At 56.0% G+C, this 113,737-nt stretch carries 110 protein-coding genes, 1 pseudogene and 1 riboswitch (2 of these 112 cut by a window edge); of the genes and pseudogenes, 69 read left to right on the forward strand and 42 right to left on the reverse strand.

Annotation, left to right across the window (positions count from 1 at the left end; genetic code table 11):
* The 3 genes from araH to otsA form a co-directional block, all read left to right on the forward strand.
* On the forward strand, window positions 1-487 hold the final stretch of the coding sequence (gene araH, locus SK62_RS08190) for an arabinose ABC transporter permease AraH (RefSeq protein ID WP_003859689.1). It extends 494 nt beyond the left edge of the window; only the last 487 of its 981 coding nucleotides appear in the window; its start codon lies off the left edge, out of view; the stop codon is at window positions 485-487.
* A gap of 153 nt (window positions 488-640) precedes the next feature.
* Window positions 641-1,444 carry a trehalose-phosphatase gene (gene otsB / locus SK62_RS08195; RefSeq protein ID WP_023303910.1) on the forward strand — a complete coding sequence of 268 codons (804 nt, stop codon included), beginning with the start codon at window positions 641-643 and terminating at the stop codon, window positions 1,442-1,444.
* A complete protein-coding gene (gene otsA, locus SK62_RS08200; RefSeq protein WP_015570257.1) occupies window positions 1,419-2,843 on the forward strand; it encodes an alpha,alpha-trehalose-phosphate synthase in 1,425 nt (474 codons plus the stop codon). The genes otsB and otsA overlap by 26 nt, the downstream gene beginning before the upstream one ends.
* A gap of 15 nt (window positions 2,844-2,858) precedes the next feature.
* Here the strand turns inward: otsA and uspC are convergent, their stop codons facing one another.
* Complete coding sequence (gene uspC, locus SK62_RS08205; protein ID WP_017384418.1) at window positions 2,859-3,287, reverse strand: universal stress protein UspC; 429 nt, start codon at window positions 3,285-3,287, stop codon at window positions 2,859-2,861.
* 797 nt (window positions 3,288-4,084) lie between these two features.
* Between uspC and flhD the strand changes: the two genes are divergently transcribed.
* The 6 genes from flhD (at window position 4,085) to cheW (ending at window position 9,490) form a co-directional block, all read left to right on the forward strand.
* On the forward strand, window positions 4,085-4,435 hold the full coding sequence (gene flhD / locus SK62_RS08210) for a flagellar transcriptional regulator FlhD (RefSeq protein WP_003859693.1): 351 nt from the start codon (window positions 4,085-4,087) through the stop codon (window positions 4,433-4,435).
* Window positions 4,436-4,437: 2 nt separating this feature from the next.
* Window positions 4,438-5,016: a flagellar transcriptional regulator FlhC gene (gene flhC / locus SK62_RS08215; protein WP_003859695.1), complete on the forward strand. Its 579-nt coding sequence runs from the start codon at window positions 4,438-4,440 to the stop codon at window positions 5,014-5,016.
* Window positions 5,017-5,139: 123 nt separating this feature from the next.
* Entirely contained in the window at window positions 5,140-6,027 is an 888-nt protein-coding gene (motA, locus tag SK62_RS08220; protein WP_003859696.1) for a flagellar motor stator protein MotA, read from the forward strand.
* A complete protein-coding gene (gene motB / locus SK62_RS08225) occupies window positions 6,024-6,953 on the forward strand; it encodes a flagellar motor protein MotB (protein ID WP_003859697.1) in 930 nt (309 codons plus the stop codon). Before motA ends, motB begins: the two co-directional genes overlap by 4 nt.
* A gap of 4 nt (window positions 6,954-6,957) precedes the next feature.
* Window positions 6,958-8,967, forward strand: a complete 2,010-nt coding sequence (gene cheA / locus SK62_RS08230) for a chemotaxis protein CheA (RefSeq protein ID WP_047719445.1) — start codon at window positions 6,958-6,960, stop codon at window positions 8,965-8,967.
* Window positions 8,968-8,986: 19 nt separating this feature from the next.
* Window positions 8,987-9,490, forward strand: coding sequence for a chemotaxis protein CheW (gene cheW, locus SK62_RS08235; protein ID WP_003859699.1), 504 nt, complete (start codon window positions 8,987-8,989; stop codon window positions 9,488-9,490).
* Window positions 9,491-9,586: 96 nt separating this feature from the next.
* Here the strand turns inward: cheW and SK62_RS08240 are convergent, their stop codons facing one another.
* The gene (locus SK62_RS08240; protein WP_047719446.1) at window positions 9,587-10,846 is read right to left on the reverse strand and encodes a dicarboxylate/amino acid:cation symporter; all 1,260 of its coding nucleotides are present in this window, start codon (window positions 10,844-10,846) and stop codon (window positions 9,587-9,589) included.
* 427 nt (window positions 10,847-11,273) lie between these two features.
* On the opposite strand from SK62_RS08240, the gene SK62_RS08245 reads away from it, so the two are divergent.
* From SK62_RS08245 to SK62_RS08320, 16 genes are all read left to right on the forward strand, one after another.
* Window positions 11,274-11,846: a Csu type fimbrial protein gene (locus tag SK62_RS08245; RefSeq protein WP_015570264.1), complete on the forward strand. Its 573-nt coding sequence runs from the start codon at window positions 11,274-11,276 to the stop codon at window positions 11,844-11,846.
* A 7-nt stretch (window positions 11,847-11,853) separates the two neighbouring features.
* On the forward strand, window positions 11,854-12,402 hold the full coding sequence (locus SK62_RS08250; protein WP_045341286.1) for a Csu type fimbrial protein: 549 nt from the start codon (window positions 11,854-11,856) through the stop codon (window positions 12,400-12,402).
* Window positions 12,403-12,418: 16 nt separating this feature from the next.
* Window positions 12,419-13,180 (forward strand): fimbrial biogenesis chaperone, encoded by a 762-nt coding sequence (locus tag SK62_RS08255; protein WP_015570266.1) that lies wholly within the window; start codon window positions 12,419-12,421, stop codon window positions 13,178-13,180.
* Complete coding sequence (locus tag SK62_RS08260) at window positions 13,156-15,540, forward strand: fimbria/pilus outer membrane usher protein (protein WP_045907561.1); 2,385 nt, start codon at window positions 13,156-13,158, stop codon at window positions 15,538-15,540. Before SK62_RS08255 ends, SK62_RS08260 begins: the two co-directional genes overlap by 25 nt.
* Entirely contained in the window at window positions 15,537-16,499 is a 963-nt protein-coding gene (locus tag SK62_RS08265) for a Csu type fimbrial protein (RefSeq protein WP_032648773.1), read from the forward strand. Before SK62_RS08260 ends, SK62_RS08265 begins: the two co-directional genes overlap by 4 nt.
* 85 nt (window positions 16,500-16,584) lie before the next feature.
* The gene (tar, locus tag SK62_RS08270) at window positions 16,585-18,252 is read left to right on the forward strand and encodes a methyl-accepting chemotaxis protein II (protein WP_047719447.1); all 1,668 of its coding nucleotides are present in this window, start codon (window positions 16,585-16,587) and stop codon (window positions 18,250-18,252) included.
* Window positions 18,253-18,296: 44 nt separating this feature from the next.
* Complete coding sequence (gene tap, locus SK62_RS08275; protein WP_047719448.1) at window positions 18,297-19,898, forward strand: methyl-accepting chemotaxis protein IV; 1,602 nt, start codon at window positions 18,297-18,299, stop codon at window positions 19,896-19,898.
* 19 nt (window positions 19,899-19,917) lie between these two features.
* Window positions 19,918-20,784 (forward strand): protein-glutamate O-methyltransferase CheR, encoded by an 867-nt coding sequence (gene cheR / locus SK62_RS08280; RefSeq protein ID WP_017384409.1) that lies wholly within the window; start codon window positions 19,918-19,920, stop codon window positions 20,782-20,784.
* Complete coding sequence (locus SK62_RS08285) at window positions 20,781-21,830, forward strand: protein-glutamate methylesterase/protein-glutamine glutaminase (protein WP_047719449.1); 1,050 nt, start codon at window positions 20,781-20,783, stop codon at window positions 21,828-21,830. Before cheR ends, SK62_RS08285 begins: the two co-directional genes overlap by 4 nt.
* 17 nt (window positions 21,831-21,847) lie before the next feature.
* Complete coding sequence (cheY, locus tag SK62_RS08290; protein ID WP_000763862.1) at window positions 21,848-22,237, forward strand: chemotaxis response regulator CheY; 390 nt, start codon at window positions 21,848-21,850, stop codon at window positions 22,235-22,237.
* A gap of 10 nt (window positions 22,238-22,247) precedes the next feature.
* On the forward strand, window positions 22,248-22,892 hold the full coding sequence (gene cheZ / locus SK62_RS08295; RefSeq protein WP_003859718.1) for a protein phosphatase CheZ: 645 nt from the start codon (window positions 22,248-22,250) through the stop codon (window positions 22,890-22,892).
* Between the two features lie 150 nt (window positions 22,893-23,042).
* Complete coding sequence (gene flhB, locus SK62_RS08300) at window positions 23,043-24,191, forward strand: flagellar biosynthesis protein FlhB (RefSeq protein ID WP_017693236.1); 1,149 nt, start codon at window positions 23,043-23,045, stop codon at window positions 24,189-24,191.
* Entirely contained in the window at window positions 24,184-26,262 is a 2,079-nt protein-coding gene (gene flhA, locus SK62_RS08305) for a flagellar biosynthesis protein FlhA (RefSeq protein WP_003859723.1), read from the forward strand. The genes flhB and flhA overlap by 8 nt, the downstream gene beginning before the upstream one ends.
* Window positions 26,262-26,654, forward strand: coding sequence for a flagellar protein FlhE (locus SK62_RS08310; protein WP_023303901.1), 393 nt, complete (start codon window positions 26,262-26,264; stop codon window positions 26,652-26,654). The genes flhA and SK62_RS08310 overlap by 1 nt, the downstream gene beginning before the upstream one ends.
* Before the next feature lie 260 nt (window positions 26,655-26,914).
* Entirely contained in the window at window positions 26,915-28,498 is a 1,584-nt protein-coding gene (locus SK62_RS08315; RefSeq protein WP_047719450.1) for an MFS transporter, read from the forward strand.
* 4 nt (window positions 28,499-28,502) lie between these two features.
* Entirely contained in the window at window positions 28,503-29,642 is a 1,140-nt protein-coding gene (locus tag SK62_RS08320) for a beta-galactosidase BglB (protein ID WP_026080697.1), read from the forward strand.
* Between the two features lie 34 nt (window positions 29,643-29,676).
* On the opposite strand, the gene argS is transcribed toward SK62_RS08320, so the two are convergent.
* A complete protein-coding gene (gene argS / locus SK62_RS08325) occupies window positions 29,677-31,410 on the reverse strand; it encodes an arginine--tRNA ligase (protein WP_017693239.1) in 1,734 nt (577 codons plus the stop codon).
* A gap of 238 nt (window positions 31,411-31,648) precedes the next feature.
* On the opposite strand from argS, the gene SK62_RS08330 reads away from it, so the two are divergent.
* Window positions 31,649-32,209, forward strand: coding sequence for a VOC family protein (locus SK62_RS08330; protein WP_015570274.1), 561 nt, complete (start codon window positions 31,649-31,651; stop codon window positions 32,207-32,209).
* 78 nt (window positions 32,210-32,287) lie between these two features.
* Window positions 32,288-33,031 carry a copper homeostasis protein CutC gene (gene cutC, locus SK62_RS08335; protein ID WP_047719452.1) on the forward strand — a complete coding sequence of 248 codons (744 nt, stop codon included), beginning with the start codon at window positions 32,288-32,290 and terminating at the stop codon, window positions 33,029-33,031.
* 261 nt (window positions 33,032-33,292) lie between these two features.
* Here cutC and cmoB read toward each other — a convergent pair whose 3' ends face one another.
* The 5 genes from cmoB to SK62_RS08360 are packed head-to-tail and all read right to left on the reverse strand — an operon-like array spanning window position 33,293 to window position 36,873.
* Complete coding sequence (gene cmoB / locus SK62_RS08340) at window positions 33,293-34,264, reverse strand: tRNA 5-methoxyuridine(34)/uridine 5-oxyacetic acid(34) synthase CmoB (RefSeq protein ID WP_015570275.1); 972 nt, start codon at window positions 34,262-34,264, stop codon at window positions 33,293-33,295.
* Complete coding sequence (gene cmoA / locus SK62_RS08345) at window positions 34,261-35,004, reverse strand: carboxy-S-adenosyl-L-methionine synthase CmoA (protein WP_003859735.1); 744 nt, start codon at window positions 35,002-35,004, stop codon at window positions 34,261-34,263. Before cmoA ends, cmoB begins: the two co-directional genes overlap by 4 nt.
* Before the next feature lie 40 nt (window positions 35,005-35,044).
* Entirely contained in the window at window positions 35,045-35,440 is a 396-nt protein-coding gene (locus tag SK62_RS08350) for an MAPEG family protein (protein ID WP_003859737.1), read from the reverse strand.
* Between the two features lie 51 nt (window positions 35,441-35,491).
* On the reverse strand, window positions 35,492-36,310 hold the full coding sequence (locus SK62_RS08355; RefSeq protein WP_047719453.1) for a DUF72 domain-containing protein: 819 nt from the start codon (window positions 36,308-36,310) through the stop codon (window positions 35,492-35,494).
* The gene (locus SK62_RS08360) at window positions 36,307-36,873 is read right to left on the reverse strand and encodes a hydrolase (RefSeq protein ID WP_015570278.1); all 567 of its coding nucleotides are present in this window, start codon (window positions 36,871-36,873) and stop codon (window positions 36,307-36,309) included. The genes SK62_RS08355 and SK62_RS08360 overlap by 4 nt, the downstream gene beginning before the upstream one ends.
* Before the next feature lie 262 nt (window positions 36,874-37,135).
* On the opposite strand from SK62_RS08360, the gene aspS reads away from it, so the two are divergent.
* The 6 genes from aspS to ruvB all read left to right on the forward strand — a co-directional run bounded on the left by aspS (window position 37,136) and on the right by ruvB (window position 42,391).
* Window positions 37,136-38,908 carry an aspartate--tRNA ligase gene (gene aspS / locus SK62_RS08365; protein ID WP_017384352.1) on the forward strand — a complete coding sequence of 591 codons (1,773 nt, stop codon included), beginning with the start codon at window positions 37,136-37,138 and terminating at the stop codon, window positions 38,906-38,908.
* A gap of 1 nt (window position 38,909) precedes the next feature.
* Window positions 38,910-39,353 (forward strand): dihydroneopterin triphosphate diphosphatase, encoded by a 444-nt coding sequence (gene nudB / locus SK62_RS08370; RefSeq protein WP_003859745.1) that lies wholly within the window; start codon window positions 38,910-38,912, stop codon window positions 39,351-39,353.
* 27 nt (window positions 39,354-39,380) lie between these two features.
* Window positions 39,381-40,121, forward strand: a complete 741-nt coding sequence (locus SK62_RS08375) for a YebC/PmpR family DNA-binding transcriptional regulator (RefSeq protein ID WP_003859747.1) — start codon at window positions 39,381-39,383, stop codon at window positions 40,119-40,121.
* 34 nt (window positions 40,122-40,155) lie between these two features.
* Window positions 40,156-40,677: a crossover junction endodeoxyribonuclease RuvC gene (gene ruvC / locus SK62_RS08380; RefSeq protein WP_003859749.1), complete on the forward strand. Its 522-nt coding sequence runs from the start codon at window positions 40,156-40,158 to the stop codon at window positions 40,675-40,677.
* An 80-nt stretch (window positions 40,678-40,757) separates the two neighbouring features.
* Window positions 40,758-41,372, forward strand: coding sequence for a Holliday junction branch migration protein RuvA (gene ruvA / locus SK62_RS08385; RefSeq protein ID WP_003859751.1), 615 nt, complete (start codon window positions 40,758-40,760; stop codon window positions 41,370-41,372).
* An 8-nt stretch (window positions 41,373-41,380) separates the two neighbouring features.
* Complete coding sequence (gene ruvB / locus SK62_RS08390; RefSeq protein ID WP_003859753.1) at window positions 41,381-42,391, forward strand: Holliday junction branch migration DNA helicase RuvB; 1,011 nt, start codon at window positions 41,381-41,383, stop codon at window positions 42,389-42,391.
* Between the two features lie 52 nt (window positions 42,392-42,443).
* Here ruvB and znuB read toward each other — a convergent pair whose 3' ends face one another.
* Complete coding sequence (gene znuB / locus SK62_RS08395; RefSeq protein ID WP_015570280.1) at window positions 42,444-43,229, reverse strand: zinc ABC transporter permease subunit ZnuB; 786 nt, start codon at window positions 43,227-43,229, stop codon at window positions 42,444-42,446.
* Complete coding sequence (znuC, locus tag SK62_RS08400; protein WP_023296807.1) at window positions 43,226-43,981, reverse strand: zinc ABC transporter ATP-binding protein ZnuC; 756 nt, start codon at window positions 43,979-43,981, stop codon at window positions 43,226-43,228. The genes znuB and znuC overlap by 4 nt, the downstream gene beginning before the upstream one ends.
* A gap of 77 nt (window positions 43,982-44,058) precedes the next feature.
* Between znuC and znuA the strand changes: the two genes are divergently transcribed.
* The 3 genes from znuA (at window position 44,059) to lpxM (ending at window position 47,427) form a co-directional block, all read left to right on the forward strand.
* The gene (znuA, locus tag SK62_RS08405; protein ID WP_032103662.1) at window positions 44,059-45,003 is read left to right on the forward strand and encodes a zinc ABC transporter substrate-binding protein ZnuA; all 945 of its coding nucleotides are present in this window, start codon (window positions 44,059-44,061) and stop codon (window positions 45,001-45,003) included.
* Window positions 45,004-45,018: 15 nt separating this feature from the next.
* Entirely contained in the window at window positions 45,019-46,338 is a 1,320-nt protein-coding gene (gene mepM, locus SK62_RS08410; protein WP_045348798.1) for a murein DD-endopeptidase MepM, read from the forward strand.
* A gap of 117 nt (window positions 46,339-46,455) precedes the next feature.
* The gene (lpxM, locus tag SK62_RS08415) at window positions 46,456-47,427 is read left to right on the forward strand and encodes a lauroyl-Kdo(2)-lipid IV(A) myristoyltransferase (RefSeq protein WP_015570283.1); all 972 of its coding nucleotides are present in this window, start codon (window positions 46,456-46,458) and stop codon (window positions 47,425-47,427) included.
* Between the two features lie 43 nt (window positions 47,428-47,470).
* On the opposite strand, the gene pyk is transcribed toward lpxM, so the two are convergent.
* Entirely contained in the window at window positions 47,471-48,913 is a 1,443-nt protein-coding gene (pyk, locus tag SK62_RS08420) for a pyruvate kinase (RefSeq protein ID WP_003859767.1), read from the reverse strand.
* A 114-nt stretch (window positions 48,914-49,027) separates the two neighbouring features.
* A complete protein-coding gene (locus SK62_RS08425) occupies window positions 49,028-49,897 on the reverse strand; it encodes a MurR/RpiR family transcriptional regulator (RefSeq protein WP_048249470.1) in 870 nt (289 codons plus the stop codon).
* 356 nt (window positions 49,898-50,253) lie between these two features.
* Between SK62_RS08425 and zwf the strand changes: the two genes are divergently transcribed.
* The 3 genes from zwf (at window position 50,254) to kdgA (ending at window position 54,455) form a co-directional block, all read left to right on the forward strand.
* Entirely contained in the window at window positions 50,254-51,729 is a 1,476-nt protein-coding gene (gene zwf, locus SK62_RS08430; RefSeq protein ID WP_003859771.1) for a glucose-6-phosphate dehydrogenase, read from the forward strand.
* Between the two features lie 233 nt (window positions 51,730-51,962).
* Window positions 51,963-53,774, forward strand: a complete 1,812-nt coding sequence (edd, locus tag SK62_RS08435; protein WP_047719454.1) for a phosphogluconate dehydratase — start codon at window positions 51,963-51,965, stop codon at window positions 53,772-53,774.
* A 39-nt stretch (window positions 53,775-53,813) separates the two neighbouring features.
* Complete coding sequence (kdgA, locus tag SK62_RS08440; RefSeq protein ID WP_003859774.1) at window positions 53,814-54,455, forward strand: bifunctional 4-hydroxy-2-oxoglutarate aldolase/2-dehydro-3-deoxy-phosphogluconate aldolase; 642 nt, start codon at window positions 53,814-53,816, stop codon at window positions 54,453-54,455.
* 74 nt (window positions 54,456-54,529) lie between these two features.
* Here kdgA and purT read toward each other — a convergent pair whose 3' ends face one another.
* Entirely contained in the window at window positions 54,530-55,708 is a 1,179-nt protein-coding gene (purT, locus tag SK62_RS08445; RefSeq protein WP_047719456.1) for a formate-dependent phosphoribosylglycinamide formyltransferase, read from the reverse strand.
* A 171-nt stretch (window positions 55,709-55,879) separates the two neighbouring features.
* Between purT and SK62_RS08450 the strand changes: the two genes are divergently transcribed.
* Both SK62_RS08450 and ptrB read left to right on the forward strand, forming a co-directional pair.
* Window positions 55,880-56,530: a tellurite resistance TerB family protein gene (locus SK62_RS08450; protein ID WP_047719457.1), complete on the forward strand. Its 651-nt coding sequence runs from the start codon at window positions 55,880-55,882 to the stop codon at window positions 56,528-56,530.
* A 75-nt stretch (window positions 56,531-56,605) separates the two neighbouring features.
* Window positions 56,606-58,681: an oligopeptidase B gene (ptrB, locus tag SK62_RS08455; protein WP_017693247.1), complete on the forward strand. Its 2,076-nt coding sequence runs from the start codon at window positions 56,606-56,608 to the stop codon at window positions 58,679-58,681.
* Here ptrB and exoX read toward each other — a convergent pair.
* The 3 genes from exoX to SK62_RS08470 all read right to left on the reverse strand — a co-directional run bounded on the left by exoX (window position 58,663) and on the right by SK62_RS08470 (window position 60,342).
* The gene (gene exoX, locus SK62_RS08460; protein WP_047733794.1) at window positions 58,663-59,325 is read right to left on the reverse strand and encodes an exodeoxyribonuclease X; all 663 of its coding nucleotides are present in this window, start codon (window positions 59,323-59,325) and stop codon (window positions 58,663-58,665) included. The genes ptrB and exoX overlap by 19 nt on opposite strands.
* 24 nt (window positions 59,326-59,349) lie before the next feature.
* Entirely contained in the window at window positions 59,350-60,000 is a 651-nt protein-coding gene (locus SK62_RS08465) for a carbon-nitrogen hydrolase family protein (protein WP_003859783.1), read from the reverse strand.
* A gap of 111 nt (window positions 60,001-60,111) precedes the next feature.
* The gene (locus tag SK62_RS08470; protein WP_003859784.1) at window positions 60,112-60,342 is read right to left on the reverse strand and encodes a DNA polymerase III subunit theta; all 231 of its coding nucleotides are present in this window, start codon (window positions 60,340-60,342) and stop codon (window positions 60,112-60,114) included.
* A gap of 137 nt (window positions 60,343-60,479) precedes the next feature.
* Here SK62_RS08470 and yobA point away from each other — a divergent pair, with 137 nt between their 5' ends.
* From yobA to SK62_RS08485, 3 genes are read left to right on the forward strand one after another with little or no spacing between them, the layout of a single operon-like run.
* Window positions 60,480-60,851, forward strand: a complete 372-nt coding sequence (yobA, locus tag SK62_RS08475) for a CopC domain-containing protein YobA (protein ID WP_023296802.1) — start codon at window positions 60,480-60,482, stop codon at window positions 60,849-60,851.
* A gap of 1 nt (window position 60,852) precedes the next feature.
* Window positions 60,853-61,722, forward strand: coding sequence for a copper homeostasis membrane protein CopD (gene copD / locus SK62_RS08480; RefSeq protein WP_047719459.1), 870 nt, complete (start codon window positions 60,853-60,855; stop codon window positions 61,720-61,722).
* Between the two features lie 16 nt (window positions 61,723-61,738).
* Entirely contained in the window at window positions 61,739-62,077 is a 339-nt protein-coding gene (locus tag SK62_RS08485) for a YebY family protein (protein ID WP_003859787.1), read from the forward strand.
* A 125-nt stretch (window positions 62,078-62,202) separates the two neighbouring features.
* Here SK62_RS08485 and SK62_RS08490 read toward each other — a convergent pair whose 3' ends face one another.
* Window positions 62,203-62,400: a hypothetical protein gene (locus SK62_RS08490; protein ID WP_017693250.1), complete on the reverse strand. Its 198-nt coding sequence runs from the start codon at window positions 62,398-62,400 to the stop codon at window positions 62,203-62,205.
* Between the two features lie 45 nt (window positions 62,401-62,445).
* Window positions 62,446-63,426: a VirK/YbjX family protein gene (locus tag SK62_RS08495; RefSeq protein ID WP_047719460.1), complete on the reverse strand. Its 981-nt coding sequence runs from the start codon at window positions 63,424-63,426 to the stop codon at window positions 62,446-62,448.
* A 167-nt stretch (window positions 63,427-63,593) separates the two neighbouring features.
* Here SK62_RS08495 and pphA point away from each other — a divergent pair, with 167 nt between their 5' ends.
* A complete protein-coding gene (gene pphA / locus SK62_RS08500) occupies window positions 63,594-64,238 on the forward strand; it encodes a protein-serine/threonine phosphatase (RefSeq protein ID WP_015570293.1) in 645 nt (214 codons plus the stop codon).
* A 34-nt stretch (window positions 64,239-64,272) separates the two neighbouring features.
* On the opposite strand, the gene SK62_RS08505 is transcribed toward pphA, so the two are convergent.
* The 4 genes from SK62_RS08505 to yebS form a co-directional block, all read right to left on the reverse strand.
* Window positions 64,273-64,512, reverse strand: coding sequence for a YebV family protein (locus SK62_RS08505; RefSeq protein WP_003859885.1), 240 nt, complete (start codon window positions 64,510-64,512; stop codon window positions 64,273-64,275).
* A gap of 106 nt (window positions 64,513-64,618) precedes the next feature.
* Window positions 64,619-66,082: a 16S rRNA (cytosine(1407)-C(5))-methyltransferase RsmF gene (gene rsmF / locus SK62_RS08510; protein ID WP_017693253.1), complete on the reverse strand. Its 1,464-nt coding sequence runs from the start codon at window positions 66,080-66,082 to the stop codon at window positions 64,619-64,621.
* 56 nt (window positions 66,083-66,138) lie between these two features.
* Window positions 66,139-68,772 carry a PqiB family protein gene (locus tag SK62_RS08515; protein ID WP_048249476.1) on the reverse strand — a complete coding sequence of 878 codons (2,634 nt, stop codon included), beginning with the start codon at window positions 68,770-68,772 and terminating at the stop codon, window positions 66,139-66,141.
* Entirely contained in the window at window positions 68,741-70,024 is a 1,284-nt protein-coding gene (yebS, locus tag SK62_RS08520) for a membrane integrity lipid transport subunit YebS (protein ID WP_020480541.1), read from the reverse strand. The genes SK62_RS08515 and yebS overlap by 32 nt, the downstream gene beginning before the upstream one ends.
* 132 nt (window positions 70,025-70,156) lie before the next feature.
* On the opposite strand from yebS, the gene SK62_RS08525 reads away from it, so the two are divergent.
* The 4 genes from SK62_RS08525 to htpX all read left to right on the forward strand — a co-directional run bounded on the left by SK62_RS08525 (window position 70,157) and on the right by htpX (window position 74,580).
* Window positions 70,157-70,654 carry a GAF domain-containing protein gene (locus SK62_RS08525; RefSeq protein ID WP_006811006.1) on the forward strand — a complete coding sequence of 166 codons (498 nt, stop codon included), beginning with the start codon at window positions 70,157-70,159 and terminating at the stop codon, window positions 70,652-70,654.
* Between the two features lie 96 nt (window positions 70,655-70,750).
* Window positions 70,751-71,437, forward strand: coding sequence for an RNA chaperone ProQ (gene proQ, locus SK62_RS08530; RefSeq protein WP_003859895.1), 687 nt, complete (start codon window positions 70,751-70,753; stop codon window positions 71,435-71,437).
* Window positions 71,438-71,456: 19 nt separating this feature from the next.
* Window positions 71,457-73,505, forward strand: a complete 2,049-nt coding sequence (gene prc / locus SK62_RS08535) for a carboxy terminal-processing peptidase (protein ID WP_048249478.1) — start codon at window positions 71,457-71,459, stop codon at window positions 73,503-73,505.
* Between the two features lie 193 nt (window positions 73,506-73,698).
* A complete protein-coding gene (gene htpX / locus SK62_RS08540; RefSeq protein ID WP_015570297.1) occupies window positions 73,699-74,580 on the forward strand; it encodes a protease HtpX in 882 nt (293 codons plus the stop codon).
* A gap of 51 nt (window positions 74,581-74,631) precedes the next feature.
* Here htpX and SK62_RS08545 read toward each other — a convergent pair whose 3' ends face one another.
* A complete protein-coding gene (locus SK62_RS08545) occupies window positions 74,632-76,005 on the reverse strand; it encodes an MFS transporter (RefSeq protein ID WP_047719461.1) in 1,374 nt (457 codons plus the stop codon).
* A gap of 178 nt (window positions 76,006-76,183) precedes the next feature.
* Here SK62_RS08545 and kdgR point away from each other — a divergent pair, with 178 nt between their 5' ends.
* Window positions 76,184-76,975 carry a DNA-binding transcriptional regulator KdgR gene (kdgR, locus tag SK62_RS08550; RefSeq protein WP_015570299.1) on the forward strand — a complete coding sequence of 264 codons (792 nt, stop codon included), beginning with the start codon at window positions 76,184-76,186 and terminating at the stop codon, window positions 76,973-76,975.
* Window positions 76,976-77,038: 63 nt separating this feature from the next.
* Here the strand turns inward: kdgR and SK62_RS08555 are convergent, their stop codons facing one another.
* Window positions 77,039-77,278 (reverse strand): YobH family protein, encoded by a 240-nt coding sequence (locus tag SK62_RS08555; RefSeq protein ID WP_017384332.1) that lies wholly within the window; start codon window positions 77,276-77,278, stop codon window positions 77,039-77,041.
* Between the two features lie 160 nt (window positions 77,279-77,438).
* Here SK62_RS08555 and mgrB point away from each other — a divergent pair, with 160 nt between their 5' ends.
* The 6 genes and pseudogenes from mgrB (at window position 77,439) to rlmA (ending at window position 81,798) form a co-directional block, all read left to right on the forward strand.
* A complete protein-coding gene (mgrB, locus tag SK62_RS08560; protein ID WP_003859906.1) occupies window positions 77,439-77,582 on the forward strand; it encodes a PhoP/PhoQ regulatory lipoprotein MgrB in 144 nt (47 codons plus the stop codon).
* Between the two features lie 74 nt (window positions 77,583-77,656).
* Window positions 77,657-77,944, forward strand: coding sequence for a YebO family protein (locus tag SK62_RS08565; RefSeq protein ID WP_047719462.1), 288 nt, complete (start codon window positions 77,657-77,659; stop codon window positions 77,942-77,944).
* Window positions 77,945-78,613: 669 nt separating this feature from the next.
* Window positions 78,614-78,758: pseudogene (locus SK62_RS08570) on the forward strand (DUF2627 domain-containing protein).
* Window positions 78,759-78,770: 12 nt separating this feature from the next.
* Window positions 78,771-78,980, forward strand: a complete 210-nt coding sequence (gene cspE, locus SK62_RS08575) for a transcription antiterminator/RNA stability regulator CspE (RefSeq protein ID WP_001062678.1) — start codon at window positions 78,771-78,773, stop codon at window positions 78,978-78,980.
* A 217-nt stretch (window positions 78,981-79,197) separates the two neighbouring features.
* Entirely contained in the window at window positions 79,198-80,943 is a 1,746-nt protein-coding gene (gene ftsI / locus SK62_RS08580; RefSeq protein WP_047719463.1) for a peptidoglycan glycosyltransferase FtsI, read from the forward strand.
* A gap of 39 nt (window positions 80,944-80,982) precedes the next feature.
* Complete coding sequence (gene rlmA, locus SK62_RS08585) at window positions 80,983-81,798, forward strand: 23S rRNA (guanine(745)-N(1))-methyltransferase (RefSeq protein ID WP_015570301.1); 816 nt, start codon at window positions 80,983-80,985, stop codon at window positions 81,796-81,798.
* Here rlmA and mntP read toward each other — a convergent pair.
* The 5 genes from mntP to manX all read right to left on the reverse strand — a co-directional run bounded on the left by mntP (window position 81,795) and on the right by manX (window position 85,949).
* Window positions 81,795-82,361 carry a manganese efflux pump MntP gene (mntP, locus tag SK62_RS08590; protein WP_023296797.1) on the reverse strand — a complete coding sequence of 189 codons (567 nt, stop codon included), beginning with the start codon at window positions 82,359-82,361 and terminating at the stop codon, window positions 81,795-81,797. The two genes, rlmA and mntP, sit on opposite strands and share 4 nt — an antisense overlap.
* A gap of 1 nt (window position 82,362) precedes the next feature.
* Window positions 82,363-82,563, reverse strand: a riboswitch (yybP-ykoY riboswitch).
* Between the two features lie 198 nt (window positions 82,564-82,761).
* A complete protein-coding gene (locus tag SK62_RS08595; protein WP_015570303.1) occupies window positions 82,762-83,220 on the reverse strand; it encodes a DUF986 family protein in 459 nt (152 codons plus the stop codon).
* 54 nt (window positions 83,221-83,274) lie between these two features.
* On the reverse strand, window positions 83,275-84,126 hold the full coding sequence (locus SK62_RS08600; RefSeq protein ID WP_006810994.1) for a PTS mannose transporter subunit IID: 852 nt from the start codon (window positions 84,124-84,126) through the stop codon (window positions 83,275-83,277).
* Between the two features lie 12 nt (window positions 84,127-84,138).
* Window positions 84,139-84,939: a PTS mannose transporter subunit IIC gene (gene manY, locus SK62_RS08605; protein ID WP_003859914.1), complete on the reverse strand. Its 801-nt coding sequence runs from the start codon at window positions 84,937-84,939 to the stop codon at window positions 84,139-84,141.
* Window positions 84,940-84,986: 47 nt separating this feature from the next.
* Window positions 84,987-85,949, reverse strand: a complete 963-nt coding sequence (gene manX, locus SK62_RS08610; protein WP_017384327.1) for a PTS mannose transporter subunit IIAB — start codon at window positions 85,947-85,949, stop codon at window positions 84,987-84,989.
* 462 nt (window positions 85,950-86,411) lie between these two features.
* Between manX and yoaE the strand changes: the two genes are divergently transcribed.
* On the forward strand, window positions 86,412-87,971 hold the full coding sequence (yoaE, locus tag SK62_RS08615; protein WP_047719464.1) for a CNNM family cation transport protein YoaE: 1,560 nt from the start codon (window positions 86,412-86,414) through the stop codon (window positions 87,969-87,971).
* A gap of 6 nt (window positions 87,972-87,977) precedes the next feature.
* Here the strand turns inward: yoaE and SK62_RS08620 are convergent, their stop codons facing one another.
* The 4 genes from SK62_RS08620 to pabB all read right to left on the reverse strand — a co-directional run bounded on the left by SK62_RS08620 (window position 87,978) and on the right by pabB (window position 93,164).
* Complete coding sequence (locus SK62_RS08620; RefSeq protein ID WP_047719465.1) at window positions 87,978-89,576, reverse strand: EAL domain-containing protein; 1,599 nt, start codon at window positions 89,574-89,576, stop codon at window positions 87,978-87,980.
* A gap of 129 nt (window positions 89,577-89,705) precedes the next feature.
* Window positions 89,706-91,070, reverse strand: coding sequence for an L-serine ammonia-lyase (gene sdaA / locus SK62_RS08625; RefSeq protein ID WP_003859920.1), 1,365 nt, complete (start codon window positions 91,068-91,070; stop codon window positions 89,706-89,708).
* Between the two features lie 184 nt (window positions 91,071-91,254).
* The gene (locus SK62_RS08630) at window positions 91,255-91,833 is read right to left on the reverse strand and encodes a CoA pyrophosphatase (RefSeq protein WP_017384324.1); all 579 of its coding nucleotides are present in this window, start codon (window positions 91,831-91,833) and stop codon (window positions 91,255-91,257) included.
* On the reverse strand, window positions 91,830-93,164 hold the full coding sequence (gene pabB / locus SK62_RS08635; RefSeq protein ID WP_047719466.1) for an aminodeoxychorismate synthase component 1: 1,335 nt from the start codon (window positions 93,162-93,164) through the stop codon (window positions 91,830-91,832). The genes SK62_RS08630 and pabB overlap by 4 nt, the downstream gene beginning before the upstream one ends.
* A gap of 61 nt (window positions 93,165-93,225) precedes the next feature.
* Between pabB and SK62_RS08640 the strand changes: the two genes are divergently transcribed.
* A complete protein-coding gene (locus SK62_RS08640; protein ID WP_003859925.1) occupies window positions 93,226-93,408 on the forward strand; it encodes a YoaH family protein in 183 nt (60 codons plus the stop codon).
* Window positions 93,409-93,413: 5 nt separating this feature from the next.
* On the opposite strand, the gene SK62_RS08645 is transcribed toward SK62_RS08640, so the two are convergent.
* Window positions 93,414-93,758: a RidA family protein gene (locus tag SK62_RS08645; RefSeq protein WP_003859927.1), complete on the reverse strand. Its 345-nt coding sequence runs from the start codon at window positions 93,756-93,758 to the stop codon at window positions 93,414-93,416.
* 133 nt (window positions 93,759-93,891) lie between these two features.
* Here SK62_RS08645 and SK62_RS08650 point away from each other — a divergent pair, with 133 nt between their 5' ends.
* The 5 genes from SK62_RS08650 (at window position 93,892) to rnd (ending at window position 100,271) form a co-directional block, all read left to right on the forward strand.
* Complete coding sequence (locus SK62_RS08650) at window positions 93,892-95,802, forward strand: ATP-dependent DNA helicase (RefSeq protein WP_047719467.1); 1,911 nt, start codon at window positions 93,892-93,894, stop codon at window positions 95,800-95,802.
* Window positions 95,803-95,868: 66 nt separating this feature from the next.
* Window positions 95,869-96,564 carry a tRNA (adenosine(37)-N6)-threonylcarbamoyltransferase complex dimerization subunit type 1 TsaB gene (tsaB, locus tag SK62_RS08655; protein ID WP_015570308.1) on the forward strand — a complete coding sequence of 232 codons (696 nt, stop codon included), beginning with the start codon at window positions 95,869-95,871 and terminating at the stop codon, window positions 96,562-96,564.
* 37 nt (window positions 96,565-96,601) lie between these two features.
* Window positions 96,602-97,183, forward strand: coding sequence for a Slp family lipoprotein (locus tag SK62_RS08660; RefSeq protein WP_015570309.1), 582 nt, complete (start codon window positions 96,602-96,604; stop codon window positions 97,181-97,183).
* A gap of 203 nt (window positions 97,184-97,386) precedes the next feature.
* Window positions 97,387-99,072, forward strand: coding sequence for a long-chain-fatty-acid--CoA ligase FadD (fadD, locus tag SK62_RS08665; protein ID WP_017693264.1), 1,686 nt, complete (start codon window positions 97,387-97,389; stop codon window positions 99,070-99,072).
* An 83-nt stretch (window positions 99,073-99,155) separates the two neighbouring features.
* Entirely contained in the window at window positions 99,156-100,271 is a 1,116-nt protein-coding gene (rnd, locus tag SK62_RS08670) for a ribonuclease D (protein WP_122959317.1), read from the forward strand.
* A gap of 86 nt (window positions 100,272-100,357) precedes the next feature.
* Here rnd and minE read toward each other — a convergent pair whose 3' ends face one another.
* From minE to minC, 3 genes are read right to left on the reverse strand one after another with little or no spacing between them, the layout of a single operon-like run.
* Window positions 100,358-100,624 carry a cell division topological specificity factor MinE gene (gene minE / locus SK62_RS08675; RefSeq protein ID WP_003859937.1) on the reverse strand — a complete coding sequence of 89 codons (267 nt, stop codon included), beginning with the start codon at window positions 100,622-100,624 and terminating at the stop codon, window positions 100,358-100,360.
* 3 nt (window positions 100,625-100,627) lie between these two features.
* A complete protein-coding gene (gene minD, locus SK62_RS08680) occupies window positions 100,628-101,440 on the reverse strand; it encodes a septum site-determining protein MinD (RefSeq protein ID WP_003859938.1) in 813 nt (270 codons plus the stop codon).
* A 22-nt stretch (window positions 101,441-101,462) separates the two neighbouring features.
* A complete protein-coding gene (gene minC, locus SK62_RS08685) occupies window positions 101,463-102,170 on the reverse strand; it encodes a septum site-determining protein MinC (RefSeq protein WP_015570311.1) in 708 nt (235 codons plus the stop codon).
* A gap of 123 nt (window positions 102,171-102,293) precedes the next feature.
* Here minC and SK62_RS08690 point away from each other — a divergent pair, with 123 nt between their 5' ends.
* The 3 genes from SK62_RS08690 (at window position 102,294) to SK62_RS08700 (ending at window position 103,810) form a co-directional block, all read left to right on the forward strand.
* Window positions 102,294-102,569 carry a YcgL domain-containing protein gene (locus SK62_RS08690; RefSeq protein WP_047719468.1) on the forward strand — a complete coding sequence of 92 codons (276 nt, stop codon included), beginning with the start codon at window positions 102,294-102,296 and terminating at the stop codon, window positions 102,567-102,569.
* A 47-nt stretch (window positions 102,570-102,616) separates the two neighbouring features.
* Window positions 102,617-103,276, forward strand: a complete 660-nt coding sequence (locus SK62_RS08695; RefSeq protein ID WP_032619529.1) for a fumarylacetoacetate hydrolase family protein — start codon at window positions 102,617-102,619, stop codon at window positions 103,274-103,276.
* A gap of 93 nt (window positions 103,277-103,369) precedes the next feature.
* Window positions 103,370-103,810 (forward strand): YcgN family cysteine cluster protein, encoded by a 441-nt coding sequence (locus SK62_RS08700; protein WP_015570314.1) that lies wholly within the window; start codon window positions 103,370-103,372, stop codon window positions 103,808-103,810.
* Window positions 103,811-103,909: 99 nt separating this feature from the next.
* Here SK62_RS08700 and dsbB read toward each other — a convergent pair whose 3' ends face one another.
* Together dsbB and nhaB are read right to left on the reverse strand one after the other, a co-directional pair.
* The gene (gene dsbB / locus SK62_RS08705) at window positions 103,910-104,440 is read right to left on the reverse strand and encodes a disulfide bond formation protein DsbB (protein ID WP_017693268.1); all 531 of its coding nucleotides are present in this window, start codon (window positions 104,438-104,440) and stop codon (window positions 103,910-103,912) included.
* A gap of 46 nt (window positions 104,441-104,486) precedes the next feature.
* The gene (gene nhaB / locus SK62_RS08710) at window positions 104,487-106,025 is read right to left on the reverse strand and encodes a Na(+)/H(+) antiporter NhaB (RefSeq protein ID WP_048249481.1); all 1,539 of its coding nucleotides are present in this window, start codon (window positions 106,023-106,025) and stop codon (window positions 104,487-104,489) included.
* 201 nt (window positions 106,026-106,226) lie between these two features.
* Here nhaB and fadR point away from each other — a divergent pair, with 201 nt between their 5' ends.
* Window positions 106,227-106,946 (forward strand): fatty acid metabolism transcriptional regulator FadR, encoded by a 720-nt coding sequence (fadR, locus tag SK62_RS08715; RefSeq protein ID WP_015570315.1) that lies wholly within the window; start codon window positions 106,227-106,229, stop codon window positions 106,944-106,946.
* Window positions 106,947-107,060: 114 nt separating this feature from the next.
* Here fadR and SK62_RS08720 read toward each other — a convergent pair whose 3' ends face one another.
* Entirely contained in the window at window positions 107,061-108,593 is a 1,533-nt protein-coding gene (locus SK62_RS08720; RefSeq protein ID WP_017384314.1) for a SpoVR family protein, read from the reverse strand.
* A gap of 321 nt (window positions 108,594-108,914) precedes the next feature.
* On the opposite strand from SK62_RS08720, the gene SK62_RS08730 reads away from it, so the two are divergent.
* A complete protein-coding gene (locus SK62_RS08730; RefSeq protein WP_032619534.1) occupies window positions 108,915-110,213 on the forward strand; it encodes a D-amino acid dehydrogenase in 1,299 nt (432 codons plus the stop codon).
* Between the two features lie 9 nt (window positions 110,214-110,222).
* On the forward strand, window positions 110,223-111,293 hold the full coding sequence (gene dadX, locus SK62_RS08735; RefSeq protein ID WP_023296789.1) for a catabolic alanine racemase DadX: 1,071 nt from the start codon (window positions 110,223-110,225) through the stop codon (window positions 111,291-111,293).
* A gap of 96 nt (window positions 111,294-111,389) precedes the next feature.
* Here dadX and SK62_RS08740 read toward each other — a convergent pair whose 3' ends face one another.
* Complete coding sequence (locus SK62_RS08740) at window positions 111,390-113,123, reverse strand: potassium/proton antiporter (RefSeq protein WP_017384312.1); 1,734 nt, start codon at window positions 113,121-113,123, stop codon at window positions 111,390-111,392.
* Between the two features lie 97 nt (window positions 113,124-113,220).
* Window positions 113,221-113,737, reverse strand: the 3' portion of a protein-coding gene (gene ldcA / locus SK62_RS08745) for a muramoyltetrapeptide carboxypeptidase (protein ID WP_045348645.1). The gene runs 398 nt beyond the window's last position; 517 of the gene's 915 nt are visible here — the last part of the coding sequence; its start codon lies off the right edge, out of view; its stop codon occupies window positions 113,221-113,223.

The following is a 113,737-nucleotide window of genomic DNA, read 5'->3' on the forward strand; positions in this document are numbered from 1 at the left end:
TGCCAACTGGCTGGGTCTGCCTGCGCCAATCTGGCTGACGGTAGGCTGTTTGATCCTGTTCGGTTTCCTGCTTAACCGCACCACGTTTGGCCGTAACACGCTGGCGATTGGCGGCAATGAAGAGGCGGCGCGTCTGGCGGGTGTCCCGGTCGTACGGACCAAGATCATTATCTTCGTGCTTTCCGGGCTGGTATCGGCGGCGGCGGGGATTATTCTGGCGTCGCGTATGACCAGCGGCCAGCCAATGACCTCCATTGGTTATGAGCTGATCGTCATCTCAGCCTGCGTTTTAGGGGGCGTTTCCCTCAAGGGCGGCATCGGAAAAATCTCATATGTGGTGGCGGGGATCCTGATTCTGGGGACCGTGGAGAACGCCATGAACCTGCTTAATATTTCTCCGTTCTCTCAGTACGTCGTACGCGGCCTGATCCTGCTGGCAGCGGTGATCTTCGACCGTTACAAGCAAAAAGCGAAGCGTACCGTCTGATTTATTTTTAGCCATCAATATGCTCAACTATTAACCATAGTTGACCCCCTGACCGGCCCGCCAGTTTTGCTGACGGGCCGGTTGCCAAATGGCGAGCACCGTCACACTGTCTATACTTACATGGCTGTTTTGTTCACTGTAAGGAGGATTAGGGTGGCTGACTTGTTAACCGCACCGCCTGTACTGCCCGGAAAATTTGCTTTCTTTTTTGACCTCGACGGGACGCTCGCCGGGATTGAACCGCATCCGGATGACGTCGTTGTACCGGACACGGTGTTAGAGAATTTGCAGCAGCTCTCCCGACAGAACGAGGGGGCACTGGCATTGATTTCAGGGCGCTCAATGGCCGAGCTGGACGTGCTCGCCAGTCCTTATCACTTTCCGCTGGCCGGTGTGCACGGAGCGGAGCGCCGCGATATCCATGATCAACTGCATATAGTTTCACTCCCCGACACGCTGATTCAGGCGCTGCATACGCAACTCTCTTCGGCTCTGGAAATGCTTCCCGGTACGGAACTGGAAGCCAAAGGCATGGCCTTTGCGCTGCACTACCGTCAGGCGCCCCATCATGAGGCGGCGATCTTTGCGGTGGCAAGAAGCGTGGCGGAAGCCCATCCGGAGCTGGCGTTACAGCCGGGTAAATGTGTGGTCGAGATTAAACCGGCAGGAATTAATAAAGGCGCTGCCATTGCAGCGTTTATGGCGGAAGCGCCGTTCAAAGGGCGTACGCCAGTCTTTTTTGGGGATGACCTGACCGACGAGGCCGGGTTCAGGGTGGTAAACCAGGCCCAGGGCATGTCTGTCAAGGTTGGATCTGGTGAAACCATTGCCGGATGGCGGCTGGAAAATGTCGCCAGCGTCTGGCAGTGGATATCTGACGTCGCTAACCAGCAACAACAACAAATAGCGCAAAACAACGGGAGAAATCATTATGGGTCGCTTAGTCGTCGTCTCTAATCGCATCGCACCGCCGGATGATAAAAAAGCCAGTGCCGGTGGCCTGGCGGTCGGGGTATTAGGTGCCCTCAAAGCCGCGGGTGGTCTCTGGTTTGGCTGGAGCGGGGAAATCAGTAATGATGAGAAACCGCTAAAAAAGGTGTCACGGGGCAATATCACGTGGGCCTCCTTCGCCCTTAGCGAGAAGGACTACGATGAATATTATTCCGAGTTCTCAAACGCCGTGCTGTGGCCAGCGTTTCACTATCGTCTGGATCTGGTGAAATTCCAGCGTGAATCCTATGAAGGCTACATGCGCGTTAACGCGCTGCTGGCAGATAAACTGCTGCCGCTAATCGAAGAAGACGATATTTTATGGATCCACGATTACCATCTGCTGCCCTTCGCCAGGGAGCTGCGTAAACGGGGTGTGAAGAACCGGATCGGCTTCTTCCTGCATATTCCGTTCCCGACCCCGGAGATCTTTACGGCGCTACCGCAGCATGATGAAATTCTTGAAGCATTGTCTGATTACGACCTGCTCGGTTTCCAGACGGAAAATGACAGGCTGGCGTTCCTCGACAGCGTGTCGGGTAAAACCCGGCTGGTCACTCACGGCGGCAAATCTCACACCGCGTGGGGACGAAATTTCCATACCGAAGTCTACCCGATTGGTATTGAGCCAGACGAAATCGCCGAGCAGGCCTCTGGTCCGCTGCCGCCGAAGCTTGCCCAGCTCAAGGACGAACTCAAGCACGTTAAGAATATCTTTTCGGTTGAACGACTGGATTATTCCAAAGGGTTGCCGGAGCGATTCCTCGCTTATGAAACCCTGCTGGATAAATTCCCGCAGCATCACGGCAAGATCCGCTATACCCAGATAGCGCCGACCTCGCGCGGTGAGGTTCAGGCTTACCAGGATATTCGTCACCAGCTGGAGACCGAAGCAGGGCGCATCAACGGGCGCTATGGTCAGCTCGGCTGGACTCCACTTTTCTATCTGAATCAGCACTTTGAGCGCAAAATCCTGATGAAAGTGTTCCGCTATGCGGACGTCGGGCTGGTCACCCCGCTGCGCGACGGGATGAATCTGGTGGCAAAAGAGTATGTAGCAGCACAAGATCCTGCTGACCCGGGCGTGCTGGTGCTGTCCCAATTTGCCGGTGCGGCAAACGAGTTAACCTCGGCGCTGATTGTGAACCCTTACGATCGCGATGACGTGGCAAATGCCCTGAACCGCGCGTTAACCATGCCGCTTGCGGAACGTATTTCACGTCATTCAGAAATGATGGAGACCATCGTCAAGAATGATATCAACCGCTGGCAGGCGCGTTTTATTGACGATTTGCGCGCGATCCAGCCGCAAACTCAGGAAGGTGATCTGCAAAAAAAGATCGCGACCTTCCCTAAACTCGCCTGATTTTCTCCGGGGGCATTAATTGCCCCCGAGAGGCACCAGCAGGACATCCACCTGGCTTGACGAAACGATGGATTTTGCCGAGCATGCCGCCCGGGAAAAAAAGCTCTGGTTATGATTTCCGCAAATGACCAGGTCAACATTCTGTTTCTGACAAATGTCGAGAATATGTCCACTTAACTCGCCGGTGGCAATCACCGTCTGGTGGACAGGATATTTTGCCCGCTCAACCAGCTCGCGCAGAAATTGCTGCGTTTCCTCCTGAAGAACCTCACGAATATCTTCCAGCATTGGCGCTGCCAGTTGATTATACATTTCGGGTTCAGCAGCCAGGGTAATCAGACTTATGCGGGCATTATTCGGGCGGGCAATGGAAACGGCACGGGCGACGAGTTGATGACTTTCGGGGGAAACCGCAACAGAAACAAGAAGATGGGAGTAACTCATCACACACTCCTTTTATGTCAGAATGACACGTTTCTCAAGCTTTACCGCGAATCTGCCGCTTCTGCAAGAGGTACATGCGACAATAGTGTGAACCTTATCATAATTATTCATTAATTATTCTTATAAGAAGAATAACGAAATGGGGGCGCTAAATGAAAGTAATTAACAACTTAACGTAAATCACACATTTAGCCTTCCGTGCTGTTAAATCGCGTTAACCGATCGTCAACGCAAACGTGATGGTTACCCCTGGAAATTTGTTTCTCGAATCGAAAACTTAACCTGCTGTTTTTACTTAATTAATTCCGGCTGTTTCCTGACGTTCGCGCCCGTTCAGACGCGGAAAGGCTATGCTTCTTCGACGTAGCAATTTTCATACCCGATCCCCTCATCCCTCTGCATGAGTATTCGTTCCATAAGAATATAAACAAGCTTCAGTTGCTCAATAAATAGTCAAATTACAAGTCACGCTGATGGATTTATGGGTTACATTCGCGTAAATTATGTGACGGAGATCACATTTTTTTTAAATTCCAGGGGGGGGCTGCATTGTATGTGTCAAAACTGACGAGTAGAGTTTGCGTCGAATTAGGAAAAATCTTAGTTATTTGTAAGAAAAGATAAAATGTGTAACCGACATTTTGGCCATGTTAACCGGTCACGCGCTTTACGACGTACAAACCTAAATTCAACTATGCATTTGGCCTTTTCTTTTTATACCGGGTGATTTCCCGGCGACATCACGGGGTGCGGTCTTTCCGCATAAAAATAATAGTTGGTTATTCGGGATGGGAAAAATGCATACATCCGAGTTGCTAAAACATATTTATGACATCAATTTGTCGTATTTATTGCTCGCGCAGCGTTTGATTAGTCAGGACAAACCGTCAGCGATGTTTCGTCTGGGTGTTAACGAAGAGATGGCAACCATGCTGGGTGGATTAACCCTCCCGCAAATGGTCAAGCTGGCTGAAACCAATCAACTTGTCTGCCAGTTCCGTTTTGATAACCCGCAGACCATTACGCGTCTGACTCAGGAATCCCGCGTGGACGATCTGCAACAGATCCACACCGGTATTCTTCTCTCCACCCGCCTGCTCAACGAAATCAGCCAGCCTGATGACGTAGCCCGGAAGAAAAGGGCTTAACAATGAGCGAAAAAAGCATTGTTCAGGAAGCCCGTGATATCCAGCTGGCGATGGAACTCATCACGCTCGGTGCGCGTTTACAAATGCTGGAAAGCGAGACGCAGCTGAGCCGTGGTCGTCTGATCAAGCTGTACAAAGAATTGCGTGGTAGCCCGCCGCCAAAAGGTATGCTGCCGTTTTCGACTGACTGGTTCATGACCTGGGAGCAGAACATCCATGCTTCCATGTTCTGTAACGCCTGGCAGTACCTGCTTAAAACGGGCTTATGCAGCGGCGTTGATGCCGTGATCAAAGCCTACAAACTTTACCTTGAGCAATGCCCGCAGCAGGAAGAGGGACCCCTGCTGGCGCTGACCCGCGCCTGGACGCTGGTGCGTTTTGTTGAAAGCGGAATGCTTGAATTGTCCCGCTGCAACTGCTGTGACGGCAATTTCATTACCCACGCGCACCAGCCTGCGGGCAGCTTTGCCTGTAGTTTGTGCCAGCCTCCATCCCGAGCCGTAAAAAGACGTAAACTTTCCCGGGATGCTGCCGATATTATTCCACAACTGCTGGATGAACAGATCGAACACGCTGTTTAACCCGAACCTGTGGGCAAGATTCCAGCAGCGGTAAGCGATTACCGCTGCTTTTTTTTACCCTGCGTTCAGGTCATGCGCTCGAAATGAACGTCCTGCCATAGTCACTAGCGGAAGGATGATGTCGTGCTTATCTTATTAGGTTACCTGGTAGTTCTCGGTACAGTTTTCGGCGGTTACATGATGACCGGCGGGCACCTTGGAGCACTCTATCAACCGGCTGAACTTGTCATCATCGGCGGTGCAGGGGTAGGGGCTTTTATCGTTGGTAACAACGGCAAATCGATCAAGGGCACGCTGAAGGCGATTCCGCTGCTGTTTCGTCGCTCGAAATACACCAAAAGCATGTATATGGATCTGCTGGCGCTGCTCTATCGCCTGATGGCGAAGTCACGTCAGCAGGGGATGTTCTCGCTGGAGCGGGACATCGAAAACCCGAAAGAGAGCGAAATTTTCGCCAGCTACCCGCGTATTCTGGCCGACGCGATGATGCTCGATTTTATCGTCGATTACCTGCGACTGATCATCAGCGGCAACATGAACACCTTCGAAATTGAAGCCCTGATGGACGAAGAGATCGAAACCCACGAGAGCGAGTCCGAAGTACCGGCCAACAGCCTGGCGCTGGTGGGCGACTCGCTTCCGGCGTTCGGCATCGTGGCGGCGGTCATGGGCGTCGTTCATGCCCTGGCCTCGGCGGATCGCCCGGCGGCTGAACTGGGGGCGCTGATTGCCCACGCGATGGTGGGGACGTTCCTCGGTATTTTACTGGCCTACGGCTTTATCTCCCCGCTGGCGAGCGTGCTGCGCCAGAAGAGCGCCGAAACCACCAAAATGATGCAGTGCGTGAAAATTACGCTGCTCTCAAACCTCAACGGCTATGCGCCACCGATTGCCGTCGAATTTGGTCGTAAGACGCTTTACTCCAGCGAACGTCCGTCGTTTATCGAACTGGAAGAGCACGTGCGCGCGGTGAAAAACCCTAACCAACAGACGACAACTGAGGACGCATGAAAAACCAGTCCCATCCGATCGTCATCGTAAAAAAGCGCAAGCATAAGGGGCACGGGCACGGTTCTCACGGCTCCTGGAAGATCGCGTACGCCGACTTTATGACCGCCATGATGGCCTTCTTTCTGGTGATGTGGCTAATCTCCATCTCCAGCCCGAAAGAGCTTATTCAGATTGCGGAATATTTCAGAACGCCGCTGGCGACGGCGGTTACCGGCGGGCCGCGCATTTCGAACAGCGACAGCCCGATCCCCGGCGGCGGTGACGATTATACCCAGCAGCAGGGCGAAGTGAAAAAACAGCCTAACATCGACGAGCTGAAAAAAAGGATGGAGCAGGCTCGCCTGAAAAAACTGCGCGGTGACCTGGATCAGCTGATTGAAGCGGACCCTAAGCTGCGCGCGCTGCGTCCGCACCTGAAAATTGACCTGGTACAGGAAGGGCTGCGTATCCAGATCATTGACAGCCAGAACCGGCCGATGTTTAAAACCGGCAGCGCCGACGTGGAGCCCTACATGCGCGATATTCTGCGTGCGATTGCACCGGTGCTGAACGGTATTCCAAACCGCATTAGCCTGTCCGGACACACGGATGATTTCCCGTACGCCACGGGAGAGAAAGGATACAGCAACTGGGAGCTTTCTGCCGATCGCGCCAACGCCTCGCGTCGCGAGCTGGTGGCGGGTGGGCTTGATGATGGCAAGGTCCTGCGCGTGGTCGGCATGGCTGCAACCATGCGCCTTACCGACCGCGGACCGGATGACGCCATCAACCGTCGTATCAGTCTTTTAGTGCTGAACCAGCAGGCGGAGCAGGCCATCCTGCATGAAAACGCCGAAAGTCAGAATGAGTCACTGGACGATTTAAAACAGCCTGGGGCCGTCCCTTCGGCTGCCGTTCCAACATCGCCACCAGCCAATCCGAGGTGATAGCGTGAGCATGGATATTACCGATTTTTACCAGACATTTTTTGATGAAGCCGACGAATTGTTGGCCGATATGGAGCAACATTTGCTGGATCTGGTGCCCGAGGCACCGGACTCAGAACAGCTCAATGCCATCTTCCGTGCGGCGCATTCCATTAAAGGCGGTGCCGGAACGTTTGGATTTACCATTTTGCAGGAAACCACCCATTTAATGGAAAACCTGCTGGATGAAGCACGACGCGGTGAGATGCAGCTCAATACCGACATTATCAACCTGTTTTTGGAAACGAAAGATATTATGCAGGAACAGCTCGACGCCTATAAAAGTTCGGCAGAGCCTGATGCCGCCAGCTTTGAATACATCTGCAACGCGCTGCGTCAGTTAGCGCTGGAAGCCAAAGGTGAGGCGTCTGCGCCCGTTGTCCCTGCGGCAAAACTGAGCGTTGTTGACGCCGTGGCCGAACCCGATACGGCGCCTGACGCGCCCGCAGGAAAACTGCGCGTGGTGCTGTCACGTCTGAAGGAGAACGAGATCAACCTGCTGGAAGAGGAGCTGGGGAACCTGGCGACGCTCAGCAACGTGGTGAAGGGCAAAGACAGCCTGGCCGCGACGCTTGACGATGGGATTGGCCAGGATGACATCGTGGCGGTGCTCTGCTTCGTGATTGAAGCGGATCAGATTGCGTTTGAAACCGAGGCGGCGGCCGTTGAAGCGCCAGCTCCGGCAGAGAATACCCCTGCGGTAGTTGCCGCTGCCCCGGCCCTGAAAGCCGTGCCAAAAGAGACGGCCGCTCCGGCCCGCGGTGAAAAACCAGCGGCGCGTTCCAGCGAGTCCACGAGCATTCGCGTGGCGGTGGAGAAAGTGGATCAGCTGATCAACCTGGTGGGTGAACTGGTCATCACCCAGTCGATGCTGGCCCAGCGCTCCAACGAGCTGGACCCGGTGACCCATGGCGATCTCATCACCAGCATGGGCCAGTTACAACGTAACGCCCGCGATTTACAGGAATCGGTGATGTCCATCCGCATGATGCCGATGGAATATGTCTTCAGCCGCTTCCCGCGCCTGGTGCGCGACCTGGCCGGCAAGCTCAACAAACAGATCGAACTCACGCTGATGGGCAGCTCCACCGAGCTGGACAAGAGCCTGATTGAACGCATTATCGATCCGTTAACGCACCTGGTGCGTAACAGCCTCGACCACGGCATCGAGCTGCCGGAAAACCGTGTAGCAGCTGGAAAATCGCCCGTGGGCAACCTGATCCTGTCAGCGGAACATCAGGGCGGCAACATCTGCATCGAAGTGACCGATGACGGCGCGGGCCTGAACCGCGAGCGCATTCTGGCGAAGGCGATTTCGCAGGGAATGGCGGTCAACGAAAATATGACCGACGAAGAAGTGGGCATGTTGATTTTTGCCCCGGGCTTCTCAACCGCAGAGCAGGTCACCGACGTTTCCGGCCGCGGCGTGGGCATGGACGTGGTGAAACGTAACATTCAGGAGATGGGCGGTCACGTTGAGATCCAGTCTAAGCAGGGCGCGGGCACCACGATTCGTATCCTGTTGCCGCTGACGCTGGCCATTCTTGACGGCATGTCCGTTAAAGTGGCGGACGAAGTCTTTATTCTGCCGCTGAACGCGGTGATGGAGTCCCTCCAGCCGCGTGAAGAAGATCTGCATCCGCTGGCGGGCGGCGAGCGCGTGCTCGAAGTGCGCGGCGAGTACCTGCCGCTGGTGGAACTGTGGAAAGTGTTTGAAGTGGACGGGGCAAAAACCGAGGCCACGCAGGGTATCGTTGTGATCCTGCAAAGCGCCGGACGCCGCTACGCGCTGCTGGTCGATCAGCTGATTGGTCAGCATCAGGTGGTGGTTAAGAACCTGGAAAGTAACTACCGCAAAGTGCCGGGGATCTCTGCTGCCACCATCCTGGGTGATGGTAGCGTCGCGCTGATCGTCGATGTATCGGCACTTCAGGGATTAAATCGTGAACAACGTGTGGCGAACACAGCCGCCTGATTAAGTAAAAGGTAATAACATGACCGGTATGAGTAACGTAACGAAACTGGCGGGCGAGCCATCTGGACAGGAATTCCTGGTTTTCACTTTAGGGGATGAAGAGTACGGTATCGACATCCTGAAAGTGCAGGAAATTCGCGGTTACGACCAGGTAACGCGCATTGCGAACACGCCAGCGTTTATCAAGGGTGTGACCAACCTGCGCGGTGTGATTGTGCCTATCGTGGACCTGCGCGTGAAGTTTAGCCAGGGCGATGTGGAGTACAACGATAACACGGTGGTGATCGTCCTGAATCTGGGGCAGCGCGTGGTGGGGATCGTGGTGGATGGCGTGTCTGATGTGCTGTCGCTGACCGCCGATCAAATCCGTCCTGCGCCGGAGTTTGCGGTCACGCTGTCGACGGAATACCTGACGGGGCTGGGTGCGCTCGGCGAGCGTATGCTGATTCTGGTGAATATTGAGAAGCTGCTGAACAGCGAAGAGATGGCGCTGCTGGATATCGCGGCGAATCATGTAGCATAAAACAAAGCCGGGTGGCGGCTTCGCCTTACCCGGCCTACAAATGGCTCGAACACGTAGGCCGGGTAAGCGTCAGCGCCACCCGGCTCTTTTGTATCCTTACGCCTCCTGCTCCACCAGCGCTGATTCCGCTTCCCGCGCCCCTTCATTCTGCGACAGCATCGCCGTCGCAATCCCGTTCCCCAGCACGTTAATGGCCGATCGTCCCATATCCAGGAAATGGTCAATCCCCATCAGCAGCAAGATCCCGGCCACCGGAATGTTAAAGCTCGGAATAGTTGCCGCCAGCACCACCAGCGACGAGCGCGGTACGCCCGCAATCCCTTTCGAGGCCAGCATCAACGTTAACATTAGCACCGTCACCTCGGTGAAACTCAGGTGAATGTTGTATGCCTGGGCGATAAACATCGAGGCGAACGAGCAGTACACCATGGAGCCGACCAGGTTAAACGAGTAGCCGATCGGCAGGACGAAAGAGGCGATATTACGTGAACAGCCGAAGCGCGCTAACTGCTCCAGCGTTTTCGGGTATGCCGCTTCTGAGCTGCTGGTGGTAAACGCGACCAGCACCGGATCTTTCAGCATCGCCACCAGACGGAAAATCTCATTTTTCAGTACCATGTAACCTACCGCCAGCAATACCAGACAGGTCAGAAGGATCGCCACATAGTAACCGCCAATGAACGAGGCATAGTTCAGCAAAATGCCCAGACCCTGAGTGGCAATCACGGACGAAATCGCGGCAAAAATGGCCAGCGGCGCAACGTACATCACGTAGCCCGTCACTTTCAGCATAATGTGGGAGACCACATCCAGCGCCGCCACCAGCGGGGCGTTGAATTTTTGACCTAATGACGCGCCGCCGATGCCGAAGAACATCGAGAAGACCACAATTTGCAGGATCTCATTGTTCACCATCGCGCCGGCAATGCTGGTTGGAATAGTGTGTGACACGAAGGCTTTCAGCGACATCCCGCTAACGGCCAGGCCGGTATCAACCGTCTCTGTCGGAATGCTCAGGTTCAGACCGCTGCCGGGTTGTTCAAGGGTAACAATAAACAGCCCCACCAGAATGGAAAGTACGGATGAGCTGATAAACCACACCATCGCTTTACCCCCGACGCGCCCAATCGTCGACGTTTCACCCAGCTTCATAATGCCCACCGTCAGGGTGCTGAACACCAGCGGGGCAATCACCATCTTAATCAGCCGCAGGAAAATATCGGTCAGCAGGGTGATGTTCTCCGACCAGGCCTGTATCGCGTCGGGCGAAGCATACTCATGGATTGCCGCACCTGAAAGAATGCCCGCCAGCATGAAAATCACGATGAAGAGCGTGAGTTTGTTTGCACTTGCCACAAAAAGATCCTCTATGCGCTAAAAGAGTTTCCTGCGTCAATGCATACAAAATTTTTATTTAAGCGCAGGAAAATATTCGGGGCATAAATTGAAGTAAAGCTGCGTGAGTTACAACTTGTTTTTAATTTTTATGAAATTCGTTGTTTTTACTATGACGATATATTGTGACGCGGATCACATTACAGGCGATATATCCTCAAATTAAGCAAAAATAATGCCCGTTTTATTTTGCTAACTCTTTGTAATGTTTGTTAATAGTCTGTTAATTGGAGGGCGGGTGTCTCACCTTCGCTGAAAGTGGTTGAAGCGTGAACCATAAACTAAATTCTCAGTAACCGCGCCGGGGAATGTTTAAGCGGGGCTAACATACTGAACAGTATGAATAAAATAGGGTAAGCGGACCATTATTTCTTCTGGAGGGTGGTAAATGAAAAGAACACTTCTTTTTATCTGCGCGGGTACACTGCTGACGGCGGCGACTGTCGGTCAGGCGCTGGCAGTCACCAGTAGCGGTACTATCGGGGCGACGCTGACGCTGACGAACGGTTGTTTGATCAACGGCTCGCCAACGCAAAACGGCATTAACTTCGGGACACTCGATTTCGGGACCCATCCTGCGACATTCTCCACCCTGACAACCCAGTTAACCGGGGCCAGCGGCGGAAACACCTTTACCATTCAATGTACCACTGCCAGTTACACGGTGGCGATCACCGGCAACACCAACGCGACCGCACCCGGAACCGTTGTCGGCACCCCCGGCACACCCGCCCGCTATCTGGTGAATACCGCCAATGCGGCACAGGGCGTGGCATACAGCCTCTATAGCGACAGCGGGTACAACAACGTGATCGCTAACAACGCCGCGTTGCCCGTAGCTTCCACAGCGGGCGGGGTGAACAGCTATACCCTCTACGGGCGCATAACGGGCGGCGGCAATAGCGTAACGGTTGTACCGGGAACCTATACCGACACGATTAACGTCAGCGTCACCTACTGATTCAGCCATGAAGGCATTGTGTTTATGTCTGCGCGAAAGCGCAGAGGGCGTCGTGCACCCTTTTTTGGCCCTGCTCGTCGGGCTGATGATGAACTGCGACGCCAGAGCGGTGACCTCCCAGTCCTTCAGGGTGAGCGCGACGGTAGTACCAGGGTGCTCGGTGAGTACCGGCACGGGGGGGCGCTTTGGGACGCTGGATTTTGGAACCCGTAACGGCGTGGACAACACGCCGGTCAGCACCAGCTTTGTCGCCGACGGTGCGTTGTCCATCGCCTGCACGCCGGGCGTGGCGCTGAGCATGAGCATTGACGGCGGTCAGAATTACAGCTCGGTGCGACGGATGACGCGTTCAGGTGGGACCGAAGTTGTTGGTTACCGGCTCTACAGCAGCAGCTCTCTGGCGGCGAACAGCGAAATTGGGGTTAACCAGGCCATACCGATTACCTATACCAACAGCAATAACATCGCGCTGCCTCTTTTTGGCGTCGCGCTCCTGACGGGGTTTAGCCTGCCGGGAACATATTCAGATCAACTCACCGTGACCTTGTCATGGTAGGAAAGGGAGAACATCAATGAAGCCATTTTTCAGGCGATCAGGCCTGGTGGGTCTGTTGGGGGCAACGGCTCTGGCAGCGGGCCAGGCGCAGGCAGCGGCAACCATTCTTTTGTGGCCCATCGATCCGTGGCTTTCGGCAGAGGCCAGAGCAACTGAATTGTGGATCCAGAATCAGGGCAACAGCGCCACGACAATGCAGGTGCGTATTGTGCGCTGGAAGCAGGAGGGCGGATATGAGCGTTACACCGCCCAGCAGGATGTGGTTGCCAGCCCGCCGATCGTGACCATCGCCAAAGGCAGTAAACAGCTTATTCGCCTGATCAAGCAGGGGACGATCCCGTCGGGGGTTGAGCAGGCCTACCGCATTATTGTGGATGAAATTCCCCAGCCGGATGCCAAAGCGGAACCGTCCATGGGCCTCAAACTGCAAATGCGCTATTCCATTCCCTTATTTGTTTATGGGCAGGGGATCCCCACCCTCAACGAAGGGGCGCACCACGCGCTGGCGAATACTCAACAGCTGAGCTGGCGGGTCGTTCAGGAAGGGGGGAAACCCGCGCTTCAGGTCCGTAATCAGGGGGATGTGCACGTCCGGCTCAGCCAGGTTGCGGTTGAGCAGGGCGGGCAAAAACGCACGGTTGCCGAGGGGCTGCTGGGTTATGTGCTGCCAGGCAGCACCCGAAGCTGGCCGCTTCCGGCTGGGATTTATCAGCCGAACCGGATGAGCGCGCAAATTAATGCCAGGGATACGCAATGGCAATCGACGCCCGTCAACTGAAACCGGCGATGATGATCCTGCTTTGCGTCAGTACCAGCGCCTTTGCCGAAACCGGCGACGACAGTTTACCGCCGCCGCCGGATGCACGGACGATAAACGGCGAAGCAGTATTCCAGCTCGCCCTGGTGCTGAACCACTATGACACGGGTCTGGTGGTGCCGGTGACGCAGCGTGAGGGCGCCTGGTTTATTTCGGGCGCGGATTTGCTCCGCGCCGGGCTGCCGCCCGCGCATGTGCCAGCCGGAGAGGTGAATCTCTCGACGCTTACGTCGGTACGCGCAGAGTACGACAGTACGGCCCAGCGCCTGTTGCTGACGGTCCCCCGGGACTGGGTCGCGGCGCGGATCACGCCGTTCAGCGAACAGAGCATGCAAAGCAAACCGCACTATGGCCGCGGCGCGCTGCTCAATTACGACGTTTATACCAACCATTCCGAACACACGGGCGGCCAGGCGTCGGTCTGGCACGAGTTTCGCTATTTCAATGAGGATTATTCATTTTCATCGACGGGTTACGCCCGGCAGAATTTCACCGGTAACAGCGGACAGCAGGAAGGGTACGTGCGTTATGACTCTACGTTACTGATCACCAACGAAGAGGATGCCACCACCTGGTCCGCCGGGGACGTCATCAGCGATGCGCTGAGCTGGAGCACCAGCGTGCGAATGGGCGGGATCAGCTACGGGCGCGACTTCTCCCTGCGTCCGGATCTGGTGACCTGGCCACTGCCCGCGTTTTCCGGCGAGGCGGCCGTCCCGACCTCGGTCGATCTCTTTATTAATGGCTACCGTTCCGGCTCCACCCGCCTTCAGCCGGGGCCGTTTACCCTCACCAATCTGCCGTATATCAACGGTGCTGGCGATGCAGTACTGGTTACCACGGATGCGCTGGGACGTCAGGTGAGTACCACGTTGCCGTTTTATGTCAGCAGCGATCTGCTTAAGCAGGGGTTAAGCGACGGCGCCGTGACGCTGGGCAGCCTGCGGCGTAACTACGGTATTGAGAATTTTGACTATGGCCCGGCGGCGGGCAGCGGATCGTACCGCTACGGGGTGACCGACTGGCTGACGCTGGAGGGGCATGCGGAAGGGGCGGAGTCGCTGGCGCTTGGCGGCGCGGGCACGGTGCTGAAGCTTGGGCGTTTTGGCGTGGTCAATACCTCGTGGACCCAAAGCCGCATGCGCGGCGATAGCGGCGGCCAGATAAACTGGGGCTATCAGTACAACACCAGCGAGTTTAGCGTAGCGACCCAGCATACCCGGCGCGACCGTGGCTTCGGCAACCTCGCTCTGTACGATCAGCCCACCGTTTATGATGAAAATGATAACCCCGTTGCCAGCCTGAGCCGCAATACCGACCAGTATTCCTTAACCTTTAACCTCGGCGGATACGGCAATATCGGCGCGGCGTGGATCGGCGTTGAGAGTTTTGACAGCCAGAAAACTGAACTGCTCAACCTCTCCTGGAGCCGTAATCTGTGGGGCTCAAGCAGTATTTATCTGGCTGCCAGCCGTGACCAGCAGCGGGGCGACTGGACGGTTGCGCTGTCGTTGCAGGTTCCCCTCGGCGAACGTGACAGCGCCGCCGTCACCTTTGAAAACACCCCTGACGCAGGCAGCACTCAACGCATTAACTACAACCACTCGATGCCTTCAGACGGCGGCTTTAGCTGGAACATGGCCTGGGCCAACCAGTCGCGGTCGAGTAACTATCAGCAGGCCACGCTCGGCTGGCGGAATAACAACGTGGAGCTACAGGGCGGCGGCTACGGTGAGAAGGGCATGATGACCTGGTGGGGCGAGGCGATGGGCTCTGTCGTGCTGATGGACGGTGAGCTGTTTGCGGCGAACAAAATCAACGATGCGTTTGTGGTGATCAGCACCGATGGACATCCGGATGTTCCCGTCAGCTACGAAAACCAGCCGGTCGGAAAAACCAATAACAAAGGCTATCTGCTGGTGAGCGGCGTTTCCGCCTATTACCCGGCAAGTTACCGCATTGATACCCTGAACTTACCTGCGGATACCCGGCTGAAAGAGACCGAGCGTCGGGTGGCGATTCGTCGGCATAACGGTTATCTGGTGGATTTCCCGATGGAGCAGGAGCGGGTTGCCAGCGTGATCCTGCACGATGCGCAGGGCAATGCGATCCCGGTAGGAAGCCAGGTCAGACGCGCGTCCCGCAGCAGCGCGGTTGTCGGCTACGACGGCCTCGCCTGGCTGGAAAACCTCAACGACGTGAATCCGCTCGAGGTTACCACCCCGGAGGGTAAACGCTGTACGGCAACGCTGACCGTTGGCGCAAACCCTGAACATAAGCTGCAAACCTACGGTCCGCTGACCTGTCGGGAGGCGCCGTGAGACGCCTGTTAATCGCGCTCCTGCTGCTGTGCTCCGGCGGCAGCTGGGCGGCCTGTACCGTCAGTACGGTGAATGCCTCGTTTGGCAGCGTCACCTCGTTCGCACTCAGCGGCACCGGGGAAGTGGAAACGACGGGCACGCTGGTGGTGACCTGCGATACCGTTCTCAACCTGTTAACCAACGACTCGGTGACGCTGAATTACACCTCGGCATCCGTCTTCGCGAATAGCCGGGCGACCATGAAGCGTACGGACAACGCGGCTATTACCGATGTCATCCCTGCGCGGCTGTGCGGGGCGTCCGGCTGCGGCGGAAACAGTGAAATACAAATCAGCAAAGCCTATACCTGGAGCGGAAACACGCTGCTCGGGCTGCTGGGTTCAAGGCGCTACAACATTCCCCTTTATTTCCGGACCGTAATGGGGCAGAACGTCACCGCCGGGCCGTATCAGGTGTTGTTAACGTTCAGCATTAACTACAATGTGTGCGCCGTTGGCGCGGTCGGGGCGTGCCTGACCCCGCAAACCGGCACGGCAACCACCTCGATCCTCCTCAACATGACCGTCACCAACGATTGCAGCACCATGACCACGCCGGACGTGAATTTTAACAGCGCGCCGCTGGTGCAAAATTTTCCCACTGTTTCACAGTCGGTCGCCGTCACCTGCACCAAGGGCAGCACCTACACCATAGGCATTAATAATGGGGCAAACGCCCTGAACAACGTGCGTCGTATGGTCAGCGGCAGCAACTTCATGAGTTACGACATCTATAAAGAGGCGACCAGCAACCGCTGGGGCGGCAGCGGCAGCGAGCGCTGGGCCAGCGCCAGCTCATCGCAGGTCAGTACGGACGGGCTTTTACGTACCTACAACTATACCGCCAAAGTTCTGACCAGCCAGGCCACGCCGCCTGCCGGAACCTACACCGACACGCTGATTGTCGACGTCGCATTCTGACTCCCGCGCTTTTCCCTTTCGCAAATGTAAAGTTCCTGTGGCCTGTGCCGATAACACCGTTAATAAATCTATGAGAAGGTGTTGTATGTTGAACCGTATCCGCGTTGTCACAATGCTTATGATGGTGCTGGTCATTTTCGCACTTCTTCAGCTTATTTCTGGCGGCCTCTTTTTCTCGTCGTTAAAACAGAACCAGGACAGCTTCGCGGCCTCGAACGATTTGCGAATGCAGCAAAGCGAACTGACCACGACCTGGGATCTGATGTTGCAGACGCGTATCAACCTGAGCCGCTCGTCTGCCCGCATGATGATGGACCCGAATAACCAACAGAGCAGCGCAAAAACGGAACTGCTGAAGAATGCGCGCGCCACGCTGGCAGACGCGGCGAAACATTACGACGCCTTCAAAAAAATCGCCCCTCAGCCAGCAATGGCGCAGGCGAGCGCGAACATAGATGAAAAATATCAGGCCTACTTCGCCGGCCTCACGGAGCTGGTACAGTTCCTGGAGCAGGGCAATATGGACGCCTATTTCGCGCAGCCGACCCAGGGAATGCAGAACGCCCTCGGCGCGGCGCTCGGCGAGTACGCCAAAGCCAGCGGCGAACTTTATCACTCCGCCTTTACGCAAAGCCAGAACGACTACCGTTTCGCGAAATGGCAGATGGCGGTTCTCGCCCTCGCGCTGGTCATCGTGCTGGTGGCCGTGTGGTACGGCATTCGTCATATCCTGCTTAACCCGCTTGGCCGCGTCATTGCCCATATCCGTGATATTGGCCGGGGCGATCTCACGAAAACGCTGACCGTTTCTGGCCGCAATGAGATCACCGAGCTGGCAACCAGCGTCGACCATATGCAGCGTTCGCTGATTGATACCGTCGCCAACGTGCGCGAGGGGGCGGATGCCATCTATACCGGCACGAGTGAAATCGCGATGGGCAACAACGATCTCTCGTCCCGTACCGAACAGCAGGCATCCGCTCTGGAAGAGACGGCGGCCAGCATGGAGCAGCTCACCGCGACCGTGAAGCAGAATGCCGACAATGCCCGCCAGGCGTCGCAGCTTGCAGAAAGCGCGTCCGACACCGCCCAGCGCGGCGGTCGGGTGGTCGACGGCGTGGTGAAAACCATGCATGACATTGCCGACAGCTCGAAGAAAATCGCCGACATCATCAGCGTAATCGACGGTATCGCCTTCCAGACCAATATCCTGGCGCTGAACGCGGCCGTTGAAGCGGCGCGTGCGGGCGAGCAGGGGCGCGGGTTTGCCGTGGTCGCTGGCGAAGTGCGTAACCTCGCCAGCCGCAGCGCCAATGCGGCGAAAGAGATCAAAGCCCTGATTGAAGACTCTGTTTCACGCGTGGATACCGGCTCGGTGCTGGTGGAAAGTGCGGGTGAAACCATGAATGACATCGTGAATGCCGTGACGCGCGTGACGGACATCATGGGTGAAATCGCCTCTGCATCGGATGAGCAGAGTCGTGGTATTGACCAGGTCGCCCTGGCGGTATCGGAAATGGATCGTGTGACGCAGCAAAACGCCGCCCTGGTGCAGGAGTCCGCTGCCGCGGCCGCTGCGCTGGAGGACCAGGCGAGCCGCCTGAAAATGGCCGTCTCGGCGTTCCGTCTTACTTCAAAAACGACAAATACGGTCAACTCGCGGTCGGCGTACAGCGAAGCAACCCCGGCGCCCGTGACAACACGTACGCGCGCAGCGGTGACCGGACAAGATGAAAACTGGGAAACATTTTGACTGACAATTAAACCGCGGCTGCTTGCCGCTTGATGGGAGCGTGGATGTTAAATCGTATTCGTATCTCGACCACACTGTTTTTGATTCTGATCCTGTGTGGGGTTTTGCAGGTTGGCAGTAACGGGTTGTCTTTCTGGGCGTTTCGCGATGGCTATCAGAATTTGCAGGAAGTTGAGACGAGTAATCAGCAGCGCTCCGCACTGGCACAAACGCGTGCCGTGCTGTTGCAGGCAAGCACTGCGCTGAACAAAGCAGGGACGTTAACCGCGCTGAGCTATCCGCCGGAGGATATTAAGGCGCTGATGGTCGTGGCCCGCAGCAGCCTGAAGCAGGCCGACGCGCAGTTTAAGGCCTTTACGGCGCAGGAGGCGGTCAGTGAGAAAGAGAAAGCGCTGAAAGTCGCCATGAAAAAGACCTTTGATGTGTGGTACGGCGATCTCGACCATCAGGCGACGTGGCTGGAGAACAACCAGCTTTCTGACTTCCTGACCGCGCCGGTGCAGGCGTCTCAGGCGGCGTTCGACGGTAGCTTTAACGCCTGGCAGCAGGATATTAACCAGTTTGTGGCGCGTGCCGGTGCGGACAGCCGTACCAGCTACCGCATGTCAGGGGCGATTTTCCTGATCATGGTGATCCTGGCCGCCCTGCTGACCGGCGGCTCGCTGTGGTGGTCGCGCAAAATGATCGTCCAGCCGCTGGCCATCGTCAGCAGCCACTTCGACAGTATGGCGAAGGGCGATCTGGCGCGTCCGGTGGCCGTGTATGGCAGGAATGAAATATCAGCGATTTTCGCCAGCCTGAAGGCGATGCAGGGGTCGCTGCGGGAAACGGTAAGCAACGTTCGCCAGGGCAGTTACGCCATGCATACCGGGATCTCCGAGATTGCGGCAGGCAATAACGATCTCTCATCCCGCACCGAACAGCAGGCGGCATCGCTGGCGCAGACGGCGGCCAGCATGGAGGAGCTGACCGCGACGGTAAGTCAGAACGCTGATAACGCGCGTCAGGCGTCCGACTTGTCAAAACAGGCGGCGATGACGGCGAAACGTGGGGGCGATCAGGCCTCTCACGTCGCCAGCACGATGCAGGAGATTGCCGCCAGCTCGCAGAAAATTGGCGACATTATCAGCGTCATCGACGGTATCGCGTTCCAGACCAATATTCTGGCGCTGAACGCGGCCGTTGAAGCGGCGCGTGCCGGGGAGCAGGGGCGCGGGTTCGCGGTGGTTGCCGGTGAAGTCCGAAACCTCGCCAGCCGCAGCGCCAATGCGGCGAAAGAGATCAAAGGGCTGATAGAAGAGTCGGTCTCCCGCGTTCAGCAGGGCTCCGCGCTGGTGGATACCGCCGCGCAGACCATGCACGAGATTGTCACCTCCGTGACGCGGGTTAACGACATTATGGGCGAGATTGCCTCGGCGTCTGATGAACAACGCCGTGGTATTGAGCAGGTGGCGCAGGCCGTTACACAGATGGATCAGGTTACGCAGCAGAACGCCTCACTGGTGGAAGAGGCGGCGGCGGCTACCGATCAGCTGGCAAACCAGGCGGATCACCTTACCGGGTTGGTCGCCGTATTTAATGTGAAAGAGCACGTTGAAGCAGTAACAGAAGTCGGACGGTCACAGGCCGTGCCCGTTGTATCCTGAATGTGATTAAGAAGGCGCTATGACATCACCCATGCCCTCAGGGCAAACGTCATTATTGTTGCAGATGACACAGCGCCTCGCGCTGTCCGACGCGCATTTTCGTCGGATATGTCAGTTAATCTACCAGCGTGCGGGGATCGTGCTTGCGGACCATAAGCGAGACATGGTCTACAACCGGCTGGTGCGGCGCTTGCGTACGCTGGGGCTGGATGATTTTGGCCGCTATCTGAGCATGCTCGAAGCGAACCAGAACAGCGCCGAATGGCAGGCATTTATCAACTCATTAACCACCAACCTGACCGCGTTTTTCCGCGAGGCGCATCACTTCCCGGTGCTGGCGGAACACGCCCGTCGCCGTAGCGGAGAGTATCGCGTCTGGAGCGCGGCGGCCTCTACCGGGGAAGAGCCGTACTCGCTGGCCATCACCCTGGCGGACACCCTGGGCATGGCGCCGGGCCGCTGGAAAGTGTACGCCAGCGACATCGATACCGAAGTGCTGGAAAAAGCCCGTAACGGCGTTTATCGCCAGGATGAGCTTAAAACGCTGTCTCCTCAGCAGCTACAGCGTTACTTCATGCGCGGTACCGGCCCGCATGAAGGACTGGTGCGCGTACGCCAGGAGCTGGCGAACTGCGTGGAATTTGCTCCCGTTAATTTACTGGATAAGCAGTACAACGTGCCGGGGCCATTCGACGCTATTTTTTGCCGTAACGTGATGATCTATTTTGATAAAACGACGCAGCAGGACATCCTGCGTCGCTTTGTTCCGTTGCTCAAGCCTGACGGTTTACTGTTTGCCGGGCACTCGGAAAACTTCAGCAACCTCGTGCGTGAGTTTAGCCTGCGTGGGCAAACGGTTTATGCGCTGAGTAAGGAAAAAGCATGAGTAAAATCAGGGTATTGTCTGTCGATGATTCGGCGCTGATGCGTCAGATCATGACCGAAATCATCAATAGCCACAGCGATATGGAGATGGTGGCGACAGCACCCGATCCGCTGGTCGCGCGGGATTTAATCAAAAAATATAACCCCGACGTGCTGACGCTGGATGTTGAAATGCCGCGCATGGATGGCATCGATTTCCTGGAAAAATTAATGCGCCTGCGCCCGATGCCGGTGGTGATGGTGTCATCTCTGACCGGTAAAGGTTCAGAAATCACCCTGCGCGCGCTGGAGCTGGGGGCGGTGGATTTTGTCACCAAGCCGCAGCTCGGCATTCGCGAGGGGATGCTGGCGTACAGCGAGATGATCGCCGAGAAAATCCGTACCGCGTCGCGCGCAAAACTCGCGGCCCACAAGCCGATGGCAGCTTCGGCAACCCTGAAGGCAGGGCCGTTACTCAGCTCGGAAAAGTTGCTGGTCATTGGGGCGTCAACCGGAGGAACAGAGGCAATTCGCCATGTACTCCAGCCATTGCCGCTCTCAAGCCCGGGTATTCTGATCACGCAACATATGCCGCCAGGGTTTACCCGTTCGTTCGCGGAGCGCCTGAATAAGCTGTGCCAGATCAGCGTGAAAGAGGCGGAAGACGGCGAGCGCGTGCTGCCGGGTCACGCCTATATCGCCCCGGGTGACAAGCACATGGAGCTGGCGCGCAGCGGGGCGAACTATCAAATCAAAATTCATGACGGGCCGCCGGTTAACCGGCACCGTCCGTCGGTGGATGTGCTGTTTCATTCGGTGGCGAAACATGCGGGGCGCAACGCCGTTGGGGTGATCCTGACGGGGATGGGCAACGACGGTGCCGCCGGAATGCTTGCGATGCACCAGGCTGGCGCCTGGACGATTGCGCAGAATGAAGCAAGTTGTGTGGTGTTCGGCATGCCGCGCGAGGCCATCAATATGGGTGGCGTAAGCGAAGTGGTCGATCTTAGCCAGGTAAGCCAGCAGATGCTGGCGAAAATCAGTGCCGGACAGGCAATACGTATTTGACTCAGGAGTATTATTTTATGGCGGATAAAGAGCTTAAGTTTTTGGTTGTGGATGACTTTTCCACCATGCGTCGCATTGTGCGCAACCTGCTGAAAGAGCTGGGCTTCAACAATGTTGAAGAAGCAGAAGACGGGGTGGATGCGCTGAACAAACTCCAGGCTGGCGGGTTTGGTTTTGTGATTTCCGACTGGAACATGCCGAACATGGACGGTCTCGAACTGCTGAAAACCATCCGCGCGGATGCAGGCATGGCCTCTCTGCCGGTGCTGATGGTGACCGCAGAAGCGAAGAAAGAGAACATTATTGCCGCTGCACAGGCGGGCGCAAGCGGCTACGTGGTGAAGCCATTCACCGCGGCGACTCTGGAAGAGAAGCTCGGGAAGATCTTCGAGAAACTCGGCATGTGAGGTGATGGATATGTTGCAACCTGCTATGAAACCCGTTGAAGAACATTCGCCGAGCGACATTATTGCCCGCATTGGTAGCCTGACCCGCATGCTGCGCGACAGCCTGCGTGAGCTGGGGCTGGACCAAGCTATCGCCGAAGCGGCGGAAGCCATCCCTGACGCGCGCGACCGTCTGGACTACGTCGTACAGATGACCGCGCAGGCGGCCGAGCGTGCGCTGAACAGCGTTGAAGCCTCGCAGCCGCACCAGGATGCGATGGAGAAGGGGGCGAAAGCGCTGAGCAAACGCTGGGATGAGTGGTTTGAGAACCCTATTGAGCTGGCGGATGCCCGCGAACTGGTAACGGATACCCGTCAGTACCTGGGTGACGTGCCGGGGCACACCAGCTTCACCAATGCCCAGCTGCTGGACATCATGATGGCACAGGATTTCCAGGACCTCACCGGCCAGGTGATCAAGCGCATGATGGATGTGATTCAGGAGATTGAACGTCAGCTGCTGATGGTACTGCTGGAGAACATACCGGAACCGGCTGCCCGTCCGAAACGCGAGAACGAAAGCCTGCTCAATGGTCCACAGCTTGACACCAGCAAAGCGGGCGTGGTGGCAAGCCAGGATCAGGTGGACGATCTGCTGGACAGTCTTGGTTTCTGATTGCCCGTTTTGCCTCAGGTCGTTAACGCGGCCTGAGGCAGCTCAGAATAAAAACAGCGAAAAGAGCCCGAATAAACGGGCTTTTCCCGCCATTGGATTTTCTCTGCGCTGGCATGATACCCGTGAATTAATGGGCTGCGAGCAGGCACAGTGGCAGAAGAGAACGACGACAAAACAGAAGCCCCCACACCCCACCGACTTGAAAAAGCCCGTGAGGATGGGCAGATCCCCCGATCCCGAGAGCTGACATCCCTGCTGATCCTGGTGGTGGGCGTCTGCATAATCTGGTGGGGCGGGGAGATGCTCGCCCGCAGACTGGCGGGAATGCTCTCGGCTGGCTTACGTTTTGATCACAGCATGGTCAATGACCCCAATCTGATCCTCATTCAGATCATCAACCTTGTGAAAAGCGCGATGCTCGCCTTGCTGCCGCTGATCGCGGGCGTGGTCATCGTGGCCCTGGTTTCGCCGGTCATGCTCGGTGGCCTGGTGTTCAGCGGAAAATCGCTGCAACCGAAATTCTCTAAGCTCAATCCGTTCCCCGGCATTGCGAAAATGTTTTCCGCGCAAACCGGGGCAGAGCTTCTTAAAGCGATCCTGAAATCGCTTCTTATGGGCAGTACCGCCGGGTTTTTTCTGTGGCACCACTGGCCGGAGATGATGCGCCTCATCAGCGAGTCCCCGATGACGGCGATGAAGAATGCCCTGAACCTGGTCGGGTTATGCTCGCTGCTGGTGGTACTCAGCATTATTCCGATGGTGGCGTTCGACGTTATCTTCCAGATCTATTCCCATATCAAAAAGCTGCGAATGTCGCGTCAGGACATCCGCGATGAATATAAACAGATGGAAGGCGACCCGCACGTTAAGGGCCGTATCCGCCAGATGCAGCGCGCCGCCGCGCGTCGGCGCATGATGGAAGATGTGCCGAAAGCCGACGTCATCGTCACCAACCCGACTCACTACTCCGTGGCGCTTCAGTACGACGAAAACAAAATGAGCGCGCCGAAAGTGGTGGCGAAAGGGGCCGGGCTGATTGCGCTGCGCATTCGTGAAATTGCCACGGAAAACCGTGTGCCGATCCTGGAAGCACCGCCGCTGGCTCGCGCGCTGTATCGCCACGCGGAAATTGGACAACAGATCCCGGGCCAGCTCTACGCCGCTGTCGCAGAGGTGCTGGCCTGGGTGTGGCAACTGAAACGCTGGCGTTTAGCGGGCGGTCAACGACCTGTAAAACCTGAGAACCTGCCGGTGCCTGAAGCACTGGATTTTTTGAACGAGAAGGACACTGATGGCTAATCTGGTGGCAATGTTGCGCCTGCCCGGCAACCTGAAATCGACGCAATGGCAGATCCTTGCCGGACCGATTCTGATCCTGTTAATTCTGTCGATGATGGTGCTGCCGTTACCGGCATTTATCCTCGACCTGCTTTTCACCTTCAACATTGCGTTGTCCATCATGGTGTTGCTGGTGGCGATGTTCACCCAGCGCACGCTGGAGTTCGCCGCGTTTCCAACGATCCTGCTGTTCACCACGCTGCTGCGCCTGGCGCTGAACGTTGCCTCCACGCGTATCATCCTGATGGAAGGGCATACCGGCGCGGCGGCGGCGGGCAAGGTGGTCGAAGCCTTCGGTCACTTCCTGGTGGGCGGCAACTTCGCCATCGGTATCGTGGTGTTCGTCATTCTGGTGATTATCAACTTCATGGTTATCACTAAAGGGGCGGGGCGTATCGCTGAAGTGGGCGCGCGCTTCGTGCTCGACGGGATGCCGGGCAAGCAGATGGCCATCGACGCCGACCTGAATGCCGGGCTGATCGCGGAAGATGAAGCGAAAAAACGCCGTGCCGAAGTGACCCAGGAGGCAGATTTCTACGGCTCCATGGACGGTGCGAGTAAGTTTGTGCGCGGTGACGCCATCGCGGGCATTCTGATCATGGTGATTAACGTCGTCGGCGGCCTGCTCGTCGGCGTGCTGCAACACGGCATGGACATGGGCCACGCGGCGGAAAGCTATACGCTGCTGACCATTGGTGACGGTCTGGTGGCGCAGATCCCGGCGCTGGTGATCTCCACCGCGGCGGGCGTGATTGTGACTCGCGTCAGTACCGATCAGGACGTGGGCGAGCAGATGGTGGGGCAGCTCTTCAGCAACCCGCGCGTTATGCTGCTCTCTGCGGCGGTGCTGGGCCTGCTCGGTATGGTGCCGGGCATGCCAAACCTGGTATTCCTGCTGTTCACCGCTGCGCTGCTGGGGCTTGCCTGGTGGATGCGTGGCCGGGAAACGCAGCCTAAGGCAGAGCCTGCGCCGGTCAAAATGCCTGAGAACACCCAGGCGGTGGAAGCCACCTGGAACGACGTACAGCTCGAAGATTCGCTGGGGATGGAAGTGGGGTACCGCCTGATCCCGATGGTGGATTTCCAGCAGGATGGTGAGCTGCTTGGCCGTATCCGCAGCATTCGTAAAAAATTCGCCCAGGATATGGGCTTCCTGCCGCCGGTGGTCCACATCCGGGACAATATGGATCTCCCGCCCGCGCGCTACCGCATCCTGATGAAAGGGGTGGAAATCGGCAGCGGTGATGCGTACCCCGGCCGCTGGCTGGCGATTAACCCGGGCACCGCCGCAGGCACGTTGCCGGGTGAGCAGACGACCGACCCGGCCTTTGGTCTGGCGGCAATCTGGATTGAGAGCGCCCTGAAAGAGCAGGCCCAGATTCAGGGTTACACGGTCGTTGAGGCCAGTACCGTGGTGGCAACGCACCTCAACCACCTGATTGGCCAGTTCTCCGCGGAACTGTTTGGACGTCAGGAGGCGCAGCAGCTGCTCGACCGCGTAACGCAGGAGATGCCGAAGCTGACCGAAGATTTGGTGCCGGGCGTACTGACCTTAACCACCCTGCACAAAGTGCTGCAAAATCTGCTCGATGAGAAGGTGCCCATTCGCGATATGCGTACCATCCTTGAGACGCTGGCCGAACATGCGCCGCTGCAAAGCGATCCGCACGAACTGACGGCGGTGGTGCGCGTGGCGCTTGGACGCGCCATTACCCAGCAATGGTTCCCGGGAACCGGCGAAGTGCAGGTCATTGGCCTGGACACGCCGCTGGAACGTCTGCTGCTTCAGGCGTTGCAGGGCGGTGGCGGGCTGGAGCCGGGTCTGGCGGACAGATTACTGGCGCAAACCCAGGAGGCGCTGGCGCGTCAGGAGATGCTGGGCGCGCCGCCGGTGCTGCTGGTGAATCACGCGCTGCGTCCGTTGCTGTCGCGCTTCCTGCGCCGGAGCCTGAACCAGCTGGTAGTGCTGTCGAATATGGAGCTGTCCGATAACCGCAATATTCGCATGACGGCGACCATAGGAGGGAAATAATGCGTAAGTGGCTGTGGATCTTACTTTTCCCGCTGGCGGCGCAGGCCGCAGGCGAGGGGGCATGGCAGGCCAGCAGTATCGGCTTGACGCTCAACCATCGGGGTGAGTCGATCTCCTCCCGTCCGCTGTCCGCCTCTGAGCCCGTGTCCGGGCAGATGACGCTGGTGGCCTGGAATTACACCCTGACGGGACCCACACCGGCCGGGTTGCGGGTGCGGCTGTGCTCGCTGACCCGCTGCGCGGAAATCGAGGGTCAACGTGGCACTACCCAGGCCTTCAACGGGGTGTCTGCTCAGGAGCCTTTACGCTTTATCTGGGAAGTGCCAGGCGGTGGACGTCTCATCCCGGCGCTGAAGGTTCAGCGCAACGAGGTGCTCGTCAACTACCGCTAACTGCCCGCCTTTTCGCCAGTCTCCAGGCATTTCTGAAGGCTGGCTCGCAAAAATGACCTTCCCTTTTGATACAAAAGAAACGCTGTTTTATAAATCAGTGACACGCGTATTGACACTCTTTGCGTTTTTGCCATTCACCACTTTGTGATGGCAGAAACAGAAAGGTATCAACAGGTCGATACTTTTACTGTAGCCGTGTAAAAACTCCCGGACGAGGTTGCTTACAGGGAGTCTCCCAAAACTGATTAGGGTTGACGGCAATGAAAACACGTAAAATTGGACTCGCAAATTATTTTGCTTACGGGTCAGGGGACTTCCTCGGGGCGGGGACTACCGCCCTGACGGCCGCCTGGCTTTTGTATTTTTATACCACCTTCTGTGGACTCACACCGATTGAAGCAACCTTTATCTTCGCTGCCGCAAGGGTGCTGGATGCGGTTGTCAGCCCGTTAATGGGCTTTTTAACCGATAACTTTGGCACCACCTGGCTGGGCAAGCGTTTTGGCCGTCGTAAGTTCTTCATCCTGCTCGGTATTCCCTGCGTTTTCAGCTACTCGCTGATGTGGGTAGGGGACATGAGTTTCTGGTACTACCTGCTGACCTATCTGATCTTTGATATCGTCTACACCATGATCCTGGTGCCGTACGAAACGCTGGTGCCGGAGATGACGGACGATTTCAAACAGAAAACCAAATTCTCCGGGGCGCGAATCTCTATGGCGCAGATGTCCGCCATTCTGGCCTCCTTCCTGCCGGGGATCCTGCTCACGCATTTCGGCAAAGACAACGCGATCTCCTTCTTCTATGCAAGCCTGGTCTTCTCCGTACTCTGCGCGCTGATGCTTACTTTCGTCTGGTTCTTCACCTGGGAGCGTCCGCGGGAAGAGTGGTCTGAAGCGGCTCTGCGTGCCGAGGAAGAGAAGAAAAAGCTGACCCTGGGCCAGAGCCTGAACCGTCTTTTTGTCGAATTAAGTTCGACGCTGCGCATCAAGATTTTCCGCCAGCATCTGGGGATGTACCTTGGCGGCTACATCGCCCAGGATGTCTTTAATGCGGTGTTCACCTATTACGTGGTATTTGTGCTGATGCAGGAGGCGTCAATGGCGTCCAACCTGCTGGGCACGATGGCCATCTTCCAGTTCCTCGCCGTGATCGGCATGATCCCGCTGTGCATTCGCTTCGGACCTGCGCCGTCTTACCGCATGGTGGTCGTGCTGTTTGGTCTGGCTTCGCTCTCTTACGCGGTGCTTTATTACGCGGGCCTGAGCGACGTTTACGCTCTGCTGCTGCTGATCTCTGCGGTTGCCGGTCTTGGCCGCGGGGGTATCAACTACGTACCGTGGAATACCTACATCTACATTGCTGACGTGGACGAAGTGATCACCGGTCAGCGTCGCGAAGGGATCTTCGCGGGCATCATGACGCTGACCCGTAAAGCGTCTCAGGCCGGTGCGGTGATGCTGGTGGGGATCGTGATGCAGATGTCGGGCTTTGTCAGCGGGCAAAAAGTGCAACCTGCGGAAGTGAGCCACACCATTCTTATGATCCTGAGCGTTGGCACTATTCTGGTGCTGTTCTGCGGCTTCCTTGTCTCCCTGCGCTTCAAACTCAATTTGCAGACTCACAGCACCCTGCGTGAAGAGACCGCGAAAATGCGCGAGTCCGGCCATGCGATGCCAGAGGCGGTGACCCCGCAGGCCCGCGCTACCGTGGAGATGCTGGCCGGTATGCCGTATGAATCCCTGTGGGGCAACAACAACATCGGTTATCTGAATCGCAATAAGCCGGCGGCCCCTTCGCTGAAGGATCGCGCGGTACTGAATTCGACATACAACAGAGGTTAAGATGATGAAAGTTTGGCCTGTCAAACATAGCCCGTTACTGCGTCAGCCTGAGCGCTTTATCGCCAGGGATGAGCTGAAATCGCTGATTCAAAAGGTGACGCATAACCTGGTCAATATCCACGACAAAACGGGTGAGTTTTTGCTGCGGCTGGACGACGGGCGCGTGATCGACACCAAAGGCTGGGCCGGATGGGAATGGACCCACGGCGTCGGTTTATACGGTATCTGGCAGTATTACTGCCAGACCGGTGACGAAGGCATGCGCGAGATTATCGACAGCTGGTTTGCTGACCGTTTCGCTGAAGGCGCAACCACCAAAAACGTGAATACCATGTCGCCGTTCCTGACGCTGGCGTATCGCTACGAAGAGACCAAAAACCCTGCCTGGCTGCCGTGGCTGGAAAGCTGGGCGGAATGGGCGATGAATGAGATGCCGCGCACCGAACATGGCGGCATGCAGCACATCACCCTGGCGGAAGAGAACCATCAGCAGATGTGGGATGACACGCTGATGATGACGGTGCTGCCGCTGGCGAAAATCGGCAAGCTGCTGAACAAGCCGGAGTACGTCGAGGAGGCGATCTATCAGTTCCTGCTCCACGTACAGAACCTGATGGATCGGGAGACCGGACTGTGGTTCCACGGCTGGAATTACGACGGCAATCACAACTTTGCCCGGGCTCGCTGGGCGCGCGGCAACAGCTGGCTGACCATCGTGATCCCGGATTTCCTCGAGCTGGTGGATCTGCCGGAAAACAACGCCGTTCGTCGCTATCTGGTGCAGGTACTGAACGCGCAGATCGCCGCACTGGCAAAATGTCAGGACGAGAGCGGATTGTGGCATACGCTGCTGGACGATCCTGATTCTTATCTGGAGGCGTCGGCCACGGCAGGGTTTGCCTACGGCATTCTGAAAGCCGTGCGCAAGCGTTATGTCGGCGCAGAGTACGCAGAGGTGGCGGAGAAAGCGATTCGCGGCATCGTGCAAAACATCTCGCCGGAAGGGGAGCTGCTGCAAACGTCCTTCGGGACGGGGATGGGGAGCGATCTGGCGTTTTACCGCCAGATACCGCTGACCTCGATGCCGTATGGCCAGGCAATGGCGATTCTGTGTCTGACGGAATATTTGCGGAAATATTTCTGATAATAAAAAACCCGGCGCTCGCCGGGTTTCTTTTTTACATACGTTCTACGGTTTCGATACCCAGGGTATCCAGACCGAGCTTCAGTGTCTTCGCCGTCAGCTGCGCCAGCTTCAGGCGGCTGTGACGCACCGCTTCGCTCTCGGCAGAGAGGATAGGGCAGTGTTCGTAGAAGCCAGAGAACAGACCGGCCAGATCGTACAGGTAAGCACACATAACGTGCGGCGTACCGTCACGCGCGACCACGGAGAGCGTCTCTTCGAACTGAAGCAGGCGGGCAGCCAGCTGTGCTTCACGATCTTCGGTAAGGGTCACCGTGGCATTCGCCAGCACGCTTTCGTCGATATTGGCTTTACGGAAGACGGAGAGTACGCGGGTATAAGCGTACTGCATATATGGCGCCGTGTTGCCTTCAAACGCCAGCATGTTGTCCCAGTCGAAGATATAGTCGGTGGTACGGTTCTTGGAGAGATCCGCGTATTTCACCGCGCCGATCCCAACCGCGTTAGCCAGTTTCTCCAGCTCGTCAGCAGGCATATCCGGGTTCTTCTCGGCCACCAGGCGACGCGCGCGTTCCAGCGCTTCATCCAGCAGATCGGAAAGCTTCACGGTGCCGCCCGCACGGGTTTTGAACGGCTTACCGTCTTTACCCAGCATCATGCCGAACATGTGATGTTCCAGCGGCACGGAATCCGGCACATAACCCGCTTTACGCACGATAGTCCACGCCTGCATCAGGTGCTGGTGCTGACGGGAGTCGATGTAATACAGCACGCGATCCGCATGCAGGGTTTCGTAACGGTATTTCGCACAGGCGATGTCGGTGGTGGTGTAGAGATAGCCGCCATCCTTTTTCTGGACGATCACACCCATCGGTTCGCCTTCCTTGTTTTTATACTCATCAAGGAACACCACCGTTGCGCCTTCGCTTTCCACCGCCAGATTTTTAGCTTTCAGGTCCGCCACAATGCCTGGCAGCATCGGGTTATACAGGCTTTCACCCATCACGTCGTCACGGGTCAGGGTCACGTTCAGACGGTTATAGGTGAGCTGATTCTGGGACATGGTAATATCCACCAGCCTGCGCCACATCTCGAGGAAGTACGGGTCGCCGCCTTGAAGTTTCACCACGTAGCTGCGCGCGCGCTCGGCGAAGGCTTCATCTTCGTCATAGTGCTTTTTGGCTTCACGGTAGAAACCTTCCAGGTCTGCCAGCGCCATTTCGCCTGCGTTTTCCTGCTGCTGCTTTTCCAGATACGCTATCAGCATGCCGAACTGCGTGCCCCAGTCGCCTACGTGGTTAGCGCGGATCACCTTGTGACCAAGGAACTCCAGGGTACGCACCGCCGCGTCACCGATGATGGTGGAGCGCAGGTGACCGACGTGCATCTCTTTCGCCACGTTTGGCGCGGAGTAGTCAACCACCACGGTCTGCGCTTCTGGCTGAGCCACGCCCAGACGGTCAGACTTCAGCGCCGCGTCAACGTGGCTTGCGAGGAATGCAGGCTCAAGGAAAATGTTGATAAAGCCTGGACCGGCGATTTCGGTTTTGCTGGCGATGCCGGTGAGATCCAGATGCGTCAGTACCTGCTCAGCGAGCTGTCGCGGCGGCATGCCCAGTTTTTTAGCCACTGCCATCACGCCATTAGCCTGATAGTCGCCAAACTGTACTTTCGCTGACTGACGAACCTGTGGTTCGCAATCCGCAGGCGCACCTGCGGCAATCAGTGCCTGACTGACTTTTTCTGAGAGAAGAGCCTGAATATTCACCTGGATACCTTACGTTTTTGATGCGGGTAAAAAACACCCACGCCAGTTTAAGAATTTAGGGCGGGAGTATACTGCAAATGCCTTCGGGCGTCAGCCCTGCGGGGGGCGAAGATCGCTCAGAATCCAGGCGAAGACGGTATGCATAATCATGCAGTCGAAAAAACCGTGATTCTGCGGTTGGTCGACAGAGGGCAACAGAGTAAATTAGCGGCTTTGCGACACGAAACGAGACTGACCTATGGCGAACTGGCATACCATTGACGAACTGCATGATATTTCCGCAGATTTACCGCGCTTCACTCAGGCGTTCACAGAACTTGCCACCCGTCTCGGGCTGGATATCGCGCCGCTTGAGGCCGATCACATCTCTTTGCGCTGCCACCAGAATGCTACCGCCGAACGCTGGCGGCGTGGCTTTGAGCAGTGCGGAGAACTGCTGTCGGAGAATATCATTAACGGTCGTCCGATCTGCCTGTTCAAACTTCACGCGCCGGTAACGGTGGCGCACTGGCAATTCACCGTTGTGGAACTGCCCTGGCCAGGGGAGAAGCGTTATCCGCACGAAGGCTGGGAGCATATCGAAATTGTTCTGCCTGGGGAGCCCGAGACGCTGAACGCCCGTGCGCTGGCGCTGCTTTCCGACGAGGGGTTAAGCCAGCCGGGTATTTTCGTCAAAACCAGCTCGCCAAAAGGGGAGCGCGAACGCTTACCGAACCCTACGCTTGCCGTAACGGACGGCAACGTGACGGTGAAATTCCATCCCTGGACTATCGAGCAGATCGTCGCCAGCGAAGCGTAAGCATTGTGAGCGTCGATCCAGACACCAATCGGGCAACGTGCCACGATGGTACGTTGAGTGAAATTTAAGGAGGATGACATGGCGCTGCTGGAAATTTGTTGTTACAGCGTGGAGTGTGCCGTCACTGCGCAACGGCAGGGGGCCGATCGCATCGAGCTTTGCGCGGCACCTAAAGAAGGGGGATTAACCCCGTCCTTTGGCGTGCTGAAATCAGCCCGTCAGGCCATCACTATTCCGGTGCACCCGATTATTCGCCCGCGCGGCGGTGATTTTTGTTATACGGCGGGTGAGTTCAGTGCCATGCTTGAGGATATCGCCCTCGTCCGTGATTCCGGTTTTCCGGGGCTGGTGATCGGTGTGCTGGACGAAGACGGCAACATCGATCTTCCGCGTATGCGTCAGGTCATGCGCGCCGCCCGGGGGATGGCGGTCACTTTTCATCGTGCGTTCGATATGTGTCAGGATCCGATACAAGCCTTTGATACGCTGGCAGAACTGGGCGTGGCGCGCGTTCTGACGTCGGGCCAGCAGTCCTCGGCTGAAAAAGGACTGAAATTAATTACGGAACTAAAAGCACATTCCGGTGTTCCAATAATCATGGCGGGCGCAGGAGTACGCGCCAGCAATCTGGAACTGTTTTTAAACGCAGGGGTGGAAGAGCTGCACAGCTCGGCGGGTAAATGGATACCTTCACCCATGCGTTATCGCAATACAGGGTTGTCAATGTCGACGGATGCTGAAGCGGATGAGTACTCGCGCTACGGTGTGGATGGAGAGTCGGTTGCGGTAATGAAATCGTTGATTGAATGTCATCACGTGTAGCAACGTACCGATTTTTACCGCGCATCATGTCGCCCAATATGATGCTTGCTTGTACCAGGCCCCTGCAACTTCAACAGGGGCCTTTTTTTCTCCTTCATATTTCAAGCCGCAGCCGCGTTGGCCGCCTCGCTCACCCCGGTCACTTACTGATGTAAGCTCCCGGGGATTCGCTGCGTTGCCGCCTTGCTGCAACTTGAACTATTTTGGAGAAAACGTGCGACGCGTAGGCCGGGTAAGGCGCAGCCGCCACCCGGCTAAAGGCTACGGCTTGGTCGCAATCAATACCGCACGCATCGGGGCCGGATAGCCTTCTATGGTTTTACTGTGATCGTCCGGGTCGAGGAATTGCTCCAGTGATTCGGTGATCATCCAGTCGGTGCGGCGCTGTTCCTCAACCGACGTCACGCACACATCGGCGATGCGTACATCGACAAATCCACATTTCTCCAGCCAGTTCTTCAGCGCCAGCGCGGAAGGGATGAAGTAAACGTTGCGCATCTGCGCATAGCGATCGCCCGGCACCAGAACGGCATGTTCATCGCCTTCGATGACCAGCGTTTCCAGCACCAGTTCGCCGCCGCTGACCAGCTGATCTTTCAACTGCCAGAGATGCTCCAGCGGGGAACGACGGTGGTACAGCACGCCCATCGAGAAAACGGTATCAAACGCTTTCAGGGCAGGGAGTTGCTCGATACCCAGCGGCAGCAGGTGCGCACGCTGGTCGTTACCCAGGAGCTTACGCACCGCTTCAAACTGGCACAGGAACAGCTGCATCGGATCGATACCGACGGCCAGATGCGCGCCTGCGCCGATCATGCGCCACATGTGATAGCCGCTACCGCAGCCCACGTCCAGAATAGTGCGCCCGGTCAGGTCGGATAAATGCGGCAGAACGCGATCCCACTTCCAGTCGGAGCGCCACTCGGTGTTGATATTTACACCGTACAGCGAGAACGGCCCTTTGCGCCACGGCATCAGGTTACGCATCAGCGTTTCGATGCGATTGATCTGCCCGGCCGGGAGCGGCTCTTCGCTCTCCGCCGTCACGCTGTGCAGTAAATCCAGACGATGAGGCGTCAGTTCAGGCAGAAACTCCACGGCGTTGGACCACTGCTTCAACAGACCATGCTGCTGATCGCGCTGCCAGGTGGCAATTTGCGCAGGCAGGGTTTCCAGCCAGTGGGAAAGGTGGTTTTTGGCAATCAGCTGATAGAAATTACCGAACTCGATCATGCTGCGTCTCCGGCTTTAAGCGCCACCAGAGAACCAAAGTTAAAGCACTGGAACCACAGTTCGCTGTGTTCAAATCCGGCTTTGCGCAGGCGCGCTTTGTGGGTTTCTACGGAATCCGTCAGCATGACGTTTTCAAGCATGCTGCGCTTCTGGCTGATCTCCAGCTCGCTGTAGCCATTTGCACGCTTGAAATCATGGTGCATGTTGAACAGCAGTTCGCCCACGCTGGCGTCTTCAAAGCTGAATTTCTCAGACAGCACCAGCGCGCCGCCCGGGTTCAGGCCCTGATAAATTTTATCCAGCAACCGCTGACGATCGTCCGGCACCAGGAACTGAAGGGTAAAGTTCAGGACCACCATCGAGGCGTTCTGGATGTCGATATCGCGGATATCGCCTTCTACCACCTCCACAGGCGTAGGGGCTTTATACGCGTCAATGTGGCGACGGCAGCGTTCGACCATGGCCGGTGAGTTATCGACAGCCACAATCTTGCAGCCTTCGTGATGAACGTTACGACGAATGGACAGCGTTGCCGCTCCCAGCGAACAGCCCAGGTCATAGACCTGCGTGCCGGGTTGAACAAAACGCTCCGCCAGCATGCCGATCATGGAGATAATATTGGAATAACCGGGAACAGAGCGCTGGATCATATCCGGGAAGACTTCGGCTACCCGTTCATCAAAGGTCCAGTCGCCCAGGCTGGCGATAGGCGCGGAAAAAAGCGTGTCGCGATCTGACATAACGTAAAAATCCGGGAAAAATAAAGGGGCATATTGTGCGCTAATGGAAGGAGAAAACCAACTCCCACGGCATATACCAAAGGTTAGCCAGCACCATCAGCAAAAGCGAGCACCAGGTCGCGCTCATGCCGGAACGACGCCAGCGGATCAGGCGGTGGTGAAAACCATAATAATGCATCAAACGCCCTGCTATCAGCAGCAGCCCACAGACGTGCACCATCCAGGTTTCAGCGCCATCCATCTCCATTAACAGCAGTAAAATTAACGCGACGGGAATGTACTCGACCGCGTTGCCGTGGATGCGGATTGCGCTTTGTAGCTCAGAAAAGCCCCCGTCACCGTACGAGACGCGGTACTGCATTCTCAGGCGCACAACATCAAATGAAAACTTAATCAGCAGTAATGCACCTAACACCGCATACAGCGCGCTGACCATACTAACTCCCTGTTTTTGGCAGATGGCACGTCTCTATGATAGGGGGTGATTTCAGAAAAGAGAAGATTGTTGTGGGATGGACGGCGCGGGGCCAACCGACGGAACCGCCTGCTGCAAGGCTTGCCAGAGAGCATCGACCAGTTCAGGCGCCTGTGCGATATCCGGCGTATGTAAAAAAAGGTACGGCGTGGTGGTGTGCTCCCATTTCGCCAGCGTTTGCAGCCAGACGGCGAACATCTCCTCATTTTGCTGCATGTTATCGCTGCCGATAAACCGGACCATCGGGTTCTGTGCCGTTACGATCGCGTGGACGGACACTTTAGGTTTTTTGCGCTGGGCATCAACAACGGCTTCGCTGTGCGGGATTGCGCTATGTACGGGGCGGCTGTCGAGGATCACGCGGTTGACCGATCGTTCATGCAGGCCGCGATTGAGCGCTTTCTCCGCGTCGCCCTTGGCAAAGAATTCCGGATGCCTTACTTCTACGCCGTAGGTGAAGCCATGCGGCAGGGCGTCGAGAAACTGCCAGAGGGCAGGCAGGTCGCGCGGGCCAAACGTGGCGGGAAGCTGGAGCCAGTACTGGCCAATACGGTTGGCCAGAGGCGACATCCGGGTGAAAAACTCGTGGGTTAAATCATCGCAGTTGCGCAGCGCGGCGTTGTGGGAGATGGTCGCCGGGAATTTAAAGCAAAAGCGGAAGTCGTCGCTGGTTTGCTCGCGCCAGCGTTCGACGATCTCCGCGCGGGGCAGAGCGTACAGCGTGGTATTGCCCTCCACGCAGTTAAAGTGTCGGGCATACTCTTCAAGGCTGGTAATACCCAGGCGCACCCATTTCGGGTGCGACCACTGGGGCAGGCCCACGTACATCATAGCGCGCTGAGGATCTCATCCGTGCTGCGCACGCGACCGATACGCGGGAAGATATGGGTCATGCTGCCCTGGTGCTGATCCGCAGAGGCTGCGCTGCACGCATCTTCCGCGATCACCAGGTTAAAGCCCAGCTCCCAGGCGTTACGGGCGGTGGATTCCACACCGATGTTGGTGGAGATCCCGCACAGAATAATCGTGTCGATCCCGCGACGGCGCAGCTGGAGCTCCAGGTCGGTGCCGTAGAATGCGCCCCACTGGCGTTTGGTGACTTCTATATCGCTGTCGCGTTTACCGAGCGAGACAGGATATGTCCACCAGTTGTCCGGCAGCGCCTGCGCCGGGGCCTTGGCATCAACCGGCTGCTTTAACGCTTCGGCGAAATCAGCGGACCAGCCGACGCGCACCATAACAACAGGCGAGCCGCTGGCGCGGCATTTTTCTGCCAGGCGCGCAGCGCGGCTGACCACATCGTCAGCGGTGTGCGGACCACCGGCAAAAGGCAGAATGCCTTCCTGTAAATCAATGACCACAAGGGCGGTTTTGGTGGCATCAAGTGTAAACATCGTCACTCCCGTCAAATGATTGCTTTTCTACACCTTACGACGTGATGGCCTGTTATTGGTCGGATAATTTTGTTAATTTTTGTGAGAATAGGCAATAAGAGTTCAGCAAACGCGCGTCAGGCCGTGCTTCGCTCTTATCGTGCGGCAGAATTTCCAGTATAATAGCCGCCTTTTTTCATCCAGTTGTGACATACAGAAAGCTGCGACATCGTAGCCTGCGAGACAGGCGACAATCAGCCTGCGGCTAATTAAGGGATATCTCATGCGTACAGAATATTGCGGGCAGCTGCGTCAGTCCCACGTCGGGCAGCAGGTCACCCTGTGTGGTTGGGTCAATCGTCGTCGCGATCTTGGTAGCCTTATCTTTATTGATATGCGTGACCGCGAAGGTATCGTTCAGGTGTTCTTCGATCCGGATCGCGCTGATGCGTTGAAGCTGGCTTCTGAGCTGCGCAATGAGTTCTGCATTCAGGTGACGGGCACCGTGCGTGCGCGTGACGAGAAAAACGTCAACGCCGACATGGCGACCGGCGCTATCGAAGTGCTGGCGTCCGATCTGACGATCATCAACCGCGCGGAAGCGTTGCCGCTGGACTCCAACCACGTCAACACCGAAGAAGCGCGTCTGAAATACCGCTACCTGGATCTGCGTCGTCCGGAAATGGCTCAGCGCCTGAAAACCCGTGCGAAAATCACCAGCCTGGTGCGCCGTTTTATGGATGACCACGGTTTCCTTGATATCGAAACCCCGATGCTGACCAAAGCCACGCCGGAAGGCGCGCGCGACTACCTGGTGCCATCCCGCGTCCATAAAGGCAAATTCTACGCGCTGCCGCAGTCACCACAGCTTTTCAAACAGCTGCTGATGATGTCCGGCTTCGATCGCTACTATCAGATCGTGAAATGCTTCCGCGACGAAGACCTGCGCGCTGACCGTCAGCCAGAATTTACCCAGATCGATGTGGAAACCTCCTTCATGACCGCTGAGCAGGTGCGTGAGGTGATGGAAGCCCTGGTGCGTAGCCTGTGGAACGACGTGAAAGGCGTTGAGCTGGGCGATTTCCCTGTCATGACCTTCGCGGAAGCCGAGCGTCGCTACGGTTCCGACAAACCAGACCTGCGTAACCCGATGGAGCTGGTGGACGTGGCAGACCTGGTGAAAGCCGTTGAGTTCGCGGTCTTTGCTGGCCCGGCTAACGATCCGAAAGGCCGCGTGGCTGCCCTGCGCGTTCCGGGCGGTGCTGCCCTTAGCCGTAAGCAGATTGACGACTACGGCAACTTCATCAAGATCTACGGCGCGAAAGGTCTGGCCTATATTAAAGTGACCGAGCGTGCAAAAGGTCTGGAAGGCATCACCAGCCCGGTGGCGAAATTCCTGAATGCGGACATCGTGGAAGCGATCCTTGAGCGCACCGGCGCGCAGGACGGCGACATGATCTTCTTCGGCGCAGACAACAAGAAAGTGGTTGCGGATGCGATGGGCGCGCTGCGTCTGAAGCTTGGCAAAGACCTGAACCTGACCGACGAAAGCAAATGGGCGCCGCTGTGGGTAATCGACTTCCCGATGTTTGAAGACGACGGTGAAGGCGGCCTGACCGCGATGCACCACCCGTTCACCTCGCCAAAAGAGATGACGGCGGCAGAGCTGAAAGCGGCGCCGGAAGACGCGGTGGCAAACGCCTACGATATGGTCATCAACGGCTACGAAGTGGGCGGCGGTTCCGTGCGTATTCACAGCGGTGAAATGCAGCAGACCGTGTTCGGCATTCTGGGCATTAACGAGCAGGAGCAGCGCGAGAAGTTTGGCTTCCTGCTGGACGCCCTGAAGTACGGTACCCCTCCGCACGCGGGTCTGGCCTTCGGTCTTGACCGTCTGACCATGCTGCTGACCGGCACCGACAACATCCGTGATGTGATCGCCTTCCCGAAAACCACCGCAGCGGCGTGTCTGATGACTGAAGCGCCAAGCTTTGCCAACCCGGCCGCGCTGGCTGAGCTGGGCATTGAGGTGGTGAAGAAGGAAGAGAAAAACTGATATGGCATATAAGCGTCCCGTTTCGGTTCTGGTGGTCATTTATGCAGAAGACACGAAGCGGGTGCTGATGTTGCAGCGGCGCGACGATCCGGATTTCTGGCAGTCGGTTACCGGCAGCCTGGAAGAGGGAGAGACCGCGCCGCAGGCCGCCGCGCGTGAAGTAAAGGAAGAGGTCGCCATTGACGTTGCTTACGAGCAACTGACCCTGAAGGACTGTCAGCGCACGGTGGAGTTTGAAATTTTTAGCCATTTACGTCATCGCTATGCACCGGGCATTGAGCGCAATACGGAATCGTGGTTCTGCCTTGCGCTTCCCCATGAGCGGGAGATCGTGTTCACGGAACACCTGACCTACCGCTGGGTGGATGCGGCGGATGCCGCCGCACTGACCAAGTCGTGGAGCAACCGGCAGGCGATTGAAGAATTTGTAATTAACGCTGCCTGAGAAGGCGCGATTTTTGGAGAACTTTTTATGGCAGGTCATAGTAAGTGGGCCAACACCAAACACCGCAAAGCGGCACAGGATGCCAAACGCGGTAAAATATTTACCAAAATCATTCGTGAGCTGGTGACAGCGGCGCGTCTGGGCGGCGGCGATCCGGCCTCTAACCCACGTCTGCGCGCAGCGGTGGATAAAGCCCTGTCCAACAACATGACGCGTGACACCCTGAACCGTGCCATCGCACGTGGCGTGGGCGGTGATGAAGACGCGAACATGGAAACCATCATTTATGAAGGTTACGGTCCTGGCGGTACGGCGGTGATGGTTGAGTGTCTGTCCGACAACCGTAATCGTACCGTTGCGGAAGTGCGTCACGCGTTCACCAAAACCGGCGGCAACCTGGGCACTGACGGTTCTGTAGCGTACCTGTTCAGCAAAAAAGGCGTCATCTCCTTCGAGAAAGGCGACGAAGATGCGATCATGGAAGCGGCGCTGGAAGCCGGTGCGGAAGACGTGGTGACCTATGACGACGGTGCTATTGATGTTTACACCGCATGGGAAGAGATGGGTGCCGTGCGCGATGCGCTGGAAGCGGCTGGCCTGAAGGCGGATAACGCTGAAGTCTCCATGATCCCGTCTACCAAAGCGGACATGGATGCGGAAACCGCACCGAAACTGCTGCGTCTGATCGACATGCTCGAAGACTGCGACGACGTGCAGGAAGTGTATCACAACGGTGAAATCTCTGATGAGGTTGCAGCGACTCTCTGATGAGAGCCTGTAAACCGTTTACGGGAGACGCGTGATGTCGATTATTCTCGGGATTGACCCCGGCTCACGCGTCACCGGCTATGGCGTTATCCGTCAGGTGGGACGCCAGCTAACCTACCTCGGCAGCGGCTGTATTCGCACCAAAGTGGACGATCTGCCGTCGCGCCTGAAGCTCATCTATGCGGGCGTGTCGGAGATCATCACCCAGTTCCAGCCGGACTATTTCGCCATCGAGCAGGTCTTTATGGCGAAAAACGCTGACTCGGCGTTAAAGCTCGGTCAGGCGCGCGGCGTGGCGATTGTTGCCGCCGTGAACCAGGATCTGCCGGTGTTTGAGTACGCGGCCCGTCAGGTTAAGCAGACGGTGGTGGGCATTGGTAGCGCGGAGAAAAGCCAGGTGCAGCACATGGTGCGTACCCTGCTGAAGCTCCCTGCGAACCCACAGGCTGACGCCGCCGATGCGCTGGCCATTGCGATTACCCACTGTCACGTCAGCCAGAATGCGATGCAAATGAGCGAGTCGCGGCTCAATCTGGCGCGAGGCAGGTTACGATAATGACAAATCAGGCTGGATGTTTATCCAGCCTTTTTTTATTATGTCGGCAGTTAATTTCTTCCAGAACGCAGGAGCGTCACGTGATAGGCAGACTCAGAGGCATCATCATTGAAAAACAACCCCCGTTAGTACTGCTGGAAGTGGGTGGCGTGGGCTATGAAGTCCATATGCCAATGACCTGCTTCTATGAGCTGCCGGAGGCGGGCAAAGAGGCGGTTGTCTTTACCCAGTTTGTGGTGCGTGAAGACGCTCAGCTGCTGTACGGCTTCAATAACAAACAGGAACGCACCCTGTTCCGCGAATTGATTAAAACCAACGGCGTCGGGCCGAAGCTGGCCCTGGCGATTCTGTCCGGTATGTCAGCGCCACAGTTTGTGAACGCCGTTGAGCGTGAAGATCCAGCTGCGTTAATTAAACTTCCTGGCATCGGGAAGAAAACCGCCGAGCGCCTGATTGTCGAGATGAAGGACCGCTTCAAAGGTCTGCATGGCGATCTGTTCACGCCGGCAGCCGATCTGGTGCTGACTTCCCCGGGCGCGCCTGCATCTGATGATGATGCCGAGCAGGAAGCGGTTGCCGCGCTGGTGGCGCTGGGCTATAAACCTCAGGAGGCCAGCCGGATGGTGAGCAAAATTGCTAAACCGGATGCCAGCAGTGAAACTCTGATTCGTGAAGCGCTGCGCGCTGCATTGTGAGGTAAAGGATGATTGAAGCAGACCGCCTGGTATCGGCAGGCACCATTCAGCCAGATGACGTGGTGGATCGCGCGATCCGTCCCAAATTGCTGGATGAGTACATCGGCCAGCCGCAGGTTCGTTCTCAGATGGAGATTTTCATCCAGGCGGCAAAGCTGCGCGGCGATGCGCTCGATCACCTGCTGATTTTTGGGCCGCCGGGGTTAGGTAAAACCACCCTGGCGAATATCGTCGCCAATGAAATGGGCGTTAACCTGCGTACCACCTCCGGTCCGGTACTGGAGAAAGCAGGGGACCTGGCGGCGATGCTGACCAACCTCGAACCGCATGACGTGCTGTTTATCGATGAGATCCACCGTCTTTCACCGGTGGTGGAGGAAGTGCTCTATCCGGCAATGGAGGATTACCAGCTGGATATCATGATCGGTGAAGGCCCGGCCGCGCGCTCGATCAAAATCGATCTGCCACCGTTTACCCTGATTGGCGCCACGACCCGCGCCGGCTCGCTGACCTCTCCACTACGCGACCGTTTTGGTATCGTGCAGCGTCTGGAGTTTTATCAGGTGCCCGACCTTCAGCATATTGTAGGGCGCAGCGCGCGCTACATGGGGCTGGATATGAGCGAAGAGGGGGCGTTTGAAGTGGCGAAGCGCTCCCGCGGTACGCCGCGTATCGCCAACCGCCTGCTGCGCCGGGTGCGTGACTTTGCCGAGGTGAAGCACGACGGCACTATATCGGCCGAGATCGCCGCCCAGGCGCTGGATATGCTGAATGTCGATGCCGAAGGTTTTGACTACATGGACCGTAAGCTGCTGCTGGCGGTGCTGGATAAGTTCTTTGGCGGGCCAGTAGGGCTGGATAACCTGGCGGCGGCAATTGGCGAAGAGCGTGAGACTATCGAGGACGTGCTGGAGCCGTATCTGATCCAGCAGGGCTTCTTACAGCGAACCCCACGTGGTCGTATGGCGACGGTGCGGGCGTGGAATCATTTCGGTATTACGCCGCCCGCGATGCCGTAAGCATCGATAAATGGTAGCCCCGGTAAGCGAAACGCCACCGGGGACATGCTGACTACTGCGCGGTCTTTTTCATCATACTGAAAATAAACAACACCGCCGCGCACAATACCACCGACGGCCCCGCTGGCGTGTCATAAAACGCCGAGAAAGTTAACCCGCCCGTCACCGCGATCATTCCGATAATCACCGCGATACCGGCCATTTGCTCCGGCGTACGCGCAAAACGGCGCGCCGTGGCGGCAGGGATTATCAGCAGCGACGTGATGATCAGCGCGCCGACAAACTTCATCGCCACGCCGATGGTTAACGCCGTCACCAGCATCAATAGCAGCTTCACGCGCTGAAGCTTCACGCCGTCGACAAAGGCCAGATCCGGGCTGACGGTCATAGCCAGTAAATTTCGCCACTGCCACAGCAGGATCCCGAGCACCACTGCCACGCCAATGGCAATAGAAATCAGATCTTCGGGCGTGACGGCCAGCAGATCGCCGAACAGATAGGCCATCAGGTCCACGCGGATGTTTGACATCAGGCTCACTACCACCAGGCCCAGCGACAGGGCGCTGTGCGCCATAATGCCGAGCAGGGTATCAATTGCCAGATGAGGGCGTTTTTCCAGCCAGACCAGACCGGCAGCCAGCAGCAGCGTGACGACAATCACCGCATAAAATGGGTTCACGTCCAGTAACAAACCAAACGCCACACCCAGCAATGAAGCATGGGCCAGCGTATCGCCGAAATAGGACATTCTGCGCCAGACGACAAACGAGCCGAGTGGACCCGCGGCGCAGGCAAGCATAATCCCGGCCAGCCAGCCGGGCAGTAACAGTTCAATCATGAGTGTCCATTTCCCCGACGCAGGACGATTCGTCCCTGTAAATCATGGCGGTGATTGTGATTATGACGATAGATGCCCAGTTGCTCGGCGCCACGATGGCCAAACATAGAGATAAATTCCGGATGCATTGACACCACTTCCGGCGTGCCGGAACAACAAATGTGATGGTTCAGGCACAGCACTTCGTCGGTTTTGGCCATCACCAGGTGCAGATCATGGGACACCATCAGCACCGCGCAGTTTAGCTCCCGACGGAGCTGGTCAATCAGATCGTACAGCGCAACCTGACCGTTGACGTCAACACCCTGCGTCGGCTCGTCCAGGACCAGCAGCTGAGGGCTGCTGAGCAGGGCGCGGGCAAGTAATACGCGCTGGGTTTCACCGCCCGACAGCTTTTGCAAGGGCGCCTCAACAAGATGTCCCGCCTGAACGCGTTTCAGCGCCGGGAGGATATCCGCTTTACGCGTACCGGGACGGAGGCGCAGGAAGCGGCTCACCGTCAGGGGCAGGGTGGCATCGAGGTGTAATTTTTGCGGCACATAGCCGATACGCAACTTGTCTTGGCGGACGATAACACCTGCGTCAGGGGCTACCAGGCCTAATACGACGCGTACCAGCGTCGACTTGCCTGCACCGTTAGGGCCGAGCAGCGTGAGTATTTTGCCGGGCTTCAGATTCAGCGACACCTCAGAAAGGACGCGGCGCTGGCCGAATGAGACCGAAACATTTTCAAGAGAAACTAAAGTCGTCATGTCAATTTAAGCTTGCAGAAGTCATCGAATGTTATAATATCACATTCCACGCATTCATTACGATGATTAGTCGCATTATGTTACAGAAAAATACGCTTCTTTTCGCAGCTTTATCCGCTGCTCTTTGGGGTACAACAGCACAAGATGTTAACGCCGCCGTTGTCGCTTCGCTTAAACCGCTTGGATTTATCGCCTCTGCCATCGCGGATGGGGTCACTGAGACCCAGGTTCTGCTGCCTGACGGTGCTTCCGAGCATGATTATTCCCTGCGTCCATCTGATGTAAAACGCTTACAGAACGCGGACTTAGTCGTCTGGATTGGTCCTGAGATGGAAGCGTTCATGCAGAAGTCAGCCAGTCAGCTTCCCGCTGAGAAACAGGTGACGATTGCCGGGCTGTCCGGCGTGAAACCGTTACTCATGAAAGGAGCTGAGGACGAGGGTGACGAACACGACCACGACCATGCTCACGGTGAAAAAGGTGACGACCATCACCATCACGGCGAATACAACATGCATCTCTGGCTCTCCCCAGAGATAGCGCGGCTTACAGCGGTTGCAATCCACGACAAATTAGTGGAACTTATGCCGCAAAGTCGAATCAAACTCGACGCCAACCTGAAGGATTTTGAGGCTCAATTAGCCGCAACCGACAAACAGGTGGGTAACGAGCTCGCACCGCTTAAAGGAAAAGGGTACTTTGTTTTTCATGATGCCTACGGGTATTACGAGAAACATTACGGTCTGACCCCGCTGGGGCATTTTACCGTCAACCCTGAAATTCAGCCTGGTGCGCAGCGTTTACATGAAATCAGAACACAGTTGGTTGAGCAAAAAGCGACATGCGTTTTTGCTGAGCCACAGTTCAGGCCAGCGGTCGTAGAAGCCGTGGCCAGGGGAACATCCGTGCGCATGGGAACCCTTGACCCGCTAGGTACGAACATCCAGTTGAGCAAAGCGAGCTATTCGCAGTTCCTCAGCCAACTGGCGAATCAGTATGCGAGCTGCCTGAAAGGAGATTAACGAGGAAGTGAATACGTGCAACAGATAGCCCGCTCTGTCGCCCTGGCATTTAACAATCTGCCTCGACCCCACCGCGTTATGCTGGGGTCGCTTACAGTTCTCACATTAGCGGTCGCCGTCTGGCGGCCCTATGTTTACCACCCGAGTTCCGCCCCAATCATTAAAACCATCGAACTGGAGAAGAGCGAGATCCGCTCTCTGCTGCCTGAGGCCAGCGAGCCTATCGATCAGGCCGCTCAGGAAGATGAAGCGATTCCCCAGGATGAGCTGGATGACAAGATCCAGAATGAAGCCGGCATTCATGAATATGTTGTTTCTACTGGCGATACGCTGAGCAGCGTCCTGAACCAGTACGGTATCGACATGGGCAACATCAGCCAGCTCGCCGCATCCGATAAAGAGCTGCGTAACCTGAAAATTGGTCAGCAGCTTTCCTGGACCCTAACGCCCGACGGCGATCTGCAACGTCTGACCTGGGAGATGTCCCGTCGCGAAACCCGCACCTACGATCGCACTGCAAACGGTTTCAAAATGACCAGCGAATTGCAGCAGGGCGACTGGGTTAACAGCGTCATGAAAGGGACCGTCGGCGGCAGCTTTGTTTCCAGCGCACGCGATGCCGGCCTGACCAGCGCTGAAATCAGCTCGGTGATCAAAGCCATGCAGTGGCAGATGGATTTCCGCAAACTGAAAAAAGGCGATCAGTTCTCTGTCCTGATGTCCCGCGAAATGCTGGACGGTAAGCGCGAGCAGAGCCAACTGGTGGGCGTTCGTCTGCGTTCAGACGGCAAAGACTACTACGCTATTCGCGCGGAAGACGGTAAGTTCTATGACCGCAGCGGTACGGGTCTGGCAAAAGGCTTCCTGCGTTTCCCAACGGCGAAACAGTTCCGCGTCTCCTCCAACTTCAACCCGCGTCGTCTGAACCCGGTAACTGGCCGCGTAGCGCCGCACCGTGGCGTTGACTTCGCCATGCCGCAGGGCACGCCAGTGCTGGCGGTAGGGGATGGTGAAGTGGTCATGGCGAAACGCAGCGGTGCTGCTGGCTACTACGTTGCTATTCGTCACGGTCGTACGTACACCACCCGCTACATGCACCTGCGTAAACTGCTGGTCAAACCGGGCCAGAAAGTGAAACGTGGCGATCGCATCGCGTTGTCCGGTAACACCGGCCGGTCGACGGGGCCGCACCTGCACTACGAAGTGTGGATCAACCAGCAGGCAGTTAACCCGCTGACGGCAAAACTGCCGCGCACCGAAGGGCTGACCGGCAAAGATCGCAAAGATTACCTGGCGCAGGTGAAAGAGTTGATGCCGCAGCTGCGCTTCGACTAAGCTCTCCTGATTTAAAAAGCCGGCGTCAGTATGCGCCGGCTTTTTCTTTTGTGCGCGGGCGGCAGCCTCGCTACACTATCCGAATATATTTTTGCGTCACCAGACCCTGGAACCCGCATGGAAACCAAAAAAAACAATATTGAGTACATTCCCGAGTTTGAAAAATCTTTTCGCCACCCGCGTAACTGGGGCGCCTGGCTTGGCGTATACGCGTTTGCTGGCATGGCGTTGCTACCTGCTTCCCTCCGCGATCCGGTGCTCGGCAAAGTGGGGCGCCTGGCAGGGCGCTTAGGTAAAAGCGCACGCCGCCGCGCGCAAATAAATCTGTTGTACTGTTTTCCGGATAAAAGCGACGCTGAACGCGAAGCAATCATTGATGACATGTATACCACCGCGCCACAGGCCATGGCGATGATGGCGGAACTGGCGCTGAAAGGGCCGGAGAAGATCGTCGAACGCGTTGACTGGAAAGGGCTGGAGATCATCGACGAGATGCGTCGCAATGATGAAAAGGTGATTTTCCTGGTGCCGCACGGCTGGGGGGTAGACATTCCGGCGATGTTAATGGCGTCGCAGGGCCAGAAAATGGCGGCGATGTTCCATAATCAGGGAAACAAAATCTACGACTTCGTCTGGAATACCGTGCGCCGTCGCTTTGGCGGGCGTTTGCACGCCCGAAACGATGGCATTAAGCCTTTCATTCAGTCGGTACGTCAGGGTTACTGGGGCTACTATCTGCCCGATCAGGACCACGGCCCGGAACACAGCGAGTTTGTCGATTTCTTCGCAACCTATAAAGCCACGCTACCCGCGATTGGTCGCCTGATGAAAGTCTGCCGCGCCCGCGTGATCCCACTGTTCCCGGTTTATGACGGTAAAACGCATCGCCTGAGCATTGAGGTACGTCCGCCGATGGACGATCTGCTGACCGCAGACGATCACACCATCGCACGTCGCATGAATGAAGAGGTGGAGGTGCTGGTGGGGCCGCATAAGGAGCAATATACGTGGATCCTGAAGCTGCTCAAAACGCGTAAACCTGGCGAAACAGAGCCGTACAAGCGTAAAGAGCTTTTCCCGAAGAAATAGGAAACCTTCACCCCTCTCCCCTTAGGGGAGAGGGGATTGGAGCTTACTCTACGGTCAGTACGCGGGTGGTATTGGTTGAGCCGATGGTGCTCATCACGTCACCCTGCGTCACGATAACGATATCACCGGATACCAGATAACCTTTGTCGCGCAGCAGGTTCACGGCATCGTGCGCGGCGGCCACGCCGTCGTTGGTGCTGTCGAAGTATACTGGCGTCACGCCGCGATACAGCGCCGTCAGGTTCAGCGTACGCTCGTGACGGGACATGGCGAAGATCGGCAGACCGGAGCTGATACGGGACGTCATTAGCGCGGTACGGCCAGATTCGGTCATGGTGATGATCGCCGTGACCCCTTTCAGGTGGTTGGCTGCGTACATCGCGGACATCGCAATCGCTTCTTCCACGTTGTCGAACTGAATGTCCAGACGGTGTTTAGAGACGTTAATGCTTGGGATCTTCTCTGCACCCAGGCACACGCGCGCCATGGCGGCCACGGTTTCTGCCGGATACTGACCTGCCGCGGTTTCCGCTGACAGCATCACCGCATCGGTACCATCCAGCACGGCGTTCGCCACGTCCATGACTTCCGCACGGGTTGGCATTGGGTTGGTGATCATGGATTCCATCATCTGGGTGGCGGTGATCACCGCGCGGTTCAGCTGACGCGCGCGACGGATCAGCGCTTTCTGGATACCGACCAGTTCAGGGTCGCCAATTTCCACGCCCAGGTCACCACGGGCAACCATCACCACGTCAGACGCCAGGATCACGTCGTCCATCGCGTCCTGATCGCAGACCGCTTCAGCGCGTTCCACTTTCGCAACGATTTTCGCATCGCAGCCTGCATCGCGCGCCAGGCGGCGAGCATAGTTCAGATCTTCGCCGCAGCGCGGGAAGGAGACGGCCAGGTAATCCACGCCGATCTGCGCTGCGGTCACGATATCCGCTTTGTCTTTATCGGTCAGCGCTTCGGCAGACAGGCCACCGCCGAGTTTGTTGATGCCTTTGTTGTTGGAGAGCGGGCCGCCGACGGTCACTTCGGTGAATACCTTCATACCCTGAACTTCCAGCACTTTCAGCTGTACGCGTCCGTCGTCCAGCAGCAGGATGTCGCCAGGCACAACGTCAGCAGGCAGACCTTTGTAGTCGATACCCACTTTTTCCTTATCGCCTTCGCCTTTGCTCAGGTTGGCATCCAGCAGGAATTTATCGCCGATGTTGAGGAAGACTTTGCCTTCTTTAAAGGTCGATACGCGGATTTTTGGACCTTGCAGGTCACCGAGGATAGCAACATGGCGGCCCAGTTTAGCTGCGATTTCACGCACTTTGTCGGCACGTAATTTATGGTCTTCTGGCGTACCGTGAGAGAAGTTCATGCGCACCACGTTGGCACCCGCGGCGATAATCTTTTCGAGGTTATTATCGCGGTCGGTGGCCGGGCCTAAGGTGGTGACGATCTTGGTTCTGCGAAGCCTTCTGGACATGTAATACTCCGTTGACTGAAACAACTTTGGTGTTGCGTGAACATAGAATCGGCCTTCATCTATCGCAAGGCAGTAGCGAGGGGACCGAATGCCGTAAATCGTACATCGTAGTTATTAGGGAACATCGCTCTTTATAAGCAATTCTTTATCAAAACGCGATTCTTTCAGGGCTTCCTTGACCCGCTTCAAGTTATCCCGGAATTTTGCGCCCCGGCGTAAGGTAAAACCGGTCGCCAGCACGTCGATGACCGTCAACTGCGCCAGGCGGGAGACCATCGGCATGTACATGTCGGTGTCCTCCGGTACGTCCAGGGTAATGGCGAGCGTCGCTTCCCGGGCCAGCGGCGTACCTGCCGTCGTCAGGGCGATGACCATCGCATCGTTGTCACGCGCGAGCTGCGCCAGCTCCACCTGGCTCTTGGTGCGGCCCGTATGGGAGATGAGTACCACGACATCATCTTCACTACAATTCATACAGCTCATGCGTTGCAGCACAATGTCATCGGAGTAAATCACCGGCACGTTAAAGCGAAAGAACTTATTCATGGCGTCATGCGCCACGGCGGCGGACGAGCCAAGGCCAAAGAAGGCAATCCGTTTGGCCTGCGTGAGAAGATCGACCGCGCGATTCACTGAACTCATGCCCAGAGACTGGCGAACGTGGTCGAGCGTGGCCATAGCCGATTCAAATATTTTTGCGGTGTAAGCATCAACGCTGTCGTCTTCATCTACATTGCGATTAACATACGGGGTGCCGTTTGCCAGACTTTGGGCCAGATGCAGTTTAAAATCAGGAAAGCCGCGCGTGTCCAGACTACGACAGAATCGATTGACCGTCGGTTCGCTGACGCCCGATTCCTGTGCCAGAGCGGCGATGCTTGAATGAATCGCCTGAGCGGGCGCGGCGAGAATAACTTCAGCCACTTTGCGCTCGGATTTGCTAAGGTGTTCCAGTTGAAACTGGATTTTTTCCAGCATGTTCATTGTTAACAAGACGCTCATGAGGGCATAAACGATTTCATAAAGAGATGAAATCTTGATTCGATTTAGCCGATATTACCCCCGGGACTCCCGAAAGGGTAATCGTCGACAAGAAATGTTGTTGTTTTTTTTCATTACTTGATCGACGTCGGGTTTTGCTCTGACCCTGTTGCGCAAAGAATCGACGTTTGTTGCGTCATCAGACGGGCGTAATGGCCCGGGCGACGAAAAATCACCGTATCGCACGCGACGTTAAGCGCTAATGGTTTCAGGAAACGCGTAAAAGCAGTACAGTGCATTGTAATAAAATTACAACGATACCTGGCAGAGTACCAGGCGATCTAACTGAGGAGAATGACATGGCGGTAACGCAAACAGCCCAGGCATGTGACCTGGTCATTTTCGGCGCTAAAGGCGATCTTGCACGCCGAAAATTGCTGCCTTCCCTGTATCAGCTCGAAAAAGCGGGCCAGATCCATCCCGACACCCGCATCCTTGGGGTAGGGCGCGCAGACTGGGATAAGGAGGCTTATACCAAAGTCGTGCGCGAGGCGCTCGAAACGTTCATGAAAGAGAAAATCGATGAAAGCCTTTGGGATAAGCTGAGCGGGCGTCTCGATTTCTGCAACCTGGACGTCAACGATGTAGGCGCCTTTACCCGTCTGGGTGAAATGCTTGACCAGGAAAATCGTGTCACTATTAACTATTTCGCGATGCCGCCAAGCACCTTCGGCGCCATCTGCAAAGGTCTGGGCGAGGCGAAGCTGAACGCCAAACCGGCGCGCGTGGTGATGGAGAAACCGCTGGGTACGTCGCTGGCGACCTCGCGTGAAATCAACGACCAGGTGGGCGAGTTCTTTGAGGAGTGTCAGGTTTACCGTATTGACCACTATCTGGGCAAAGAGACGGTACTGAACCTGCTGGCGCTGCGTTTTGCCAACTCCCTGTTCGTGAACAACTGGGACAACCGCACTATCGACCACGTGGAAATTACCGTGGCGGAAGAGGTGGGCATCGAAGGCCGTTGGGGCTACTTCGACCAGGCCGGCCAGATGCGTGACATGATCCAGAACCACCTGCTGCAAATTCTGTGCATGATTGCCATGTCTCCACCGTCAGATCTGACGGCCGACAGCATTCGTGACGCCAAAGTGAAAGTACTGAAATCACTGCGCCGTATTGACCGCTCCAACGTACGTGAGAAAACCGTGCGCGGCCAGTACACCGCAGGTTTTGCCCAGGGGAAAAAAGTTCCTGGCTATCTGGAAGAAGAGGGCGCGAACAAGTCCAGCAACACCGAGACGTTTGTGGCGATCCGCGTGGATATCGACGACTGGCGCTGGGCCGGTGTGCCGTTCTACCTGCGTACCGGTAAACGTCTGCCGGCAAAATGCTCCGAAGTGGTGGTCTACTTCAAAAATCCGGAACTGAACCTGTTCAAAGAATCCTGGCAGGAACTGCCGCAGAACAAACTGACCATCCGTCTGCAACCGGACGAGGGTGTGGATATTCAGATCCTCAACAAAGTGCCGGGCCTTGATCACAAACACAACCTGCAAACTACCAAGCTGGACCTGAGCTACTCTGAAACCTTCAACCAGACGCATCTCGCCGATGCTTACGAGCGTCTGCTGCTGGAAACCATGCGTGGTATCCAGGCGCTGTTCGTCCGCCGCGATGAAGTGGAAGAGGCGTGGAAGTGGGTCGACTCCATCACCGAAGCGTGGGCAGCCGATCAGGACGCGCCAAAACCGTATCAGGCGGGAACATGGGGACCTGTCGCCTCCGTTGCGATGATCACCCGTGATGGCCGCTCCTGGAACGAGTTTGAATAACCACCTTCTCTAGCCCAAAGGTGTTATTTTACCGGTAACATGATCTAACACAGCAAGTGGCATAATTTTTATCTTTTAAGCTCCGCGTGGATTCACCCGCGGAGCTTTTTTTATTACACTCCCTTCAGACATTTTGCCCCTGTGCTCCGGATATCAGGCGTTTCAGCGTTGTTAACAACCGTCAGAAACTGTGTAAACTCCCGAGCCTGGACAGATAAATTAGAGGAGCTTTTATGAATCCGACATTGTTACGCGTAACACAGCGCATTGTTGAGCGCTCGAAAGAGACCCGTACTGCCTACCTTGCCCGCATCGAACAGGCGAAGAGTGAAACTGTCCATCGCTCTCAGCTGGCCTGCGGGAATCTGGCCCACGGCTTTGCGGCCTGCCAGCCTGGTGATAAAGACGCGCTGAAAAGCATGTTGCGTAACAATATCGCCATCATTACCTCCTATAACGACATGCTTTCAGCCCACCAGCCGTATGAGGCCTACCCGGCTATCATCCGCAATGCGCTGCACAGCGTGAACGCGGTGGGCCAGGTTGCAGGCGGCGTGCCGGCCATGTGTGATGGCGTAACCCAGGGCCAGGACGGTATGGAGCTGTCCTTGCTGAGCCGCGAAGTGATCGCCATGTCGGCGGCAGTGGGCCTCTCTCACAACATGTTTGATGGCGCGCTCTATCTGGGCGTGTGCGACAAAATCGTCCCGGGGCTGGTGATGGCCGCGCTGTCGTTTGGCCATCTGCCAGCGATTTTTGTGCCGTCAGGCCCGATGGCTAGCGGTCTGCCAAACAAGGAAAAAGTCCGTATCCGCCAGCTGTATGCCGAAGGAAAAGCGGACCGTCAGGCACTGCTGGAAGCGGAAGCCGCGTCCTATCATGCGCCGGGCACCTGTACGTTCTACGGTACGGCCAACACCAACCAGATGGTGGTGGAGTTTATGGGTATGCAGCTGCCGGGCTCGTCGTTCATCCAGCCAGATGCGCCACTGCGTAAAGCGCTGACCGAAGCCGCAGCCCGTCAGGTGACGCGCCTGACCGGTAACGGCAACGAGTGGATGCCAATGGGCAAAATGGTGGATGAAAAAGTCATCGTAAACGGGATTGTCGCCCTGCTGGCGACCGGCGGTTCAACCAACCATACCATGCACCTTGTCGCGATGGCGCGCGCGGTGGGCATTCTGATCAACTGGGATGACTTCTCCGATATCTCCTCCGTGGTACCGCTGATGGCGCGTCTGTACCCGAACGGTCCGGCGGACATCAACCACTTCCAGGCCGCGGGCGGCGTGCCGGTGCTGATGCGCGAGCTGCTGAAAGGCGGCCTGCTGCATGAGGATGTCAACACGGTGGCGGGCTTTGGCCTGCATCGCTATACCCTTGAACCCTGGCTGAACAACGGTGAGCTGGACTGGCGCGAAGGGGCGAGCGACTCGCTCGATCCTCAGGTTATCGCAACCTTCGAACAGCCGTTCTCTCCTCACGGCGGCACCAAAGTGCTGAGCGGTAACCTTGGACGTGCCGTGATGAAAACCTCTGCCGTGCCGGAAGGGAATCAGGTTATCGAAGCCCCGGCGGTGGTGTTTGAAAGCCAGCACGACGTTTTACCTGCCTTTGACGCGGGTCTGCTTGATAAAGACTGTGTGGTCGTGGTGCGTCATCAGGGACCAAAAGCGAACGGGATGCCAGAATTACATAAACTTATGCCGCCGCTTGGTGTATTATTGGACCGCCGTTTCAAAATTGCACTGGTAACCGATGGACGCCTTTCAGGGGCATCCGGTAAAGTGCCTTCAGCGATTCATGTCACCCCGGAAGCCTACGACGGCGGCCTGCTGGCGAAAGTGCGTGATGGTGACATGATCCGCGTTAACGGTCAGACAGGCGAGTTAACCCTGCTGGTGGATGAAGCAGAGCTGGCGGCGCGTCAGCCACATATTCCTGACCTGAGCGCGTCACGCGTGGGTACCGGACGCGAAATGTTTGGTGCGTTGCGTGAGAAACTCTCCGGTGCGGAGCAGGGCGCAACCTGTATTACGTTTTAAGACGACTTGATTTTAACGATCTGGCGAGAGAAAACTCTGATGAAAAACTGGAAAACAAGTGCAGAAGCAATCCTGACCACTGGCCCTGTCGTGCCGGTTATTGTGGTAAACAAACTGGAGCACGCTGTCCCAATGGCGAAGGCACTGGTTGCGGGTGGCGTTCGCGTTCTGGAAGTGACCCTGCGTACCGCCTGTGCGATGGATGCGATCCGTGCTATCGCCAAAGAAGTGCCGGAAGCGATCATTGGTGCCGGTACGGTTCTGAATGCGCAGCAGCTGGCGGAAGTGACCGAAGCGGGCGCACAGTTTGCCATCAGCCCGGGGCTGACTGAGCCGCTACTGAAAGCCGCAACCGAAGGTTCTATTCCGCTGATCCCGGGTATCAGCACCGTTTCTGAACTGATGCTGGGCATGGACTACGGCCTGAAAGAGTTCAAATTCTTCCCGGCTGAAGCGAACGGCGGCACCAAAGCGTTGCAGGCCATTGCGGGCCCATTCTCCCAGGTGCGTTTCTGCCCAACGGGCGGCATCTCTCCGGCCAACTACCGTGACTATCTGGCGCTGAAAAGCGTGCTGTGCATCGGCGGCTCCTGGCTGGTTCCGGCGGATGCGCTGGAAGCAGGCGACTGGGATCGCATCACTAAACTGGCTCGCGAAGCGGTAGAAGGCGCGAAACAGTAAGTTTGTTTGCCGGGTGTCGGCTGCGCCTAACCCGGCCAGCCAGACAGTTAAAACGGGCCTTTCGGCCCGTTTTTTTATCCTGCTACGCTGACGTTCGCAGCCGCTCTTTTTGCTCTCGCGACGGCTTCGTCCACATTTTCCCCGGTCGCTAATGCCACGCCCAGACGACGGCTTCCGTCGATCTCCGGTTTGCCGAACAGCCGGACCTGCAAGCCTGCGCCAACCGCACCTTCGACGTTATCAAAGGTGACATTCTGGCTGGTCAGCTGCGGCAGGATCACCGCCGAGGCTGCCGGGCCGTACTGACGGATGCCGCCAACCGGCAGACCGAGGAAAGCGCGTACATGCAGCGCGAACTCAGAGAGATCCTGTGAAATCAGCGTAACCATCCCGGTATCGTGCGGACGAGGGGAGACTTCGCTGAAGATCACCTCGTCGCCGCAAACAAACAATTCCACGCCGAACAGGCCGTAGCCGCCCAGCGCCAGCACCGTCTTGCGGGCGATCTCCTGTGCGCGTGCCAGCGCCAGCGCGCTCATCTGCTGCGGCTGCCAGGATTCGCGATAATCGCCGTCTTCCTGCCGATGACCAATCGGGTCGCAGAAATAAACGCCATCCACGGCGCTGACGGTGAGCAGGGTAATTTCAAAATCAAACTTCACCACGCCTTCCACGATGACGCGCCCGGCCCCGGCTCGGCCTCCCTGCTGGGCATAGTCCCAGGCGTTGTCCAGCGTGCTGCTGTCGCGGATAAAGCTCTGCCCTTTGCCGGAGGAGCTCATTACCGGCTTAATGATGCACGGGTAGCCAATCTCCTCTACGGCCTGGAGAAACGCAGCTTTATCCCCGGCAAAACGGTAGCTGGAGGTCGGGAGCTGTAATTCTTCTGCCGCCAGGCGACGAATGCCTTCCCGGTTCATGGTCAGTTTTGCCGCAGTGGCGCAGGGCACCACGCGCTGGCCTTCCTGTTCAAGGGCAATCAACATCTCAGTGGCAATGGCCTCAATTTCAGGTACCACGAAATCCGGTTTTTCGTCGGCAATTAACCCCCGCAGCGCATTACCGTCAAGCATATCGATGACGTGCGAGCGATGCGCGACGTGCATGGCGGGCGCATTCGCGTAACGGTCCACCGCAATCACTTCCACACCTAAACGCTGGCATTCAATGGCCACTTCTTTACCCAGTTCACCCGATCCCAACAGCATGACGGGCGTCGCGGCGGGACGCAGCGCGGTTCCTAAACGAGTCATAAAAATCCCCCTGAAAAAGATGCGGGCAGTATAAACGAAAACGTTTGCGTCTGTCTTGTATGGGGATAACCGGACAGCAGGGAAATTTGCGCTTCTTTAGTACTGACAGACATTTCCTGACACCCGCTCGCTTAGGCTGTGAAGGTTACGCACTGTTACGTGAGGAAAAATATGTCAGGCTGGATGAATCAACTGCAATCCCTGTTGGGACAAAAAGGCTCGTCGTCCGGCGAGCAGGGTCTGAGCAAGCTGCTGGTGCCGGGTGCGCTCGGCGGGCTGGCCGGTTTGCTGGTTGCCAATAAATCATCGCGGAAACTGCTTACCAAATACGGTACCGGCGCGCTGCTGGCGGGCGGAGGGGCTATTGCAGGCTCCGTCTTATGGAACAAATACAAAGACAAGGTGCGCATCGCGCATCAGGATGAACCGCAGTACGGGAAGCAGGTATCGCCGTTAGATTTACGCACCGAGCGGTTGATCCTCGCCCTGGTCTTTGCGGCCAAGAGCGACGGGCATATTGATGCCAGTGAACGTGCCGCAATTGAACAGCAGATGCGGGAAGCGGGCGTTGAGGAGCAGGGCAGGGCGCTGGTGGCGCAGGCCATCGAACAGCCGCTTGACCCGCAGCGTCTGGCGCAAAGCGTGAAAAACGAAGAAGAGGCGCTGGAACTCTATTTTCTGAGCTGTGCCGCCATCGATATCGATCACTTTATGGAGCGCAGCTACCTGAACGCCCTGGGCGATGCGCTGAAGATCCCACAGGACGTTCGTGAGGGAATTGAGCAGGATATTCAGCAGCAGAAGCAGACCCTCGTGGGCTAGAAGGCCATGTTTCGCTTGCATCATACGCGTGTTTTGCCAACCTTATAGGATGTAAAACGAAAAAGTAAGAATGCCATGCCTCCAAAAGCCCGACGTACTCCTTATGCGATCACCACGCATGGCGATACGCGTATCGATAACTACTACTGGCTGCGGGACGATTCTCGTTCCCGGCCAGAGGTGCTGGACTATCTGCACGAGGAAAACGACTATGGCCGCCAGGTCATGGCCAGCCAGCAGGCGCTTCAGGATCAACTTCTGAAGGAAATGGTGCAGCGTATCCCCCAGCGTGATGTCTCTGCTCCGTGGTGCAAAAACGGTTATCGCTATCGCCATATTTATGAGCCGGGAAACGAATATCCCATCTACCAGCGCCAGTCTGTGCTGAGCGCCGAGTGGGATGAATGGGAGATCCTGCTGGATGCAAACAAACGTGCTGCCCACAGTGAGTTTTATACGCTGGGCGGCATGTCCATTTCCCCCGATAACGCCATTATGGCGCTGGCTGAGGATTACCTCTCCCGCCGCCAGTACGGTTTGCGTTTCCGCAATCTTGAAACGGGAAACTGGTATCCCGAAATGCTGGATAATGTCTCCCCCGATTTCGTCTGGGGTAACGATTCAGAAACGGTCTACTACGTTAAAAAGCATGTCTCAACGCTGCTGCCTTATCAGGTCTGGCGTCATACGGTGGGGACCGATTCCGCCGACGATGAACTGGTGTATGAGGAAAAAGATGAGACGTTCTATGTCAGCCTGCACAAAACGTCGTCTCGCCACTATGTGATCATTTTCCTCTCCAGCGCCACCACCTCGGAAGTGCTGCTGCTGGATGCAGAGCTGCCGGATGCGCAGCCGCTGTGCTTCCTGCCGCGCCGTAAAGATCATGAGTACAGCCTGGATCACTTCCAGCACAGCTTTTACCTGCGTTCGAACCGCGAGGGCAAAAACTTTGGCCTTTATAAAACCAAAGTGCGCGATGAACGCAAATGGGAAGTGTTAATTCCCGCGCGCGATCAGGTGATGCTGGAGGGGTTCACCCTGTTTACCGACTGGCTGGTGGTGGAAGAGCGTCAGCGCGGACTGACCAGTATCCGCCAAATCAATCGCAAAACCCGCGAAGTGGTGGGCATTGCGTTCGATGACCCGGCTTACGTAACGTGGATCGGCTTTAACCCGGAACCGGAATCGTCCCGCCTGCGATACGGCTATTCGTCGATGACCACCCCGGATACGTTGTTTGAACTGGATATGGACACCGGGCAGCGTCAGGTGATTAAACAGGCTGAGGTCCGGGGTTTTGAGTCGGAAAATTATCGCAGTGAGCACCTGTGGGTGACCGCACGCGACGGCGTTGAAGTCCCAGTGTCGCTCGTCTATCACAAGGCGCACTTCAACAAAGGTAAAAACCCCATCCTCGTCTATGGCTATGGCTCCTATGGATCCAGCATGGACGCCGATTTCAGCAGCAGCAGGCTGAGCCTGCTCGACCGCGGTTTTGTTTATGCGATTGCCCATATTCGCGGCGGCGGCGAGCTGGGTCAGCACTGGTATGAAGACGGAAAATTTCTCAAAAAGAAAAATACCTTTAATGACTACCTTGATGTTTGCGATGCGCTGATCGCGCAGGGTTATGGCGATCCGCAGCTCTGCTTTGGCATGGGGGGCAGCGCCGGGGGCATGCTTATGGGCGCCGTGATCAACCAGCGGCCTGAACTGTTTAAAGGCGTTATCGCCCAGGTGCCGTTTGTGGACGTGGTGACGACCATGCTGGATGAGTCCATTCCGCTGACCACCGGGGAGTTTGAGGAGTGGGGGAACCCGCAGGATGAAACCTATTATCGCTACATGAAAGAGTACAGCCCGTACGATAACGTCGAGGCGAAAGCCTATCCGCATATGCTGGTGACCACCGGCCTGCACGATTCCCAGGTACAGTACTGGGAGCCCGCGAAATGGGTGGCGAAGTTGCGTGAGCTGAAAACTGACGATAATTTGCTGCTGCTGTGTACCGATATGGACTCGGGGCACGGAGGGAAATCAGGGCGATTTAAATCCTATGAAGGGGTGGCGCTGGAGTACGCCTTTTTGATTGGCCTGGCGCAGGATACGCTGCCAGGCCGGGCGGGGACTCAGGCTTCGCCTAAATAATGCTTCAGCGTCAGGCGCAGTTCCGGGCTCATTTTGTCGAGGTTGTTGTACAGCCAGCGCAAATAGCCCGGATCTTTGTCCGCCACTTCCGATACTGGCTTCCCGCGATATTTTCCGAACGTAAAGGTGGTCAGTAGCGCAGGGCGCCCGGTAATGGTCGCCATATCGTCTGGCGTCCAGCCGGAAGTATTCATGATATCAATCAGGAGCGCTGCGGTGATGTAGCAGTCGTAAAGAGCGCGGTGATGATGCAGCCCTTCCGGCGTCCGTACGCTGAGTTTGCGCGACTTATACAGCGCCATATTGCTGTATTTGATCCCCGGCCACAGACGGCGCGCCAGCTTCATAGTGCAAATCCATTCGCCGGGCATCTCCGGCAGCACGCGGCGGTCAAAGCTGGCGTTATGGGCCACATACCACTGGCTACCGTGGTAAAGAGGGATGATCTCTTCAATCCACGGCTTATCCGCCACCATCGATTCCGTAATACGATGTATCGCCATCGCCTGCGCACTGATGGGACGATCCGGGCGCACCAGATGGCTCATGGGGTTGACTATCTTTCCGTCAATCACGTCGACAGAAGCGACTTCCACAATTCCACCCTGCAAATCACAGGTTTCGGTATCGATAACGCGCAGCATTGATCGCTCCTGATCCAAAAATGCCTAGCCTAATGGAATGATATCGCCTTGCCAACCCTGTTGGCCTAAAGAACCGGTTAGCAGCAGTTCTCCCTTATCCGCACGTACGATCAGCTGACCTTTTTCATCCCATAACGCGCTACCGCCGCGCGCGTTCGCCATTAATACCGCGATGGCGTACTTGTGCGCGAAGCGTTGTAACGAACCGATGGATTGCCGCCAGCGATGCTCGCCCACGGCCAGGCTGCTGGTGAACAGCGTTGCCTCCGGGTCCAGTTCCGGGGCGTCAGCCTGGTTATCCACGATGGTTAACCGTTTATCGCCAGGAATAACACCCGCACCGTTGCCCTGCGGATAACGCCGAATGGTCGACAGGTTAGGGGTGAAAAGCGCGAGTCCTTTCTGGCGCTGGCCGTGTTGCTGGAGCGTAATACCAGCAATCACCGTGATGAAACGTGACTGGGCGGCGTGAAGGAGGGGGGCAAGCTGCAAATCGTCAGGGGGTGGGGGTAAGGATGTTCCGCCTGGACCGGTAAGCGAAAGCTCCGGAAAGACGATCAAATCGCACCCATGCCAGGCAGCCTCGGCAATAAAGTGCAGGTGATGTTTTACGTGCTCATCAACACAGTTGTGCCGCGGGGCATACTGAGCCGCGGCAATATTCCATCGTGACATCGTGACTTCCTTATACACTAAGTCGCTGGGATTTTAAGATTACACCTAAATTTATCAGGGTTTTCTTATCCTGCCACATAACGCGTAAGGAAGTGTAACGAGACGTTAAGCTTATTTAACTTTAGGTTCGTACGGCAGGCGCGAGAGATTGACGGAGGCGAGGCGATGCGCAATGAGACGTTCGCGAAACCAGTCGCGCAGATGCGCGGGTTGTTCACGCTCTACCACTTCAGCCACGACGGGCATGTTGTAACGCTCTTTGAATGCGACCCCCGCGGCGGCGAGATCGACATTCACTTTGTCCATCTCGTCCTGAGGAAGGGCGGCCAGATTAACGTTCATTTCCTTCTCCTTTTTCTGCGGCGGCAACGTTACCGCGATTGTTCAACGATGACAAGGGAGCAAAGGATGTTCCTCGACTCGTTAATTATACAGAGTTATTCTTTAGCATTCAGGCATAACGAAAAGGAATGATTGTGATGCATTTTACCCCTTCCCGTGTCGCGTGCGCGCTGGTCTTTCTGCTCTCTTCAGCCATCACGCCCTCAGTTCTGGCCCATGCGCATCTTAAGCAGCAATCCCCGCAGGAAAATACCGTTGCGGTGGCACCAGAGGTCATTACCCTGAACTTCTCGGAAGGCATTGAGCCTGCCTTCAGCGGCGTGGTGGTGACGGACGCGCAGCAGCACAAGATCCAGACCGGCGCGGTGAAGCGTGACGAGAAGGATAACGCAAAGCTGATTGTTCCTCTTGAGAAACCGTTGACGTCCGGCACCTACACGGTGGACTGGCATGTGGTCTCCGTGGATGGCCACAAAACCAAAGGCAGCTATCACTTTAGCGTGAAATAGCATGCTGACCCTGAGCTACGTCGCGTTACGCTTTATCCATTTTGCTGCGCTGATGCTGCTTTTCGGCAACGCGCTTTACAGCGTCTGGTTTGCGCCGTCTTCGTTGCAGCGCCTCACGGCCCGGCGTTTCCAGCGGCAGCAGAAACTCGCGGCCTTAATCAGCCTGATAGCGGCTCTGCTGATGTTTGGCCTGCAAAGTGGGTTGATGGGCAACGGCTGGGGCGATGTCATTCGTCCGGCGGTCTGGCGCAGCGTGCTGGGAACGCAATTTGGCGGCGTCTGGTTGTGGCAAATGGTGCTGGCCGTTGTGACGGCGGGCGCTGCATGGCTTACCCCGCAAAAAGGCTCACGGCTGTTACTGCTCGCGATGGGGCAGCTGGTGCTGCTGGCGGGCGTGGGACATGCCGCGATGAACGGTGGCGCACCGGGAGCGTTGCATCGTCTCAACCATGCGCTTCACCTGCTCTGCGCCGCGACCTGGGTGGGTGGTTTACTGCCGCTGCTGTTTTGTATGCGTCTGGCGAAAGGCCGCTGGCAGCCAGCCGCTATCTTTACCATGATGCGCTTCTCCCGCGTGGGGCATTACGCCGTGGCAGGCGTGCTGCTGACCGGGATAATCAATACGCTCTTTATTGTTGGCATAAACGTGCCGTGGCAGGCGCCTTATGTCCAGCTGTTGTTGTTCAAATGTGCGCTGGTCATGATGATGGTGGCAATTGCGCTGGCGAATCGGTATTTTCTTGTGCCACGCTTTCGCCCGGAGGCCGGGCGGGAACAACAGATTTTTATCAGGATGACACAGGCAGAGGTGGTGCTGGGCGCGCTGGTACTGGCCGCCGTCAGCCTGTTCGCGACCTGGGAACCCTTCTGACAAGGTTAAATAACATATGAAAAAGACACTGCTTTCTCTTTTACTTCTCACCTGTGCCAGCAGTGCGTTAGCCGCGCCGCAGGTCATCACTGTCAGCCGGTTTGAAGTGGGTAAGGACAACTGGGCATTTAATCGTGAAGAAGTCATGCTTACCTGCCGTCCCGGTAACGCGCTGTATGTCATCAATCCCAGTACGCTCGTGCAGTATCCGTTAAATGACGTGGCGGAGCAGCAGGTTGCCAGCGGGAAAAGTAACGGACAGCCTGTCAGCGTGATCCAGGTAGATGACCCGGCAAACCCCGGGCAGAAGAAGAGTCTGGCACCGTTTATTGAGCGCGCTGAAAAGCTCTGCTAGCCGTCAGGTTTCCAGTAAAAAAAAACCGCAGGTGCTTGTAAAAGCTCTGCGGTTTTTCACATTTAGTGATGTTCTGACGCTTTTTTTCAGACCACTTTTGCTGTGGACTGGAAAACCTGACGTCGTCATCTATTCTTAAAGGGCAAGGCGATTGAGCCTGCATTAATGCCAACTTTTAGCGCACGGCTCTCTCCCAAGAGCCATTTCCCTGGACCGAATACAGGAATCGTATTCGGTCTCTTTTTATCTGCTTGAAAATAAACGATAAAATCCGGTTTTCGTCTCAGCAGAAGGTTCACTTCCTGTGCGCCTGCCTCAAACATACCACAACCCGGCAGGCGTAAGTCCAGTCCTTTTTGGCTGTTTTGTTAAATTTTTGTTTGTATTTTGCCTGAGACGACTGCGGGACCAATGCGCGCATGTACGGAAGCCGCAATATCATCAAGTAACGCAAAGCGGCGACGGTATTCGGCGCGTTTTTTGCTGGCAATCTCATCCAGTGCTTTACGCTCTATCTGAAGCGGCAACTGCCAGCAGAAGGGGGAGAGTTTCTTTCCGTTCAGGCCTTCCCAGAACTCGTCGTAGCTGGCGTGAAAATGACGGCCTTTGCTCAGACGGTAGCGCAGCGCGCGGAAAACATGGCCTTCATCGCTGACGGCAAAAATCGCGCTAATGTTCGAGCGTGAGGCAAGCTGGAAGATCACCTCCATCAGCACGCGTTTCGGGAAAAGCCCATGGCAGGCACGGGTAGCCTGCTTAATCACCTCCCGTGAAACATGACGACGTGGACCCTGAAGGCCGCCGATCACCAGCACCGTACGGCCGTTACTGCGTGCGACACAGAACGTCAGGCTGGCAAGCAGCGTATTGTCATTGTCGTGCAGCCAAAGCGTGCTTTCGCCTTCGCGTTCGGCCTTACCTGCGGACGAGGCGTGGACGGTATAGATTTCGCCGTTTTTTGCCTCGAACCGGACAACCGGCACCTCTTGCGGGCTGGTCAGCGCGTGGGCGAGGGCGATGTTTTTCAGACTATCAATCCACTGATAGTGGCTGACGATAGCATCGGCCCGATCGTTTGAGTTCAGGCCGCGCATCAGATACTGGCGGTGAGTTTTGCTCGGCAAGGTAATTTGAGAGGTGAGCAGCCTGTCGAAATCATCGCGCCCGGACAGGGCCTCCAGCATGCGATGGGTGGAGGACCAGAATAAAAGCGAGCGCAGTAGGAACTTTAACCGGTAATCACGTTTGTGCCAGATTGGGCCGGGAACGCGTTTTCCTCTCACCAGTTCAGAAATAATATTTGTGCGATGCGGATAAAAAACATCGTTTTGCAGGTGTATGTTTGACACGTGAAAATCCCTCTTTTTATTCCGCTCTATTTTAAAGGCCAGGGAATAAGGGATTAATAGCGCAGCGATCTTTATTTCCGGCTGGTTTATGGTTTGTTTGGATTGGCAAAATCCAACGCCAGCTCATGACATTTTCTGTGGCAGCTATACTTCTTACAGGAGGCGTTATGTATCAGAAAATAGAGGGAGAACACTGGCGTCATGTCTGGGTTGTCAGCGATATTCATGGTTGCTATCAGTGGCTTATGGATGAGCTGAAACGACGGCATTTTAATCCTGATACGGATCTGCTGATCTCGGTGGGGGATATTATCGATCGCGGGCCTGACAGCGTAAAATGTTTACAACTGATGCAGGAAAACTGGTTTTATGCGGTACGCGGTAATCACGAGCAAATGGCGTTAGATGCGCTTGAAAATAATGATTTTAGTCTCTGGTCGATAAATGGCGGTAACTGGTTTACCGGGCTTAAGGACGCTCAACAAAAACAGGCGAAGGGTTTACTCGATGCGTGTCGGGACTTACCGCACATTATTGAAATAACCTGCAAAAACGGTCTGAACGTGATTGCTCATGCGGATTATCCCTCCGCCGAATATGGCTGGCATAAGCCGGTGGATGCCCAGCGCGTGCTGTGGGATCGCGACCGGCTAATGGGTTTTATGGTGGGCAAAGGGCAGGGCATTAGCGGTGCGGATCACTTCTGGTTTGGACATACGCCTGTGGACAAACGCTACGATTTTAACAATCTGCACTACATTGATACGGGGGCAGTATTCGGGGGCTTTCTGACGCTGGCGCAGCTTCAGTAATAAATAACCCGCCTTCGGGCGGGTTCTCTTTGAGTCAGGCAAGACGCAAGACCCAGGCATCGGTTTTACTGTCGTAATGCTCACGGTACAGAACGGAATGTTCCCCATCAAGGATCGCCGGGACGCTGGTATCTGCATCCCAGGCGTCCAGCTGCATGCACAAATCCGGATCGGATTTGCAGGGAATACTTAACGTTCGTTCGCCTTGTGATTCGCCGCGCAATTCAGCGTCGTCGATTTCAAAAGCGCCAATGCGTACGCTGGTTTTCGTCATAATGCTCTCCGGTTTGTTGCCCAAAATCTGGTATGACCAGTGCAGTCACCCATTCTTGATCCTAGACAAGGAGAGCGAAATCGCCAGTAAAAAAATGCGCTTTTTTTCAGGCGCTGCGGTTGTTACCGGTAAACAGGCGGCCATCGCGTACCAGTTCGCGCGGATAGCTGTTTTTCAGCCGCGAGCCGACTTTTTTCGCCAGCCCCAGCGGATAGCCCTGATACGTCACGATGACTTCATCCTGTGAGGGGCCGTCTTCCGGGTAAACGTCACGACCGCGATACCACTCTTCCGCTTCCTGATGCGTCAGGGCAAAGGTGTTCTCACTGCCGGCCAGCGCAATGACCGCTTCGTGCTGCCAGCGATAGCCTTTGTTGTGGATCTCCGCCAGGCGAATACCGAGGCGGGAGAAACGCACCTTACCAATCAGCGGTTCGATGTTGACCGGGAACAGCCACAGCTCTTTGTCACGCATCCAGAGGCGCAGGCTCTCATCCCAGTGCAGGCCGACTTTGCTCGCAGCCGCTTGCGCCTGTGCCGCCTCACGGCCTTTGACCGGCGTGAACGGGAAGTTGCCGACCTTAAACTTAGGGGCAGGCAAGGGATCGACGGCGCGGGTTTTACGCAGACGGGCAACAAAGAAGCCTTCGCAATCGTAAATCTGCGGGAAGACATGCAGGAAGCCTTCAGGCGTGGCCGCATGACTGGCCGAGTCGAAGAGGGTGTCCAGCGGCAGAAACTCGACGGCATCCGCATAGCGTTGCTTGAGCCACAGGCAGACGTCCTCGTTTTCATCGCGATTCAGCGTGCAGGTAGAGTAAACCAGCGTCCCGCCTGGGCGCAGGGCATGAAACGCGCTGTCGATCAGTTCGCGCTGTGTGGCGGCGATCTCCAGGTTGCTTTCAACGGACCAGTTTTTTAACGCATCAGGATCTTTACGCACCACGCCTTCGCCGGAGCAGGGCGCGTCGAGCAGGATGGCATCAAAGGCTTCCGGCAGGGCAGCGCCAAACACGCGACCATCGAAGTGCGTTAACGCGACGTTGTGGATCCCGCAGCGGCTGATATTGGCGTGCAGGACTTTAACGCGGCTGGCGGAAAATTCGTTGGCGAGGATCGCGCCGCGGTTGTTCATCCGGGCGGCAATCTGCGTGGTTTTAGAGCCCGGCGCCGCCGCGACATCCATAACCCGCTCAGGCTGGTTCCCGTCGGCAAACAGCGCAGCAACCGGCAGCATGGAGCTGGCTTCCTGAATATAAAACAGCCCGCTCAGGTGCTCGGCGGTGCTGCCGAGCGGCAGGCTCTCCTCGTCATCCCGTTCGATCCAGAAACCCTCTTCACACCACGGCACTGGCGTTAATTGCCAGCCGTAGGGGGAGACGAGATCCAGAAACGCCCCGACGCTGATTTTCAGCGTATTGACGCGAATACTCCGGCGCAAAGGGCGCTGGCAGGCGGCAACGAAATCGTCGAAAGAGAGATGAGCTGGAAGCGCCTCGCGCATCTGTGCGAGGAATTGTTCGGGAAGAAATACGGAGTTTTGAGCCACGGGCACACCACAGGGAAACATTCAGGCGCGCAGTGTAACATAAAGGCTCCGGCGCGTTGACACCGGAGCCTGCGAGATTAACGCGGCAGCGCCGTTCCCCATTCGCGCCACTCTTTCGGTTCACTTTCCAGCAGCAGGAAGTGTTTACCTGCCTGCGCCTTAGGTGCCAGAGGCGTGCCAGGCGGCGTCGCGAAGGCAATGCCGCCGCGAATGAACTGATTAAAGGTCCCCGTTTTGACCACGCCACCGGTCAGGCCGAAGTCCAGCGAGTAGCCTGAAGCGAGCCAGAACACCGAGTTGTTGCGCACCAGATGCTGATAACGCTGGCTGATGCGCAGGCCGACCATCACGCGATCGGACAGATTACCCAGCGTCAGGCTTGTTACTGTCCCTACTTCAATGCCGCGGAACAGGACCGGCGTACCGATGCCCAGCGAACCGGCTTCCGGCACTTCAACCACAATGCTCAGACCGTCCAGGTAACGGGAGTCGGTGATGGTGGCCTCCTGCAACTCAAATTCACGACGTGCGTTGCCGCGACCCGGTTCAACGTTAATGTACGGCTGAAGTATGGTATCGAGATGCTCAACCCCTGCGGCAGAAATTTGCGGCGTAACTACCGAGAAGCGCGAGCCTGCCCGGGCAAACGTCTGCACATATTCCGGATAAAGCACGGCGGTCGCCTGCACTTCATTGCGTGCGGTGATCAGCGTCAGCTTCTGGACCTGCCCGATATCAATGCCGAGATAGCGGATGGGCATGCCTTCTGCCAGTTTACCGGCATCAAAGGTGTGCAGGGTAATCTGCCCCCCGACCGCGCGCGCCGCGGTTTCGGACGGGAAGAGGATCCGCTTGTCACCTTTACGCATGTTGCCGCCCGCGCCGCTCAGGTTATCGAAGCTGATCGCACCGCGCAGGGCACGGGAGAGAGGCGATGCCTGTACGGTCAGCCCGCTGCCGTTGAGCTGCACTTTCGCGCCACCCTCAGCCCAGAACACGCTGTTTGGCGTGAGCAGCTTGCGGTACTCCGGCTTGATATGCAGTTCGATATCAAACGCGTCCGCACGAGGACGAACGGTGATCACTTCCCCCACCTCAAACTTACGGTAAAGCACGACGGAGCCTGCCTGGACATCCGGCAGCGTTTCAGCGCTTAAGGTCAGCGTGGTGGTTGGCAGGTCGCCAAGGCTATTTTCAATGACTTTGTCCAGATTGGCGAACAGCGGATAGCTTTCGCGCAGCGCACCTTTGCTGCCCGGCAGAATGCGGATCCCGCCGTTAACCCACTCACTGGCGCTGGCGCCGAGGAACTCAACCCCGTCCAGACCCACCTTCACGTCGACCCGACTGTTAACCACAAATTTACTGTCGCCGTGGACCAGGTTGCCGTACTGCGGATCGATGGCGGCGGAGAAGGAGACCCCTTTTTCCGACAGCTTACGTTCGAGGACCTGGCCCACCTGCACACCGTGCAGGATCAGCGGTTGCCCGGCTTCGATACCGTAGCTTTCCGGCGCATTCAGCGTAACCGTCAACACGCCCGGTTTTTGCAGCAGGGCTTTATCCGCCGGCGCGATAACAAAGTTTTTGTTCGGCGCACCTTCGCCGGGGATCAGCTCAAAGGTGCTTCCCGTCAGCAGAGAACTGATGCTGGCGTCGCTGAGGGAGAGCTTCGGATTACGCAGTTCAATGCGCGTTTTTTCCCGCAGGAGATCCACCACACTCGGATCCACCGTCATTTCGCCGGTAACGGAACCGCCCGCATTGAGGGTTAATTTTGTCAGTTGCCCGACCTCTAAACCCTGGTACATCAGCGGGGTCGAACCGGCTTTCAGGCCTTTGGCATCCGGCAGGGTCAGCTTGACGATGACACCGCGCTGGCTGTGCGCCAGGTCGGCGTACAGGCCAAAGGTATCTTCTGCGGCGGCAGGGCTGGAGTTAGCAGGTGAGTCGAAGGCGATAGCGCCATTCACCAGCGCCGCCAGGCTCTCAAGCTTCACTTTCGCACCGCTTAAGCTCAGGTCAGCATCGACGCCTGAGACGTTCCAGAAGCGGCTGCCTTTTTTCACCAGGTTGGTAAAACGGCGCTCGATGAGTACATCAATGGTCACGCCATCTTTGTTCGGGTTAATGGCGTAGTCGTAAACGCGGCCTACCGGAATTTTGCGGAAATAGACCAGAGAACCACTGTTCAGCGAGCCCAAATCCGGCGCGCGGAGATGGATCATCAAATCGCCGTTATTCAGCCGATATTTCGGCTGGGTATCCAGCGCAACAAAGTGATCCTGTGGCTCACCTTTGCCGGGCATCATGCCGATATAGTTACCGCCCACAAGCGCATCCAGCCCGGAAACGCCGGCCAGGGAGGCTTTAGGCGTGACCAGCCAGAACTGCGTTTCGGCACGCAGGGCATCCTGCATATCAGACTTAATGCTCGCCCGGACCTGGATTTTGTTCAGCCCTTTGCCAAGGGAAATATCCTGCACGGTACCCACTTCCACCCCCTGGAAGCGAACGGGGGTACGTCCGGCGACAATGCCGTCCGCAGACTGGAAATCAATCGTGATGGTACTTCCGCGATCTTCATAGCTCGTCCAGATAAGCCAGCCTGCGATCATCAGCGCGATAACAGGCAGCAACCAGAATGGCGAAATGCGGCGTTTTGTTTTAATTCTCGCTTCAGTCGGCGAAGCGGGCGTTTCCTGACTCATGTGCGTCCCAAAGTAAGCGGCTGTCCAGCCATTCCACTGCAAGAATAGTCAATATCACCGCAGAGCCGAAATAAAAAGCTGCGGGTCCCATGGTAAAAGCAAGTAACTGATCGCGATTGATGAGCGACATCATCAGCGAAATCACGAACAGATCCAACATCGACCAGCGACCAATCCAGGTCACAAATCGCAGAAGCAGGATGCGGGTGCGTAGTCCTTGTTCGCATTTAAAGTGAATGCTAATAAGCAGCGTAAACATCACCACCACTTTGGTAAAGGGCACCAGAATACTGGCGATGAAAACAATGGCGGCGACCCCCACGTTACTGTGCGCCAGAGAGATAATCCCCGAAAGGATAGTATCTTCCTGACGGGCGCCGTTCACATAAATTACGGAGATCGGCAGCATGTTGGCCGGGAACAAAAATACCAGGGAGGCGATTAGCGCCGCCCAGCACTTTTGCAGGCTGTTGTTGCGTCGCAATCTTAACGGAATGTGGCAGCGTGGGCACCTCCCGCGTTTATCCGGAAAACCGGTGTAATGGCAGCCCAGGCAGACGCGCAGGTTTTCATCAGGCCGGGTCGCGGGGCGCTGCGGGTAAAATCGCTCCCAAAGCTGTTCAACATTCAGATGAATCAGGGTCAAAATACTCAGCAGGACCAGTGAAATAAACGCGAAAAGGCCAATGCCGGGTTGTAAAAACGCATAATCCTGCACCTTGATGGAGGCCACGCCAATGCCTACCAGATAGATGTCCAGCATCACCCACTCCTTGAGCTTTTCCAGCATGAGCAGGACAGGGCGCAGGTTCATCCCCAGAATGTTGCCAAACCACAGGTAGGCAATTGCCGCGACCAGCACCAACGGCGCGCCGACGACGCAGAACAGCACCATGGCGGCCGTAAGCGGATCGCCCTGGCGCGTCATCTGCCAGATCCCCTGCAACACGTTAGCGTCAATACGCACGCCAAGCAGGTAGAGCTTTAACAGCGGCTCGGTCCAGGCGAAGGGCATCAGCAGCAGCATGGTGACCGCCATTGCCGCCAGACGCGTCAATGACCAGTCCCGGCCATCGCGGATTTTGGCATCGCAGCATGGACAAAAAGCACTTTGGTGCGATTTCATCTTCGGCAACATAAAAAGCGTATCGCACTGGGGACAACGCTGATAATGTGCACGGGGCAGAGCCTGGCTTACCGTACGGACAACGATCTTTCGTGTCGGCGTAATTTGGGGTGTTTTTAGGGCCATCAGTCGCACACAGATTAGTATTGTTGAAAGTTATAATAACTCATGAACGGATTCATCTTGAGCATGAGCGCATTTAATGCTTATTTTAATAGGCTATGCGGTAACTATGTAAGATAACTAAGTGATTGAATAATGAACAAAACAGAATTCTACGCGGATCTGAATCGCGATTTTAAGGCATTAATGGCAGGGGAAACCAGTTTCTTAGCCACTCTGGCAAATACCAGTGCGTTACTGTTCGAACGCCTTTCTGACGTGAACTGGGCAGGCTTTTATCTGCTGGAAGGTGACACGCTGGTGCTCGGGCCTTTCCAGGGTAAACTCGCCTGCGTACGCATCCCGGTAGGTCGTGGCGTGTGCGGTACCGCAGTGGCGACCCGTCAGGTTCAGCGTGTCGAAGATGTTCATGCGTTTGACGGCCACATTGCCTGCGATGCCAGCAGCAATTCTGAAATCGTACTGCCGCTGGTGGTTAAAAATCAGATTATTGGCGTTCTGGATATCGACAGCACGGTCTTCAGCCGCTTTACTGCCGAGGATGAGCAGGGGCTGCGCGCGCTGGCCGCAAACCTGGAAAATGTTCTGGCAGAGACTGATTATCATAAATTCTTTGCGAGCGTCGCAGGATAATCAACGGATAACGTAGCATTTACTGATAGCGTCATTATAATGTCGCCTGTTCATGCCTGCGCTTGTTGGCAACGTCCGTTGTAATCAGGAAATTTCATGGAAAATCAACCTAAGTTGAATAGCAGTAAAGAAGTTATCGCATTTCTGGCCGAGCGTTTCCCGCAGTGCTTCAGCGCTGAAGGTGAAGCGCGTCCTCTGAAAGTCGGTATCTTTCAGGATCTGGTCGCGCGCGTTGAGGGGGAGATGAACCTCAGCAAAACGCAGCTTCGTTCTGCCTTGCGCCTTTATACCTCGAGCTGGCGTTACCTGTACGGTATCAAGCCGGGTGCGACCCGTGTCGACCTTGACGGCAACCCGTGCGGTGAGCTGGACGAGCAGCACGTAGAACATGCGCGTAAGCAGCTTGAAGAAGCCAAAGCTCGCGTGCAGGCACAGCGTGCGGAACAGCAGGCGAAAAAACGCGAAGCCGCAGCGGCAAACGGTCAGGAAGACGCCCCTCGTCGCGAGCGTAAACCGCGCCCGGCACCGCGTCGTACTGAAAATAACGATCGCAAACCGCGTGCTGACAAACCCGCAGCTAAAGCCCCACGTGCGCCGCGCGAAGAGCCGCGTCACACCCCAGTTTCTGACATCAATGCGCTGAGCGTAGGTCAGTCTCTGAAGGTGAAAGCGGGTAACAACGCGATGGACGCCACCGTACTGGAAATCACCAAAGATGGCGTTCGTGTACAGCTGACTTCTGGTATGTCAATGATTGTACGCGCAGAACACTTGTTGTTCTGAAACGGAGGCCGAGCCTGGCATGAACACTTTTTTTAAGCTCACCGCGCTGGCTGGCCTGTTTGCTATAACAGGCCATGCTTTCGCTGTGGACGATATTACGCGTGTTGATCAAATTCCGGTTCTCAAGGAAGAGACTCAGCACGCGACGGTGAGTGAGCGCGTGACGTCGCGCTTTACTCGTTCGCACTATCGTCAGTTCGATCTCGATCAGGCCTTTTCGGCCAAAATCTTTGACCGTTATCTGAACTTGCTGGATTACAGCCATAACGTACTGCTGGCCAGCGATGTCGAACAGTTCGCTAAACGCAAATCCGAAGTGGGTGATGAGCTGCGCTCCGGAAAGCTCGATCTGTTCTACGATCTGTACAACTTATCGCAAAAGCGCCGTTTTGAGCGTTATCAATACGCGCTGAAAGTGCTGGAACGTCCGATGGACTTCACCGGCAACGACACCTTTAATCTGGACCGCAGCAAAGCGCCATGGCCGAAAGACGAGGCTGAACTGAATGCGCTGTGGGACGGAAAAGTCAAATATGACGAACTGAGCCTCAAGCTTACAGGCAAAGACGAGAAAGAGATCCGTGAGACGTTAAATCGTCGATACAAATTCGCTATTCGTCGTCTGGCGCAGACCAACAGTGAAGATGTTTTCTCGCTGGCGATGACCGCGTTTGCGCATGAAATTGATCCGCACACTAATTATCTCTCTCCACGTAACACCGAACAGTTCAATACCGAAATGAGCCTGTCTCTGGAAGGTATCGGTGCTGTGCTTCAGATGGACGATGACTACACCGTAATCAACTCCATGGTGGCCGGTGGCCCTGCGTCGAAAAGCAAAGCGATCAGCGTAGGCGACCGTATTGTCGGTGTGGGTCAAACCGGAAAGAGCATGGTGGACGTGATTGGCTGGCGTCTTGATGATGTTGTTGCGCTGATCAAAGGGCCGAAGGGCAGCAAAGTTCGCCTGGAGATCCTGCCAGCCGGTAAGGGGACTAAAACCCGTATCGTTACTCTCACCCGTGAGCGTATCCGTCTGGAAGATCGCGCGGTGAAAATGTCGGTGAAAACCGTAGGTAAAGAGAAGGTTGGCGTTCTGGATATCCCAGGTTTCTACGTCGGCCTGACCGATGATGTGAAAGTGCAGCTCCAGAAGCTTGAAAAGCAGAATGTCAGCAGCGTGATCATTGACCTGCGCAGCAACGGCGGCGGGGCATTGACCGAGGCCGTCTCGCTTTCCGGGCTGTTTATCCCGTCTGGCCCGGTGGTACAGGTGCGCGATAACAACGGTAAAGTGCGTGAAGATGCCGATACCGATGGTGTGGTCTACTATAAGGGTCCGCTGGTGGTGCTTGTCGATCGCTTCAGCGCCTCTGCATCGGAAATCTTCGCTGCTGCCATGCAGGATTACGGCCGGGCATTAATCGTCGGCGAACCGACGTTTGGCAAGGGCACCGTTCAGCAGTACCGCTCTCTGAACCGTATTTACGACCAGATGCTGCGCCCTGAGTGGCCTGCGCTGGGCTCAGTACAGTACACCATTCAGAAGTTTTACCGCGTCAACGGCGGCAGTACGCAGTGCAAAGGCGTGACGCCGGATATCATGATGCCGACAGGTACCGAAGAGACGGAAACGGGCGAGAAGTTTGAAGATAACGCGCTGCCGTGGGATAGCATTGATGCCGCGACATTCGTGAAATCAGGTGATATGAAACAGTTCGGACCGGAACTGCTGAAAAATCACAACGATCGCATCGGGAAGGATCCGGAATTCCAGTACATCATGAAGGACATCGCGCGTTTCAACGCTTTGAAAGCGAAACGGAACATTGTGTCTCTGAACTACGCCCAGCGTGAGAAAGAGAACAATGAAGATGACGCGACACGTCTGGCGCGTATCAACGATCGCTTCAAACGTGAAGGCAAGCCTCTGCTCAAAAAACTGGACGATCTGCCTAAGGATTACCAGGAGCCCGATCCGTATCTGGACGAGACGGTGCATATCGCGCTTGATCTCGCGAAGCTGGAAAAAGAGAAACCTGCCCTGCAACCTGCTCCGACAAAATAATCCCCCAACAGGCACAAGAAATTGTGCCTGTTTCTTTTTGTTCCTCTTTCTTCCGTCAGGCAGATTTCCAATTATGTAAAGTTGTGTCTTTCTGGTGACTTACGCCGTCTGGATGCTTGAAAATAGCCGTAATACCCATACGATGTGGGTAATCGCATAGTGCGTTTTGTTAAGCTGAGGTTAAAAGAATATTATGATGCGAATCGCGCTCTTCCTGCTCACCAACCTGGCGGTGATGGTGGTATTCGGGCTGGTGCTAAGCCTGACGGGAATTCAGTCGAGCAGCGTTCAGGGTCTGTTGATTATGGCGCTGCTGTTTGGTTTCGGTGGCTCTTTCATTTCACTGCTGATGTCCAGGTGGATGGCACTGAAATCCGTGGGCGGTGAAGTTATTGAGCAACCGCGTAACGATATGGAGCAGTGGCTGATGAGCACGGTAGCTCAGCAGTCAAAGCAGGCGGGCATTGCCATGCCGCAGGTAGCCATCTACCACGCGCCGGATATTAACGCGTTTGCTACCGGTGCGCGTCGTGACGCGTCCCTGGTGGCCGTCAGTACCGGCCTGCTGCAAAACATGAGCCGTGACGAAGCGGAAGCGGTTATTGCTCACGAGATCAGCCATATCGCCAATGGCGATATGGTCACCATGACCCTGATCCAGGGTGTGGTGAACACCTTCGTTATCTTTATTTCTCGTATTCTGGCACAGATTGCTGCCGGGTTTATGGGGGGCAACCGTGATGAGGGTGAAGAGAGCAACGGCAACCCGCTGATCTATTTTGCTGTTTCAATGGTGCTGGAGCTGGTGTTCGGTATCCTGGCAAGCATCATTACCATGTGGTTCTCCCGTCATCGTGAGTTCCACGCGGATGCCGGTTCCGCGAAACTGGTGGGTCGTGAAAAGATGATTGCTGCGCTGCAACGCCTTAAAACCAGCTACGAGCCGCAGGAAGCAAACAGCATGATGGCCTTCTGCATCAACGGCAAATCAAAGTCGCTGAGCGAGCTGTTTATGTCTCACCCGCCGCTGGATAAACGTATTGAAGCGCTGCGTAGCGGCGAATACCTGAAGTAACGTAATCGGGTTGAAAAGAACCGGGCTGGAGCCATTCTCCGCCCGGTTTTTTTATGCCTGCGCCTTTGGCTGGGTGACGCGAAGGCCGCTAATGACAGCCGCGAGGGTCGCCAGGGTCCCTGCGGTAATCAGCGCAACGTGTGTCGCATTCTGCCCGGAAAGGTTAAACATCAACGCCACCAGTGCGGCCCCGGTGCTTTGCCCTAACAGTCTTGCCGTGCCCAGCATCCCGCTGGCGCCACCGCTGCGATGACGTGGGGCAGAGGTGATAATCGTGTGGTTATTAGGGGACTGGAACAGACCAAAACCGGCCCCGCACAGGATCATGCGCCAGATAATATCCAGATCCCCCGGCGAGGCGGGCAGGAGCGCCAGCGAAAACAGTCCCACCGCCATGACAACCAGCCCAATCGCCCCCAGAAGCCCGGCATGGACGCGCTCAATAAGGTAACCGGCCAGCGGGGCCATCACCATGGTTGCCAGCGGCCAGGGCGTGAGCAGCAAGCCTGTCTCCACTTCTGAACGGCCAATCACGCTCTGCAAAAAGAACGGCAGTGCAACCAGCGCCAGCATCTGGGCGCAGAACGAGCAAATGGAGGTACAAATGGATAGCGAAAACAGCGGAATACGCAGCAAATCCACCGGCAGTAACGGCACGGGCAGCGCCAGCTGACGTCGAACAAAGAAAAAGCCGATGATAAGCATGGCAACGATTTCTGCGGCAATGAGCGACAAAGACTGTCCCTGCGCAAATCCGCTCAGCGCGGTAATCAGCAGGCCAAAGGTCAGCGCGTTCATCACAGCGCTGGGCAGATCGAAACGTGGCATGGTGTTTTTCGGACCATTTTCCGGAAGATAGCGCAGGGCGAAGAAGATCGCCACAATGCCCAGCGGCACGTTAATGGCAAACAGCCACTGCCACGAGGCAACGGACAGGATGGCGGCGGCAATCGTCGGCCCGGCGGCGGACGACACGGCCACAATAAAGGAGTTAATGCCCATCCCGCGCCCCAGGTGGCGGTGAGGGTAGATAAGCCGTATCAGGGCCGTGTTCACGCTCATTAGCGCCGCCCCGCCAAAGCCCTGTGCGATACGCGCCAGCGTAAGGGTGTGCAGTGAATCTGAAAGGGCACAGAAGAGCGAGGTGAGGGTAAAGACCACCAGCCCGCACTGGTACACCCGGCGATAACCAAACATATCGCCCAGGAAAGAGAGTGACAAAAGGGAAATCACAATCGCTATCTGGTACGCGTTGACAATCCAGATGGAGCTGGCCGGCGAAGCATTCAGGTCTTTGGCAATGGTAGGAAGAGCCACGTTGGCAATCGCACCGTCAAGGACAGCCATCGAAATACCGATGACAATAGTGGCAATTGCCCCGTACCGCTGCGGTAAGGGCAGGCCATCAGAAACGTTTTTTTGCATGGGAAAAGAATGACTCAGCGTGAAATTATTTTCAGAGTAACTATTTTAGCATCGTTATTTCGGTTTTATGTCGCAGATTTGTAACGAAGTAAACCCAGATAGATTGCAGCACGCATCACACGAATTTATAATAAAAACCGGTTCTGATTTTTATAAAACACTCTCCATGAGGTGATAAATGGCAATCGCAGATTTGGATAAGCAGCCAGATTCTGTTTCTTCCGTGCTGAAGGTGTTTGGCATCTTGCAGGCGCTCGGAGAAGAGCGTGAAATTGGTATTACAGAGTTGTCGCAGCGTGTGATGATGTCGAAAAGCACCGTTTATCGCTTTTTGCAGACGATGAAATCATTGGGTTATGTCGCGCAGGAAGGAGAATCAGAAAAATATTCTCTGACCCTGAAACTGTTTGAACTGGGCGCCCGCGCCTTGCAGAACGTGGATCTGATCCGCAGCGCTGACATTCAGATGCGTGAACTTTCACGACTGACGAAAGAGACAATTCACCTCGGTGCGCTGGATGAAGACAGTATTGTTTACATCCACAAAATTGACTCCATGTACAACCTGCGCATGTATTCACGCATCGGTCGTCGTAACCCGCTGTACAGCACCGCAATTGGTAAAGTACTGCTGGCCTGGCGCGATCGCGAAGAGGTGAAGCAAATCCTTGACGGGGTGGAATACAAACGCAGCACCGACCGCACGATTACCAGTACGGAAGAACTGCTGAGCGTGCTGGATAAAGTGCGTGAGCAGGGTTACGGGGAAGATAACGAAGAGCAGGAAGAGGGGCTGCGTTGCATCGGTGTGCCGGTGTTTGACCGCTTCGGCGTTGTCATTGCGGGCCTGAGCATTTCGTTCCCAACGCTGCGTTTCTCTGAAGAGCGTCTTCATGAATATGTGGCGATTCTGCATACCGCAGCGCGCAAAATTTCAGAGCAGATGGGCTATAACGATTATCCGTTCTGATCGACGCCACCAATAGAAACGCCGCACTTTTGCGGCGTTTCTGTAAGCGAAATTCAACGCGGATTAACCGTTATCAACCACAACAGATGATTTACGCAGCACAGGACAGTTGGTTAACCCGATGATCCCGCTGTCGGAATGGATGTACTGAGCCGTGCTTATCCCCTGGGCGGTAAGATATTTACACTGGATACCCAGACCCGCGGCATTTTCTTTGCTCCCCATTAATACGCCGTACCCACTTAATAACAGGCCGATCCAGACAATAGCCAGTACAATTACTGTACGAATAAGTAAACGCATCGTTGCCTCTTTTTTCTTTGTTGTCATAGAGTAAGCGTAACGGCTTTACGCAGTGAAACAAGTGCACGATTCCGAAAAGCGTCTGTTGAAGGTACAGTTAGCCCCTGTTTAAGATAACCGTGATAACCTGGCTGTATCAGGTCATAAGACGGAGTGTGGAGTGAAAAAAATACGCTGGGTAATTCTGATTATAGTGTTGATAGCATGCGTGGTGCTGTGGACGCAGACTATCAATGTGATGTGCGATCAGGATGTACAGTTCTTTAGCGGCATTTGTTCAATCAATAAGTTTATCCCCTGGTAGAGACCATTTTTACGCTGAGTGATGTCCTTACGCGGCGGCAGTGGTAAAATGGCGGTTTTTACTGAGGTGGTGAAATGGGTGAGTTACTGAATTCGGGGCTGCTGGGCATTGCATCCCTGGTAATGTCTTTGGTGGTGCTGGTCGTTGGGCTGGTGCTGTGGTTTTTCGTTAACCGCGCCAGCTCCCGCACAAATGAGCAGATTGAGCTGCTGGAAGCATTGCTCGATCAGCAGAAACGGCAGACTGCGCTGCTGCGTCGTTTGTGCGAAGCCAACGAGCCGGAGGAGAAAGCGGTACCGAAGGACGCTGTTGCTCAACAACAAGACGAGGAAGACTTCATTCGCCTGGTAGCTGAACGATAGTCTGCCCGGAGCGGGGAGGTGGCCTGACGTACGGCGTAAATCCCCTCCCTTATCAAATGCATCCCACAACATCCCGGCATTTAATTAAGCAGCAGTTAACTCATGTTTTAGCACACTGAAAACTGGCGAATATTTATCCTTATTTAACAAATTCAGTTTCGTTGAATAAATAGTGTGCTTTATCTTTACTGAAGTGTTTTATTTTTATCGAAACGTTTTGCTTGCCTTGTTTTGAGGCAGAGTCATAAAAATTTCATTATTTTGGTGCAGAATAACACTTATTAAATGGTGGTTTTTAATACAGTTAGCAAAATGTAATTAACATCGTATATTCCCTGACACATGTTGGTGCGTTGCAATGTTTTCAGCATAACTTTTCACAAAATGTCCTAACTCAGTCATTCCTTTAAAGAAATTCTGGGATTGGGATGGACGCTTTGAAATGATTGAGCTATGTTTAAAAAGTCTTTGATTACAGGGCGCGTCAACGCACCCTGCGGGCAGTGAGGTCAGGTGGCGCTTCATTTGACAATTCGCATAACTGTGCAGATTGTTATGGAGTAACGTCTGAATTTGTGCGGCGGATCGAGACACGTTTAAAAATGGCTTGCCATATTAAACGTTGTGTGTGATAACACGTTTTGGGTCAAACGAGGTACAGTTCTGTTTATGTGTGGCATTTTCAGTAAAGAAGTCCTGAGTAAACACGTTGTCGTTGAATACCGCTTCTCTGCCGAACCTTATATTAGTGCCTCAAGCAGTAATGTCTCAGTTTTATCTATGTCAAAGCCCGCGGGCTAAGAAAACACTCTAAGGAATTTTGCAAATGGCAAAGATTAAAGGTCAAGTTAAGTGGTTCAACGAGTCTAAAGGTTTTGGTTTCATTACTCCTGCTGACGGCAGCAAAGACGTGTTCGTACACTTCTCTGCAATCCAGGGTAACGGCTTCAAAACTCTGGCTGAAGGCCAGAACGTTGAGTTCGAAATTCAGGATGGCCAGAAAGGCCCAGCTGCGGTTAACGTAACTGCTATCTGATCGAATCACTGCTGACTGAAGCGCTCAGCGCTTCGATCTCAGACATAAGCCTCGCCGATGCGGGGCTTTTTTTATACGCTTATTTTTCAAAATATTACGTAATCTTCCTCTGTTATTATCTTGTTGCAAACCCGCGAGATTATTAGCATTGTTTTCCCGCCTTATTATCCGCTTTTCCCGTTAAATCAGGGCGTTGATTAACAGCCCTGGGGTTAAGGTGAAAAAAAAGACAATAACCACCACCGGAAATTTTACTCCGGCACGTTTTGCACTTCTGTGTCTCGCCATCTTTTGTAGCCTTGCGTTTCTGCTGGGCCGCGTAGCGTGGCTACAAATTATCAAACCGGATAATCTGGTGAAGCAGGAAGATATGCGCTCCCTGCGCGAAGTGGCGATAGACCCCCCGCGTGGGATGATTGTTGACCGTGAAGGGCGACCCCTTGCGGTGAGCGTACCCGTCCAGGCCGTCTGGGCCGATCCCAAAACAGTGCTGGAAAAAGGGGGGATCGGTTTTGACTCGCGCTGGCAGGCCCTGGCAAATGCCTTACACCTTTCTCTGAGCACGCTCGCATCGCGAATTAACAGTAACCCGCACGGGCGATTCATTTACCTGGCCCGTCAGGTTGATCCCGCCCAGGCAAAGTGGATCGATAAGCTGCGTCTCCCCGGCATCAACCTTCGCGATGAGTCCCGCCGCTTTTATCCTGCCGGGCACGTGGCGGCGAACCTGATTGGCTTCACCAATATTGATGGCCAGGGCATTGAGGGCGTCGAGAAAAGCTTTAACACGCAGCTTACCGGGAAGGCAGGCGTGCGGCTGGTCAGGAAAGATCGCTACGGACATGTGGTGGAGAACCTTACGGAGGTGGCTCCCGTACCTGCACATAATATCCAGCTTAGTATCGATGAACGCCTGCAAACTATCACCGAAGACGCGCTGGATAATGCCGTAGCGTGGAACAAAGCCGAATCAGGCGCGTCGGTGCTGATTAATATCCAGACGGGCGAAATTCTGGCAATGGCGAGCTTCCCCGACTTCAACCCCAATAACCGGGAAGGGGCAACGCTGGATGATTTTCGCAATCGCGCGATCAGCGACACCTTTGAACCTGGCTCGACCGTTAAGCCTCTGGTGCTGATGACGGCGCTACAGCAGGGGCTGGTACAGCCTGACAGCGTCATAGACACGCATCCCTACACTATTGATGGCCATCGTATCCGCGATGTGGGCTACTACCCCGAGCTGACGATGACCGGGATTTTGCAAAAATCCAGCGACACAGGCGTATCCCGTCTTTCGCTGGCGATGCCCGTGCAACGGTTACTGGATACCTATAAAAACTTTGGTTTTGGCGAGAGTACCGGGCTTGGTTTAACGGGAGAAAGCGCAGGTTTACTGCCGCAGCGAAAATTCTGGAGTCAGTTAGATCGGGCGACCTTTGCCTTTGGGTATGGCCTGATGGTAACCCCCCTCCAGCTGGCGCATGTGTATGCCACCATCGGCAGCTACGGCATTGAACGGCCTCTGTCCATCACCCGTATTGACCCGCCGGTGATTGGCAAGCGGGTGATGCCCGAGGAAATTGTTCACGAGGTGGAACATATGATGGAGAGCGTTGCGTTACCCGGCGGTGGCGGGGTCAAAGCGGCGGTGCGTAACTATCGCGTGGCGATAAAAACCGGGACGGCCAAAAAAATCGATGAACATGGTAAGTATGTGGATAAATACGTCGCCTATACCGCAGGCGTTGCGCCTGCCAGCGATCCCCGTTTCGCGCTGGTGGTGGTGATCAACGATCCGCAAAACGGTGCCTACTATGGCGGGGCCGTTTCTGCGCCCGTGTTCAGCGAAATTATGGGTAACGTCCTGCGCCTGGAAAACGTGAAGCCAGACGGGCTGCCGGCAGATTCTGACCATCTGATCGTGATGCGTCACCCAGCCGTTTATAACCCTGGCGAATAGCGGTACACTTCGCCTTTTGGTTTACGCCCTGGAGCTGTCATGTCTTTCAGTTGTCCCCTTTGCCACGCGCCGCTGACGCGCGCGGAGAAAACGTTTATCTGTCCACAGGGACATCAGTTTGACCGGGCGAAAGAGGGCTATGTAAATCTTCTGCCGGTACAACATAAGCGCTCCCGGGACCCGGGTGACAGTGCGGAGATGATGCAGGCGCGCCGGGCGTTTCTCGATGCCGGGCACTATCAACCGCTCAGGGATGCCGTTGTCGCCTTACTCCGTCAATATCTGACAGAAGGCGCATCCGCCATGCTGGATATCGGCTGCGGCGAAGGTTACTACACCGCCACGTTTGCTGACGTGGCGGCTGAGAAGGGTGCCGAAACTTTCGGGCTGGACGTGTCGAAAGTGGCTATCCGTGCGGCAGCCAAACGCTATTCAGCGGTAACGTTCTGCGTGGCCTCCAGCCACCGCCTGCCGTTTGAGGAAGCGAGTATGGACGCCGTGGTGCGTATCTATGCGCCGTGCAAGGCAGAGGAGCTGGCGCGCGTCGTTAAGCCCGGCGGCTGGGTTATTACCGTCACGCCAGGGCCGCGTCATCTGCTGGAGCTAAAAGGGCTGATCTATGATGAAGTTCACCTGCATGCGCCGCACTCTGAACAGCTGGCGGGCTTTGCGTTAAAGCAGGCGCAGTCGGTAGCGTATGAAATGACGTTGCAGGGAAGTGAAGCGGTGGCGTTACTGCAAATGACGCCGTTTGCATGGCGGGCAAAACCAGAGGTGTGGGAAACGCTGGCAGCGCAGACAGAATTTCGCTGCCAGACGGATTTCAGCATTCATTGCTGGCAGCGCGAAGGTTAACCCGCGAAGTGTGCCCAAAGGATTTGGGCACCAATCCCGATCAACACGATACCGCCCAGAATTTCGGCTCGTTTGCCTAACAGCGGGCCAATGAACCGACCCACCATCATCCCCAGCGTTGACATGATCAGCGTGGCGCAGCCAATCGCCAGCGCGGTGGCGATAATATTGACCTGCAAAAACGCCAGACCGACACCCACGGCCATTGCATCCAGGCTGGTTGCGATGGCGGTTGTCACCAGAAGCCAGAAGCCGTGGCGTTGCAGCGGCGCATCATCTTCATCGCCGTTACCACGAAAGCCTTCAATCACCATGCGTCCGCCGAGGAACACCAGCAGCACGAAAGCAATCCAGTGATTCCACTCCAGCACGAACTGGCTGGCGAGCATCCCCAGACCCCAGCCGATAAGCGGCGTCAGCGTTTCGATAGCACCAAAGATGAGACCGGTACGCAGGGCGTCGGAAAATTTAGGTTTATGGAGGGTGGCACCTTTACCAATAGAGGCGGCAAATGCGTCCATGGACATGCCAAAAGCCAGAAGGATCGTAGCGGAGATATTCATAAGAGCGTCCAGACCGGGGATATCCATATGACACATCACTGCCCCCAGTAAACAGCAGTTGATGTATCTATGGTCTCGCCTGATCGCTTTTGGCACAGTCAGTGTGCTGAAAACGATCCGTACGCGCCACGTTTTTCAACGAGTATGTTGACACGTACATTTCCCGCAGGCAGGAAATCGGCTACTCCCCAACGACGGGCGCAACCTTAACATATTTTGAGAATATAAAACAACAACGAAGATGGCTTTATATAGCCACTATATTGATAACGATTTTCATTTAGATTTATGCGTGAAAATATCGTTAACAAATATAAGGCAATTAACAGAGGAGATATAGCACCGGCTATATTGCTGGTTTAAGAATAATGCAATATATAGCCGATGCTATAATATTAACTCATTGAGTTTTAACGAGTAATTTGTAGATCTTTTCCAGGTCATCAATATTTTTGACCCGGATGAGCAGGCGGCGTTGTTCTAATTGCATCACCAGAACCCCGTCTTCGGATAAATTCATCTCTTTAATACGGTTATATTCTATCCAGACATTAGCGAAGAAGAATCCGTGTTTTTTAAAAATGAGTTTTGGCGAGCGGATCCAGAACAGGTAAATCGCCATTAATGCCAGCGCACATAATAACCATGTGGTTAATATTGCGCCGTGGCTGGTCACATTATTGTAAATCAGGATGACTACCAGACCGGCGAAGATAAACGCATCAATGCGTCCACGGCGTAAGAGGGGAAGGGTCAGCAGCGTCTCGCCGTGGCGGCGAGGCATAATGAACTCGTCATAGATCGCGTAAGCCAGAAGGGCAACAATAAATAAAACCAGTACGGTGTCCGTGACAGTCATTCATCCTCCAGATAAAAAGACCGGGGGCAAGCCCCCGGTCGGTAACGCATTTTATTACAGACCCAGCAGGCCGACGGCGTAGCCCGCGATACCGATGACGAAGAAGCCAACGATGATCCACAGCGGGTTCACTTTCTTACGCAGCAGCCACATACAGGCGAAGGTTAGCAGCAGCGGTACCAGGCCCGGCATCAGCTGGTCCAGAATCGTCTGCACGGTGGTAACGCGCGTCTGACCATCCTGACCAGTGATCGTCGATACCACCAGCGGGATGTTCACGTGCGTCCACTTGTTAACCAGCGCCCCCATTACAAACAGGCCGAGGATTGACGCCCCCTCAGTCAGTTTTTGCAGGAAGCCGCCGCCCATATCCTTAACGATATCCACCCCTTTACGATAACCGTACGCCACGCCGTAGTAACGGGTCAGCAGACGCACCGCGTTGAACAGGATGAAGAACAGCAGAGGACCGAGCAGGCTGCCGCTCATGGCGATCCCGGCGCCCAGCGCCGCAAAGACCGGACGCACGGTACCCCAGAAGATCGGGTCGCCCACGCCTGCCAGCGGCCCCATCAGACCAACTTTGATACCGTTGATGGCACCATCGTCGATCTCAGCCCCGTTCGCACGCTGCTCTTCCATTGCCAGCGTCACGCCCAGAACAGGCGCCGCAACATAAGGATGGGTGTTGAAGAATTCCAGGTGACGCTTAATTGCCTGACGGCGTGCTTCGTTGTTTTCCGGATACAGGCGTTTGATGGCCGGCACCATGGAGAAGCAGAAGCCGAGCGCCTGCATACGTTCGAAGTTCCATGAACCCTGAAACAGGTTAGAACGGATGAACACGCCACGAATATCACCCGGAGTGAGTTTTTTCTCAGTGGTAGTTTTTGTCATATCAACCATTTCGCTCACCTGTTAGTCCAGTTCGTTATCGAGATCGTTGTTACCAGCAGCCTGCGCAGGGGCACCCGCGACACGGTTGTATTTCGGGCTGAGCTGGATATAAAGAATCGCCATCACCGCACCAATCACACCCAGCGCAACCAGGTTGAAGTTGGTGAACGCAGCGGTAACGAAGCCAAGGTAGAAGAATGGCATCAGGTAGCCTGCGCGCATCATGTTGATGACCATCGCATAACCGACCACCACGATCATACCCCCGGCGATATTCAGACCGCTGGTAACCACTTCAGGGATCGCATTCAGCATGCCCTGAACTTCGCTGGTACCGACAGAAATCGCCACGATAACCGCAGGGATTGCGATACGCATCGCTTGCAGGAACAGGGAAGAAACGTGGATCCAGGAGAGCGCGGTGAGGTTGCCGTTTTCGGCCGCCTTATCCGCCGCGTGCTGGAAGGCAACGGTAATAGTCCGGACGATAATGGTCAGCACCTGACCCGCTGCGGCCAGCGGGATGGCCAGCGCGATACCGGCACCAATACTCTGATGACCAGCGATAACCAGAACGGTTGAAATAATGGACGCCAGCGCGGCATCTGGCGCAACTGCCGCACCGATGTTCATCCAGCCGAGGGCGATCATTTCCAAAGTACCACCGATGATGATACCGGTTTTCATGTCACCGAGAACGGCGCCAATCAACGTACAGGCCACCAGAGGGCGGTGGAACTGAAATTCATCAAGTACGGACTCCATACCCGCAATACATGCGACGATGAACACCAGCACAATCTGAAGAGTAGTAATCTCCATTGCACTTCTCCTATTACATAAGCTCTATATGAAAAACCGGCCCGGGCTTATTTCCCCACTTTGCCGATCAAATCCATCATTTTCAGTTTCTGGTCCGTGGAAACCTTACGGGCTTCCAGTTCGATACCGCGTGCATTCAGTTTGTTGAAGGCCTCGATATCTTTCGCATCCACTGAAATCGCGTTGTTGACCTGCGTTTTGCCCTGACGGAATGCCATACCGCCAATGTTAACGGAGGTGATTTTCACGCCGCCTTCAACAATGCGTTCGACGTCTGTCGGGTTGGTGAAGAGAAGCATCACGCGCTCACCCGCATATTTCGGGTTGTTGTAAACGCGGATCATTTTGGCGACATCCACGACGTGCGCGGTGACGCCCGGCGGTGCAACCTGGGTAAGAAGGGTTTTACGGACAGTGTCGGCGGCCACTTCGTCACTGACCACGATGATGCGTTGTACGTTGGTCTCTTTGGTCCAGCGTGTTGCCACCTGGCCGTGGATCAGACGGTCATCAATACGCGCAAGGCCGATAACCATGTAATCGTTCGGACCCATTGGCTTCGCCGGTGCTGCCGCCCTTGGTGCAGCAGGGGCAGGGGCCGGTTTTTCAACCGGCTGCGCTTTCAGCGCCTTCACGCCTTCGCGACCGGTTTCCACCGCCAGTGCCACCAGTTCATCAAAACCTGGGTTGTCGTCACGCGCCATGAAGGTTTCCACCAACATCGGGATATTCACCCCGGCGACGACTTCATAATGCTCTTTATCGACGACAATGCGGCTGGCAGCGTTGAACGGGCTGCCGCCCCATGTATCCACGAGAAACAGCACGCCTTTGCTGGTATCCAGCTTCTCAAGCTGAGCAGTGTATTTTTCAATCAGCGTCTCGGCATTTTCACCGGGAACGAAATCGATCCAGCCGACGTTTTCCTGCTCGCCCAACAGCATTTCTGCCGTTTTGAGTAACTGCTCCGCAGCCCAACCATGTGTGCCTATGACAATAGCAATGGTCACTTGCTACCTCCTTTTATTATCATGTATACGTCTGCCAGGCAGGCGTACTGAGAATCGTATTGGCGAACCGAATCGATTCAGATAAGGGTTAGAGTTCAAAAAACTAAGACTTCCGCGAATTATTTTAGATAGTGAAAAAATAATTTATGTGATGAAGATCCGTAATTTAGCTAAGCCTTACAGATTTTTCTTTAAGTTAATCCGCGTGTGTTACAGAAGTTTGCAAAGGAACGTAAATCTTTGCTAAAAACCAATTGTCTCTGATATGTTTAGCGTCCGTTTAATTATTCAGGAGTATAGGGCTACAGCCCACTATATGGACCGTCACCGACGTCAGTCATCTTCCAGGCCATTCCGCGCCTTATTCATCGGCGATCTTCGCCACGCATCGACTCTCATTCCCTTTGAAATGCCCGAAATTAGCGGGGCACCGTTTTGTCATTCCTTTAGCAGGAGCGTGTCATGGAATTCTTAATGGACCCGTCAATCTGGGTAGGCTTGCTTACGCTGGTCGTGCTGGAGATCGTTCTCGGTATTGATAACCTGGTGTTTATCGCCATCCTCGCGGATAAGCTGCCGCCGAAACAGCGTGATAAAGCCCGTCTGCTCGGCCTCTCGCTGGCGCTGATCATGCGTCTGGGCTTACTGTCTGTGATCTCGTGGATGGTCACCCTGACGAAGCCCCTGTTTACCGTCATGGATTTCACCTTCTCCGGCCGCGATTTAATCATGCTGGTGGGGGGACTGTTCCTGCTGTTCAAAGCCACAACAGAGCTGCATGAACGGCTGGAGAACCGGCAGCATGATGATGGCCACGGTAAGGGCTACGCCAGCTTCTGGGTGGTTGTTCTCCAGATTGTGGTGCTTGATGCGGTCTTCTCACTGGATGCGGTGATTACGGCGGTCGGCATGGTGAATCATCTGCCGGTGATGATGGCGGCGGTGGTGATTGCGATGGCGGTAATGCTGCTGGCGTCGAAACCGCTGACGCGTTTCGTCAACCAGCATCCGACGGTCGTTGTGCTGTGTCTGAGCTTCCTGCTGATGATTGGTCTGAGCCTGGTGGCAGAAGGGTTTGGCTTCCATATTCCGAAAGGCTACCTGTACGCCGCGATTGGCTTCTCGATTCTGATCGAGCTGTTTAACCAGATTGCGCGCCGTAACTTTATTAAGCAGCAGTCGAATCAGCCGCTGCGAGCCCGTACCGCAGATGCGATTCTGCGACTGATGGGCGGACGTCGTCAGGTCAACGTGCAGGCTGATAACGAGAACCGTAACCCGGTTCCGGTGCCGGAAGGCGCGTTTGTGGAAGAAGAACGCTACATGATCAACGGCGTGCTTTCGCTGGCTTCCCGCTCCCTGCGCGGCATTATGACGCCGCGCGGTGAGATCAGCTGGGTGGACGCCAACCTGAGCGTCGACGAAATTCGTCAGCAGCTGCTCTCATCGCCACACAGCCTGTTCCCGGTCTGCCGGGGTGAGCTGGATGAGATTATCGGTGTGGTACGCGCGAAAGAGATGCTGGTGGCGCTGGAAGAGGGCGTTAACGTCGAGGCCGTAGCGGCCGCGTCGCCCGCCATCGTGGTACCGGAGACGCTGGATCCGATCAACCTGCTGGGCGTATTGCGTCGTGCCCGCGGGAGCTTTGTTATCGTCACCAATGAATTTGGTGTGGTACAGGGCCTGGTGACGCCGCTGGACGTGCTGGAAGCCATTGCCGGTGAATTCCCTGATGCGGATGAAACCCCGGAAATCGTTGCCGACGGTGACGGCTGGCTGGTGAAAGGCACCACCGACCTGCACGCGCTATCGCACACGCTGGGCGTCGAAAACGTGGTCAATGATGATGAAGACATTGCCACCGTCGCGGGGCTGGTGATTGCCGTTAACGGGCAGATCCCGCGTATTGGTGATGTGCTGGAGCTGCCGCCGCTGCAAATTACTATCGTCGAAGCCAACGACTATCGCGTTGATATGGTGCGTATTGTTAAAGAGCACTCTGCACACGACGAAGAAGAGTAACGCTATCTAGCGTAACGGCAGTAAGGGCACGATGTGTCCGTTGTGGCGGGCTGGCGGAGAGTGACTTTCCGCCAGCCATTTCGGAAACTCGCGCAGCGGCATTGGCCGCGCATACAAGTACCCCTGCAAAATATGTACGCTGTGACGGCGCAGGTAGCGTGACTGCTCCTCGGTTTCCACCCCTTCCGCAACCAGTTCAATATTCAGCCGCTGACCCAGTGCAATAATAATATCCGTTACCGTTGAGTTCACGGCGTCGGTGCCGATCGCGGTGGTGAAGGATTTATCAATTTTCAGCACATCCGGATGCAGTTTTTCTAGCCATGAAAGTGAGCTGTTGCCGGTACCAAAATCATCAATCGCAAGTTTCACCCCTTTGCGGTGCAGCTCCCGCACTATGCGGTAATCCACATCCAGCAACGCATCGCGTTCGGTTAACTCCACGATCAACTGTTGAACAGGGCTGGCGTTAAACCAGATGCGGTTGAGATCCTGGATCAGCGCAGCGCGGCGAAAATGGCTGGCGGCCACGTTAATGCCGATATGGAAATCGCGCGAGGCCGGGAAATAGCCTATCTGCCGCACCGTTTCGCTGATGACGTAGCGGGTAAGCGGAACAATCAGGTTATGTTCTTCGGCCAGAGGGATAAAGACATCGGGCGAAATCCATCCCTGACGCGGGTTGTTCCAGCGCAGGAGGATCTCGACGCCGACGCATTCCCGGGTGCGGGCATTCACCAGCGGCTGGCAGAAGAGCTCAAACTCCCTGGCCGCAATTCCCATATTGATTTCCCAGGTGAAACTGATGCGCCGCGCGGTGGCGAGCCAGGCGATATAGCCCATCAGTAAGCTGAGCATTAACGCCAGCGGCAGCTGGGTGGGCAGATTTTTTAACGCCATTTCGCCAGGCCCGGGGCCGCTCACCGTGACGCTGAAAGGGTAATGCTGTGACGATTGTTCCAGCAGGGAGGCGTTTTCATCGAAGGTCGGCGTAGTCGTCACCTGTTGCCCGTCGCGGAGGAAGTTATCTCCTACTCTCAGGACAACGTCGGTGATCTGCGGCCGCTGCGGCTCGAGAATCATTTTAGTGATGAGATCGATATTCACCACCTCCATCACCCCGTCGTTGCCGTCGCTCGCGAGGGGAGACCACTGAATCAGTAACGGGCTGCCTTTTACCAGCCACCGATCGGTCAGCAGCAACAGCCTGGATTCACTGACCGGCAGCTCCGGCACAAACTCACTGACGGGCACATTACGGCTGCCAAAGACGCTTGAGCAATACAGTATTCCGTCTTGAATGAGGGCGATGGAGCGTACGGTCTGGAGGAGCGCCGCCTGTTTTCGCAGGATCAGATTTGCTTCGGAACAGGGTATGCCAACCAGTGAAAGTAGCGTTTCCCGCTGGGCCTCTAACGAAAGAAGCACCTTATCAAGCGCACGCACGGTGTGGTGGGTAAAGTCGTGGATCCGATCCTGATTTATGTTGCGCTGTGAAATAAAGCGAATACCCAGCGTCAGGACGAGCGTAACGAGCGCAACCGTGACACAGACGATAACGCGTTTTCGGCGATAGTCTTTAATGATCGTTTGTGCAGTTTGCATGAACGGTCGCCTGTTAAGCACCGGCCGGAAAAGCCAGACGCAACAGTGACAGTGTAGTGGGGAATACGTGAAGCGACGAGACGAGAGGGGAAAATTCGCCCATCCGTTGCAGATGGGCGAAAGGAAGGCTTAGTCGCACTGCACCTTAATGGCCAGACCGCCGCGCGAGGTCTCACGGTACTTCGCGTTCATGTCCTTGCCGGTTTCGTACATAGTTTCAATAACCTTATCCAGCGACACGCGTGGCTCGCTGGTACGGCGCATCGCCATACGTGAGGCGTTGATCGCTTTGACGGAGGCGATGGCGTTACGCTCAATGCACGGCACCTGCACCTGGCCGGCAACCGGGTCACAGGTCAGACCGAGGTTGTGCTCCATACCGATTTCCGCCGCCACGCACACCTGCTCAGGGCTGGCGCCCAGCAGTTCCGCCAGACCCGCTGCTGCCATAGAGCAGGCCACGCCCACTTCACCCTGACAGCCTACTTCGGCACCAGAGATGGACGCATTCATTTTGTACAGCGCGCCGATAGCACCTGCCGCGAGGAAATAGCGGATATAGATGTCCGGCGTCACGGGCTCAATAAAGTGATCGTAATAGGCCAGCACCGCCGGAACGATACCGCACGCGCCGTTGGTTGGCGCCGTCACGACGCGACCACCCGCTGCGTTCTCTTCGTTAACCGCGAGGGCAAACATGTTCACCCAGTCGACCACGTTCATTGGGTCATTGGAGAACTTGTCGGTAGTGACCAGCATGCGGCGCAGAGCAGAGGCACGACGCGGTACGCGCAGTGGCCCAGGCAGAACACCCTCAGTGTTCATCCCGCGGTCAATACAGGCGCGCATGGTTTGCCACACGTTAGCAAAATAGTCTTCGATCTCTTTCTTGCTGTGCAGCGCCAGTTCGTTCTGCATCACCATGCCTGACAGGGACAGACCGGTCTCTTTGCAGTAGCCCAGCATCTCGGTGGCCGATTTAAACGGATAGGGCACATTGACGTCGCCCGCGCTCTCTTTACCAAAGTGTTCTTCGTCAACGATAAAGCCGCCGCCGATGGAGTAGTAAGTTTTGCTGTAGATCTCTTTTTCGCCACTCCAGGCGTGGATGGTCATGCCGTTTTCATGCAGCGGCAGGTTGTCGCTACGAAAACGCATCCCGTCATCCTGCGGGAAGTCCACTTCGTGCTGGCCGTTAGCCAGCAGCAAACGACCGCGCGTTTCCACGTCGCGGATAAATGCCGGAATGGCATCAATATCAACTGTGTCCGGCATATTGCCCGCCAGACCCATAATAATGGCGATATCGGTGTGGTGGCCTTTACCCGTTAATGACAGTGAACCGTAAACGTCTACGGCGACACGGGTAACGCTTTCCAGTAATCCTTTTTCGACCAGATCATCGACGAACTGTTTACCGGCCTTCATCGGCCCTACAGTGTGGGAAGAAGATGGACCAATCCCCACTTTGAACATGTCGAATATACTAATCACTTTCACACTCCTGACAGGGTTACTGGGGTTCCAGTAACGATGTTATAACTGCGCATAGTGTAAGAGGGAACACCAACCTCGGCTTAACTATTCACATGAATTAAACTAATGGTTAACGATGGTTTTGCTAATAGCGCGACGCCGATCGCAAACCTGCCAGAAAAGGGTGGAATGTAAAGTATAGTCAAGGCTTCAGGCCGATTTGCAGGGCCAGCTCACGAATGATGCCTGCCGTCATGCCCCAGACAAAATAATGCTGATACCACGACAGCCAGACCCGATGATCGTGTCCGCGGCGGTGAATATCCAGCGGGTGATAGCGACCCAGACGAAGGGCCTCTTCCAGCGGCATTTCGAATACCGCTGAAACTTCATCGACGCTGGCGTGATACTGAAGATCGGGCGGAATAATGCCAACGACCGGCGTGACCTGAAAACCGGTTACGCTGTCCACTGGCGGCAGCACGCCGATCACCTCGACCGCCTCCGGGGGGATCGCCACTTCCTCATGCGCTTCGCGCAGTGCGGCGGCAATCAGGGATGCATCGGTGCTGTCCACCGCGCCGCCCGGGAACGCAACCTGACCGGCGTGTTTTCGCATATGCGGTGAGCGCTGGGTAAGCAACAGACCCGGCTGCTCACGACGCACGACCGGGATCAGCACCGCCGCCTGACGTTGATTCAGCGTGGCGCGGTTAACCTGGGGCCGCAGAAGCTGAAAGCGCGACAGAAAATCATCCAGCGTCAGGTTGTCTTTCTTCACCGTGAGTTCTCCAGTTGTTTCAGGATACGATTCACTTTATCAAAGGTTTCCTGATATTCCGCCTCCGCCTGGCTGTCGGCCACAATGCCACCGCCTGCGGAACAGTACAGGTTACCGTCGCAGGCCGTCAGGGTGCGAATAGTGATGCTGGTATCCATGGTGCCGCACAGACTCACATAGCCGATGCTGCCGCACCAGGCGTTGCGGCGATGCGGTTCCAGTTCGTCGATGATCTCCATCGCCCGGACCTTCGGCGCGCCGGTAATGGAGCCGCCCGGAAACGCGGCGCGGAGCAGATCGCAGGCGGTTCGCGAGGCCGGCAGACGTGCGGTGATGGTGCTGACCAGATGATGCACCGCCGGGAATGGCTCCACGACGAACAGCTCCGGCACGCGCACGCTGCCCGGCTCGGCGACGCGGCCAATATCATTGCGCATCAGATCGACAATCATCAGGTTTTCAGCGCGATCTTTCGGCGAGGCCGCCAGCGTCTCCGCCTGCTGACGGTCGGCGTCGGCATCGGCAAGGCGCGGCAGGGTGCCCTTTATCGGGCGGGTCTGAATCATACCGTCAGCCAGGTGAATAAAACGCTCAGGTGAAAGGCTGAGGATGGCGCCGTGTTCAAGGCGTAAAAATGCGCTGAACGGGGCCTTATTGCTGGCATTGAGGCGGGTAAACGCCTGCCATTCGTCTCCCTCGTATGCCGCCTGGAAACGCTGGGCGAGGTTGACCTGATAACAGTCGCCGCTGTGAAGATACGCCTGCACGCGGGAGAATTTTTCCGCGTATTCCTCCGCGCTCATGTTCGAGCGCCAGCCGGAGGTTAGCATAAAGTGTTCCGGGGCGGCGGGCCGTTGCGCCTCAAGCCAGGCCAGACGCGCCTGCACGTCCCGGTGGCTTAGCAGAGAAACCGTCTGCTTACGGTGATCCACGATCAGCGCCCAGTCATACAGCCCCACCGCCATATCCGGCAGGGAAATATCCGCCTGCGCATGCTCGGGCAGCTTTTCGAAACGGCGACCCAGATCGTAACCAAACAGGCCCAGCGTGCCCCCCTGGAAAGGCAGATCCGGATCCGGTGTGGCAGATAAGCCCAGAGCATGGATCTCGTTCTGAAGCCGCATCAGCGGATCGTCCGTTGGCGACAGCGCATCGGTCGTCAGCGTTTTAACCGGGTCGGCCACCAGAATGTCAAAGCGGCTGTAGGGGTGATCCGCATGCCCGGAGTGCAGCAGCATGGCAAAAGGAAGGTGGCTCAGACGGGCAAACCAGAACTCGGCGGCGTCTGCACGCCAGGGCAAGGTCATAACAGTGGGGAAGCGCATGTTCATGTATGGCATACTACCGGGCAGCGTGAAATAATTAGCGCGAATAATTTAGCAGGAGTTAACGATGTTTGCAGGTTTACCTTCTCTCAGCCATGACCAACAGCAGAAAGCCGTTGAACGTATTCAGGAGCTGATGTCCCAGGGGATGAGCAGCGGACAGGCAATTTCCCAGGTCGCGGAAGAACTTCGCGCCACCCATACCGGCGAGCGGATCGTGGCGCGCTTTGAGGATGAAGATGAAGAATAACCGGCTTACACTGCCGCGATAATCTTGATCTCAACCTTATATTCCGGTTTCATCAGCGTGGCCTGTACGGTGCAGCGTACAGGCGCGTGACCCGCCACCACCCACGCATCCCAGGCTTTATTCATCGCCGCGAAATCGTCTTTATTCGCCAGAAAAATCGTCGCATCCAGAATGCGGGATTTATCGCTGCCCTGTTTTTCCAGTACGGCGTCGATCTGCGCCAGGGTGTTGGCGGTCTGCTCGAAGGCGTCAGCGTCCAGATTGGCAGGGACGCCGGTGTAGTACAGCGTCTGGTTGTGGATCACCACATCAGACCAGCGGGCTTCGGCATCAATGCGCGTAATTGTCATAAACGTATCCTCGTTATCTTTCGTCGTCAGGCGGCAAGACTGCCATAATGTTCCGCCGTCGTCACTATTTGGGGTGGCACCGGAGAGAAGGGGCTGACATAATCCCTGTGCAAAAATACAGTGAGAGAACACCGTGGCAGACGATTTTTCCCCAGAAGGTCACTTAGCACAGGCTATTCCCGGCTTTAAACCGCGCGAACCCCAACGTCAGATGGCGCATGCCGTCGCGCACGCCATCGACAAGGCTCAGCCGCTGGTCGTGGAGGCCGGCACCGGTACGGGGAAAACGTATGCTTACCTCGCTCCTGCGCTGCGGGCGAAAAAGAAGGTGATCATCTCTACGGGATCAAAAGCGCTCCAGGATCAGCTCTACAGCCGCGATTTACCCACGGTGGCGAAAGCGCTGAAATACAAAGGGCGTCTGGCCTTGCTGAAAGGGCGTTCTAACTACCTGTGTCTGGAGCGTCTTGAACAGCAGGCGCTGGCGGGCGGTGACCTGCCGGTACAAACCCTGAGCGATGTGATCGTCCTGCGCGCCTGGGCCAACCAGACGGAGGAGGGGGACATCAGCACCTGCGCGAGCGTGCCGGAAGACTCCCCGGCCTGGCCGCTGGTGACCAGCACCAATGACAACTGCCTCGGCAGCGACTGCCCGCTGTATAAGGACTGTTTTGTGGTGAAAGCGCGTAAAACCGCGATGGACGCCGACGTGGTGGTGGTGAACCATCACCTGTTTCTTGCGGATATGGTGGTCAAAGACAGTGGTTTCGGCGAGCTGATCCCGGAGGCGGAGGTGATGATCTTCGATGAAGCCCATCAGCTACCGGACATCGCCAGCCAGTATTTTGGTCAGTCGCTCTCCAGCCGTCAGCTTCAGGATCTGGCGAAAGATATTACCATTGCCTATCGCACCGAACTCAAAGATACCCAGCAGTTGCAGAAGTGCGCGGACCGCCTGGCGCAATGCGCACAGGATTTCCGCTTACAGCTTGGCGAGCCGGGCTATCGCGGCAACCTGCGCGAACTGCTCGCAGACAAAAATATCCAGCGCGCGCTGCTGCTGCTCGATGATGCCCTTGAACTCTGTTACGACGTGGCGAAGCTGTCCCTCGGACGTTCAGCGCTGCTGGACGCCGCCTTCGAGCGCGCCACGCTCTACCGTGGGCGGCTGAAGCGGCTGAAAGGGATCAACCAGCCGGGCTATAGCTACTGGTACGAATGTACCTCGCGCCACTTCACCCTGGCGCTCACGCCGCTGACCGTTGCTGATAAATTCAAAGAGGTGATGGCGCAAAAGCCCGGCACCTGGGTCTTTACCTCGGCCACGCTGTCGGTCAATGACGATCTGCACCACTTTACCGAGCGCCTCGGCATTGAGCAGGCGGAATCCCTGCTTCTGCCGAGCCCGTTCGACTATGAGAAACAGGCGCTGCTGTGCGTGCCGCGCAATCTGCCGCTGCCTAACCAACCGGGCGCGGCGCGCCATCTGGCGGCCATGCTGAAGCCGATGATTGAGGCCAACAACGGGCGCTGCTTTATGCTCTGCACCTCACACGCCATGATGCGCGAACTGGCCGAGCAGTTCCGCGCCACCATGACGCTACCGGTGCTGTTGCAGGGGGAAACCAGCAAAGGCCAGCTGCTCCAGCAGTTTGTCAGCGCCGGTAATGCCCTGCTGGTGGCGACCAGCAGCTTCTGGGAAGGGGTGGACGTGCGCGGCGATACGCTCTCGCTGGTGATTATCGATAAGCTGCCGTTCACATCGCCGGACGATCCGCTCCTGAAAGCGCGCATGGAGGATTGCCGTCTGCGCGGGGGCGATCCGTTCGACGACGTCCAGCTGCCGGACGCGGTCATCACGCTTAAACAGGGGGTAGGGCGACTGATCCGCGACGTCACCGACCGCGGGGTGCTGGTGATCTGCGACAACCGCCTGGTGATGCGTCCCTACGGCGCCACCTTCCTCGCCAGCCTGCCGCCCGCGCCGCGCACGCGGGATATTAAACGCGCGGTCCGCTTCCTGGCGAACCCGACGGCGGAGTAATTCTTCCCGGAGTGTGTTAAGATGCGCGCCATTTTGTGACTGACCATTGCGAGAGCGCGACGACTGATGCGAATTCTGGCTATTGATACCGCGACAGAGGCCTGTTCCGTTGCCCTGTGGAACGACGGTACGACTTTTGCTCATTTCGAAGAGTGCCCACGGGAACACACCCAACGTATTCTGCCCCTGGTAAAAACCATTTTAACCGAGGGCAACACCGCCCTGACTGACCTCGACGCGCTGGCCTACGGCCGTGGTCCGGGCAGCTTTACGGGCGTACGTATCGGGATAGGCATTGCGCAGGGGCTGGCGCTGGGCGCTGACCTGCCGATGATCGGCGTCTCAACGCTTGCGACCATGGCTCAGGGCGCCTGGCGCATGACCGGCGCCACCCGCGTGCTGGCTGCGATTGATGCCCGCATGGGGGAAGTCTACTGGGCGGAGTACACCCGTGACGAAAACGGCGTCTGGCACGGCGAAGAGACGGAAGCGGTGCTTAAACCTGAAGCCGTCACCGGGCGCCTGAAGCAGCTCTCCGGTGAGTGGGCGACGGTCGGAACCGGCTGGCCGGCATGGCCTGAGATGGCGAAGGACACCGGCCTTACGCTGGTGGACGGTAACATGCTCCTGCCCGCCGCAGAAGATATGCTGCCGATTGCCTGTCAGCTGCTTGCCGCAGGAAAAACCGTGGCGGTTGAACATGCTGAACCGGTTTATTTACGAAACACCGTCGCGTGGAAGAAACTTCCTGGCCGCGAGTGAATCTCAGTAACAGGAACTGAGAAAAAGGAGTCGCATCATGGCGGTTCAGACTAAAGTTGTACGCTTTCTTATGGCAGGCGCGGTTGCCATAGCACTGAGCGGGTGCGTCACCGTTCCTGATGCGATCAAGGGCACCAGCCCGACGCCACAGCAGGATCTGGTACGCGTGATGAATGCCCCGGAGTTGTATGTCGGGCAGGAAGCGCGGTTTGGCGGCAAGGTGGTTGAAGTGTTAAACCAGCAGGGGAAAACCCGGCTGGAGATTGCCACTGTCCCGCTGGACGACGGCGCGCGGCCTGTTCTGGGTGAAGCCTCGCGCGGGCGGATCTACGCTGACGTCAGCGGCTTCCTCGATCCGGTAGATTTCCGCGGGCAGCTGGTAACCGTCGTCGGGCCGATTACCGGTTCGGTGGCGGGGAAAATCGGCAATACGCCATACAAATTTATGACCATGCAGGTGAACGGCTACAAACGCTGGCGTATTGCCCAGCAGGTGGTGATGCCGCCACAGCCAATTGATCCGTGGATGTGGGGACCGCATCCGTATCGTTACGGCTACGGTGGCTGGGGTTGGTACAATCCAGGCCCTGCACAGGTTCAAACAATCGTAACTGAGTAACTTACTGTTATTGTTAGGAAAGAGACAGCGGCTCAGCCGCTGTCTCTGTTTTTTTACGGATAAAACGAAAAAAAAGAGTGACGCGCTTCGCAACCTGCAATCTGAACAATTAATAAACTGGTACGCTGAGTTAATATAATGTTAACAAACTGTTTATTATCGGGGCTGTGATGACGACGAACACTCATTTCAGAGGTGATGCATTGAAAAAGGTTTGGCTTAACCGTTATCCCGCGGATGTCCCTGCGGAGATCAATCCTGACCGTTATCAATCCCTGATTGAATTATTTGAACACTCGGTACGGCGTTACGCTGACCAGCCTGCATTTGTGAATATGGGCGAAGTGATGACCTTCCGTAAGCTGGAAGAGCGCAGCCGGGCGTTTGCAGCCTATTTACAGGAAGGGTTGGGCTTGCAGAAAGGGGATCGCGTCGCGCTGATGATGCCAAACCTGCTGCAATACCCGGTGGCGCTGTTCGGGATCCTCAGGGCAGGGATGATCGTGGTTAACGTTAACCCGCTCTATACCCCGCGCGAGCTGGAACATCAGTTGAATGACAGCGGCGCGGCGGCGATTGTGATTGTCTCCAACTTTGCCCACACGCTGGAAAAAGTCGTTGAAAGAACCCAGGTTAAACACGTCATCCTGACGCGCATGGGCGACCAGCTCTCTACCGCGAAAGGTACGCTGGTCAACTTTGTCGTTAAATACGTTAAGCGGCTGGTGCCGAAATACCACCTGCCGGATGCCATCTCTTTCCGCCGCGCCCTGCATGCGGGCTACCGGATGCAGTACGTGAAGCCGGAGATCGTGTCCGAGGATCTGGCCTTCCTGCAATACACCGGCGGTACCACCGGCGTGGCCAAAGGGGCGATGCTGACCCACCGTAACATGCTGGCGAACCTTGAGCAGGTTAATGCCACCTACGGGCCGCTGCTGCATCCGGGCAAGGAGCTGGTGATCACCGCGCTTCCGCTGTATCACATTTTTGCGCTGACCATGAACTGCCTGCTGTTTATTGAGCTTGGCGGTCAAAACGTATTGATCACCAACCCGCGCGACATTCCGGGGCTGGTCAAAGAGCTGGCGAAATACCCGTTCACCGCCATGACCGGCGTGAACACCCTGTTTAACGCGCTGCTTAACAATAAAGAGTTCCAGCAGCTCGATTTCTCCACGCTGCACCTCTCTGCGGGTGGCGGGATGCCGGTTCAGCAGGCGGTTGCCGAGCGCTGGGTGAAACTCACCGGGCAGTATCTGCTGGAAGGCTATGGCCTGACGGAGTGCGCCCCGCTGGTCAGCGTTAACCCGCATGATATCGACTATCACAGCGGCAGTATCGGTCTGCCGGTCCCGTCGACGGAAGCAAAACTGGTGGATGATGAGGATAACGAAGTGCCTCACGGTGAGCCAGGAGAGCTGTGCGTCAGAGGGCCGCAGGTGATGCTGGGCTACTGGCAACGTCCGGATGCCACGGATGAGATCATCAAAGACGGCTGGCTGCACACGGGCGACATCGCGGTGATGGATGACGAAGGCTTCCTGCGCATCGTCGATCGCAAGAAAGACATGATCCTGGTGTCAGGGTTCAACGTCTATCCGAACGAAATCGAAGACGTGGTGATGCAGCACAGCGGCGTGCTGGAAGTAGCGGCGGTGGGCGTTCCCTCCGGCAGCAGCGGTGAAGCGGTGAAGATATTTGTGGTCAAGAAAGATCCTTCTCTGACCGAGGATGCGCTGATAACGTTTTGTCGCCGTCAGCTGACGGGCTATAAAGTGCCGAAGCTAGTGGAATTCCGGGATGAGCTGCCGAAATCCAACGTCGGGAAGATATTACGACGAGAATTACGTGACGAAGCCCGTGCCAAAGTGGACAATAAGGCCTGAGCTTCACGTTAATCGCCCAGACGCCGGTTAATCCGGCGTTTTTTATGGGCGCAAACAAAAGAGAGTCCGATTTGAATTACCAGATGATCACTACCAACGACGAGCTGGCTTCGCTGTGCGAGGTGACGCGTGAATTTCCCGCTATCGCCCTGGATACGGAATTTGTCCGCACCCGAACGTACTATCCGCAGCTGGGTCTGATTCAGATGTATGACGGCAAACACGTGTCGTTGATTGACCCCCTCGGCATTACCGACTGGGCGCCAATGCGCGAGCTGTTGCTGGATACCGCCGTGACCAAATATCTGCACGCGGGCAGTGAAGATCTGGAAGTCTTTCTCAACACCTTTGGCATCATGCCGCAGCCGCTGATTGATACCCAGATCCTCGCGGCGTTCAGCGGTCGTCCGCTCTCCTGGGGTTTTGCGGCGATGGTGGAAGAGTACACCGGTCTGACGCTGGATAAGAGCGAATCGCGTACCGACTGGCTCGCGCGTCCGCTGACGGCGCGTCAGCTTGAATACGCCGCGGCAGACGTCTTTTATCTTCTTCCAATTGCCGGCCAGCTCATGAAAGAGGCTGAGGCGTCCGGTTGGCTGTCTGCCGCACTGGACGAGTGCCGCATGACGCAGCAGCGTCGCCAGGAAGTGGTTGATCCGAAAGAAGCCTGGCGTGACATCACTAACGCCTGGCAGCTGCGCACCCGTCAACTGGCCTGTCTGCAACTGCTGGCTGACTGGCGTCTGCGTAAAGCGCGTGAGCGCGATCTGGCGGTTAACTTCGTGGTGCGTGAAGAGCACCTGTGGGCGGTGGCGCGCTATATGCCGGGTAGCCTTGGCGAACTGGACAGCATTGGCCTTTCCGGAAGTGAGATCCGTTTCCACGGTAAAACGCTGCTCGCGCTGGTAGAGAAAGCTCAGCAACTGCCAGAGGACGCACTGCCAGAACCGCTGCTTAACCTGATGGATATGCCGGGCTACCGCAAGGCGTTTAAAGACATCAAAGCGCTGGTGCAGACGGTGGCGGGGGAAAGCAAACTGAGTGCCGAACTGCTGGCTTCACGTCGTCAGATTAACCAGCTGCTGAACTGGCACTGGAAGTTGAAACCGCAAAATGGTTTACCGGAACTGGTCGCCGGATGGCGGGGGGAACTGATGGCCGAACGCCTGAATACCCTGCTGGAAGGGTATCCGCGCTAAAGAATTGTAGCCCCGGTAAGCGCAGCGCCACCGGGGAAATTGCCGGGAGGCGCGATGCTTACCCGGCCTACAAAACCACAAACGGATTAACGCGACTCTTCCGCTTCCGGAAGCGTCACGTTCAGCTCCAGAATCGAAATATCCCCGTCTTTTTGCTCCAGCTGAACGGTGACCATTTCCGGGTCAATCTGCACGTATTTGCAGATCACTTCCAGAATGTCTTTGCGCAACTGCGGCAGGTAGTGCGGTTCGGCGTCGCTGCGACGACGTTCCGCCACAATGATTTGCAGACGTTCTTTTGCGATGTTGGCGGTGCTTTTTTTCCGCGAGAGAAAAAAGTCCAGTAATGCCATAACTTATCCTCCGAACAGGCGTTTGAGGAAACCTTTCTTCTCTTCTTCAATGAAGCGGAAAGGACGTTCTTCTCCCAGCAGACGGTCAACGGTATCCGCATACGCTTTACCTGCGTCTGCCTGTGTATCCAGGATCACGGGCTCGCCCTGGTTAGAGGCACGCAACACGGACTGATCTTCCGGGATCACGCCAACCAGTTTGATGCGCAGGATCTCCAGCACGTCTTCCATGCTCAGCATGTCACCTTTGTTCACCCGGCCCGGGTTGTAGCGGGTCAGCAGCAGGTGCTCTTTGATTGGCTCCTGGCCATTTTCCGCGCGACGGGATTTCGAGGCCAGAATGCCGAGAATACGGTCGGAGTCACGTACTGACGAGACTTCCGGGTTGGTGGTGATGATGGCTTCATCCGCGAAGTAGAGCGCCATCAAAGCCCCGGTTTCGATACCGGCCGGGGAGTCGCAGACCACGAAGTCGAACTCCATCTTTTTCAGATCGTCGAGCACCTTTTCCACGCCTTCGCGGGTCAGGGCGTCTTTATCACGGGTCTGGGACGCCGGAAGAATGTAGAGGTTCTCGGTACGCTTATCTTTAATCAGCGCCTGGTTAAGGGTGGCATCGCCCTGAATGACGTTCACGAAGTCATACACCACGCGACGCTCGCAACCCATGATCAGGTCCAGGTTACGCAGACCGATATCGAAGTCGATTACGACGGTTTTCTTTCCCTTCTGGGCCAAACCAGTAGCGATGGCCGCGCTGGAGGTGGTCTTGCCAACGCCTCCTTTACCCGAAGTCACAACAATAATGCGTGCCATAGAAATTCCTTGTTAAAAGGGATCAATTTAACGGTTGAACGGTCAAAGCGTTATCTGCCAGTTGCAGACGGGCCGCTTTGCCATAAAATTCGGCTGGGATTTTATCGCTCAGCCAATATTCACCTGCGATAGACACCAGTTCTGCCGTCAGGTGAGTACAAAAAATTTGTGCTTCTCGATCGCCGCTGGCGCCCGCAAGCGCACGCCCACGCATCATACCGTAAACGTGAATATTGCCATCTGCAATCAGTTCTGCGCCCGCACTGACGTGGCTTGTAACAATCAGATCACAGTTTGGCGCATAAATGCGCTGACCGGAACGAACCGGCAGATCAATCAATCGCGTTTTTGTGACTGGGGCTACATTTTGCGCCGGAGGCGGGGGAGCGGGAACGGTTGCAGGCGTTGCACGCGGGGCTTTTTCTTTGCCCTCGTTTAACAAGGGCAAACCCGCGCGTTCAATTTCGGCTTTTAACTCTGCGTCTTTGCAGCCGCTAATACCCACGATGCGCAACCCCGTGGAGACGACGGCCTGCTGGAGTCGCTTCCAGTTAACCGGCCCCTCAAGGTCGCTTACATTGACGACGACAGGAGCATGCTTAAGAAAAGCGGGAGCCTGCGCGATTTTGTCTTCTAACGCCTGACGAATAACCTCGGGTTTTGCATCATGCAAATGAACCACTGATAAGGTGAAGCTACTGCCTTTAAGCTCGATGGGCGTATTTGACATCCTGGCCTTACTCAATTTGCTATTAACCGCAACACATCGCCGCGATATTCCGAAGAGTATCAGGCATGTTATAGTCAGGAGTATATTGAGGCAAGCAACCACCCGTTAATTCAGAGTAAAAACATGTTTTGTGTGATCTACAGAAGTACCAGCCGCGACCAGACCTACCTTTATGTCGAAAAGAAAGACGATTTTTCCCTCGTGCCTGAAGAATTAATGAAAAGCTTTGGCCGACCGCAGCTGGCGATGCTGCTGCCGCTGGACGGCCGTAAGAAGCTGGTGAACGCCGATCTTGAGAAAGTCAAAAAGGCGTTAATCGAGCAGGGCTATTATTTACAGCTTCCGCCGCCACCGGAGAATTTATTAAAACAGCACCTTGAGCTGAGCGGAAAGAAATAAGCCCGGGTCCTTCCGGGAACAACTCATCAACCGATTAGGGGTCGACCATGTATCAACATCATAACTGGCAAGGTGCATTACTGGATTATCCCGTCAGCAAAGTGGTCTGCGTGGGCAGCAACTATGCAAAACATATTCAGGAGATGGGCAGCGCCGTGCCGGAAGAGCCGGTTCTGTTTATTAAGCCAGAAACCGCACTGTGCGATATTCGCCAGCCGCTGGTTCTGCCGCAGGGACTGGGCTCGGTGCATCATGAAGTGGAGCTGGCGGTGCTGATCGGCGCGACGCTGCGCCAGGCAACTGAAGAGCATGTAGAGAAAGCGATTGCGGGTTACGGTGTCGCGCTCGACCTGACGCTGCGTGACGTCCAGGGCAAAATGAAGAAAGCGGGGCAGCCGTGGGAAAAAGCCAAGGGTTTTGATAATTCATGCCCGATTTCCGGTTTCGTTCCGGTGAGTGAATTTACCGACGATCCGCAGAACACGCCGCTCAGCCTGAAGGTCAACGGCGAGATCCGCCAGCAGGGAACAACCGCTGACATGATCCATAAGATCGTTCCGCTGATTGCCTACATGAGCCGCTTCTTCACCCTGAAACCTGGCGACGTGATCCTCACCGGCACTCCGGAAGGTGTGGGGCCGCTGCTTAGCGGCGACGAACTGGACGTCAGTTTTAACGGCCTGTCGCTGAAAACCCGCGTGCTGTAAAAGCACCTTGCCGCCTGAAAAGGGCGGCAAAACTTGCATCAACGTGCCAGACTCGTTATAAGGTGCGCTCTATTTTGACGTGTGGACATCCCGATGAACGACATTCCTTTCTGGCAAAGCAAAACTCTCGACGACATGACCGACGCGGAGTGGGAATCGTTGTGTGACGGCTGCGGGCAGTGCTGCCTGCATAAGCTAATGGATGAAGATTCGGACGAGATCTATTTCACCAACGTAGCCTGCAAGCAGTTAAACATCAAAACCTGCCAGTGCCGCAACTATGAGCGCCGTTTCGAATATGAGCCGGACTGCATCAAGTTAACCCGTGAAAATCTGCCGACCTTTGAGTGGTTGCCGCATACCTGCGCGTATCGCCTGCTGGCGGAAGGAAAAGATCTGCCCACATGGCATCCGCTGTTGACGGGGTCGAAAGCGGCGATGCACGGTGAACGTATTTCCGTGCGCCACATTGCGGTGAAAGAGTCCGAGGTGCGCGACTGGGAAGACCACATTATGAATCACCCTAATCGGTGATAATAAAAAACCCGCCGAGGCGGGTTTTTTATTGTGCGCAATTTTGTCGGGTGGCGCTGCGCTTACCCGACCAACAAAACTGACGTTGCCGTTTTGCTTTTACCTTCCAAAAAGATCGCGTTTCTTTGGTTTGAACGGCTGGGCAATCAGCACCAGCAGTGCCACCACAAAGTAGGCGACAAAAATGCCCACCAGCCACTGCGGCATCTCCAGCGTCAGGAATTCCCACTGGCGTACAGAGCAGTCACCGGAGGCCACAAACACCTGCGGCAGCCATTTATCCAGCGGCAGCCAGCTCGGGAAGCGGGCGGCAAAATCGCAGGTCATAAACGGCGACGGGTGAAGCTGCATCTGGGTGTGCTCCCAGGCAAGCGCAATCCCTTTCCCGGCGCTGTATAGCCAGATGGCAATTGCCGCATAGCGTAACGGTGATTTGGGTGCAATCGCACCTACCAGACCCGCGCCCATAATGCCGAACAGAGCACAACGCTCATAAATACACAGTACGCAAGGTTTCAGCCCCATCACATGCTGAAACCACAGCGCGACCATTTCCAGCGCAAAGGCGGTCAGGGCCATCAACAACCACGCTCCGCGACCGCGTGAGCACTGGTTCAAAAATCGCAACATAATCATTTCCCTGGAACATGCTTAGACAGCGCAGTGTAAACGAATTTTAATGCGCCGCAAGTATACCTGCTTGCAATAACCATTGCGTACAGGGAACGAGAGTAATTTTGATGCACAGCAAACCAACCAGGGTAAGCACCAGCGTATACGGCAGCGCCATCCAGACCATTCTTCCATAAGAAAGTCGTATGAGTGGTGCCAGCGCCGAGGTCAGCAGGAAGAGGAATGCCGCCTGACCGTTCGGGGTTGCCACGGAGGGGAGGTTGGTTCCGGTGTTGATCGCCACCGCCAGCAGCTCGAACTGTTCACTGCTGACAATCCCTTGCTCCATCGCGGCTTTGGCCTCATTGATGTATACCGTCCCGACAAAGACGTTATCGGATATAGAGGACAACAGACCGTTAAACAAATAGAACAGCGTTAGCTGCGAATCTGGCGTAGCCTGAAGCACAAACGCGATGATCGGCGCGAACAGATGTTGGTCAATAATCACCGCCACGACCGCGAAAAACACTGCCAGCAGGGCGGTAAACGGCAGCGCTTCGGTAAAGGCTTTTCCGATAGCATGTTCGTCCGTAACGCCGCCCAGGCTGGTTGCAAGGATAATTACCGACAGGCCAATCAGCCCCACCTCGGCAAGGTGGAAGGCCAGCGCAGCGATAAGCCACACGCCGATGAAACCCTGTGCAATCAGGCGCAGCGTCTCCTGGCGCGTGCGTTGTTTGCGGCTCTGCTCGTCAAACTTATGCAACTCCTGGCGGACCTGATCGGGCAACTTCGCGCCATACCCAAAGAGGTTGAATTTTTCGACCAGCACACAGGTGGCTAACCCGCAGACCAGCACGGGCACGCTGACGGGCGCCATGCGCAGGAAAAATTCGCCAAAATGCCATTCAGCCGCTTTGGCGATAATCAGGTTTTGCGGCTCTCCGACCATGGTCATCACGCCGCCCAGCGCCGTCCCCACGCCCGCATGCATCATCAGGCTGCGCAGAAACGCGCGGAACTGTTCCAGCACATCGCGGTTGTGCGCCTCAACGTGGCTGTCGTCCTGCAAGTTATCGCCAGGACGAGACGAGGCCACCCGGTGGTAAATCCCGTAAAAGCCGACGGCGACGCTGATCACCACCGCAACGACCGTCAGCGCATCCAGGAAGGCAGAGAGGAAGGCCGCGGCGAGGCAAAACGCCAGCGAAAGCAGCGTTTTCGACGGAATGCTCAGCAGCAAACGGGTGAAGATAAACAGCAGAAGCTGCTTCATAAAGTAGATCCCCGCCACCATGAAGATCAGCAGCAGCAGGACTTCAAGATTCGACGCTATCTCGTTTTTAACATGCTCCGCGCTGGTCATTCCAATGACCACGGCTTCCAGCGCCAGCAGCCCGCCGGGCAACAGCGGATAGCACTTCAGCGCTATCGCCAGGGTAAAGATAAACTCGGCGACCAACATCCACCCGGCAACGAAGGGATCCAGCAAAAAGATAACGGGATTAACGACCAGGAATACCAGTAAAGTAAGTTTGTACCAGTCAGGTGACTGACCTAAAAAGTTGCGCCACAGCGCGCGCCCAAATGAAATTTCCACGACAGACGTCCTTTACCCGTCAAATAAGACAAGACATCAGTATACGCAAAAATGGCGGCAGAGCGGGGGATTAAGCCATTTGTAAATTTCATAAAAATGAAACGGCGATCCCTCTTTTCTGTCTCTGCTGCGCTATCTGCCTCTGCGCGCCTCTGGTATGATGAGTGCAATTTGCTAAAGCTGTGTAATGGAAATCTCACTATGGTCATTAAGGCGCAGAGCCCGGCGGGTTTCGCGGAAGAGTACATCATTGAAAGCATCTGGAATAATCGTTTCCCTGCGGGATCAATTCTACCTGCTGAACGCGAACTCTCTGAACTGATTGGCGTCACCCGTACCACGCTGCGAGAAGTGCTCCAGCGTCTGGCGCGCGATGGCTGGTTGACGATACAGCATGGCAAACCCACTAAGGTGAACAACTTCTGGGAAACGTCCGGGCTGAACATTCTGGAAACGCTGGCGCGTCTCGACCACGAAAGCGTACCGCAGCTGATTGATAATCTGCTTTCCGTGCGCACCAACATCGCCACCATTTTCATCCGCACCGCGTTTCGTCAGCATCCTGAAGATGCGCTGAAAGTGCTTGCCACCGCTAATGAGGTGGAAGACCACGCGGATGCCTTTGCGACCCTGGATTACAACGTGTTCCGCGGTCTGGCGTTTGCTTCCGGCAATCCGGTTTACGGTCTGATCCTGAATGGAATGAAAGGGTTATATACGCGCATTGGTCGTCACTACTTTGCTAACCCTGAAGCCCGCAGCCTGGCGCTCGGCTTTTACCATAAACTGAGCAAACTCTGCACCGAAGGGCTGCACGATCAGGTCTATGAAACGGTGCGTCGTTACGGCCACGACTCCGGTGAAATCTGGCATCGGATGCAGAAAACGCTGCCGGGCGATTTAGCGATTCAGAGTCGCTGAAAGAAAAAACCTCTCGATTGGGAGGTTTTTTTTCGCCGGGTGGCGGCTTCGCCTGACCCGGCCTACAGGTCCCGTAGGCCCGGTAAGCGTAGCGCCACCGGGCAAAAAATCCCACTACAGCGTATTCAACCGCGCCGGACACCGGTCCAGCAGCTCCACGCTGCCATCTTCGTTCTGCTGCTCCAGCAACACGTCAAATCCCCACAGGCGATGCACATGCTTCAGCACTTCCTTACGCCCCTTATCCAGCGGCGCGCGGTTGTGCGGAATATAGCGCAACGTCAGGGAGCGGTCGCCGCGCAGATCCACGTTCCAGACCTGAATGTTCGGTTCAAGATTACTCAGGTTGTACTGGGATGACAGGCGCGAGCGGATCTCGCGATAGCCCTCTTCGTTGTGGATCGCGGAGATCTCCAGGTAGTTGTTGCGGTCATCATCCAGTACGGTGAAGAAGCGGAAATCACGCATGATCTTCGGCGACATGAACTGGCTGATAAAGCTCTCATCCTTAAAATCACGCATCGCGAAGTGCAGCGTTTCCAGCCAGTCGGAACCGGCAATATCCGGGAACCAGTATTTGTCCTCTTCGGTGGGCGACTGACAAATACGCTTGATATCCTGGAACATGGCAAAGCCGAGCGCGTACGGGTTAATGCCGCTGTACCACGGGCTGTTATATGCCGGCTGGAATACCACGTTGGTGTGGCTGTGCAGAAACTCCATCATAAACCGCTCGGTGACTTTTCCTTCGTCGTACAGGTGGTTAAGAATGGTGTAGTGCCAGAAGGTCGCCCAGCCTTCGTTCATCACCTGGGTCTGCTTCTGCGGATAGAAATACTGGCTCACCTTGCGCACGATGCGCAGGATCTCACGCTGCCACGGCTCCAGCAGTGGGGCGTTTTTCTCCATAAAGTAGAGCAGGTTTTCCTGCGGCTCGGAAGGGTAGCGACGCGCCTCGGCGACGGTTTTCTCCTCTTCACGTTTCGGCAGGGTGCGCCACAGCATATTCACCTGGCTTTGCAGATACTCCTCGCGGCTCTTCTGCCGGGCTTTCTCTTCCTGCAATGAGATCTTCTGCGGACGCTTATAGCGGTCAACGCCGTAGTTCATCAGCGCGTGGCAGGAGTCCAGCAGCTTCTCCACCTCGTCCACGCCGTAGCGCTCTTCGCAGTCGGTAATGTATTTGCGGGCGAAGATCAGGTAATCGACGATGGAGCTGGCGTCCGTCCAGCTGCGGAACAGATAGTTATTTTTGAAGAACGAGTTATGTCCATAGCAGGCGTGCGCCATCACCAGCGCCTGCATGGTAATGGTGTTCTCCTCCATCAGATAGGCAATACACGGGTTAGAGTTAATGACGATTTCATACGCCAGTCCCTGCTGCCCGTGCTTATACAGCCGCTCTGTTTCAATGAATTTTTTGCCAAACGACCAGTGCGGATAGTTAATTGGCATCCCGACGCTGGAGTAAGCGTCCATCATCTGTTCCGAGGTGATGACTTCAATCTGATGGGGATAGGTATCCAGACGATAGAGTTTGGCCACCCGGTCGATCTCCGCCAGGTAGACATCCAGCAACTCGAAGGTCCAGTCGGGTCCATCGCTCAGACGGGTGCTGTCCCTGGACATGGAATCTAGTGTAGCCATTAGCGCGCCCTCGTTGTTGGTCGCTCTCTCTGACTGGAGAGCCTCCTTTCAAGCATAGATCACCCCATTCAAATACGCGGGGCGCAGAAATTTTTTCTTTGCGATTTCGCGTTTTCGATACGGCAAATAAAGCGGTGCTCACAGAATTTTCTACTGGTTAAAAATAACGCGCAGCAGGAGATCCCAAATAAGCGCCATCCCCTGATACAGCGGGATATGTGAGTTGAGTCACCATAAAAAAGTCATATGTTGAATAATATTTTCAACTAGGTTATCAATCTGTAATTAGATGATTGTTCTTTTGCTCATAATGGAGTGGCTATGCGTGTTGTCATACTGGGAAGTGGTGTCGTTGGCGTAACCAGCGCCTGGTATTTAAGTCAGGCGGGACATGAGGTTACCGTTATCGATCGCGAATCCGGTCCGGCGCTGGAAACCAGTGCGGCGAATGCGGGGCAAATCTCTCCGGGCTACGCTGCGCCGTGGGCGGCCCCGGGCGTTCCGCTGAAGGCGATCAAATGGATGTTTCAGCGACATGCGCCCCTGGCGATAAGTCTTGACGGCACGCAGTTCCAGCTTAAATGGATGTGGCAGATGCTGCGCAACTGCGACACCCGCCACTATATGGAAAACAAGGGGCGTATGGTGCGGCTGGCGGAATACAGCCGCGACTGCCTGAAGGCGCTGCGTGCCTCAACGGGCATTGAATATGAAGGGCGTCAGGGCGGCACGCTTCAGCTGTTCCGTACCCCGCAACAGTACGAAAACGCGACCCGCGATATCGCCGTGCTTGAAGATGCGGGCGTACCGTATCAGCTGCTGGAAGCCAGCCAGCTGGCGCAGGTGGAGCCAGCGCTTGCCGAGGTCGCGCACAAGCTGACGGGCGGTCTGCGTTTACCGAACGATGAAACCGGCGACTGCCAGCTATTCACCCAGCGTCTGGCGCGCATGTGTGAGCAGGCCGGGGTGAAATTCCGCTTCAATACTTCTGTCGACAAACTGCTGTCGGAAGGTGAGAAGATTTACGGCGTGAAGTGTGGGGAAGAGGTAATTAAAGCCGATGCCTACGTGATGGCGTTTGGCTCCTACTCAACCGCGATGCTGAAAGGGATCCTGGATATCCCGGTCTATCCGCTGAAAGGCTACTCCCTGACCATTCCTGTGAAAGAGGACAGCGGCGCGCCGGTCTCGACCATTCTTGATGAAACCTACAAAATCGCCATCACCCGCTTCGATAACCGGATCCGCGTCGGCGGCATGGCGGAAATCGTGGGCTTCAATACCGAGCTGCTCAAACCGCGTCGTGAAACGCTGGAGATGGTCGTGGGCGATCTCTTCCCGCGCGGCGGCTTCATTGAGCAGGCGACGTTCTGGACCGGCCTGCGCCCAATGACCCCGGACGGCACGCCGATTGTGGGCCGTACACCATACAAAAATCTGTGGACTAACACCGGCCACGGCACGCTTGGCTGGACCATGGCCTGCGGTTCGGGCCAGCTGCTGAGCGACCTGATCTCCGGACGGACGCCGGCAATTCCGTTTGACGATTTGAGCGCCGCACGCTATCAATCAGGGTTTACCCCATCGCGTCCACAACACCTGCACGGCGCGCATAATTAAGGAGTCGTCATGTCCCGTCCCATTCTGGCCCAGCTGGATTTGCAGGCGCTGAAGGATAACCTGCAAATTGTTCGCCGTGCTGCGCCGGGTTCTCGTGTCTGGTCGGTGGTGAAAGCCAACGCCTACGGTCATGGTATCGACCGTATCTGGAGTGCGCTCGGCGGCACCGATGGTTTTGCCTTGCTGAATCTGGAAGAGGCCATCCTGCTGCGCGAGCGCGGCTGGAAAGGACCGATCCTGCTGCTGGAAGGATTCTTTCATGCGCAGGATCTGCCTCTGCTGGATAAGTACCGCCTGACGACCAGCGTTCACAGTAACTGGCAGATCAAGGCCATCCAGGACGCGAAGCTGCATGCCCCGCTGGATATCTATCTCAAAGTGAACAGCGGGATGAACCGTCTGGGCTTCCAGCCTGAACGGGTGCATACGGTCTGGCAGCAGCTTCGTGCGCTGAAAAACGTCGGTGAGATGACGCTGATGGCGCACTTCGCCGATGCGGAAAAGCCGGACGGCATTGCCGATGCCATGGTCCGCATTGAGCAGGCGGCAGAAGGTCTGGACTGTCCGCGCTCGCTGTCGAACTCAGCGGCAACGCTCTGGCATCCCGAGGCGCACTACAACTGGGTACGTCCGGGGATCGTACTGTACGGCGCGTCACCCTCAGGTCAGTGGCAGGATATTGCCAACAGCGGCCTGAAGCCGGTGATGACGTTACGAAGCGAGATTATCGGCGTGCAAACCCTGAAAGCGGGCGATACGGTGGGCTATGGCAGCCGCTATCGGGCAGCAGGTGAACAGCGCATCGGTATCGTGGCGGGGGGCTATGCAGATGGTTATCCGCGCATCGCCCCGAGCGGCACGCCGGTGTGGGTCGATGGCGTGCGCACCGGCACGGTAGGTACCGTCTCCATGGACATGCTGGCCATCGATTTGACGCCGTGTCCCCAGGCGGGGATCGGCTCACCGGTTGAGCTGTGGGGCAACGAGGTTAAAATTGATGATGTGGCCGCTGCGGCGGGCACCGTCGGGTATGAGCTGATGTGCGCGCTGGCGTCAAGAGTGCCTGTTGTGACGGTGTAACATGTGTGTGTGCCGGGTGGCGGCTTCGCCTTACCCGGCCTACAAAAGCCCGAACGTAGGCCGGGTAAGCGTTAGCGCCACCCGGCAAAAAAGCAGCTACTCCGCCTCCTCCTCCATCGGCCTTACGCCGACTTTGCGCACCGCGTTATCTTCTTTCTCCGCTACCGTCCAGATCATCCCGGCAAACTCCACCTGGTCACCGACGACCGGCGCAGCTCCTAATAATTGCTGAATAATCTCACCCAGTGTTTGCTGGTTATCGCGATTCTCCAGTCCACCTTCCAGGCCATAAATCAGCGCCACATCCGCAAAGCGGGCGCTGGCTTCGAGGATAAAATCGCCGAAGAAACGCTGATCCAGCGCCACCGGGGGCGACTGGCTGAACAGCTTGCCGAGGGCCGGCAGGTCGCGCTCGCGGCCAATCACGCAGAGGATATCGTTCTCACGCAGCCGCGTGCTGCCGGTCGGGTGAAGCAGGGCGTTATCCCGGAACAGGGCGGCAATGCGCGTTTCAGCGGGCATATGCAGATCGCGCAGGGACGCGCCCACGCACCACTTATCGGCGCTTAGCTGGTAGACAAACTGTTCCCAGGGATTCTCAGGGTGAATATCCAGCCCCACGCGGGAGACCGGCCAGCCAATGGGCGGTACCACCACTTTGGCTTTTTTCGCCGCCCAGCCCAGCGACGTCCCCTGGAATAGCAGCGACACCAGCACTACGAAGAAGGCGACGTTGAAGAACAGACGGGCGTTGTCCAGCCCGGCCATCATAGGGAACACTGCCAGAATAATCGGCACCGCGCCGCGCAGCCCCACCCAACTGATAAATATCCGCTCACGCAGGTTAAACCCGCGGAACGGCAGCAGCCCGGCAAACACCGACAGCGGACGGGCGAAGAAGATCATCCAGGCCGACAAAAGCAGCGCCGGCACGGCGATAGGCAGCAGGTCCGACGGCGTCACCAGCAGGCCCAGCACCAGGAACATGGCGATCTGCGCCAGCCAGGCCAGACCGTCGAAGTTCTGCAAGATGGCGTGACGGTTGCGAATCGGTCGGTTGCCCAACAGGAAACCGCAAAGGTAAACCGCCAGAATACCGCTGCCGTCCAGCGCGGTGGTGACGGCAAAGATCAGGATCCCACCGCTCAGGGCCAGCAGCGGGTAAAGGCCGGAAGGCAGCGTAATACGGTTAATCGTATGCTGTAACAGGTAACCGCCGCCGAGACCAATAATAATCCCGAGGCCAAACTGCTGGAGGATGTGCCAGGCGAACATCCAGCTCAGGCCGGTTTCGTGCTGCTGGATCATCTCAATCAGGGTAATGGTCAGGAACACCGCCATCGGATCGTTACTGCCGGATTCAATCTCAAGCGTGGAGCCAACGCGTTCGTTCAGCCCCTTGCCGCCGAGCAGTGAGAAAACCGCCGCCGCATCGGTAGAGCCGACAATCGCGCCAATCAGCAGGCCTTCCATTATATCGAGGTTAAACAGCCAGGCCGCCATCATGCCGGTCAGGCCGGAGGTGATCAGCACGCCGACGGTCGCCAGAGACAGCGCCGGGCCTAAGGCAACGCGAAACGAACTTGCCTGGGTGCGCATTCCGCCGTCCAGCAGAATCACCGCCAGCGCGAGGTTACTCACCATATAGGCGAAAGGGTAATTATCGAAGGGGATACCGCCGATACCGTCGATCCCGGCAAGCATGCCGATAGCCAGGAAAATGACAAGAATAGGTATGCCAAGACGCGATGAAAATGAACTTAATAAAATGCTAAAGGTTACCAGGATGGAACCCAGAATGAAAAGACTGATTATCGCTGTGGCACCCAATGTCGTCTTACTCCCACCTCAATGTGAACGCTGTTATTAAAACCCTAACATAATAACAACGTTAACTGCGTTTTATTGAGGGGGAATAACGGCTTTTTTATGCCTTTAAGACCGGATGACCGCTGATTGTTAACCGACTGCCTGAATTATCGTGTACAAGGTGTGCCTGGGCACCCAGCGGCAGGGTAACGGTTTGCTGCTCATGGCCGAAATCCAGACCGGGGATCACCGGGATATCCAGCCGGGAACGAATGAAATCAATCATCGTCTCCAGGGAATAGCCCGCATCGTAATCGTTAGGGGCTGAACCACTAAAACTGCCCAGCACAATGGCCGACTGCCGATCCAGGATCCCGGCGTGATACAGCTGCAACAGCATACGTTCGACGCGGAACGGGTGTTCGTTAATATCTTCCAGCACCAGTATGCCGTCCGTGATCTGCGGCAGCCACGGCGTGCCAATCAGCGACACCAGCATCGCGAGGTTGCCGCCCCACAGCTGTCCTTCACATTCCCAGTGCGGTCCATTGCCTTGCCACTCGATGGTGAACGTCGGGTTTTGCAGGGCGCGCCAGAAATGGTCCTGCGTAAACGCATCCAGCTCCGGCGCACCA

Origin of the sequence: Enterobacter sp. BIDMC109, from assembly GCF_001037885.1 — a bacterium.
Lineage (GTDB): Bacteria > Pseudomonadota > Gammaproteobacteria > Enterobacterales > Enterobacteriaceae > Enterobacter > Enterobacter hormaechei_C.

What these genes read in the sequence shown, in the direction of transcription:
- SK62_RS08310 (WP_023303901.1), top strand. Translation starts at nt 26,262, where the DNA reads ATGCGTAAGTGGCTGTGGATCTTACTTTTCCCGCTGGCGGCGCAGGCC.
- cspE (WP_001062678.1), top strand. Translation starts at nt 78,771, where the DNA reads ATGGCAAAGATTAAAGGTCAAGTTAAGTGGTTCAACGAGTCTAAAGGT.
- SK62_RS08695 (WP_032619529.1), top strand. Translation starts at nt 102,617, where the DNA reads ATGTATCAACATCATAACTGGCAAGGTGCATTACTGGATTATCCCGTC.
- cheY (WP_000763862.1), top strand. Translation starts at nt 21,848, where the DNA reads ATGGCGGATAAAGAGCTTAAGTTTTTGGTTGTGGATGACTTTTCCACC.
- proQ (WP_003859895.1), top strand. Translation starts at nt 70,751, where the DNA reads ATGGAAAATCAACCTAAGTTGAATAGCAGTAAAGAAGTTATCGCATTT.
- znuB (WP_015570280.1), bottom strand. Translation starts at nt 43,229, where the DNA reads ATGATTGAACTGTTACTGCCCGGCTGGCTGGCCGGGATTATGCTTGCC.
- SK62_RS08260 (WP_045907561.1), top strand. Translation starts at nt 13,156, where the DNA reads ATGGCAATCGACGCCCGTCAACTGAAACCGGCGATGATGATCCTGCTT.
- SK62_RS08250 (WP_045341286.1), top strand. Translation starts at nt 11,854, where the DNA reads ATGAAGGCATTGTGTTTATGTCTGCGCGAAAGCGCAGAGGGCGTCGTG.
- kdgR (WP_015570299.1), top strand. Translation starts at nt 76,184, where the DNA reads ATGGCAATCGCAGATTTGGATAAGCAGCCAGATTCTGTTTCTTCCGTG.
- SK62_RS08485 (WP_003859787.1), top strand. Translation starts at nt 61,739, where the DNA reads ATGAAAAAGACACTGCTTTCTCTTTTACTTCTCACCTGTGCCAGCAGT.
- SK62_RS08355 (WP_047719453.1), bottom strand. Translation starts at nt 36,310, where the DNA reads ATGATGTACGTGGGCCTGCCCCAGTGGTCGCACCCGAAATGGGTGCGC.
- SK62_RS08640 (WP_003859925.1), top strand. Translation starts at nt 93,226, where the DNA reads ATGTTTGCAGGTTTACCTTCTCTCAGCCATGACCAACAGCAGAAAGCC.
- rnd (WP_122959317.1), top strand. Translation starts at nt 99,156, where the DNA reads ATGATCACTACCAACGACGAGCTGGCTTCGCTGTGCGAGGTGACGCGT.
- minD (WP_003859938.1), bottom strand. Translation starts at nt 101,440, where the DNA reads ATGGCACGCATTATTGTTGTGACTTCGGGTAAAGGAGGCGTTGGCAAG.
- SK62_RS08450 (WP_047719457.1), top strand. Translation starts at nt 55,880, where the DNA reads ATGTCAGGCTGGATGAATCAACTGCAATCCCTGTTGGGACAAAAAGGC.
- SK62_RS08720 (WP_017384314.1), bottom strand. Translation starts at nt 108,593, where the DNA reads ATGGCTACACTAGATTCCATGTCCAGGGACAGCACCCGTCTGAGCGAT.
- tap (WP_047719448.1), top strand. Translation starts at nt 18,297, where the DNA reads ATGTTAAATCGTATTCGTATCTCGACCACACTGTTTTTGATTCTGATC.
- exoX (WP_047733794.1), bottom strand. Translation starts at nt 59,325, where the DNA reads ATGCTGCGCGTTATCGATACCGAAACCTGTGATTTGCAGGGTGGAATT.
- cheR (WP_017384409.1), top strand. Translation starts at nt 19,918, where the DNA reads ATGACATCACCCATGCCCTCAGGGCAAACGTCATTATTGTTGCAGATG.
- SK62_RS08285 (WP_047719449.1), top strand. Translation starts at nt 20,781, where the DNA reads ATGAGTAAAATCAGGGTATTGTCTGTCGATGATTCGGCGCTGATGCGT.
- prc (WP_048249478.1), top strand. Translation starts at nt 71,457, where the DNA reads ATGAACACTTTTTTTAAGCTCACCGCGCTGGCTGGCCTGTTTGCTATA.
- SK62_RS08330 (WP_015570274.1), top strand. Translation starts at nt 31,649, where the DNA reads ATGGCGAACTGGCATACCATTGACGAACTGCATGATATTTCCGCAGAT.
- ptrB (WP_017693247.1), top strand. Translation starts at nt 56,606, where the DNA reads ATGCCTCCAAAAGCCCGACGTACTCCTTATGCGATCACCACGCATGGC.
- cmoB (WP_015570275.1), bottom strand. Translation starts at nt 34,264, where the DNA reads ATGATCGAGTTCGGTAATTTCTATCAGCTGATTGCCAAAAACCACCTT.
- SK62_RS08545 (WP_047719461.1), bottom strand. Translation starts at nt 76,005, where the DNA reads ATGCAAAAAAACGTTTCTGATGGCCTGCCCTTACCGCAGCGGTACGGG.
- cmoA (WP_003859735.1), bottom strand. Translation starts at nt 35,004, where the DNA reads ATGTCAGATCGCGACACGCTTTTTTCCGCGCCTATCGCCAGCCTGGGC.
- tar (WP_047719447.1), top strand. Translation starts at nt 16,585, where the DNA reads ATGTTGAACCGTATCCGCGTTGTCACAATGCTTATGATGGTGCTGGTC.
- SK62_RS08525 (WP_006811006.1), top strand. Translation starts at nt 70,157, where the DNA reads ATGAACAAAACAGAATTCTACGCGGATCTGAATCGCGATTTTAAGGCA.
- SK62_RS08465 (WP_003859783.1), bottom strand. Translation starts at nt 60,000, where the DNA reads ATGTCACGATGGAATATTGCCGCGGCTCAGTATGCCCCGCGGCACAAC.
- SK62_RS08320 (WP_026080697.1), top strand. Translation starts at nt 28,503, where the DNA reads ATGAAAGTTTGGCCTGTCAAACATAGCCCGTTACTGCGTCAGCCTGAG.
- flhA (WP_003859723.1), top strand. Translation starts at nt 24,184, where the DNA reads ATGGCTAATCTGGTGGCAATGTTGCGCCTGCCCGGCAACCTGAAATCG.
- SK62_RS08600 (WP_006810994.1), bottom strand. Translation starts at nt 84,126, where the DNA reads ATGGTTGATATGACAAAAACTACCACTGAGAAAAAACTCACTCCGGGT.
- rlmA (WP_015570301.1), top strand. Translation starts at nt 80,983, where the DNA reads ATGTCTTTCAGTTGTCCCCTTTGCCACGCGCCGCTGACGCGCGCGGAG.
- kdgA (WP_003859774.1), top strand. Translation starts at nt 53,814, where the DNA reads ATGAAAAACTGGAAAACAAGTGCAGAAGCAATCCTGACCACTGGCCCT.
- SK62_RS08555 (WP_017384332.1), bottom strand. Translation starts at nt 77,278, where the DNA reads ATGCGTTTACTTATTCGTACAGTAATTGTACTGGCTATTGTCTGGATC.
- znuC (WP_023296807.1), bottom strand. Translation starts at nt 43,981, where the DNA reads ATGACGACTTTAGTTTCTCTTGAAAATGTTTCGGTCTCATTCGGCCAG.
- SK62_RS08595 (WP_015570303.1), bottom strand. Translation starts at nt 83,220, where the DNA reads ATGACTGTCACGGACACCGTACTGGTTTTATTTATTGTTGCCCTTCTG.
- SK62_RS08505 (WP_003859885.1), bottom strand. Translation starts at nt 64,512, where the DNA reads ATGACGAAAACCAGCGTACGCATTGGCGCTTTTGAAATCGACGACGCT.
- SK62_RS08375 (WP_003859747.1), top strand. Translation starts at nt 39,381, where the DNA reads ATGGCAGGTCATAGTAAGTGGGCCAACACCAAACACCGCAAAGCGGCA.
- SK62_RS08315 (WP_047719450.1), top strand. Translation starts at nt 26,915, where the DNA reads ATGAAAACACGTAAAATTGGACTCGCAAATTATTTTGCTTACGGGTCA.
- SK62_RS08350 (WP_003859737.1), bottom strand. Translation starts at nt 35,440, where the DNA reads ATGGTCAGCGCGCTGTATGCGGTGTTAGGTGCATTACTGCTGATTAAG.
- SK62_RS08470 (WP_003859784.1), bottom strand. Translation starts at nt 60,342, where the DNA reads ATGAACGTTAATCTGGCCGCCCTTCCTCAGGACGAGATGGACAAAGTG.
- flhD (WP_003859693.1), top strand. Translation starts at nt 4,085, where the DNA reads ATGCATACATCCGAGTTGCTAAAACATATTTATGACATCAATTTGTCG.
- SK62_RS08255 (WP_015570266.1), top strand. Translation starts at nt 12,419, where the DNA reads ATGAAGCCATTTTTCAGGCGATCAGGCCTGGTGGGTCTGTTGGGGGCA.
- copD (WP_047719459.1), top strand. Translation starts at nt 60,853, where the DNA reads ATGCTGACCCTGAGCTACGTCGCGTTACGCTTTATCCATTTTGCTGCG.
- yobA (WP_023296802.1), top strand. Translation starts at nt 60,480, where the DNA reads ATGCATTTTACCCCTTCCCGTGTCGCGTGCGCGCTGGTCTTTCTGCTC.
- motB (WP_003859697.1), top strand. Translation starts at nt 6,024, where the DNA reads ATGAAAAACCAGTCCCATCCGATCGTCATCGTAAAAAAGCGCAAGCAT.
- pphA (WP_015570293.1), top strand. Translation starts at nt 63,594, where the DNA reads ATGTATCAGAAAATAGAGGGAGAACACTGGCGTCATGTCTGGGTTGTC.
- SK62_RS08645 (WP_003859927.1), bottom strand. Translation starts at nt 93,758, where the DNA reads ATGACAATTACGCGCATTGATGCCGAAGCCCGCTGGTCTGATGTGGTG.
- mntP (WP_023296797.1), bottom strand. Translation starts at nt 82,361, where the DNA reads ATGAATATCTCCGCTACGATCCTTCTGGCTTTTGGCATGTCCATGGAC.
- cheW (WP_003859699.1), top strand. Translation starts at nt 8,987, where the DNA reads ATGACCGGTATGAGTAACGTAACGAAACTGGCGGGCGAGCCATCTGGA.
- SK62_RS08360 (WP_015570278.1), bottom strand. Translation starts at nt 36,873, where the DNA reads ATGTTTACACTTGATGCCACCAAAACCGCCCTTGTGGTCATTGATTTA.
- manY (WP_003859914.1), bottom strand. Translation starts at nt 84,939, where the DNA reads ATGGAGATTACTACTCTTCAGATTGTGCTGGTGTTCATCGTCGCATGT.
- aspS (WP_017384352.1), top strand. Translation starts at nt 37,136, where the DNA reads ATGCGTACAGAATATTGCGGGCAGCTGCGTCAGTCCCACGTCGGGCAG.
- ruvB (WP_003859753.1), top strand. Translation starts at nt 41,381, where the DNA reads ATGATTGAAGCAGACCGCCTGGTATCGGCAGGCACCATTCAGCCAGAT.
- SK62_RS08690 (WP_047719468.1), top strand. Translation starts at nt 102,294, where the DNA reads ATGTTTTGTGTGATCTACAGAAGTACCAGCCGCGACCAGACCTACCTT.
- minE (WP_003859937.1), bottom strand. Translation starts at nt 100,624, where the DNA reads ATGGCATTACTGGACTTTTTTCTCTCGCGGAAAAAAAGCACCGCCAAC.
- ruvC (WP_003859749.1), top strand. Translation starts at nt 40,156, where the DNA reads ATGTCGATTATTCTCGGGATTGACCCCGGCTCACGCGTCACCGGCTAT.
- otsA (WP_015570257.1), top strand. Translation starts at nt 1,419, where the DNA reads ATGGGTCGCTTAGTCGTCGTCTCTAATCGCATCGCACCGCCGGATGAT.
- fadR (WP_015570315.1), top strand. Translation starts at nt 106,227, where the DNA reads ATGGTCATTAAGGCGCAGAGCCCGGCGGGTTTCGCGGAAGAGTACATC.
- minC (WP_015570311.1), bottom strand. Translation starts at nt 102,170, where the DNA reads ATGTCAAATACGCCCATCGAGCTTAAAGGCAGTAGCTTCACCTTATCA.
- tsaB (WP_015570308.1), top strand. Translation starts at nt 95,869, where the DNA reads ATGCGAATTCTGGCTATTGATACCGCGACAGAGGCCTGTTCCGTTGCC.
- nudB (WP_003859745.1), top strand. Translation starts at nt 38,910, where the DNA reads ATGGCATATAAGCGTCCCGTTTCGGTTCTGGTGGTCATTTATGCAGAA.
- yebS (WP_020480541.1), bottom strand. Translation starts at nt 70,024, where the DNA reads ATGGCCCTAAAAACACCCCAAATTACGCCGACACGAAAGATCGTTGTC.
- edd (WP_047719454.1), top strand. Translation starts at nt 51,963, where the DNA reads ATGAATCCGACATTGTTACGCGTAACACAGCGCATTGTTGAGCGCTCG.
- htpX (WP_015570297.1), top strand. Translation starts at nt 73,699, where the DNA reads ATGATGCGAATCGCGCTCTTCCTGCTCACCAACCTGGCGGTGATGGTG.
- dadX (WP_023296789.1), top strand. Translation starts at nt 110,223, where the DNA reads ATGTCCCGTCCCATTCTGGCCCAGCTGGATTTGCAGGCGCTGAAGGAT.
- SK62_RS08730 (WP_032619534.1), top strand. Translation starts at nt 108,915, where the DNA reads ATGCGTGTTGTCATACTGGGAAGTGGTGTCGTTGGCGTAACCAGCGCC.
- zwf (WP_003859771.1), top strand. Translation starts at nt 50,254, where the DNA reads ATGGCGGTAACGCAAACAGCCCAGGCATGTGACCTGGTCATTTTCGGC.
- yoaE (WP_047719464.1), top strand. Translation starts at nt 86,412, where the DNA reads ATGGAATTCTTAATGGACCCGTCAATCTGGGTAGGCTTGCTTACGCTG.
- uspC (WP_017384418.1), bottom strand. Translation starts at nt 3,287, where the DNA reads ATGAGTTACTCCCATCTTCTTGTTTCTGTTGCGGTTTCCCCCGAAAGT.
- SK62_RS08620 (WP_047719465.1), bottom strand. Translation starts at nt 89,576, where the DNA reads ATGCAAACTGCACAAACGATCATTAAAGACTATCGCCGAAAACGCGTT.
- SK62_RS08660 (WP_015570309.1), top strand. Translation starts at nt 96,602, where the DNA reads ATGGCGGTTCAGACTAAAGTTGTACGCTTTCTTATGGCAGGCGCGGTT.
- pyk (WP_003859767.1), bottom strand. Translation starts at nt 48,913, where the DNA reads ATGTCCAGAAGGCTTCGCAGAACCAAGATCGTCACCACCTTAGGCCCG.
- cheZ (WP_003859718.1), top strand. Translation starts at nt 22,248, where the DNA reads ATGTTGCAACCTGCTATGAAACCCGTTGAAGAACATTCGCCGAGCGAC.
- purT (WP_047719456.1), bottom strand. Translation starts at nt 55,708, where the DNA reads ATGACTCGTTTAGGAACCGCGCTGCGTCCCGCCGCGACGCCCGTCATG.
- cutC (WP_047719452.1), top strand. Translation starts at nt 32,288, where the DNA reads ATGGCGCTGCTGGAAATTTGTTGTTACAGCGTGGAGTGTGCCGTCACT.
- rsmF (WP_017693253.1), bottom strand. Translation starts at nt 66,082, where the DNA reads ATGTTTCCCTGTGGTGTGCCCGTGGCTCAAAACTCCGTATTTCTTCCC.
- dsbB (WP_017693268.1), bottom strand. Translation starts at nt 104,440, where the DNA reads ATGTTGCGATTTTTGAACCAGTGCTCACGCGGTCGCGGAGCGTGGTTG.
- flhC (WP_003859695.1), top strand. Translation starts at nt 4,438, where the DNA reads ATGAGCGAAAAAAGCATTGTTCAGGAAGCCCGTGATATCCAGCTGGCG.
- SK62_RS08515 (WP_048249476.1), bottom strand. Translation starts at nt 68,772, where the DNA reads ATGAGTCAGGAAACGCCCGCTTCGCCGACTGAAGCGAGAATTAAAACA.
- pabB (WP_047719466.1), bottom strand. Translation starts at nt 93,164, where the DNA reads ATGAACATGCGCTTCCCCACTGTTATGACCTTGCCCTGGCGTGCAGAC.
- SK62_RS08700 (WP_015570314.1), top strand. Translation starts at nt 103,370, where the DNA reads ATGAACGACATTCCTTTCTGGCAAAGCAAAACTCTCGACGACATGACC.
- znuA (WP_032103662.1), top strand. Translation starts at nt 44,059, where the DNA reads ATGTTACAGAAAAATACGCTTCTTTTCGCAGCTTTATCCGCTGCTCTT.
- SK62_RS08565 (WP_047719462.1), top strand. Translation starts at nt 77,657, where the DNA reads ATGGGTGAGTTACTGAATTCGGGGCTGCTGGGCATTGCATCCCTGGTA.
- SK62_RS08425 (WP_048249470.1), bottom strand. Translation starts at nt 49,897, where the DNA reads ATGAACATGCTGGAAAAAATCCAGTTTCAACTGGAACACCTTAGCAAA.
- lpxM (WP_015570283.1), top strand. Translation starts at nt 46,456, where the DNA reads ATGGAAACCAAAAAAAACAATATTGAGTACATTCCCGAGTTTGAAAAA.
- SK62_RS08245 (WP_015570264.1), top strand. Translation starts at nt 11,274, where the DNA reads ATGAAAAGAACACTTCTTTTTATCTGCGCGGGTACACTGCTGACGGCG.
- SK62_RS08490 (WP_017693250.1), bottom strand. Translation starts at nt 62,400, where the DNA reads ATGTTTGAGGCAGGCGCACAGGAAGTGAACCTTCTGCTGAGACGAAAA.